General features: G+C 70.8%; 100 protein-coding genes, 1 tRNA gene and 5 pseudogenes (2 of these 106 only partly in view). 41 read left to right on the top strand and 65 right to left on the bottom strand.

Annotated features, from left to right (window positions below; translation table 11 throughout):
- Positions 1-181 carry the end of an IS630 family transposase gene (locus tag OG552_RS21645; protein ID WP_329135393.1) on the top strand. It extends 953 nt beyond the left edge of the window, so the window shows 181 of its 1,134 coding nt (coding positions 954-1,134); the start codon falls outside the window, past its left edge; it ends in the stop codon at positions 179-181.
- A gap of 20 nt (positions 182-201) precedes the next feature.
- Here OG552_RS21645 and OG552_RS21640 read toward each other — a convergent pair whose 3' ends face one another.
- Positions 202-456 carry a hypothetical protein gene (locus OG552_RS21640; RefSeq protein ID WP_329135391.1) on the bottom strand — a complete coding sequence of 85 codons (255 nt, stop codon included), beginning with the start codon at positions 454-456 and terminating at the stop codon, positions 202-204.
- A 415-nt stretch (positions 457-871) separates the two neighbouring features.
- Positions 872-1,029, bottom strand: a pseudogene (locus OG552_RS21635) (IS5/IS1182 family transposase); the annotation flags it as partial.
- A gap of 145 nt (positions 1,030-1,174) precedes the next feature.
- Between OG552_RS21635 and OG552_RS21630 the strand changes: the two are divergent.
- A pseudogene (locus tag OG552_RS21630) lies at positions 1,175-1,684 on the top strand (hypothetical protein).
- 6 nt (positions 1,685-1,690) lie between these two features.
- On the opposite strand, the gene OG552_RS21625 reads toward OG552_RS21630, so the two are convergent.
- Together OG552_RS21625 and OG552_RS21620 are read right to left on the bottom strand one after the other, a co-directional pair.
- Positions 1,691-2,038, bottom strand: a complete 348-nt coding sequence (locus OG552_RS21625) for a transposase (RefSeq protein WP_329135389.1) — start codon at positions 2,036-2,038, stop codon at positions 1,691-1,693.
- A 220-nt stretch (positions 2,039-2,258) separates the two neighbouring features.
- Positions 2,259-2,378 (bottom strand): annotated as a pseudogene (locus tag OG552_RS21620) (transposase); the annotation flags it as partial.
- An 834-nt stretch (positions 2,379-3,212) separates the two neighbouring features.
- Here OG552_RS21620 and OG552_RS21615 point away from each other — a divergent pair.
- The 5 genes and pseudogenes from OG552_RS21615 to OG552_RS21595 all read left to right on the top strand — a co-directional run.
- A complete protein-coding gene (locus OG552_RS21615) occupies positions 3,213-6,893 on the top strand; it encodes a LamG domain-containing protein (protein ID WP_329135387.1) in 3,681 nt (1,226 codons plus the stop codon).
- A gap of 181 nt (positions 6,894-7,074) precedes the next feature.
- Positions 7,075-13,578 carry an RHS repeat-associated core domain-containing protein gene (locus tag OG552_RS21610; protein WP_443070994.1) on the top strand — a complete coding sequence of 2,168 codons (6,504 nt, stop codon included), beginning with the start codon at positions 7,075-7,077 and terminating at the stop codon, positions 13,576-13,578.
- Positions 13,575-13,922, top strand: a complete 348-nt coding sequence (locus tag OG552_RS21605; RefSeq protein WP_329135383.1) for an Imm8 family immunity protein — start codon at positions 13,575-13,577, stop codon at positions 13,920-13,922. Before OG552_RS21610 ends, OG552_RS21605 begins: the two co-directional genes overlap by 4 nt.
- Positions 13,923-14,077: 155 nt before the next feature.
- Positions 14,078-14,383, top strand: a complete 306-nt coding sequence (locus OG552_RS21600; RefSeq protein WP_329135381.1) for a transposase family protein — start codon at positions 14,078-14,080, stop codon at positions 14,381-14,383.
- Positions 14,341-14,532: pseudogene (locus OG552_RS21595) on the top strand (transposase); the annotation flags it as partial. The gene OG552_RS21600 and the pseudogene OG552_RS21595, both read left to right, overlap by 43 nt.
- A 470-nt stretch (positions 14,533-15,002) precedes the next feature.
- Here the strand turns inward: OG552_RS21595 and OG552_RS21590 are convergent.
- Positions 15,003-15,084, bottom strand: a tRNA-Tyr gene (locus tag OG552_RS21590).
- Positions 15,085-15,304: 220 nt separating this feature from the next.
- On the opposite strand from OG552_RS21590, the gene OG552_RS21585 reads away from it, so the two are divergent.
- The 4 genes from OG552_RS21585 to OG552_RS21570 all read left to right on the top strand — a co-directional run bounded on the left by OG552_RS21585 (position 15,305) and on the right by OG552_RS21570 (position 18,835).
- Positions 15,305-15,793, top strand: a complete 489-nt coding sequence (locus tag OG552_RS21585) for a YajQ family cyclic di-GMP-binding protein (RefSeq protein ID WP_329135379.1) — start codon at positions 15,305-15,307, stop codon at positions 15,791-15,793.
- 402 nt (positions 15,794-16,195) lie between these two features.
- Entirely contained in the window at positions 16,196-16,507 is a 312-nt protein-coding gene (locus tag OG552_RS21580) for a hypothetical protein (protein WP_329135377.1), read from the top strand.
- Positions 16,504-17,337, top strand: a complete 834-nt coding sequence (locus tag OG552_RS21575) for a hypothetical protein (RefSeq protein ID WP_329135375.1) — start codon at positions 16,504-16,506, stop codon at positions 17,335-17,337. Before OG552_RS21580 ends, OG552_RS21575 begins: the two co-directional genes overlap by 4 nt.
- Before the next feature lie 4 nt (positions 17,338-17,341).
- Positions 17,342-18,835 carry a WXG100 family type VII secretion target gene (locus tag OG552_RS21570; protein WP_329135373.1) on the top strand — a complete coding sequence of 498 codons (1,494 nt, stop codon included), beginning with the start codon at positions 17,342-17,344 and terminating at the stop codon, positions 18,833-18,835.
- Positions 18,836-18,870: 35 nt separating this feature from the next.
- Here OG552_RS21570 and OG552_RS21565 read toward each other — a convergent pair whose 3' ends face one another.
- The 14 genes from OG552_RS21565 to OG552_RS21500 form a co-directional block, all read right to left on the bottom strand.
- Positions 18,871-19,506 carry a hypothetical protein gene (locus tag OG552_RS21565; RefSeq protein ID WP_329135371.1) on the bottom strand — a complete coding sequence of 212 codons (636 nt, stop codon included), beginning with the start codon at positions 19,504-19,506 and terminating at the stop codon, positions 18,871-18,873.
- A gap of 116 nt (positions 19,507-19,622) precedes the next feature.
- Positions 19,623-20,081: a peroxiredoxin gene (locus tag OG552_RS21560; protein ID WP_329135369.1), complete on the bottom strand. Its 459-nt coding sequence runs from the start codon at positions 20,079-20,081 to the stop codon at positions 19,623-19,625.
- Between the two features lie 94 nt (positions 20,082-20,175).
- The gene (locus tag OG552_RS21555) at positions 20,176-20,568 is read right to left on the bottom strand and encodes a YccF domain-containing protein (RefSeq protein WP_329135367.1); all 393 of its coding nucleotides are present in this window, start codon (positions 20,566-20,568) and stop codon (positions 20,176-20,178) included.
- The gene (htpX, locus tag OG552_RS21550; protein ID WP_329135365.1) at positions 20,565-21,425 is read right to left on the bottom strand and encodes a zinc metalloprotease HtpX; all 861 of its coding nucleotides are present in this window, start codon (positions 21,423-21,425) and stop codon (positions 20,565-20,567) included. The genes OG552_RS21555 and htpX overlap by 4 nt, the downstream gene beginning before the upstream one ends.
- A gap of 122 nt (positions 21,426-21,547) precedes the next feature.
- Positions 21,548-23,080 carry an NADH-quinone oxidoreductase subunit N gene (locus OG552_RS21545; protein ID WP_329135363.1) on the bottom strand — a complete coding sequence of 511 codons (1,533 nt, stop codon included), beginning with the start codon at positions 23,078-23,080 and terminating at the stop codon, positions 21,548-21,550.
- Positions 23,080-24,696: a complex I subunit 4 family protein gene (locus tag OG552_RS21540; RefSeq protein ID WP_329135361.1), complete on the bottom strand. Its 1,617-nt coding sequence runs from the start codon at positions 24,694-24,696 to the stop codon at positions 23,080-23,082. The genes OG552_RS21545 and OG552_RS21540 overlap by 1 nt, the downstream gene beginning before the upstream one ends.
- 7 nt (positions 24,697-24,703) lie before the next feature.
- Complete coding sequence (locus tag OG552_RS21535; RefSeq protein WP_329135359.1) at positions 24,704-26,692, bottom strand: NADH-quinone oxidoreductase subunit 5 family protein; 1,989 nt, start codon at positions 26,690-26,692, stop codon at positions 24,704-24,706.
- The gene (nuoK, locus tag OG552_RS21530) at positions 26,689-27,066 is read right to left on the bottom strand and encodes an NADH-quinone oxidoreductase subunit NuoK (protein WP_329135357.1); all 378 of its coding nucleotides are present in this window, start codon (positions 27,064-27,066) and stop codon (positions 26,689-26,691) included. Before nuoK (OG552_RS21530) ends, OG552_RS21535 begins: the two co-directional genes overlap by 4 nt.
- Positions 27,066-27,653 (bottom strand): NADH-quinone oxidoreductase subunit J family protein, encoded by a 588-nt coding sequence (locus OG552_RS21525; protein ID WP_329135355.1) that lies wholly within the window; start codon positions 27,651-27,653, stop codon positions 27,066-27,068. The genes nuoK (OG552_RS21530) and OG552_RS21525 overlap by 1 nt, the downstream gene beginning before the upstream one ends.
- Positions 27,650-28,303 (bottom strand): 4Fe-4S binding protein, encoded by a 654-nt coding sequence (locus OG552_RS21520; RefSeq protein WP_329140985.1) that lies wholly within the window; start codon positions 28,301-28,303, stop codon positions 27,650-27,652. Before OG552_RS21520 ends, OG552_RS21525 begins: the two co-directional genes overlap by 4 nt.
- 53 nt (positions 28,304-28,356) lie before the next feature.
- A complete protein-coding gene (nuoH, locus tag OG552_RS21515) occupies positions 28,357-29,319 on the bottom strand; it encodes an NADH-quinone oxidoreductase subunit NuoH (protein WP_329135353.1) in 963 nt (320 codons plus the stop codon).
- A complete protein-coding gene (locus tag OG552_RS21510) occupies positions 29,316-30,254 on the bottom strand; it encodes an NADH-quinone oxidoreductase subunit C (RefSeq protein ID WP_329135351.1) in 939 nt (312 codons plus the stop codon). Before OG552_RS21510 ends, nuoH (OG552_RS21515) begins: the two co-directional genes overlap by 4 nt.
- Entirely contained in the window at positions 30,251-30,895 is a 645-nt protein-coding gene (locus tag OG552_RS21505) for an NADH-quinone oxidoreductase subunit B (RefSeq protein WP_329135349.1), read from the bottom strand. The genes OG552_RS21510 and OG552_RS21505 overlap by 4 nt, the downstream gene beginning before the upstream one ends.
- On the bottom strand, positions 30,886-31,254 hold the full coding sequence (locus OG552_RS21500; RefSeq protein WP_329135347.1) for an NADH-quinone oxidoreductase subunit A: 369 nt from the start codon (positions 31,252-31,254) through the stop codon (positions 30,886-30,888). The genes OG552_RS21505 and OG552_RS21500 overlap by 10 nt, the downstream gene beginning before the upstream one ends.
- Before the next feature lie 208 nt (positions 31,255-31,462).
- On the opposite strand from OG552_RS21500, the gene OG552_RS21495 reads away from it, so the two are divergent.
- Both OG552_RS21495 and OG552_RS21490 read left to right on the top strand, forming a co-directional pair.
- On the top strand, positions 31,463-32,668 hold the full coding sequence (locus OG552_RS21495; RefSeq protein WP_329135345.1) for a sensor histidine kinase: 1,206 nt from the start codon (positions 31,463-31,465) through the stop codon (positions 32,666-32,668).
- Positions 32,669-32,850: 182 nt separating this feature from the next.
- The gene (locus tag OG552_RS21490; protein WP_443070993.1) at positions 32,851-34,200 is read left to right on the top strand and encodes a sensor histidine kinase; all 1,350 of its coding nucleotides are present in this window, start codon (positions 32,851-32,853) and stop codon (positions 34,198-34,200) included.
- A 113-nt stretch (positions 34,201-34,313) separates the two neighbouring features.
- Here OG552_RS21490 and OG552_RS21485 read toward each other — a convergent pair whose 3' ends face one another.
- Positions 34,314-35,270: a quinone oxidoreductase family protein gene (locus OG552_RS21485; RefSeq protein WP_329135343.1), complete on the bottom strand. Its 957-nt coding sequence runs from the start codon at positions 35,268-35,270 to the stop codon at positions 34,314-34,316.
- A gap of 147 nt (positions 35,271-35,417) precedes the next feature.
- Between OG552_RS21485 and OG552_RS21480 the strand changes: the two genes are divergently transcribed.
- The 3 genes from OG552_RS21480 to OG552_RS21470 all read left to right on the top strand — a co-directional run bounded on the left by OG552_RS21480 (position 35,418) and on the right by OG552_RS21470 (position 39,239).
- The gene (locus tag OG552_RS21480) at positions 35,418-36,077 is read left to right on the top strand and encodes a response regulator transcription factor (RefSeq protein ID WP_329140981.1); all 660 of its coding nucleotides are present in this window, start codon (positions 35,418-35,420) and stop codon (positions 36,075-36,077) included.
- A 122-nt stretch (positions 36,078-36,199) separates the two neighbouring features.
- Complete coding sequence (locus OG552_RS21475) at positions 36,200-38,185, top strand: 2-oxoacid:acceptor oxidoreductase subunit alpha (protein WP_443070992.1); 1,986 nt, start codon at positions 36,200-36,202, stop codon at positions 38,183-38,185.
- Complete coding sequence (locus OG552_RS21470; RefSeq protein WP_329135339.1) at positions 38,178-39,239, top strand: 2-oxoacid:ferredoxin oxidoreductase subunit beta; 1,062 nt, start codon at positions 38,178-38,180, stop codon at positions 39,237-39,239. Before OG552_RS21475 ends, OG552_RS21470 begins: the two co-directional genes overlap by 8 nt.
- A 114-nt stretch (positions 39,240-39,353) precedes the next feature.
- On the opposite strand, the gene OG552_RS21465 is transcribed toward OG552_RS21470, so the two are convergent.
- Entirely contained in the window at positions 39,354-39,716 is a 363-nt protein-coding gene (locus tag OG552_RS21465; protein WP_329135337.1) for a winged helix-turn-helix transcriptional regulator, read from the bottom strand.
- Positions 39,717-39,823: 107 nt separating this feature from the next.
- On the opposite strand from OG552_RS21465, the gene OG552_RS21460 reads away from it, so the two are divergent.
- Together OG552_RS21460 and rarD are read left to right on the top strand one after the other, a co-directional pair.
- Positions 39,824-40,696: an NAD(P)H-binding protein gene (locus tag OG552_RS21460; RefSeq protein WP_329135335.1), complete on the top strand. Its 873-nt coding sequence runs from the start codon at positions 39,824-39,826 to the stop codon at positions 40,694-40,696.
- A gap of 119 nt (positions 40,697-40,815) precedes the next feature.
- Complete coding sequence (gene rarD, locus OG552_RS21455; RefSeq protein ID WP_329135333.1) at positions 40,816-41,757, top strand: EamA family transporter RarD; 942 nt, start codon at positions 40,816-40,818, stop codon at positions 41,755-41,757.
- On the opposite strand, the gene OG552_RS21450 is transcribed toward rarD, so the two are convergent.
- The 4 genes from OG552_RS21450 to OG552_RS21435 form a co-directional block, all read right to left on the bottom strand.
- Positions 41,694-42,620, bottom strand: coding sequence for an ABC transporter permease (locus OG552_RS21450; RefSeq protein ID WP_329135331.1), 927 nt, complete (start codon positions 42,618-42,620; stop codon positions 41,694-41,696). The two genes, rarD and OG552_RS21450, sit on opposite strands and share 64 nt — an antisense overlap.
- Positions 42,607-43,572: an ABC transporter ATP-binding protein gene (locus OG552_RS21445; RefSeq protein WP_329135329.1), complete on the bottom strand. Its 966-nt coding sequence runs from the start codon at positions 43,570-43,572 to the stop codon at positions 42,607-42,609. The genes OG552_RS21450 and OG552_RS21445 overlap by 14 nt, the downstream gene beginning before the upstream one ends.
- A 172-nt stretch (positions 43,573-43,744) precedes the next feature.
- Positions 43,745-44,992: a LolA family protein gene (locus OG552_RS21440; protein WP_329135327.1), complete on the bottom strand. Its 1,248-nt coding sequence runs from the start codon at positions 44,990-44,992 to the stop codon at positions 43,745-43,747.
- A gap of 299 nt (positions 44,993-45,291) precedes the next feature.
- A complete protein-coding gene (locus OG552_RS21435) occupies positions 45,292-46,311 on the bottom strand; it encodes a polyprenyl synthetase family protein (RefSeq protein WP_329135325.1) in 1,020 nt (339 codons plus the stop codon).
- Positions 46,312-46,764: 453 nt separating this feature from the next.
- Between OG552_RS21435 and egtA the strand changes: the two genes are divergently transcribed.
- From egtA to OG552_RS21385, 10 genes and pseudogenes are all read left to right on the top strand, one after another.
- A complete protein-coding gene (gene egtA / locus OG552_RS21430; protein ID WP_329135323.1) occupies positions 46,765-48,009 on the top strand; it encodes an ergothioneine biosynthesis glutamate--cysteine ligase EgtA in 1,245 nt (414 codons plus the stop codon).
- A gap of 208 nt (positions 48,010-48,217) precedes the next feature.
- Positions 48,218-49,525 carry an ergothioneine biosynthesis protein EgtB gene (gene egtB / locus OG552_RS21425; RefSeq protein WP_329140979.1) on the top strand — a complete coding sequence of 436 codons (1,308 nt, stop codon included), beginning with the start codon at positions 48,218-48,220 and terminating at the stop codon, positions 49,523-49,525.
- Positions 49,525-50,157 (top strand): annotated as a pseudogene (gene egtC / locus OG552_RS21420) (ergothioneine biosynthesis protein EgtC); the annotation flags it as partial. The gene egtB and the pseudogene egtC, both read left to right, overlap by 1 nt.
- Positions 50,158-50,454: 297 nt before the next feature.
- Complete coding sequence (gene egtD, locus OG552_RS21415; protein WP_329140977.1) at positions 50,455-51,435, top strand: L-histidine N(alpha)-methyltransferase; 981 nt, start codon at positions 50,455-50,457, stop codon at positions 51,433-51,435.
- 200 nt (positions 51,436-51,635) lie between these two features.
- Positions 51,636-52,334 carry a Crp/Fnr family transcriptional regulator gene (locus OG552_RS21410; protein ID WP_329135321.1) on the top strand — a complete coding sequence of 233 codons (699 nt, stop codon included), beginning with the start codon at positions 51,636-51,638 and terminating at the stop codon, positions 52,332-52,334.
- A 190-nt stretch (positions 52,335-52,524) separates the two neighbouring features.
- Positions 52,525-53,322 carry a hypothetical protein gene (locus tag OG552_RS21405; protein ID WP_329135319.1) on the top strand — a complete coding sequence of 266 codons (798 nt, stop codon included), beginning with the start codon at positions 52,525-52,527 and terminating at the stop codon, positions 53,320-53,322.
- On the top strand, positions 53,319-55,559 hold the full coding sequence (locus OG552_RS21400) for a hypothetical protein (RefSeq protein WP_329135317.1): 2,241 nt from the start codon (positions 53,319-53,321) through the stop codon (positions 55,557-55,559). The genes OG552_RS21405 and OG552_RS21400 overlap by 4 nt, the downstream gene beginning before the upstream one ends.
- On the top strand, positions 55,556-56,764 hold the full coding sequence (locus OG552_RS21395; RefSeq protein WP_329135316.1) for a hypothetical protein: 1,209 nt from the start codon (positions 55,556-55,558) through the stop codon (positions 56,762-56,764). Before OG552_RS21400 ends, OG552_RS21395 begins: the two co-directional genes overlap by 4 nt.
- The gene (locus tag OG552_RS21390) at positions 56,764-57,285 is read left to right on the top strand and encodes a Pycsar system effector family protein (RefSeq protein WP_329135314.1); all 522 of its coding nucleotides are present in this window, start codon (positions 56,764-56,766) and stop codon (positions 57,283-57,285) included. Before OG552_RS21395 ends, OG552_RS21390 begins: the two co-directional genes overlap by 1 nt.
- 15 nt (positions 57,286-57,300) lie before the next feature.
- Positions 57,301-58,110, top strand: a complete 810-nt coding sequence (locus tag OG552_RS21385) for a class I SAM-dependent methyltransferase (RefSeq protein ID WP_329135312.1) — start codon at positions 57,301-57,303, stop codon at positions 58,108-58,110.
- Positions 58,111-58,142: 32 nt separating this feature from the next.
- On the opposite strand, the gene OG552_RS21380 is transcribed toward OG552_RS21385, so the two are convergent.
- Positions 58,143-59,072, bottom strand: a complete 930-nt coding sequence (locus OG552_RS21380; protein ID WP_329135309.1) for an SDR family oxidoreductase — start codon at positions 59,070-59,072, stop codon at positions 58,143-58,145.
- Between the two features lie 122 nt (positions 59,073-59,194).
- On the opposite strand from OG552_RS21380, the gene OG552_RS21375 reads away from it, so the two are divergent.
- On the top strand, positions 59,195-59,761 hold the full coding sequence (locus OG552_RS21375; protein ID WP_329135307.1) for a TetR/AcrR family transcriptional regulator: 567 nt from the start codon (positions 59,195-59,197) through the stop codon (positions 59,759-59,761).
- A gap of 85 nt (positions 59,762-59,846) precedes the next feature.
- On the opposite strand, the gene nuoN is transcribed toward OG552_RS21375, so the two are convergent.
- The 14 genes from nuoN to OG552_RS21305 form a co-directional block, all read right to left on the bottom strand.
- Positions 59,847-61,514 (bottom strand): NADH-quinone oxidoreductase subunit NuoN, encoded by a 1,668-nt coding sequence (gene nuoN / locus OG552_RS21370; protein ID WP_329135305.1) that lies wholly within the window; start codon positions 61,512-61,514, stop codon positions 59,847-59,849.
- Positions 61,511-63,106, bottom strand: a complete 1,596-nt coding sequence (locus OG552_RS21365) for an NADH-quinone oxidoreductase subunit M (RefSeq protein ID WP_329135303.1) — start codon at positions 63,104-63,106, stop codon at positions 61,511-61,513. The genes nuoN and OG552_RS21365 overlap by 4 nt, the downstream gene beginning before the upstream one ends.
- Before the next feature lie 6 nt (positions 63,107-63,112).
- On the bottom strand, positions 63,113-65,017 hold the full coding sequence (gene nuoL, locus OG552_RS21360) for an NADH-quinone oxidoreductase subunit L (protein ID WP_329135301.1): 1,905 nt from the start codon (positions 65,015-65,017) through the stop codon (positions 63,113-63,115).
- Between the two features lie 14 nt (positions 65,018-65,031).
- Positions 65,032-65,331, bottom strand: a complete 300-nt coding sequence (nuoK, locus tag OG552_RS21355; protein WP_329135299.1) for an NADH-quinone oxidoreductase subunit NuoK — start codon at positions 65,329-65,331, stop codon at positions 65,032-65,034.
- Positions 65,328-66,224, bottom strand: coding sequence for an NADH-quinone oxidoreductase subunit J (locus tag OG552_RS21350; protein WP_329135297.1), 897 nt, complete (start codon positions 66,222-66,224; stop codon positions 65,328-65,330). Before OG552_RS21350 ends, nuoK (OG552_RS21355) begins: the two co-directional genes overlap by 4 nt.
- Positions 66,221-66,859, bottom strand: coding sequence for an NADH-quinone oxidoreductase subunit NuoI (gene nuoI, locus OG552_RS21345; RefSeq protein WP_329135295.1), 639 nt, complete (start codon positions 66,857-66,859; stop codon positions 66,221-66,223). The genes OG552_RS21350 and nuoI overlap by 4 nt, the downstream gene beginning before the upstream one ends.
- Positions 66,852-68,231, bottom strand: a complete 1,380-nt coding sequence (gene nuoH / locus OG552_RS21340; protein ID WP_329135293.1) for an NADH-quinone oxidoreductase subunit NuoH — start codon at positions 68,229-68,231, stop codon at positions 66,852-66,854. The genes nuoI and nuoH (OG552_RS21340) overlap by 8 nt, the downstream gene beginning before the upstream one ends.
- An 85-nt stretch (positions 68,232-68,316) precedes the next feature.
- Complete coding sequence (locus tag OG552_RS21335; protein ID WP_329135291.1) at positions 68,317-70,809, bottom strand: NADH-quinone oxidoreductase subunit G; 2,493 nt, start codon at positions 70,807-70,809, stop codon at positions 68,317-68,319.
- Entirely contained in the window at positions 70,806-72,140 is a 1,335-nt protein-coding gene (nuoF, locus tag OG552_RS21330) for an NADH-quinone oxidoreductase subunit NuoF (protein ID WP_329135289.1), read from the bottom strand. The genes OG552_RS21335 and nuoF overlap by 4 nt, the downstream gene beginning before the upstream one ends.
- Positions 72,140-73,057 (bottom strand): NADH-quinone oxidoreductase subunit NuoE, encoded by a 918-nt coding sequence (gene nuoE, locus OG552_RS21325; protein ID WP_329135287.1) that lies wholly within the window; start codon positions 73,055-73,057, stop codon positions 72,140-72,142. The genes nuoF and nuoE overlap by 1 nt, the downstream gene beginning before the upstream one ends.
- A complete protein-coding gene (locus tag OG552_RS21320; protein WP_329135285.1) occupies positions 73,054-74,400 on the bottom strand; it encodes an NADH-quinone oxidoreductase subunit D in 1,347 nt (448 codons plus the stop codon). The genes nuoE and OG552_RS21320 overlap by 4 nt, the downstream gene beginning before the upstream one ends.
- Positions 74,400-75,119 (bottom strand): NADH-quinone oxidoreductase subunit C, encoded by a 720-nt coding sequence (locus tag OG552_RS21315; protein ID WP_329135283.1) that lies wholly within the window; start codon positions 75,117-75,119, stop codon positions 74,400-74,402. Before OG552_RS21315 ends, OG552_RS21320 begins: the two co-directional genes overlap by 1 nt.
- The gene (locus OG552_RS21310) at positions 75,116-75,670 is read right to left on the bottom strand and encodes a NuoB/complex I 20 kDa subunit family protein (RefSeq protein WP_329135281.1); all 555 of its coding nucleotides are present in this window, start codon (positions 75,668-75,670) and stop codon (positions 75,116-75,118) included. Before OG552_RS21310 ends, OG552_RS21315 begins: the two co-directional genes overlap by 4 nt.
- 59 nt (positions 75,671-75,729) lie before the next feature.
- Complete coding sequence (locus OG552_RS21305) at positions 75,730-76,089, bottom strand: NADH-quinone oxidoreductase subunit A (protein WP_329135279.1); 360 nt, start codon at positions 76,087-76,089, stop codon at positions 75,730-75,732.
- Positions 76,090-76,754: 665 nt separating this feature from the next.
- Here OG552_RS21305 and OG552_RS21300 point away from each other — a divergent pair.
- On the top strand, positions 76,755-77,564 hold the full coding sequence (locus tag OG552_RS21300) for a C40 family peptidase (RefSeq protein WP_329135277.1): 810 nt from the start codon (positions 76,755-76,757) through the stop codon (positions 77,562-77,564).
- Positions 77,565-77,804: 240 nt separating this feature from the next.
- On the opposite strand, the gene OG552_RS21295 is transcribed toward OG552_RS21300, so the two are convergent.
- The 10 genes from OG552_RS21295 to OG552_RS21250 all read right to left on the bottom strand — a co-directional run bounded on the left by OG552_RS21295 (position 77,805) and on the right by OG552_RS21250 (position 89,450).
- Positions 77,805-79,091, bottom strand: coding sequence for a geranylgeranyl reductase family protein (locus OG552_RS21295; protein ID WP_329135274.1), 1,287 nt, complete (start codon positions 79,089-79,091; stop codon positions 77,805-77,807).
- 233 nt (positions 79,092-79,324) lie between these two features.
- Positions 79,325-80,023 carry a demethylmenaquinone methyltransferase gene (locus tag OG552_RS21290; protein WP_329135273.1) on the bottom strand — a complete coding sequence of 233 codons (699 nt, stop codon included), beginning with the start codon at positions 80,021-80,023 and terminating at the stop codon, positions 79,325-79,327.
- A 61-nt stretch (positions 80,024-80,084) separates the two neighbouring features.
- Positions 80,085-80,531: an imidazolonepropionase-like domain-containing protein gene (locus OG552_RS21285; protein ID WP_329135271.1), complete on the bottom strand. Its 447-nt coding sequence runs from the start codon at positions 80,529-80,531 to the stop codon at positions 80,085-80,087.
- 3 nt (positions 80,532-80,534) lie between these two features.
- Positions 80,535-81,758 (bottom strand): cyclic dehypoxanthinyl futalosine synthase, encoded by a 1,224-nt coding sequence (mqnC, locus tag OG552_RS21280; protein WP_329135269.1) that lies wholly within the window; start codon positions 81,756-81,758, stop codon positions 80,535-80,537.
- A 139-nt stretch (positions 81,759-81,897) separates the two neighbouring features.
- On the bottom strand, positions 81,898-82,194 hold the full coding sequence (locus OG552_RS21275) for a WXG100 family type VII secretion target (RefSeq protein ID WP_443070990.1): 297 nt from the start codon (positions 82,192-82,194) through the stop codon (positions 81,898-81,900).
- A 121-nt stretch (positions 82,195-82,315) separates the two neighbouring features.
- Entirely contained in the window at positions 82,316-83,008 is a 693-nt protein-coding gene (locus OG552_RS21270; protein ID WP_329135265.1) for a hypothetical protein, read from the bottom strand.
- Positions 83,005-83,319: a hypothetical protein gene (locus OG552_RS21265; protein ID WP_329135263.1), complete on the bottom strand. Its 315-nt coding sequence runs from the start codon at positions 83,317-83,319 to the stop codon at positions 83,005-83,007. The genes OG552_RS21270 and OG552_RS21265 overlap by 4 nt, the downstream gene beginning before the upstream one ends.
- Before the next feature lie 3 nt (positions 83,320-83,322).
- Entirely contained in the window at positions 83,323-83,736 is a 414-nt protein-coding gene (locus tag OG552_RS21260; RefSeq protein ID WP_329135262.1) for a hypothetical protein, read from the bottom strand.
- Positions 83,737-83,826: 90 nt separating this feature from the next.
- Positions 83,827-88,416 carry a DUF6531 domain-containing protein gene (locus OG552_RS21255; protein ID WP_329135260.1) on the bottom strand — a complete coding sequence of 1,530 codons (4,590 nt, stop codon included), beginning with the start codon at positions 88,414-88,416 and terminating at the stop codon, positions 83,827-83,829.
- Between the two features lie 161 nt (positions 88,417-88,577).
- Entirely contained in the window at positions 88,578-89,450 is an 873-nt protein-coding gene (locus tag OG552_RS21250) for a menaquinone biosynthetic enzyme MqnA/MqnD family protein (protein WP_329135258.1), read from the bottom strand.
- Between the two features lie 333 nt (positions 89,451-89,783).
- Between OG552_RS21250 and OG552_RS21245 the strand changes: the two genes are divergently transcribed.
- Positions 89,784-89,987, top strand: a complete 204-nt coding sequence (locus tag OG552_RS21245; RefSeq protein WP_033177709.1) for a cold-shock protein — start codon at positions 89,784-89,786, stop codon at positions 89,985-89,987.
- 381 nt (positions 89,988-90,368) lie between these two features.
- On the opposite strand, the gene OG552_RS21240 is transcribed toward OG552_RS21245, so the two are convergent.
- The 5 genes from OG552_RS21240 to OG552_RS21220 all read right to left on the bottom strand — a co-directional run bounded on the left by OG552_RS21240 (position 90,369) and on the right by OG552_RS21220 (position 93,902).
- Positions 90,369-90,710, bottom strand: coding sequence for a DUF4229 domain-containing protein (locus OG552_RS21240; RefSeq protein ID WP_329135256.1), 342 nt, complete (start codon positions 90,708-90,710; stop codon positions 90,369-90,371).
- Between the two features lie 68 nt (positions 90,711-90,778).
- Positions 90,779-91,309 (bottom strand): GNAT family N-acetyltransferase, encoded by a 531-nt coding sequence (locus OG552_RS21235; RefSeq protein ID WP_329135254.1) that lies wholly within the window; start codon positions 91,307-91,309, stop codon positions 90,779-90,781.
- Between the two features lie 114 nt (positions 91,310-91,423).
- Positions 91,424-92,587 carry an aminofutalosine synthase MqnE gene (gene mqnE, locus OG552_RS21230; RefSeq protein ID WP_329135253.1) on the bottom strand — a complete coding sequence of 388 codons (1,164 nt, stop codon included), beginning with the start codon at positions 92,585-92,587 and terminating at the stop codon, positions 91,424-91,426.
- Positions 92,588-92,626: 39 nt separating this feature from the next.
- Positions 92,627-93,082 (bottom strand): Lrp/AsnC family transcriptional regulator, encoded by a 456-nt coding sequence (locus OG552_RS21225; RefSeq protein WP_329135251.1) that lies wholly within the window; start codon positions 93,080-93,082, stop codon positions 92,627-92,629.
- An 82-nt stretch (positions 93,083-93,164) separates the two neighbouring features.
- A complete protein-coding gene (locus OG552_RS21220; RefSeq protein ID WP_329135249.1) occupies positions 93,165-93,902 on the bottom strand; it encodes a UbiX family flavin prenyltransferase in 738 nt (245 codons plus the stop codon).
- A gap of 216 nt (positions 93,903-94,118) precedes the next feature.
- Between OG552_RS21220 and OG552_RS21215 the strand changes: the two genes are divergently transcribed.
- Positions 94,119-94,676 carry a rhomboid family intramembrane serine protease gene (locus OG552_RS21215; RefSeq protein WP_329140975.1) on the top strand — a complete coding sequence of 186 codons (558 nt, stop codon included), beginning with the start codon at positions 94,119-94,121 and terminating at the stop codon, positions 94,674-94,676.
- A gap of 143 nt (positions 94,677-94,819) precedes the next feature.
- Positions 94,820-95,956 (top strand): hypothetical protein, encoded by a 1,137-nt coding sequence (locus OG552_RS21210; protein WP_329135246.1) that lies wholly within the window; start codon positions 94,820-94,822, stop codon positions 95,954-95,956.
- 29 nt (positions 95,957-95,985) lie between these two features.
- On the opposite strand, the gene mqnP is transcribed toward OG552_RS21210, so the two are convergent.
- Positions 95,986-96,903 (bottom strand): menaquinone biosynthesis prenyltransferase MqnP, encoded by a 918-nt coding sequence (gene mqnP, locus OG552_RS21205; RefSeq protein WP_329135244.1) that lies wholly within the window; start codon positions 96,901-96,903, stop codon positions 95,986-95,988.
- Positions 96,900-98,357, bottom strand: a complete 1,458-nt coding sequence (locus OG552_RS21200) for a menaquinone biosynthesis decarboxylase (protein ID WP_329135242.1) — start codon at positions 98,355-98,357, stop codon at positions 96,900-96,902. The genes mqnP and OG552_RS21200 overlap by 4 nt, the downstream gene beginning before the upstream one ends.
- 140 nt (positions 98,358-98,497) lie before the next feature.
- Here OG552_RS21200 and OG552_RS21195 point away from each other — a divergent pair, with 140 nt between their 5' ends.
- A complete protein-coding gene (locus tag OG552_RS21195) occupies positions 98,498-98,893 on the top strand; it encodes a PLD nuclease N-terminal domain-containing protein (protein WP_329135239.1) in 396 nt (131 codons plus the stop codon).
- A gap of 42 nt (positions 98,894-98,935) precedes the next feature.
- Here OG552_RS21195 and ccsB read toward each other — a convergent pair whose 3' ends face one another.
- The 7 genes from ccsB to hemL form a co-directional block, all read right to left on the bottom strand.
- Entirely contained in the window at positions 98,936-100,027 is a 1,092-nt protein-coding gene (gene ccsB / locus OG552_RS21190) for a c-type cytochrome biogenesis protein CcsB (protein WP_329135237.1), read from the bottom strand.
- Entirely contained in the window at positions 100,024-101,799 is a 1,776-nt protein-coding gene (gene resB, locus OG552_RS21185; RefSeq protein WP_329135235.1) for a cytochrome c biogenesis protein ResB, read from the bottom strand. Before resB ends, ccsB begins: the two co-directional genes overlap by 4 nt.
- Before the next feature lie 3 nt (positions 101,800-101,802).
- A complete protein-coding gene (locus OG552_RS21180) occupies positions 101,803-102,603 on the bottom strand; it encodes a cytochrome c biogenesis CcdA family protein (RefSeq protein WP_443070987.1) in 801 nt (266 codons plus the stop codon).
- 1 nt (position 102,604) lies between these two features.
- Positions 102,605-103,216, bottom strand: a complete 612-nt coding sequence (locus OG552_RS21175) for a TlpA family protein disulfide reductase (RefSeq protein WP_329135233.1) — start codon at positions 103,214-103,216, stop codon at positions 102,605-102,607.
- 132 nt (positions 103,217-103,348) lie between these two features.
- Positions 103,349-104,692, bottom strand: coding sequence for a hypothetical protein (locus OG552_RS21170; RefSeq protein ID WP_329135231.1), 1,344 nt, complete (start codon positions 104,690-104,692; stop codon positions 103,349-103,351).
- 686 nt (positions 104,693-105,378) lie between these two features.
- Positions 105,379-106,059: a histidine phosphatase family protein gene (locus OG552_RS21165; RefSeq protein WP_329135229.1), complete on the bottom strand. Its 681-nt coding sequence runs from the start codon at positions 106,057-106,059 to the stop codon at positions 105,379-105,381.
- On the bottom strand, positions 106,056-107,372 hold the full coding sequence (gene hemL / locus OG552_RS21160; protein ID WP_329140972.1) for a glutamate-1-semialdehyde 2,1-aminomutase: 1,317 nt from the start codon (positions 107,370-107,372) through the stop codon (positions 106,056-106,058). Before hemL ends, OG552_RS21165 begins: the two co-directional genes overlap by 4 nt.
- 436 nt (positions 107,373-107,808) lie before the next feature.
- Here hemL and OG552_RS36475 point away from each other — a divergent pair, with 436 nt between their 5' ends.
- From OG552_RS36475 to OG552_RS21135, 5 genes are all read left to right on the top strand, one after another.
- A complete protein-coding gene (locus OG552_RS36475; protein ID WP_093735943.1) occupies positions 107,809-108,237 on the top strand; it encodes a hypothetical protein in 429 nt (142 codons plus the stop codon).
- Positions 108,238-108,503: 266 nt separating this feature from the next.
- Complete coding sequence (locus tag OG552_RS21150) at positions 108,504-108,707, top strand: cold-shock protein (protein ID WP_329135225.1); 204 nt, start codon at positions 108,504-108,506, stop codon at positions 108,705-108,707.
- A 181-nt stretch (positions 108,708-108,888) separates the two neighbouring features.
- Positions 108,889-110,547, top strand: a complete 1,659-nt coding sequence (locus tag OG552_RS21145) for a DEAD/DEAH box helicase (RefSeq protein WP_329135223.1) — start codon at positions 108,889-108,891, stop codon at positions 110,545-110,547.
- 205 nt (positions 110,548-110,752) lie between these two features.
- On the top strand, positions 110,753-111,838 hold the full coding sequence (locus tag OG552_RS21140) for a fatty acid desaturase family protein (RefSeq protein WP_443070986.1): 1,086 nt from the start codon (positions 110,753-110,755) through the stop codon (positions 111,836-111,838).
- A 118-nt stretch (positions 111,839-111,956) separates the two neighbouring features.
- Complete coding sequence (locus OG552_RS21135; protein WP_329135221.1) at positions 111,957-112,196, top strand: SCO5918 family protein; 240 nt, start codon at positions 111,957-111,959, stop codon at positions 112,194-112,196.
- A 107-nt stretch (positions 112,197-112,303) separates the two neighbouring features.
- Here the strand turns inward: OG552_RS21135 and OG552_RS21130 are convergent, their stop codons facing one another.
- Positions 112,304-113,581: an acyltransferase family protein gene (locus OG552_RS21130; protein WP_329135219.1), complete on the bottom strand. Its 1,278-nt coding sequence runs from the start codon at positions 113,579-113,581 to the stop codon at positions 112,304-112,306.
- A 361-nt stretch (positions 113,582-113,942) separates the two neighbouring features.
- Here OG552_RS21130 and OG552_RS21125 point away from each other — a divergent pair, with 361 nt between their 5' ends.
- Positions 113,943-114,704, top strand: a complete 762-nt coding sequence (locus OG552_RS21125) for an SDR family NAD(P)-dependent oxidoreductase (RefSeq protein WP_329135217.1) — start codon at positions 113,943-113,945, stop codon at positions 114,702-114,704.
- Between the two features lie 107 nt (positions 114,705-114,811).
- Positions 114,812-115,343 carry the 5' portion of a hypothetical protein gene (locus OG552_RS21120; protein ID WP_329135215.1) on the top strand. It continues 257 nt past the right edge of the window, so 532 of the gene's 789 nt are visible here — the first part of the coding sequence; the start codon lies at positions 114,812-114,814; its stop codon lies off the right edge, out of view.

Here is a 115,343-nt window from a genome sequence, read left to right as displayed (position 1 = left end):
CTCCTGGCTCAACCGGATCGAGGCCCAGTTCACCGCCCTGCGCTATTTCGCCCTCGACGGCACCGACCACCCCAGCCACAAGGCCCAGGGCAGCATGATCCGCCGCTACATCATCTGGCGGAACAAGAACGCCGCCGACAAGCGCCTCAAAGCCCTCGTGAGCAGGGCGAACGCCGCCTGACCCGGCTACGGCAGGCGGCATCACCACAGGTGCAGGAAGCTCCGCACGTCGTCATAACCGTCGACGGCGCGGCCGTCCACGTCCGTCGGCTCCGCCTCAGCCCGCGCCGCCAGCGACTCCGCCAGCGCCAGGGCTTCATCGCTGAGACGGCCAAAGCGTCGAGCGGTGTGTCCCAGGCACAGGCCAGCCAGCCCCAGCAGCGGACTCCCCGGCACAGCCCGCGTCCCGACCTGCACACACCAGAACTCGACGAAGTCCGCGTCGTCGTCGTTCAACGCAGTCCCGACCAGAACTCCCGCCGCCTCGCCCTCTGCGGAGCGGTCACGAAGAACCCGTTCCAACGTCTCAACCACCACCGCGCGAGGCAGCGCAGGAGGGGCCCCAAAGCTCAGAGGAGAATGCATCCCGCGAGACTACGCGGGATGCATTCAAGAGGCGCCTGCCCCCGCCCTTACCTCGCGCGACGGGGCGAACATTGCCTGATGCGGCACTAGGAGAGGCTGCCGAGGACGAAGAAGAACTGTTCAGCTCCGCGTGCAGGCTTATCAAATCCCTAGCAGGCGAAGGCCTCGAATGGAATGCCGGTTAGGCAGTCGGTGCTGCGCCTGAGCTCCGGGTAATTATCCGCACCCGGGTGCGCGAGGGGGGACTATCGTCGATGACGACCTGTGGTCGCGGGTGGGGACCAGGTGCGACCAGCAGGACCCGGTTCTCCAGCGGCAGGGACCACGGGCGGCCCTTGCCCACTGTGTCGGCAGTGCGGTGACGAACCTGCCGAACTGCCGCGGGCTCAACCCGCTGAACGGGGCTATCCACGAGGGCTCCGACGCCGTGATCACAGCAGCCACGACAAGATCATCTCACCTACGACCAGCACTTAGTCGCTGTTGTCGTTCCGAACTTGGGGGCTGAGTCTTCGCTGGCCAGGCGTAGTGCCGGTGATTTCGTGGGAGCTTGTGGTCCGCCGGGTTGTCGCTCGCCGGGGAGGCCGGAATGCCGTCGGTTGTCGGACTGCTGGAACAGCGTGAGCTCGCTGTTCGCCGTCGGGTTGACGGGTTGCGCGAGGGCCGACAGTACCCACGCCGAGCTGGCCGCGGCCGAGCAGGAATGGCAGGAGTGGACGGTCGCCCGCAGGCGGGTCGATGCGGTACTGGCGCCTGGCGGCACTGTGGATGTTCGGGAGGCGGACCGGTTGCCGGCGCCCGGAAATGCGGTGAAGCCCGGATCACAGGTGCCGGTCTGGCGTGAGGGCCTTGCCTGGTCGGTGCTGCCGGCGGACTACCAGCGCATTCTCACCGCGCTCGCGGACCGGTCCCGGCTCCATCAAAGGCCGCTGACCTGCCAGGAGATGGCCGCGGCCTCGGCATGGATGTGGTGCCGGCACCGGTGGAGGGCTTGCGGTCGAAGGCGACACGCCTGGTCGCGCGGGGCTGGCTGACCGAGCCCGGAGCGGGCCGGTTCACCCCTGCTGCGGGCGTGGCCGGGCGAGGCGGCACGTCATGACCATGGTCATCGACCAGTAGACCATCGCCTCGGCGCTGCTGGTACGGCGTTCGTAGTCCGCGCCAGACGGCGGGTGCGCATCAGCCACGCATAGGTGCGCTCCACGATCCACCGCTTGGGCAGCACCACAAAGCCCTTCCGGTCGTCGCTGCATTTGACGATGGCCAGGACCAGCGCGAGCGTGGTCAGGCAGTGCTCGACGAGGGGGCCGGTGTAGCCGCCGTCGGCCCAGACCACCTCCAGTCGGTGATGCTCCTCGGCCACCCGCTGGAGCAGGACCTTCGCGGCGGTGCGGTCGCCGACATCCGCCGCGGTGACCATCACGCCCAGCAGCAGGCCGAGGGTGTCGACCACGACGTGCCTTTTTCCGCCCGTTGATGAGCTTGCCGCCGTCGAAGCCGCCGCTGTCAGTACCGACGACGGCGTCCGCCGTGACCGACTGGGAGTCGATCACGGCGGCTGTCGGCTCCGCGTCCCGGCCCTCCCTCTCCCGGACCCGGCCGCGGAGCCGGTCGTGGAACTCCCGGGTCAGGCCGTGGTCGCGCCAGCGGCGGAAGAACGCGTAGCCCCGGTCCCACGGCGGGAAATCGGCCGGCATCGCCCGCCACTTGATGCCGTTGTCGACCAGGTAGCCGATGGCATCGAGTATCGCCCGGTGGCAGTAAGCCTCCGGCTGCCCGCCCCGGCCCCGCATCCAGCCCGGTACCGGCAGCAACGGCCGGACCACCCCCCACTGCGCGTCGTCATGTCCCACGGATACCGCGGCTGCCGCGTCCCGTTGGCGACGGCGCTTCCGAACCGGTGTGCCAGGCGGTCACACCCCCGGGCGACGGAACTGGACTGCCCGGCCACCGACACGGAACACTCCAGCACCGACGCCTCCTGACGTTGCTCGTTGATTCGACACCACCGAGCTGTTCAGAAGGCCCCACCTCTATGCGCCGAACTCTCCGAGACCACCCGATCGGGACTCCCGTTCGATACGCACCCCTCGAGACCGGAACGACAACAGCGACTCAGGCTGGCAGAGCAGGAGGCGCTGCGGGCGCCTGCCTGGTGATGTCATCGGGTCTGCGCGCGGCGCTTCCCGGTGGTTGACGGCGGGGCCTGGTCGCGAACGCCGGGCGGGTAACCCGCGGCGAGGTCACCTTCGGCCACGCGGGGGACGGTTTCGCCTGCGCTGTCGAGGCGGCCGGTGGCTGTCGCGGTTCCGCCGATCGTTCCCTCCGCTTCTTCTGCAGTGCGTTCGCGTCTCTCGATCCGAGGATCGCGCTGGCGTTTTGCGTACTCTTTACCTGAGATGCTGGGTAATGCTGCTGGTGCGTTAAACCATGGGTGTCGCCACACAGTCGCCTGACAGGGATCGCCCGGACTGGGCCTTTTATCCGGATTCGATGGCCTGGACTTGCTTGAATGCCGCACCTAGTGTTCGATCGGTAGTTTGTTCGATGCGTGTGTGACTCCGGGGTGGGGACTTATGGGGTGGGGTGGGGTGCGTCGTCATGCGCGGCGCCGGTTGGTGCGGGGGGTGGCGGTCACCGCGGTGACTGCGGCTCTGCTCGCGGTGTTGCCAGCCGTGGGGGTCGGGGTTGCTCAGGCGGATTCGGGCGGCCCGGCGGCGCAGGCGAAAACGTTGTCAGCGGCGCAACGGGCTGCTGCCCAGGCCATGGAATCCGGGGAGCCGGTCGAGGTCACCAGCGAGCGGACTGAGTACTCCACGACCTACGCCGATCCGGACGGTACGTCGTTCACGCTGGACCAGTCGGCTGTTCCGGTGCGGGTGAAGCGGGCGGACGGTTCGTGGGCGGCACCGGATCCGACGCTTGAGACGCGCTCGGACGGAAGTGTCGGTCCGAAGGCAGCGGTGGTGGATCTGGCCTTTTCGAGTGGTGGTGACGGCTCGGGGCTGGTGGATATTGCGCACGACGGCCATTCCCTGCGTCTGGGTTGGCCCGGGACGCTGCCGGTGCCGGTGCTGGACGGTTCCAGCGCGACGTACGCCGATGTTCTCCCCGGGGTCGACCTGCGGATGACCGCGTCGGCCGAGGGCTTCAGAGAGCTCCTGGTGGTCAAGACACCGCAGGCTGGGGCGAATCCGGAACTGGGCAGGATCGAGTTCCCTCTCACGTCGGACGGGTTGACTGTGGCGCAGACCGGCGGTGGCGGGATGAGCGCGGTTGACGCCGATGGCCACGCGGTCTTCTCGGGGCCGGCGGCTGCGATGTGGGACTCGCAGGGGGACAACTCCGCGGACACGGCGCGTGATTCGGCTGGTGCGCGGGCCACCAAGGCGGCACGTGGCAGTGCGACCGCGGCAGCCCTTGATCCTACGGATCCGTCGAGCGGCGGAACGGACGACCCGACTACGGGTCCTGGTGAGGGTGATGCTTCGGCGGTGCTGCCGGTGCAGGTGGGTGGCGAGGCCTTGGCGGTTGTGCCGGATGCGGCGCTGCTGGCGAATCCCGATGCCGGTGCTTTCCCGGTGTACATCGATCCGAGTATCGGTCTGGATCAGACCGCGCATACGCAGTTGCGTTCTGACGGTGTCACCAATTTCAACTGGGGCAACGGCAGTAACAACGAGGGTGAGGGGATGGGGCACTGCGACCAGTACGACGGGTACGTGTGCGGGCCCGGTTATACGGAGCGGCTGTACTTCCAGTTCTCACCGGCCAATCTGGCGGGCAAGAAGGTGCTGGACACGACGTTCCGGGACACCGAGTCCTGGTCGTTCACCTGCGATGCCCGTTTCGTTGATCTGCTGCGGACCACCAACATCTCCTCCGCCACGACGTGGGCCGGGCGTCCGGACAATCTGGGGACGATGGCGAGCCGGGATGTGTCAGCGGGGCGGGGTTCTGCGTGCAGCCCGTCACAGCCGGCCGCACCGATCGAGTTCCACGACTCACGGCTGACGTCCGCTGTGAACGATTTCGCGGCGGGGAAGTTCGACCGGCTGACGCTGCTGCTCAAGGCCCGTGACGAGGGCGACACGAGTGCGTGGAAGCGGTTCTTGAACAACGCGGTGCTGTCGGTGACCTATGTGGGGCTTCCCGCGGCTCCGAAGAGCGCCGGGATCGTCGCGGGCAGCGGTGTGAGCTGCGAGACCAACTCCTCTGATCCTCAGGTGATCGGGGAGGCGAAGCCGAATCTCACGGCGAAGGTGGAAACGGCCGCGGGCGGGGCGAGCGGGGCGAGTCTGAGGGCCCACTTCTACATCCAGCAGCAGAACAGCGACGGCACGTGGTCGGTGGCGACCGAGCCGGTGCGGCCCAGCAGCGGCTACATAGGAAACAACGTGACGGAGACCGATCCGTCGCCCGTCACTTTGGCCGAGGGGAAGCTGTCCCGGTTGGCGGTGTTCACGCAGTCGTTCTACGACGGCGGCGCGAGTTTCGTGGAGTCGCACAGCACGGTGACGACGACGGGGTGGTGTTACTTCAAGGTGGACACCACGGCTCCCAAGCCTCCGGTGGTCACGGTGGGCAGCCCGTATACGGAGTGCACGAGTAGCTCATGTATCGCCGCGGGTGGTCCCGGGGTCGGGGCGAAGTTCACTTTCGGGCCGGCCACGGGTGACGTCAACCTGGCTTACGAGTACAAACTGGGGTCGGGTGGCTGGTCGCAGCCGATCACGGGGGCGAGTGTGCAGCCCACGGTCACTCCGCAACTGGCGGGAACGCAGGTGTTGCTGGTCAGGGCGATGGATGGTGCGGGCTGGGGGCAGTCGAAGGGTGTCACGTTCAGTGTCAAGGAAGGGCAGACAGCCTCGGGTCGCTGGCGCTTCAATGACGGGGCCCCGAATTCGGGGGTGACGACGGCCGCTGATACGGCGACGGAGGGTATCCGTCACCCGGCGACATTGTTCACGGGGGGTGCCGGGTGGTCGTCGCTGGCCCGGGGTGGCAGTTCCGACGAGTCGCTGTGGCTGAACGACACGACGAATACCGCGAATCAGCAGGGGTATGCGGAGACGGCAGGCCCGGTGGTCAACGCGCAGTCGTCGTTCACCGTGTCGTCCTGGGCCTATCTCACGGACAGCTCGGTTTTCCGGACGGTCGTGTCGGAGACCGGCAGCGACAATTCAGGGTTCTCCCTTTATTACTCGTCCAGCATCCAGAAATGGGTGTTCCTGTGGAGCTGGAATGAGAACGGCGTTCACAAGTTCCTGGGCGTCAATTCCGCCACCGTGGGCGTGCCGTTGAAGGTGTGGACGCATCTGACCGGTGTGTATGACGCCCCGAACCACACACTCACCTTGTATGTCAATGGCAGGCCGCAGTCAGCTCCGGTCGCCCTGCCGGCCACCTCGGGTGCGAGCGTATCCGACGGGAAACTGGAGTTCGGACGGCGCAGTGCCGGGTCCGGGACCTACAGCGACTACTGGAGCGGCCGGGTGGATGAGACCGCCGTGTGGCAGCGGACCCTCACGGCAAACGAGATCGCCACGGAAGACCGGCTGCTGACCGACCCGACCAGTGACGGGTCGCCGTCGAGTGTCGAACTGATGGGCAGCTGGAACCCCGATGGGGCGGCAGTCGGTGCAACCACGCTGGCGGATGCAACATCCGGATACGGGCGTTCTCTGACGTTGTCGGGCGGTGCGTCACTGGACGGTCAGGCGATCGTGCTGGGCGGGCCGACCAGTGCTGCCACCACCCCGGGCCCGGTGATCGATGACACCGCCTCTTTCACTGTGTCCACCAAAGTCGACGCTGATGAAAACCAGCTGCTGGCACAGCCCGTCGGCTACACCGCACAGGTCATCGGGCAGCGATCCGCGGACGGTTCGGCGTGGGGATTCTGGTATCAGCGCACCGGCACCGGCAGCAAGGTCGACCCGGACACCGGCGTCATCACGCCGACCCCAGAGGGCTATTGGTGGTTCGGCCGCCTCAACGCCGACAATACTTTCGACGGTGTGAGGTCGAACGAGGTCGCGGACCTGGGCAGCTCGGTACGCCTGACGGGCACCTTCGACGCCCCCTCCCGGGTTGTCCGCTTCTATCTCAGCGCTGCCGAGAACGACGCTGACGTCACACACACCTACACGGCTGTGATCGGGTCCGGGGCTTTCGCGGTGGGCGAGGGTCACGCCGCCGGCGACAGCGACTGGGCCCACTACCTGCCCGGGAAAATCACCGATATCCGGCTGTGGGCCGGTGCGATGACCAACCAGCAGCAGATCGTCGACGCCGGCCTGGACTGAGCCCGCGACACCAGCGGGGGCGGCAAGCACCCGCCCCCGCGCTCCACCTGCTCAGCAGTGAATCCCTCTTTTCGGCACGTGCGCTGTCCGGCAACGGTCTCAGTGCGTACGTGCGTGTCTACGCCGTGTATCCGATGGGTTTGGAGGCCTGGCTGTGAGTGCCCGTATGAGAGCCCGGTGGATGAGGAACACCCTCATCCGCGGGGTCCTGCTTCCGCTACGTGAACAAGTCCCCGGCGGGGTCCGCCGACGGCGCCGGGTGCCGCTTGTCGCGGCGTTGTGCGTGGCCCTGGTGGTCCCCGTCGGTCTGGCGGCCCCGGTGGCCGCCGCTGACAGCGGCGGGGGGCTCGGCGCGCCGGCACTGCCCAAATCGCGCTCGGTGAAGGTCGACCCGGTCACCAAACTGGGCGCGAACACCGCCCGGGCACGGGTCACCAGCGGTAAGGCCACCAACACCGCACAGGCGAAAAGGGCTCGGACCGAGCAGATGGCGGCCTGGCCGGCGGAAGCACTGGCGACAGGCCACATCACCCCCGGTGCACCGACGGAACTGACCGCTGGGGGACTGCCCGTCACCATCACACAGGGCAAAGGCAGCACGCGCGCCACCGGTGAGGTTCAGGTCCGGGTTCTGAGCCAGAAGGAGGCTCAGAAGGCCGGGGTCAACGGGGTGGTGCTGACCGCGGCTGCAGCGGATGCGGGAAGCGCCCAATTGAGCGTGGACTACTCCGCTTTCGCCTCCGCCAATGGAGGCGGCTGGTCGGGTCGGCTGCGCCTGGTGCAGCTGCCGACCTGCGCACTGACCACCCCGCAGAAGCCTGCCTGCCGTGTGCAGACCCCGCTGAACTCCCACAACAGCATCAGCGGGCAGTCCGTCACCGCGCAGGTCAGTCTGCCGAAGCAAGCCGCCTCGTCTGCCGCAGTGCTGGCGCTGGCTGCCGCATCGGGGGAATCCTCGTCGGGCGCCGGTAACTACACGGCCTCGCCGCTGTCCGCGTCATCCACCTGGGCTGCCGGCGGCTCTTCGGGATCGTTCACGTGGTCCTACCCGATGAGCACCCCGCCCGCGGCGGCCGGTCCCGCCCCGGACCTGGCCCTGTCCTACGACTCGGGCAGCACGGACGGCAAGACCGCTTCGACGAACAACCAGAGCACCCAGGTCGGTGAAGGCTTCGACCTCAGCTCTTCCTCGTACGTTGAGCGCTCCTACGCAACCTGCGACGACGACGGGCAGACCGGCAAGTTCGACGAGTGCTGGAAGTACGACAACGCCTCTCTGGTCCTCAACGGAAAGTCGACCGAACTGGTCAAGGACGACACCACCGGGACCTGGCGGCTCAAGGACGACGACGCCTCCACCGTGACCCACTCCACCGGCGCGAACAACGGCGACGAGGGCGACACGGGCATCGACGGCGCAGGGGAGTACTGGACCGTCACCACCGGAGACGGCACCAAGTACGTCTTCGGCCTGAACAAGCTCCCCGGAGCCGGCGCCAGCGACGCCACCAACTCGGTCTGGACCGTTCCGGTGTTCGGCGACGACTCCGGCGAACCGGGCTACTCCTCCGGGACCAGCTTCTCTGGGCGAGCCAAGAACCAGGCATGGCGGTGGAACCTGGACTACGTCGTGGACCTGCACGGCAACGCCATGTCGTACTGGTACACCCCGGAAACCAACTACTACGCCAAGAATGGCGCCACCACCGGCACCGCCTCCTACACCCGCGGCGGATACCTCGACCACATCCTCTATGGACAGCGCTCCGACACCCTGTTCACCGGCACCGCGTCGGACAAGGTCACCTTCAGTTATGCCGAGCGGTGCACCGCCGCGGACTGCTCCTCGCTGACCAAGACAACCGCCCCCAACTGGCCGGATGTGCCGTTCGACTCCATCTGCGCTTCCGGTGCGGACTGCCATGCGACCGGACCGGCGTTCTTCACTCGCAAGCGCCTGACCGGCATCAGCACCTTCGCCTGGAACGCGGCCGCCAGCCCGGCCGCCTACACCGCCGTGGACTCGTGGGCTCTGACCCAGCAGTTCCTGGACCCGGGCGACATCGGCGACAGCTCCGACCAGACGCTCACACTGAAGTCGATTCAGCGTACGGGCAAGACTGGTACGCCGATCACCCTTGACCCGGTGACCTTCACGTACCAGATGCGCGCGAACCGGGTCGATGCCCCGACCGATGACATCCTCCCGCTGAACCTGCCGCGGATCGCCAGCGTCACCACCGAGACCGGTGCCATCACCAGCGTGACCTTCTCGGATCCCGAGTGTGTACGCGGTTCGAACATGCCGGCGGCCGAGGACAACGACACCAAGAGCTGTTACCCGGTGTACTGGCACATCAACGGTGCCACCGAGGCGTCCATCGACTGGTTCCACAAGTACCGGGTACTGGCCGTGGTCACCTCCGACCCCACCGCGCTGGGCCAGACGATGGAGAGTGCCTACTCCTACTCCGGGCCTGCCTGGCACTACAACGACGACCCCATGACCCCGGCGGACGAGCGCACCTGGTCCGTCTGGCGCGGCTACCGCACCGTGACGACTACCACCGGCGTATCCAGCGACACACAGTCCAAGACCGTGTCGGTGTACATGCAGGGCATGGACGGCGACAAACAGAAGGACGGCACCACCCGCTCCGTGCAGGCAGCGGGCGTCAGCTTCACCGGTTTGAGCGTGCCGAACATCACCGACAGCAACCAGTACGCCGGATTCACCCGCGAGCAGGTCACCTACGACGGCACCACCCCGGTCTCGGTGACCCTCAACGACCCGTGGTCCAGCAACACTGCCACGCAGCAGAAGTCCTACGCCAACATCAAGGCGTACTACGTCCGCACCGCCAAGACCCAGACATCCACGTACCTGACCGCCACCGCCGGGTGGCGCACCCACAGCGTCAACACCACCTACGACAGCTACGGCATGCCCACCCAGGTCAACGACTCCGGCCAACTCGGCCTGAACGGCGACGAGTCCTGCACCCGCACCTGGTACGCCCGCAACACCGCCGTGGGTATCACCTCCCTGGTCTCCCGCACCCGCACCACCAGCCACGTCTGCTCCACCGCAGAAACCGCCCTTGTGCTGCCTGCCGACAGCACCAACCGCGGCGACGTCATCTCCGACAACGGCATCGCCTACGACAACACCGCCGCGACGGCGTGGTCTGCCTCCCAGACCCCGACGCTGGGCGAGGCGACCTGGACCGGCCGTGCCTCTGCCTACCCCGCAACAGCCACTGGCGGGGAGCGCAACCCCACCTCCTGGCAAACCGTCACGAAGACCACGTACGACGACGCGACTGTCAAACTCGGCCGGATCCTGTCTGCTGCGGACGCGGCCGGGAACACCACCAGCACCGCCTACACCCCGACCGGTGCCGGCCCCCTGACCATGATCGCGACCACCAACGCCAAAACACAGAAAACGTTCACGTACCTGGACTACGCCCGCGGCAATACCGTGATGTCCGCCGACGTCAACACCAAGCTCACCGAGTCGGCCTACGACGCTCTCGGCCGGGTCACCGCCGTCTGGCTGCCCAACCGCTCGCGCGGAGGCGGCGACGGCGCGAACTACACCTACGCCTACCACGTCACCAACGAGGCCCCACCGTGGACATCCACGTCGACCATCAGGGGCAATGACGTCTACAACACCACCTATACGATCTACGACTCGCTGTTGCGCCCCCTGCAGACACAGTCCCCCGGTGCGAACGGCGGCCGGCTGCTGACCGACACCCGCTACGACAGCCGCGGCCTGGCCTACGAAACGTACGCCGACGTCTTCGACTCCACCGCGAACCCCTCAGGCGCCTACGCCCGGGCCGAGTCCGGCAGAGCGCCCAAGCAGACGGAGACCGTCTTCGACGGCGTCGGGCGCCCCACCACCAGCAGCCTGTACATCTACGGTGACAAGACATGGACGAGCAGCACAAGCTACACCGGTGACTCCACCGCCACCACCGCCCTGACCGGCGGCTCTGCCACCCGCACCATCACCGACATCTTCGGCCGCACCACCGAACAGCGCGAGTACTCCGGCACCGACCCCGCCGACACCGCCTACGGCGCGGGCGTCGGGGCTGCCTACCACTCGACCACCTTCACCTACACCCGCGACGGCAAGCCCAGTACCGTCAACAGCCCCGATGCCCAGTGGTCCTACGCCTACGACCTGTTCGGCCGCCAGACCTCAGTGACAGACCCGGACAAGGGCACCGCCACCACCGCCTACAACAGCCTCGACCAGGTGGCTTCCACCACCGACTCCCGCCAGAAAACGCTGCTGTACGCGTACGACCCCCTTGGCCGCAAGACCGACCAGTGGCAGACCTCCCAGACCAACGCCAACAAGATCGCCACCTGGTCCTACGACACTCTGCTCAAGGGCCAACTGGACTCCTCGACCCGCTACATCGGTGGCACCACCGGTACGGCCTACACCCAGAAGGTCACCGCCTACGACAGCCTGGACCGGCCCACCACCACCGAAATCGACCTTCCCGCCACCGACCCGATGGTCACTTCCGGCGCCGTCACCAGCAAGCTGACCACCTCCACCTACTACAACCTCGACGGCACCCAGCAGTACATCAACCAACCCGCGGCCGGCGGCCTCAACGCCGAGATCGTCAACACCCACTACAACGCTCTGGGCCTGCCCACCGACGTCAGCGGCGCCAGCAACTACCTCCTCGGCGCCGTATACAACGACATCGGCCAGACCCAGCAGCTGACCCTCGGCATCTCAACGGCCGCAGGCGTCAAAAAGGCCTACATCACCAACACCTACCAGGAAGGGACCGACCGACTCACCGAGTCGGCCGTCACCGACCAGACCCACAGCTACCCGGACCAAGACCTCAACTACGGCTACGACGACTCCGGCAACGTCACCCACATCTACGACCACACCACCCTCGGCGGCACCAGCACCGCCGACAACCAGTGCTTCACCTACGACGGCTACAAACGCCTGACCGACGCCTGGACACCCGCCACCGCCGACTGCGCGACCACCGGCCGCACCACCGCCAACCTCGGCGGCCCCAGCCCCTACTGGACGACCTACACCTACAACGACGCAGGGCTTCGCACGTCCGAGACCAGCCACAGCACCACCGGTACCAGCGCGCTGAGCACGTACTGCTACAACCCGGCACGTCCCCACGCACTCACCAGTGTCGCCTCGGCAGCTACCTGCACCGGCGCGCCCACCACCTATGTGTACGACAACGCCGGAGACACCACAACGCGCCCAAATGGCACCGACACGCAGTCGCTCACCTGGACACCCGAGGGCCAACTCGACACCCTCACCGAGAAGTCGAGCGCTGGGGCCACGAAGAGCACCACCAGCCACATCTACGACGCCGACGGCAATCTCCTCATCCGCCGCAACACCAGCGGCCAGAGCGTCCTCTACCTCGGTAACACCGAAGTCCACCTCGACACCACCACCTCCACCGCCAAATACTGGGCCCAGCGCTACTACACCGTCGGCAGCTTCACCATCGCTCTGCGCAGTAACCAGAGCGGCACCAACACCCTCACCTGGCTCGCTGCCGACCAGCACGGCACAAGTAGCCTCGCCCTGGACAGCAACACCCAAGCAGTCACCAAGCGCTACACCACCCCCTTCGGCGCCCCCCGCACCGGCGGCACCGGCACCTGGCCCGACGACAAGGCATTCCTCGGCAAAGCTACCGACCCCACCAGCAGCCTCACCTACATCGGCGCCCGCGAATACGACCCCACCACCGGCCGCTTCATCAGCGTCGACCCCCTCCTCGACACCACCGACTCACAGTCGCTCAACGGCTATGCCTACGCCGATAACAACCCTGCGACCTTCACTGATCCCTCCGGGCAGATGCTCTACGATGACACTTCGGGGCTCGGATTCGGGACTGCTCAAGGACTGAATGATTGGTACCACGACCAGGGGTACACGGACAGCCATGGTCAGGCGACGCCAAAATACGAGCAGCTTTCCTTCCAGCAGGGGGTCAGCTACTATGTCCAGCAATTCACTGCGAATACGAAACCCCGCAAAAAGCCGCACAATCCCCTGCGTAGTATAGTCATGGGGAAGCTCGTCGGAATCGGCAATGCTCTCGACGAGATATCCGATATCGCAAACCCCGTTTGTTGGGCCGACTCGGACTTCTGCAGTAGCGGTGACGCCGACCAGTTTGACAGATGGGCAGCCGCTCTTGGTGCGGATACGGATTCCGACGTCTATAAGGCTGCAAAAGAGAACGGTTCGGAAGCCGCCTATCTTGCTGCCGGTGGAGAATATGGCGTAGGCGGCGAACTGGCTGTCCCCGGGGCGGTTTCGGTCGAACGCGAAGTGGAGCTGGCCAGAATGTTGAGTGATGCTGCTCGTCAAAAGGGTATGTCGGGTGTTGGCACAGTCAGTAAGGCGGAGGCGGAAATGATGGGCGCGGCTTGGGTTGGGCCAGGGTACAGGTTGGCCAAAGATGGAAGGACTATGATAAGCAAGGACAAACTCCGCCAATACCGCCCGCCGTCCTTTAAGCCGAACAGGCCAGCGGAATACGGCGGCCCTGGTTACCAGGCGAACCTTGAATGGCGGGTAGTCCCCGAGAAGCAATGGCAGGCCGACGCTCATCTGAACATTGAGGAGGCCGAGTGAGGGCCTCGGTACGCCACTTCATCAGTGCGGACGTGGATCTTGACGACTTTCGCCCGAGCGACCCCGAGGACTTCGCGTTCCTGATCCAAGCGCTAATCGGTCCTTCGGACGGTGAAGGCGAAGAATCTCTGCAGTTCGTCGTTTGTACGCCGCGAAACATGGAGCGTCAAGTCGAGAGAGAGGGTGGCATTACGTGGGGGAGAGGGCTGGTAATTGTCAACTCGCCCAAGATGCCGAAGATTCTCGATTTTTTGAAAAGATCAATCGAGAGGCCGGAACGGAATTCTTGGAGTGAGCTTGCTGCTTATCTAGGAAAATTCGGAGTGATAGAGTTCGAGGACTAATTGCCTGATCGGTGGGTCGCGGGCTCGAATCCTGTCGTCCAGTTAGCCAGGGCGGTTGCAAGCTCCGGAGGCGTGCGGCCGGTAGGGTTGTTATCGGTTGTGGTGCATAATGGGGCAGGCACGGGCTTGGTGATCATTTGTGGTGTCTAAGCCCGATGATCATGAGATGGCGCGTGCCTGCAGCTACATTTTCTCGCGTCCCTGCCGTGTTGGTGAAGCTGGGTTCTCTGGATGTCCGCCGGACCACTGGTCTTCGTCCCTACTTGGACCCGGTGCCCGACCCGCGCGCCCGGCGGGGCCGGTGGTACTCGCTGACAGCGATCCTGCTGGTGTGCGCCTGTGCGGTCGTCCGGAGAGCCAGGAGTCTCGATGAGCTTGCCGAGTGGTGGGGGTTGTTGACTGAGAGCGCGTTTGAGATCTGGCGTGTCGGCTGTTCGGGTGGCTCGTTGGGCTGGGTGTGAGTGGTGCGGGGCGGGGTTATCCGTCCGATCTGACCGATGAACAATGGGCCCTGGTCGAGCCGTTGCTGCCTTCGCCGCGTACGGGTTCGAGGGGCGGGCGGCGGGAGAAGCACCCGCGTCGGCAGATCGTGGACGCGATCTTGTACATAGCCCGGAGACCGGCGACGCCACCGTCGCCAGGGGCCAGTACTTCGCCGACACGCGAGCAAGCAACGACCCACTCATTCCAATCCCGCTCGGCCACGGCCAGCTCGGCCTGGATCCGATCGGCCTCCTCGCGCAGTTCGTCCACACGACGGCGAGCGGCGCACTCGCGCTGTTCCAGCAGTCCCACGACCGACGGCATCCCTGACCTCCACCGGAGCGACGACACCACAGATCACCACTGCCACAGAACCGCCACCCCTATGCCTGACCAGCGGAAACGCAGTCCTCAAGCTCGGAAAGACAACAACTTCTAAGGTCGTCCGGGCACAGTTCGTAGAGGTCGCCCCACCAGCGTCGCCCGATCCGGAGTGAGACAGCGTGGCACCTGAGCCACTTTCGATCATTCGAACGCCAGAAACGACTGAGGGGCCCGCGTCCAGCAAAACGCTGGTCGCTGGCCCCTCAAGGGGTGTGGCGGCACGTGGATTCGAACCACGGTAGGCAGAGCCGACGGATTTACAGTCCGTTCCCATTGGCCACTCGGGCATACCGCCATGGGATGACGCCAGGGACGGGGTCCGCTGGTGGCGGGGGTCCTTGGCGACGGGGTAAACGATACCTGATCCGGAGGGGTGGTTCGCCACTGGATTGATCGGGGTGGGGGGCGGGTGAGGTGGCTAGGCTGGCGGGGTGGCCCCGGGTGGGCCGCGGATGTGATGGAACCCCCGAAAACGCAGAGAACCACAGCGAACACAGCCAAGGAGCCCACTGAAGATGGCCGACTCCAGTTTCGACATCGTCTCGAAGGTCGAGCGGCAGGAGGTCGACAACGCCCTCAACCAGGCCGCCAAGGAGATCTCCCAGCGGTACGACTTCAAGAACGTCGGGGCGTCGATCTCGTGGTCGGGCGAGAAGATCCTGATGGAGGCGAACTCCGAGGAGCGCGTCAAGGCGATCCTGGACGTCTTCGAGACCAAGCTGGTCAAGCGGGGTATCTCGCTGAAGGCGCTGGACGCGGGTGAGCCGCAGCTCTCCGGCAAGGAGTACAAGATCTTCGCCTCGATCGAGGAAGGCATCTCGCAGGACAACGCCAAGAAGGTCGCGAAGATCATCCGGGACGAGGGCCCGAAGGGTGTGAAGGCCCAGGTCCAGGGTGACGAGCTGCGGGTCAGCTCGAAGAGCCGCGACGACCTCCAGGCGGTACAGGCCCTGATCAAGGGCAAGGACCTGGACTTCGCGGTCCAGTTCGTCAACTACCGCTGACCGTGACGGACGTGTCGCCGGGGCGGGCGCAACCCCTCCGCCCCGGCCGCCGCCGCCCCACGACTCCCCGCGGGGTTCGTCCAGCCATGGCGTCGGCCCGCTGACCCGCGATGACCCCGCGGGGTTCGTCCAGCCACAGTGCCTGTCCGGCGCCTCGCAACGTCCCGGGGCTCGTCCAGCCACGGTGCCTCCCCGCTGACCCGCAACGCCCCGCTGCCCCGCCCCCGCCACGGCGCCGCCCGGCCTCACCGGCACCCCGCCCCCGACCCGCCGGGACCCCCTTCCCCGCCGCCGGAACATGACGTGCTCTTGACCCCCGTCAACACCCCGCCGATAGGCTGCTGACACAGTCGGCTGGACACGACGGGGCAGCCGGCCCACGGGGAACGGGGTAGTACGCGCATGTCCTCCAAAGGCGATCTCACGGTCAGCCTGATCGGCCTCAGCGACCTGGCCACCGGGCTGCGGTCGATCAAGAAGCGGATGGACGACACCGGCCAGGTGGACCGGACGCTCGGGCACGGGGAGCTGGGCTCGGGCGCCGCCCAGGACGCCCTCGACGGCTTCCTGCACGGCTGGCGGGACGGCCGCAAGGAGATCGACGGCGGCATCGACAGCGTGGTCAAGATGGCGGACGCGGTCGTGGAGAAGCTGACCAGGACCGACCAGGACCTCAAGGACGCGCTGCTCAAGCACCAAGGGGACGGCACGTGACCGACTCCACCGGCGCCGGTGGCCCTGCCGAAGACTCCGCCGGCCGGGCCGCCGGTCCACCCCCCGGCCCGGCTGCCCGCCCGGCCGCCACCGCATCCGCCGCACCCCCAGACCCCGGCCTCGACCCCGGCCCTATACACGCCGTGAACATCCTCGTCCCCAGCTCCTGGTACGAGTTCGACATCCACCCGGCGACCCGTGACCGGTCGATACGGGACGTGGTCCGCGCCCGGGTCCGGGAGCGGCCCGAACTGGCGGACAAGCGGGCCGAGTTGACCCGCACCCTGCGCAAGGTCGCCGACGAGGCGTGGAACGGCGGGGTGCTCTACTTCGGTGCCATGGCCGAGGTGGACGAGCAAGCGCCGCTCACCGCGAGCCTGACCGTCGCCGTGGTGGCGGCCGAGAGCGGCGGGCGGCCGGACGGCGGCGGCCTGGGCGCGATCATGTCGGCGCTCTCCCCGGTCCCGCCCGGCAGCCGCCCCACCGACCCCTGGCGCCGCGTGCGCCTGGTGGACCTGCCCGACGCCGGCCAGGCGGTACGTACCGAGGGCATTGAGGACGTACGGATCCCGGACGACGACCGGCTCGCCCGGATGGTCATGATGCAGACCTACGTCCCCTTCCCCGGCCGCGACCCCCGGGTGGCCGTGATCAGCGCGGCCACCGCCCAACTCCAGCTGGCCGAACCGATGCTGGAGCTCTTCGACGGCATCTCGGAGACCTTCCGGTTCCTGCCCGCGGACGACTCGCGGGCACAGCAGGCCCCCGGCCCCGACCATGACCACGACCATGACCACGACCCCCACCCCGACGCCAAGAAGGTGGACTGACGCGATGGCACGCCCCACCGACTGGCACAACCTGGACCTCGACGGCGACCCCACCCCCGGCGACGTCTACGAGATCACGGCGCAGGGCCGACGCTTCCAGACCTTCGCCGAGGACATCGCCACCGCCCAGGGGTTGCTCAACAACGCCGCCAAGGACCACGCCCTCACCGAGTGGAACGGCAAGGCCGCCGAGGCCTTCCGCGGCCAGATCGGCCGGCTCCCCGGGCAGTTGGCCAAGCTGCACGACTCCTACGGGGCGGCCGGTGACGCGCTGATCGCCTTCGCCAGGGCGGTGGAGCTCGAACAGTCCGCGGCCGACGGCGCGTTGTCGCAAGCGCGCATCCTGCGTGGCGATCTCGCCTCGAAGCAGGCCGAGTTGGGGCGGGCGAAGAGCGCCGCCGCCACCGCGACCGCCGCCAGGTCGAAGCTCGACCACCCGCCGGCGGCCGGGAACGTACCGCCCCCGGATCCGGAGAAGGTGCGCCAGGCCACCCGCAACGTGCAGCAGGCCGGCGCCCATCAGAATCAGGTCGCGGGCCAGGTCGCCGGGATACAGGCCCAGTTGGCGGAGTTGCGGACGAAGGCGACGAGGGCGCGCGACAACCACGGGACGGCGGTGGACACCCTCAGGGCGAAGCTGGGTGAGGCGTCGAACGCGGGTATCCACAACAAGGGGTTCTGGGACAAGCTCGCCGAAGCCGCCGCCTGGTCATGGGACTTCCTCATCACCGTCTCCAAGTGGGTGGTGGCGATCGGCGGCATCGTGCTGCTGTTCGTCGGCGGCCCGCTGGCGCTGATCGTGCTGGTGGCGGCGCTGCTGATCCTGGCCGACACGATCGTGAAATTCGCCCGGGGGAAGGCGGGTTGGGGCGATCTGCTGTTCGCCGCGCTCGACTGCGTACCGATGGTGGGCAAGCTCGCGATGCTCGCGAAGGCGGGAGAGATCGGCAAGGAGCTGGGGCTGGCCCTCAAGGTGGCGAGGGCGGAGCGGAGGTTCGCCGGGGTCATCAAGGTGTGGCGGATGGGCGAGGATCTCAAGGGGTTCCAGAAGATCGGCTTCGCGTTCGCCAAGGGCATGGGCAAGGACAGCCTCAAGGACGTCATGAACGGCGGCTGGGACAAGCTCCGGCAGAACTTCCTGCAGAACCTCACCGGCAATGTCATCGGCGCCGGCACCGGCCCGCTGATCGACAAGGGCTTCTCGAAGATCCCGCGGCTGGTCTACCGCATGCCCGTGTCGGAGATGTCGTCCGCCACCCGGCGGCGGTTCGGCGACCTGACCATGGCGATGAACGGCCGGGTGGAACCGGGCAAGTCCGTCATCGGTGCGACCAGGGGGCTGGTCACCTCGGTCACCAAGCAGGCCGTCGGCGCGGTCTTCTTCGGTGACACGTTCGATGTCCAGGCGGTCGGTATCGGCACGGCCACCGGGGTCGGCGGCTCCGGCGTCGGCTACAAGCCGGGCCTGCTGCCCGCCGCGAAGTACGCCAGGCCGTAGCAGCGAGCGGCCGACGGCAACCCCGCCCCGGCGCCCTACACCCCGTCCCCGAAACCCGCCGCCCGCGCCCGCAGCACCGCGTCCTCGCTCGCGCCCCGCAGCCCCGGCCCACCGCCCCGGGCCCCCTCGGCCGGCTCGGCCCGCCCCGCCCGCTCGGCGCCGCCCGCCGCCCCGCCCTGGAGGGCGAGTGCCATACGGCTCGGCCCCGGCAGGGCCACCACTCCGCCGATCCTGGGGTCACCGGCGAACCAGATCTCCTGTTCGGGGCCGGCCGCCGCGATCCGGCGCCAGCGGCGGACCGAGGGGCGGCGGACCCGGACGCTGACCTGCCTGCCGGGGCTCTCCGGGTCCGGCAGCCGCAGGAACACCGTGCCGTTCTGGGCCACTTGGGCCGCGCCACGGTGTGACTGCCAGGGGTAGACCGCCAGGATCCGCTCGTACCGCCTGACCCGCTTGCGCCACTCGGGCACGGTCACGACCACCGCGATCAGCTGGACCGCCAGCAGCGCGGCCGGCCAGGTGGGCCATGACAGAAGGGCCCCGGCCACCGCGTACGCCACGATCAGGGACGGGGAGAGCCACAGCAGGAGGGCGGCCGTACGCCGTGGCCTGCGGCACGCCGCACGGGTCGCCGGGTCGCTGAGCGCGCCTTCGTACAGGTCTGCGGGCACGGGATGCTCCCCCTCGGTCGACCGGCCGCGTGCGGTGGGGCCTGAAGAGCCGCAGGCCGCGCTGAGTCCCCTCGGCCGCCCCCGGCATCGTCCAGGGGACCCTAGCAGCGGCCCTCTCAGGCGGTCTGCAGCTGCTTCACGACCGCCAGCGCCTCCTGCACGTGCCCGTCGAAGTTCGTCAGGGACGAGAAGGTGTGCCGGATGACGCCTTCCTGGTCGATGACGAAGGTGATCCGGCCGGGGACCAGTCCGAGCGTCGTGGCGCCGTACTGCTTGCGGACCGCTTTGTCGGTGTCGGCCAGCAGAATGAACGGCAGGTCGTTGCGGCCGGCGAACTGCTGGTGGGACTCCACCGAGTCCGAGCTGACGCCTATCACCTCGGCGCCGGCGTCGGTGAAGCTCTCGTAGCTGTCCCGGAAGCTGCACGCCTCGGCGGTGCAGCCGCGGGTGTTGTCCTTGGGGTAGAAGTAGAGGACCACGACCTTCTGCGCCAGCTTCTCGCTGAGGCCGACCGGTTTTCCGGACTGGTCGGGGAGGGTGAAGTCCGGTGCCTTGTCGCCGACTTGCAGGCTCATCGCCATCTCCTGGTGCTACTGACTCGGATGGCAGATGAACGTACGGGCCCGGCGAAAAGTGCTCCGCACCCACCCCCCCTTCGCGGGACCGGGCTCAGCGGACGCCGAACGGCGCGTCCGAGGGCACGATCTCCTTGCCCAGCGGCATCAGGGACAGCGGGATCAGCTTGAAGTTCGCGATGCCGAACGGGATGCCGATGATCGTGACGCACAGCGCGATGCCGGTGAAGATGTGGCCCAGCGCGAGCCACCAGCCGGCCAGGATCACCCAGAGCACATTGCCCACGAAGGAGCCGGCGCCGGCGTCCGGGCGGTCCACCGCGGTGTAGCCGAAGGGCCACAGGGCGTAGATACCGATCCGGAAGGCCGCGATGCCGAACGGGATGCCGATGATGGTGATGCAGAGCAGCAGTCCGGCCAGGAAGTAGCCCAGGCACATCCACAGTCCGCACAGCACGAGCCAGATGATGTTGAGAATCGTCTTCATCGGGGGTGACCTGCCATCTCCTCAAGGCGCGCGATGCGCTCAGCCATCGGGGGGTGGGTCGAGAACAGCTTGGACGCGGTGCCGGGCCGGAACGGGTTGGCGATCATCAGGTGACTGGTGGTCTCCAGCCGGGGCTCGGGCGGCAGCGGCAGCTGCTTGGTGCCGACGTCGAGTTTGCGCAGCGCGGAGGCGAGCGCGAGCGGGTCACCAGTGAGGCGGGAGCCGGAGGCGTCCGCTTCGTACTCCCGGGAGCGGGAGACGGCGAGCTGGATCAGGGAGGCGGCGATCGGGCCGAGGATCAGCAGCATGAGCACGCCGAGGAAGCCGGGGCCGTCGTCGTCGTCCGAGCGGCCGATCGGGATCAGCCAGGCGAAATTCGCCAGGAAGACGATCACCGAGGCCAGCGCCCCGGCCACCGAGGAGATGAGGATGTCGCGGTTGTAGACATGGCTCAGCTCGTGGCCGAGCACTCCGCGCAGCTCACGCTCGTCGAGTATCCGCAAGATCCCCTCGGTGCAGCAGACCGCGGCGTTGCGCGGGTTCCGCCCGGTGGCGAAGGCATTGGGGGCTTCGGTGGGCGAGATGTAGAGCCGTGGCATGGGCTGCCGGGCGGCGGTCGACAGCTCGCGCACGATCCGGTAGAGCACCGGTGCCTCGAACTCGCTCACCGGCCTGGCCCGCATCGCCCGCAGGGCCAGCTTGTCGCTGTTCCAGTACGCGTACGCGTTGGTGCCCAGCGCGATGACGAGCGCGACGATGAGCCCGGTCCGGCCGAAGAAGCTGCCGATGACCAGGATGAGTGCGGACAGACCGCCGAGGAGTACGGCGGTCTTCAGCCCGTTGTGCCGGCGGTGCACGGTGCGCCCTCCAAACTCTGCGTCGGGGGAACCTCCCCCTTCAGGAGAACCTCCTACCCAGGTCAACGCCACCTGAGCGCCCCTGGTTCCCTGGTGCGCACGCAGCGCGACCGTCCCCGCTGTTACAGCAGCGAGCCCTGGGCGTACCGCAGCACGATCTGCGGGGCGCCGGAGAGCACGATGCCCGCGACCGCGGTCAGCGCGATGGCCGCGGTGAGGCCGACGGGCGTACGGGCGAGGGCGGAGGCGGAGGCGTCCGATGCCGGCGCCCCGGGAGCGGGCTCCTCGCGGCCGGCGAAGAGCAGTGCCGTCCAGCGCAGGTAGTACACGAGCGCGATGACGACGTTGACCGCCATGATCACCGCGAGCCAGCCGTGCTGCTCCCCGACCGCCGAGGAGAAGACCGCGACCTTGGCGAAGAGGCCGATCACGCCGGGCGGCAGCCCGGCCAGGCAGAGCAGGAAGAAGCCGAGCGCGAGCGCGGCGAGCGGGCGGGTCGCGTACAGGCCGCGGTAGTCGGTGAGCCGCCCGTGCGGGGCGGTACGGGTCACCAGGGCGGCGACCGCGAAGGCGCCGAGGTTCACCACGCCGTACATCAGGGCGTACGCCACGGTGGTGCCGATCGCGTGCGCGGGGCTGTCCGCGGAGGAGGCGGCGGCCAGGGGCACGAGCAGGTAGCCGGCCTGGCCGATGGAGGACCAGGCCAGCAGGCGGACGGCGCTGCGTTCGCTGCCGGGCCGCTGCCGGAGCGCGCCGACATTGCCCACGGTCATGGTCAGGGCGGCCAGGACGCCGAGCGCGGGGCCCCACACGGTGTCGTACGGGCGGAAGGCGACCACGGTGACGAGGATCAGCCCGGAGAAGCCGGCTGCCTTGCCGACCACCGAGAGATAGGCGGCGACCGGCAGCGGGGCACCCGCGTAGGTGTCCGGCACCCAGAAGTGGAAGGGGGCCGCGGCCAGCTTGAAGGCGAAGCCGACCAGGGTGAGGGCGACGCCGGCCTTGGCGAGGTGGTCGAACTGGGCCGGGGTGTGGGTGAGGCCGTCGGCGACCGCGGACAGGTTGAGGGTGCCGGTGGCCGCGTAGACGAAGCTGATGCCGAGCAGGGAGACGGCGGTGGCGGTGACGGAGGAGAGGAAGAACTTCAGCGCGGCCTCACTGGCCAGCTTGTCGCCGCGGCGCAGGGCGACCATGGCGAAGGCGGGCAGCGTGGTGACCTCCAGCGCGACCAGCAGGGTGGCCAGGTCACGGGAGGCGGGCAGCAGCGCGCCGCCGGCGGCCGAGGAGAGCAGCAGGAACCAGTACTCCCCCGGTGGCGGGCTCTGGCTGCCTTCTGCGGATTCGGTGGCGAGCGACAGCAGCGCGGTGAGCAGCGCCCCGCCGAGCACCAGCACCTGGACGACCAGCGCGAAGTGATCGGCGGCGTACGAGCAGTGTGCGCCGCCGGTCTGGCAGAAGGTGCTGCGCTGCCCGTCCCGCAGCGGGATCAGGGTCAGCCCGGCGGCCAGGAAGCCGGCGGCGGTGACCCAGCCGAGCAGCGCTTTGCGGGCCGGCGGCAGGAAGAGGTCGGCGACCAGCACGACCACGGCCAGGGCGGCCGGGATCACCACCGGAGTCAGCGCCACCCAGTCGACGGACTGCACGAGGGACGGCATCAGTTGCCTCCGAGCAGGGAGCGTACGGCCGGGTCGGTGAGGCCCAGCAGGACGGCGGGCCACAGGCCGGCCAGGACGGTGAGGGCGGCCAGCGGCGTCCACGCGGCGAATTCGTAGCCGCGGACGTCGGCGAGCACCGGCTGGGTGTGGGCGGTCTCGCGGTCGCCCATGCAGACCCGGCGGACGACGGTCAGCAGATAACCGGCGGTCAGCAGGGTGCCGAAGGCGGCGACGGCGGTGAAGGTGAGGAAGGCGGGCCGGGAGAGCCCGGCGGCGGGTTTGAACGCGCCGAACATCGCCAGCATCTCGCCCCAGAAGCCGGCCAGGCCCGGCAGGCCGAGGGAGGCGACGGCGCCGAACGCCAGCAGGCCGCCGAGCCGCGGGGCCCGGCCGTAGAGCGCGGCGCCGGTGCGGCCGGCCAGCTGGTCGAGGTCGCTGGAGCCGTAGCGGTCCTTGACCGCGCCGACCAGGAAGAAGAGCAGGCCGGTGATCAGGCCGTGGGCGATGTTGGCGAAGAGGGCGCCGTTGACGCCGGTGGGGCTCATCGAGGCGATGCCGAGCAGGACGAAGCCCATGTGGCCGACGGAGGAGTACGCGATGAGCCGTTTCAGGTCGCCGCCGTTGCCCTGCCGGGCGAGCGCCAGGCAGGCCAGCGAGCCGTAGACGATGCCGACCACCGCGAGCGCGCCGAGGTAGGGGGCGAAGGTGCGCATGCCGTCGGGTGCCATCGGCAGCGCGATCCGGACCAGCCCGTACGTGCCCATCTTCAGCAGCACGCCCGCGAGCAGCACCGAGCCCACCGTCGGGGCGGCGGTGTGGGCGTCCGGCAGCCAGCTGTGCAGGGGCCACATCGGGGTCTTCACGGCCAGGCCGAGGCCGATGGCGAGGACCGCGATCAACTGCGTGGAGTGACTGAGCCGTGACCCATTGTCAGAGGCGAGTGTCACCATGTCGAATGTGCCCGCTTTCACACCGATGAGCAGCAGGCCCAGCAGCATGATCACGGAACCGAGGAGGGTGTACACGATGAAGCGCAGCGCCGACCGCTCGCGGTCCCCGCCGCCCCAGCGGGCGATGAGGAAGTACATCGGGATGAGGACCATCTCGAAGGCGAGGAAGAAGAGCATCAGGTCGAGCACGGCGAAGGTGGCGAGCGTGCCCGCTTCCAGCAGCAGGAGCAGGGCGACGAACGCCTTCGGGGACGGGCTGCCGTCAGTCGGGGTCGCGCCGGGGGCTTCCTCGGCAGGGTCGCGGCGGGCGACCGGCGGGTGGAAGTACGAGTAGAGCGCGCAGAGGAAGGTCAGCAGCGCGGAGAGCACGAGGAGGGGGAGCGAGATGCCGTCGATGCCGAGGTGGAGGTGGATCTTCAGCGCGGGGATCCAGTTGAGATCCGTGGTGGCCTGCATCCTCGCGGGATGGTCGTGGTCGAAGCCGGCCGCGAGCACCACGCTGAGGATCAGTACGGCGCCGGTGACGGTCACGCCGTGCCGGAGCACGGCCTGGCCGGGGTCGCGGCCGCGCAGTCCCGGCGGGGGCGGGAGCAGGGCGCCGAGCGCGCCGAGCAGCGGCAGCACCACGATCGCCGCGAGGACGTACTGGAGAGCGGTGTCGTTCAACGGGATCTCACGCTCCGACGGCGACGAGGACGGCGAGGACGACCGCACCGGCCAGCAGCGCGCTGAGGTAGGTCTGGATGTTTCCGTTCTGGGCCCTGCGGACAGCCGCGCCCAGCAGCCGCGGGGTGCCGGCCACCCCGCGGACGTAGGTCTCCACCACGTCCCGGTCCAGGAAGCGGACCAGGTCGGCGGCGGCAAGCACCGGGCGGACGAAGAGCGCCGCGTAGACGGCGTCGAGGTGGAAGCCGCGGGCGGCGTGCCGGTGCAGCGGGCCGAGCAGCAGCCGGCCGGGGTCGCCCGGGTCGTCGGCCGCCGCGATGTCGCCGTAGACCTCCTCGTGCTCGGCGATGGCTTCGGCCTCGATCAGTTCCGGCTCGGCGTCGGCGGGCTCGACGACGACCGCGCCGAAGGGGACCGCCCGGCGGGTGGCGGCGGACGCCTTCCAGGCCCCGTAGGTGACGAGCAGGCCCACCAGGGCGAGTCCGGTGCCGAGCACCGAGGTGATCAGGGTCGGGCCGAGCGGCGCGTCGCCGAACCAGTCGGGCAGTTCGCGGTAGGCGAGGCCGCCGAAGGCGATGGTGGGGACGGCCAGCACCCACAGCACCGCGGTCATCGGGACGGGCTGCCTGCCGTGGTCGGTGGTCTCCGGGCCGCTGCCGCGGAAGGCGAGCAGGAAGAGCCGGGCGGCATAGGCGGCGGTGAGGACGGCCGCGACCAGGCCCGCCACGAAGACGGTCCAGCCGACCGCCGCCGGGACGTGCGCGGTGTCGCCGGCCGAGGCGTGCTCGGCGGCCCGCAGCACCGACTCCTTGGAGAAGAAGCCGGACAGCGGCGGGAGGGCGGCCAGTGCCGCCAGGGCGATGCCCATCGTCCACATGGCATCGGGCACCCGCTTGCTCAGCGAGCCCATCCGGGACATGGCGGTCAGCGAGTTGGTGCCGGCGGCGTGGATGACGACGCCCGCGCCGAGGAAGAGCAGCGCCTTGAAGGCGCCGTGCGACAGGAGGTGGAAGACGGCGGCGTCGCGGTTGCCGACGGCGAGGGCGCCCGCCATGTAGCCGAGCTGGCCGATGGTGGAGTAGGCGAGCACCCGTTTGATGTCGTCCTGCGCGAGGGCGGCGAGACCCGAGCCGATCATGGTGACGGCGGCCATCGCGGCGAGCACGGCCAGCGCGGCGGCGGAGGCGGTGAAGACCGGCAGCAGCCGGGCCACCAGATAAATACCGGCGGCCACCATGGTCGCCGCGTGGATCAGCGCGGACACCGGGGTGGGGCCGGCCATCGCGTCCGGCAGCCAGGTGTGCAGCGGGAACTGCGCGGACTTGCCGGCCACCCCGGCGAGCAGCAGCAGCGCCACCAGGGTGGGGTGGTGCAGCTGCCCGTGGGCGGCCGCGGTCAGGATCCGGCTGATCCGGAAGCTGCCCGCGTCCGCGGCGAGCGCGAACACCCCGATCAGGAACGGGACATCGCCGAGCTTGGTGACCAGGAACGCCTTGATCGACGCCGACCTGGCGGTCTCGGTCTCCCAGTAGTGCCCGACCAGGAAGTACGAGCAGATGCCCATGACCTCCCAGCCGACGAGCAGCACCATCAGGTCGCCGGAGTAGACCACCAGGAACATCGCGGCGGTGAAGAGCGAGACCAGCGCCGTGTACGACGGATAGCGCGGGTCGTCGCGCAGATAGGACACGGAGTAGAGCTGCACACAGGTGGCGACCAGGCCGACGAGGACCGCGATGAGGACCGAGAAGCCGTCCAGGTGCAGTGCGAGGTCGATCGGGACCGAGCCGGTCGCGGTCAGCCGGTGGGCGGCGTCGGTGGGCGCTCCGGTGCCCTGCTTGCCGGCCACCACCGCGGCCAGTACGAAGGCGGCGAGGGTGGGCAGCACGGCCAGCGGCCGTACGAAGCCGGGTGCGTGCCGGCCGAGCAGCAGTCCGGCCGCCGCGCCCAGGAAGGGGAGGAGGGGGACCAGCGTGGCAAGGGCGGTCAGGGTCACGCGGTGGCCTCGGCCTTCTCGTCGTCGTCGGCCGCCGGACCCGGCGGATCGGCCGCGGCGGGCCCCTCGGGGTCGGCCAGGGCGGTGAGGCGGTCGATGTCGGCGCTGCCGCGGTTGCGGTACACGAGCAGCACGATCGCCAGGCCGAGCCCGATCTCGGCGGCCGCGATGGTGATGGTGAACAAGGTGAGCGCCTGTCCGGCGTGCAGGCTGTCGCGCAGCCACACGTCGAAGGCGACCAGGTTGAGGTTGACCGCGTTGAGCATCAGCTCGACGGACATCAGGACGAGGATCGCGTTGCGCCGGGCGAGTACGCCGTAGACGCCGACGCAGAAGAGGAGGGCGGCCAGCACGGCGGGATAGGCGAGGTGCATCAGTTCTCCTTGCCCGGGGCGCCGGTGGCGCCGGCCGCACCCTCGGTGCCGTCGCGGCGGGAGAGGACGATGGCGCCGACCAGGGCGGCGAGCAGCAGCACCGACAGGGCCTCGAAGGGCAGTACCCAGTGCCGGAAGAGGCTCTCGCCGGTGGCACGGGACGAGCTCCGCACGACGCCGTGCAGGTCGATCCAGGTGGACCGGAAGGCGTCCACGACCACCCACACCAAGGTGACCGCGGCCACGGCCGCGACGCCGAGGGCCACCCAGCGGTTCTCCGAATCGGCGTCGGGGGAACGGCCGATGGGCGCCCGGGTGAGCATCAGTCCGAAGAGCAGCAGGACGACGACCGAGCCGACGTAGATCAGCACCTGGACCCAGGCGATGAACTCGGCGGTGAGCAGCAGGTATTCGATGGCCAGGCCGCCGAGGGCGACGACCAGCCACAGGGCGGCGTGCACGAGTTGCCGGGTGGTGACGGTCAGGACGGCCGCGCCGAGGACGGCGAGGCCGATCAGCACGAAGGTGATCTCGACGCCGGTCGGGGAGAGGAAGCCGGGGTGGTGGGCCGCGGCGCTGAGGTTCACGTCTGGTCCTCCCCCGGTGCGCCGCCGGAACCGGTGCCCCCGGCCGGGCCGCCGGCGTCGGTGGAGCCGGCACCGCCGGCCGAGCCGGTTCCCTCGGCCGGGGGCGCCTCAGCCGGGCCGCCGGCCGGGAGTGCCTCAGCCGGGCCGCCGGCCGGGGGCGCCTCGGCCGCGCGGGCGGCTGCCGCCTTCTCCGCTGCCTTCTCCGCCGATTTGCGGGCCGCCGCGATCTCCTTCGGCTCCTCGGCCGCCGGGTCGAGCGCGGGGGGCGCCGGCACCGTCCACATCCACTCCCGCAGCTTGTCGCGTTCGTGGGTCAGGTCCAGGATGTCGGTCTCCGCGTACTCGAACTCCGGTGACCAGAAGAGCGCGTCGAAGGGGCACACCTCGATACAGATACCGCAGTACATGCAGAGCGAGAAGTCGATCGCGAACCGGTCCAGCACGTTGCGGCTGCGCTCGCGCCCGCCCGGCGCGGCGGCCGGCACCGTCTCCTTGTGCGAGTCGATGTAGATGCACCAGTCCGGGCACTCGCGGGCGCACAGCATGCAGACCGTGCAGTTCTCCTCGAAGAGCGCGATCACCCCCCTGGTGCGGGGAGCGAGTTCGGGCTGTGCGTCCGGGTACTGGGCGGTGACGGAACGCTTCGTCATCGTCCGCAGCGTGACGGCCAGGCCCTTGGCCAGGCCGGAGCCGGGGATGGCCACTAGGAGATCACCACCTTGACGACGCCGGTCAGGGCGATCTGGGCGAGGGCGACCGGGATCAGCACGGTCCAGGCGAGTTTCATCAACTGGTCCTCGCGCAGCCGCGGATAGCTGACCCGCAGCCAGATCACCACGAAGGCGAGGACCGCGGTCTTCACCAGCGTCCACAGCCAGCCGACACTGCCGGACCAGGGGCCGTGCCAGCCGCCGAGGAAGAGCACGGTGGTCAGCGCGCAGAGCACCACGATGCCGGCGTACTCGGCGAGCAGGAAGAGCGCGAACCGCAGCCCGGTGTACTCGGTGTAGGCGCCGAAGATGATCTCGGAGTCGGCCACCGGCATGTCGAACGGCGGGCGTTGCAGCTCGGCGAGCCCGCTGACGAAGAAGACCAGGCCGCCCAGGAGCTGCCAGAGCGTCCACCACCAGTGGTACTGCTCGACGATACCGGGCAGCGACAGGGTACCGGCGGCCATCGCGACGGAGGCCGCGGCGAGCAGCATCGGCAGTTCGTACGCGAGCAGTTGGGCGGCGGTGCGCAGGCCGCCGAGGAGCGAGAACTTGTTCGCCGAGGCCCAGCCGGCCATCAGCGAGCCGAGCACGCCGACCCCCATCACGGCCAGCACGAAGAACAGGCCGGTGTCCAGCGCCTCGCCGACGAAGCCGTGCGGGCCGACCGGGATGGCGATCAGCACGACCAGGTACGGCAGCAGCGCGACCGCCGGGGCCAGCTGGAAGATCCGCCGGTCCGCGTCGGCCGGGACGATGTCCTCCTTCTGGGCGAACTTCACCCCGTCCGCGACGAGTTGGGCCCAGCCGTGGAAGCCGCCCGCGTACATCGGGCCGAGCCGGCCCTGCATGTGCGCCATCACCTTGTGCTCGGTCTGCCCCACGGCGAGCGGGAAGACCAGGAACACCACAAGCACGCCGACCAGCCGGAGGAGGTCGTGAAGGGTGTCGTTCACGCGTCGTCGCCTCCTTCAGCGGGTGGGGGTCCCCCGGCCGGGGGCTGCTGCGGTCCGCCGGCCCGGCCGGTCTGCTGCTCGCCAGGCTGTTGTCCGCCGGTCTGCTGCTCGCCGGGCTGCCCGGACTGCCCGGTGCGCTGCTCGCCGGTCCGCTGCTCCCAGGGCGCGTCGGGCGTGCGTTCGCGCGGCGGCGCGGGCCGCTGCGGGGGCTGTTCGGGGGCCTGCTCCGAGGTCTGTTCCGGGGTCCGGTCCGGTGCCTGGCTCGCCGAGCCCTCGGTGACGCTGCGGGTGCGCCGGGCCGGGCGTTCGCCGGGGGCGCCGGCGGCCCGCGGGGGCCGGGCCGGGCGGGACGGCGCGGGCGGGAGCTGGCCCTTGAGCGGGCCCCACTCGTTGGGGTCCGGCACACCCGGCGGCTGCATCTGCCGGCGCTTGGGGCCGCCGTCGTGCGACTCGCCCGGCTCCTTCGCGCCCGGCCACGCCTTGGCGACCCGGGCCGCCAGTACGAAGTCCTTCCGCAGCGGGTGCCCCTCGAACTCCTCGGGCAGCAGCAGCGGCGCCAAATGCGGATGCCCGGTGAAGCCGACGCCGAACATCTCGTGCGTCTCCCGCTCGTGCCAGCCCGCGCCCGCGTAGACACCGGTGGCGGTGGGCAGTTCGGCGGCGTCGTGGGGGACGGTGGTACGGATCAGCAGCCGCCGTACCCCGCCGTCGAGCCGGACCAGGTGCGCGCAGACCTGGAAGCCGGTGCCCGGTTCGTCGACCGCGCTGAGCCAGTCGAAGAAGGTGCAGCCCAGTGCGTCGCGGGCGGTGGTGAGCGCCGCGATCCAGGAGTCCGCCGGCACATCGACGGTGAGCAGGTCGTACGCCACCGCGGCCGTGGCACCCGCGCCGAAGACCTCTGCCGCGTCGTCCGGCAGCCGTTCGAACCCGGTCACCGCTCCTCCGCTCCCGGGGTCGGGCCGGGCGCGGGCGCCTGAACGAGTCCGCTGGTCAGCGCGGCGGCGGACGGGCGGCCCGCGCCGGTGGCGTACCGGTCCTTCAGCGACTCGCGGGCGATCTTCTCCTGGAGCTTGAGGATGCCCTGGAGCAGCGCCTCGGGCCGGGGTGGGCAGCCGGGTACGTAGACGTCGACCGGGATGATCTGGTCGACGCCCTTGGTGACGGAGTAGGAGTCCCAGTAGGGGCCGCCGCAGTTGGAGCAGGCGCCGAAGGAGATGACGTACTTCGGCTCGGGCATCTGCTCGTAGAGCCGCTTGACCGCCGGGGCCATCTTGTCGGTGACCGTGCCGGAGACCACCATCAGGTCGGCCTGCCGGGGCCCGGGGGCGAAGGGGATCACGCCGAGCCGGATGAAGTCGTGCCGGGCCATCGACGCGGCGATGAACTCGATCGCGCAGCAGGCCAGGCCGAAGTTGAAGACCCACAGGCTGTAGCGGCGCCCCCAGTTGAGCACCACCTTCATCGGCTCGGGCGCGAGCCTGGCCAGCGGGCCCAGCCGCCGGGGCTCCGGCAGCAGTTCGGCCGGCGCCGGGGAAGCGGCACCCGCGGCGGGCACGGGCGCGGGGGTCAGGTCCATGCGAGTACGCCCTTCTTCCAGGCGTAGAGCAGCCCGACCGCGAGGAAGCCGATGAAGACGAACATCTCCGCCAGCGTGGTGCCCCCGAAGCCCGGCGCCGCGAAGACGGTGGCCCAGGGGAAGAGGAAGATCGCGTCCACCGCGAAGATCACATAGAGGAAGGCGTACACGTAATACCGCACCTGCGTGTGCGCCCAGCCCTCGCCGACCGGATCGACCCCGCACTCGTAGGTGAGCATCTTCTCCTGCGTCGGCACGACCGGCCGCAGCAGCCGGCCGGACGCGAACGCGACCGCCACGAAGAGCACACCGACGACCGCGACCAGGCCGACGACCGAGTAGCCGTGGAAGTAGTCCACGTCCGTCCGCCCCTCGTTTCACTCGTTGACCGGTGGTGTCCAGCGACCCGGGTGGATCTTTAGACGATTTATACGGAGGGAGTCTAGGCCCTGGGTTCACGCCCGCATCCCCCGTCCCCTCCCTGTTCCCGGCCGGGGGATAACCCCACCTCCGTCCGGACGGCGCACCCCATGGCGGAGCCGCCCCCGGACCCGGCAGGCTTGGACCATGACCACCTCGCCCGCACCCGGCGCCGCCACCCCGACCGACGACCCGCTGCCGCGCGCCCGGTTCGCGATGTTCGACGCGGTGACGTGGCGGGAGATCGCACACCTGCTGATCAACCTCTTCACCTCGATCGTCGGCTTCGTGTACGTCGTCACCACCATCAGCCTCGGCGCCGGCCTGTCGGTGACCGTGATCGGCCTGCCGCTGCTCGCGCTCGGGCTGATGGGCTGCCGGCTGCTGGGAGGGGTGGAGCGGGCCCGGGCCCGGGCGCTGCTGGGGGTGCACGTCGAGGAGCCGCGGCCGCTGCGGCCGGGCACGATGGGCTTTCTGCCGTGGCTGTGGGCGTCGCTGAAGGACCCGGTGGCGTGGCGGCACGCGCTGTACTTCGCGATCCGGCTGCCCTGGGGGATCGTGACCTTCACCGTCACCCTGGTCGGGCTCTTCGTGCTCTGGCCGGTGCTGCCGTTCCTGGCGCGGGCGATGTCCACGGTGGACCGGACACTGGTACGGGGCCTGCTGCAGCCCTCGGACGAGCTGGAGCGGCGGATCGCGGAGCTGGAGTCGGACCGCGGGGTGGTGGTCGACCACGCCGCCGCCGACCTGCGGCGCATCGAACGTGACCTGCACGACGGCGCCCAGGCCAGACTGGTCGCCCTGGCCATGGACCTCGGCCTGGCCAAGGAGAAGCTGCTGGAGGACCCGGAGGCGGCGGCGAAGATGGTCGGCGAGGCGCACGGCGAGGTGAAGATCGCCCTCCAGGAGCTGCGCGACCTGGCCCGCGGCATCCACCCGGCGATCCTCACCGACCGCGGCCTGGACGCGGCCCTGTCGTCGGTGGCCTCCCGCTGTACGGTCCGGGTCGCCGTCACCGTCGATCTGCCGGCCCGGCCCGCGGAGGCGATCGAGGGCATCGCGTACTTCACCGTCTCCGAGCTGCTGCAGAACGTCAGCAAGCACAGCCAGGCCCGCAGCGCCTCGGTGGACGTGTGGCGGGCCGGGGACCGGCTGATGCTCCAGGTACGGGACGACGGGCGCGGCGGGGCGGACGTCGGATCGGGGTCCGGCCTGGCCGGGCTCGCCGAACGGCTGGACTCGGTGGACGGACTCTTCGTGGTCGCTTCCCCGGCCGGCGGGCCGACCACGGTGACCGCGGAACTGCCGTGGCGGGACCGGGAGTTCCGCCGGACCGGCGCCGTGAAGCACTGAGCGGCCGGTACCGCCGCGGCCGGCGCCCGCACAGCACACCGTGCGGGCGGTTCCGCCGCACCCGGGGCTCACGGGCCGGCAGGTAAAGCCGGCAGGCAGCGCCCGCGGGTAGGGATAGCCCCACCCCCAAGACGCCGATCCGCACCATGGGTTCCGGCCGCCGCCCGCCGCACGATGGCGGTATGACGAGCAGGGCGGAAAGGACGGTCCCGGTGATGGCGTACGGCTACCCGGCACAGGAGGGCGCGCACCGGCTGCCGGCCGCGCTGCGGGCACCGGTCGAGGCACGGACATGGCGGGAGTTCGCCTATCTGCTGCTCAACCTGCCGATGGGTGTCATCGGCTTCGTGTGGACCGTGACGACGCTGTCGCTCGGTGCCGGACTGCTGATCACCTTCGTCGGGCTGCCGGTGCTGGTGCTGGCGCTCGGTGGCTGCCGGGCGGTCGGCTACGCCGAGCGGGCCCGGGCCCGCTCCCTGCTCTGGCTGGAGGTGGCAGAGCCGGCACCGGTGCGCACCAAGGGCCGCGGCTTCTTCCCCTGGCTCGGCGGGCAGCTCGGCAGCGGCGTCAACTGGCGGCACGCCATCTACTGCCTGCTCCACTTCCCGTGGGGGGTCTTCACCTTCTCGGTCGCCATCAGCTTTTTCACCTACGGCTGGGGCCTGCTGACCTATCCGCTGTGGCGCTGGGTCTTCCCGGTCTACTTCGGGCAGCAGGGCCTGCAGGTCCACGGTTCGGGCGACGACCGGCACGGCTGGTGGCTGCACACCCCGGCGGACATGGTGCTGTGCGTGGTGGCCGGGCTGCTGCTCGTCCTGGCGTCGCCGTGGGTGGTCCGCGGGATGGCGCACGTGGACCGGCTGCTGGTGAGCGGGCTGCTGGGCCCGTCCCGGCTGGACAGCCGGGTGACCGAGCTGGAGTCGGACCGCGGGGTGGTGGTCGACCACGCCGCCGCCGACCTGCGGCGCATCGAACGTGACCTGCACGACGGCGCCCAGGCACGGCTGGTGGCCCTGGCCATGGACCTCGGCCTGGCCAAGGAGAAGCTGCTGGAGGACCCGGAGGCAGGCGCGGCGATGGTGGAGGAGGCGCACGGCGAGGTGAAGATCGCCCTCCAGGAGCTGCGCGACCTGGCCCGCGGCATCCACCCGGCGATCCTCACCGACCGGGGCCTCGGCCCGGCGCTCTCGGCGGTGGCGGCGCGGTGCACCGTCCCGGTGGCGGTGACCGTGGACCTGCCGGCCCGGCCGGTCCCGGCGATCGAGGGCATCGCGTACTTCACCGTCTCCGAACTGCTGCAGAACGTCAGCAAGCACAGCGGGGCGTCCCGCGCCTCGGTGGACGTCTGGCGGTCAGGGGACCGGCTGATGCTCCAGGTCCGCGACAACGGGCGGGGCGGGGCGGAGGCCGGCGCGGGGTCCGGCCTGGCCGGGCTCGCCGAACGCCTCGACTCGGTGGACGGTGTCCTGGTGGTGGACTCGGCGGCGGGCGGCCCCACCCGTGTCACCGCGGAGCTCCCCTGGCGGGTATAGGAGCGGTCCGCGCCCACGACCGGTCAGCGGCCGGCCGGCGGGTCCGCCCACGACCGGTCCGCGGCCGGCCCCCGGTCGGTCGGCGGCCGGCCGCGATCGGCCCACCCCCCGGGTCAGTCCACCGTGAGCAGCGTCTTGCCGACGTTCAGCCCGGCCTGGAGGGTCTCGTGGGCCTGGGCGGCGGCGGTGAGCGGGAGTTCGGTGGTGATGTCGAGCCGGATCGCGCCCGAGGCCAGCAGGGACAGCGCCGACAGCGCGTGCGAGCGGACCACGGTGGGGGCGCGGCGGGCCAGGTCGGCGAGGTCGTAGCCGGCCAGGGAGCGGTTGTTCCGGCGCAGCGGCAGGACGGGGAGGCTGAGGTCGGGGCGGCGGGCCGCGTCGCCGTAGACCACGAGGCGGCCGAAGGGGGCGAGTACGGAGAGGCCGGCCTGCCGGGTCGGGCCGCCGATCGGGTCGAGGACGACATCCAGGTCGCTGACGTGCTCGGCGAAGCCGTCCCGCAGGTGCACCGCGTCGTAACCGAAGCGCTTGGCGTAATCCGCCTTCGCCGCCGACCCGACCGTGCCGTGCACCGCGGCGGCGCCCAGTGCCCGCGCGATCTGGGCGGCGGCCGAGCCCACCCCGCCCGCCGCCGCGTGGATCAGCACCGTGTCCCCCGCGGCCAGCCGCGCGGCGCCGGCCAGCACCCCGTACGCGGTGGTCAGTGCGAGCGCCGCGCCGCCCCCGTCACGCAGGGATATCCCGTCCAGCGGATACGCGAACGCGGCGGGAGCCACCGCGTACTGCGCGTACCCGCCGCCGTCCGGCAGATACGCCGCCACCGGATCGCCGCAGGCCAGACCGGTGACGCCGGGCCCGAGCGCGGTCACCTCGCCGGACACCTCGAGGCCGGGGACCTCGATGCCGGCGGGCGCCCCGAAGTCGCCGAGCCGGTGGCACATCTCGCCGTGGTTCACCCCGGCGTACGCGACGCGTATCAGCACCTGCCCCGGGCCCGGTTCCGGGACCGGCAGCTCCACCGGCCGCAGCACCTCGGGGCCACCGTTGACGTCGAAACCGACCGCGCGCACGCGCTCTCCTCTCCCGTGGGCGCCGCCGGACCGCGGCGCGGGGCGCAACCTTGCCCACCGGCACCGTATTCCCCATCGCCCCGCCGATGCTGGGATGCTGGGAGAGTCACGGACGACACGGGGGGCTGGCGAACGGTGGAGGACAAGGTGCGGGTGGTCATCGCCGAAGACTCGGTACTGCTTCGGGAGGGCCTGACCCGGCTGCTGACCGATCGCGGTCACGACGTGGTGGCGGGCGTCGGCGACGCGGTGGGGCTGCTGAAGGCGGTCGACGAGCTGGCGGCGCAGGGCGCGCCGCCCGACGTGGTGGTGGCGGACGTGCGGATGCCGCCCACGCACACCGACGAGGGTGTCCGGGCGGCCGTCCAGCTGCGCCGCGACCACCCGGGCGTCGGCGTCCTGGTGCTGTCGCAGTACGTGGAGGAGCAGTACGCCACCGAGCTGCTGGCCGGCTCAAGCCGCGGTGTCGGCTACCTGCTCAAGGACCGCGTCGCCGAGGTCAGGGAGTTCGTGGACGCGGTGGTCCGGGTGGCCGAGGGCGGCACCGCGCTCGACCCCGAGGTCGTCGCCCAGCTGCTCGGCCGCAGCCGCAAGCAGGACGTGCTGGCCGGCCTGACCCCGCGGGAGCGCGAAGTGCTCGGCCTGATGGCGGAGGGCCGGACGAACTCGGCGGTCGCCCGGCAGCTGGTGGTGAGCGACGGCGCGGTGGAGAAGCACGTCAGCAACATCTTCCTGAAGCTGGGCCTGGCCCCGAGTGACGGGGATCACCGGCGCGTACTCGCCGTGCTGACCTATGTGAACTCATAGGTTGTTGACAGCTTGTCTCCCGGCACCCGGGCTGTCTTCCACATTCCGGGACGTACGGGGAAGGTCACCCTTACCGACGTACCATGACCGGTGAGCCGCCGCCTCGAAGGAGGTCCGATTCAGTGACCAGCCAGGTCAGCAGCCCCACCAGTGCGGGCGCGGGACATACGCCTGCCATCATCACCGACGTTCTGGGCGAACAGCGCACACCGGCGAAGGAGACAAAACGGCTCGACCGGGTGATCATCCGGTTCGCCGGTGACTCCGGGGACGGGATGCAGTTGACGGGTGACCGGTTCACGTCGGAGACGGCGTCCTTCGGCAACGACCTGTCGACGCTGCCCAACTTCCCGGCCGAGATCCGGGCACCCGCAGGGACGCTGCCCGGGGTGTCGTCGTTCCAGCTGCACTTCGCGGACCACGACATCCTCACGCCGGGGGACGCGCCGGACGTCCTGGTGGCGATGAACCCGGCGGCGCTGAAGGCGAACATCGGGGATCTGCCGCGGGGCGCCGAGGTCATCGTGAACACCGACGAGTTCACCAAGCGGGCATTGGCGAAGGTCGGGTACGGGGCGAGTCCGCTGGAGGACGGGTCCCTGGACGGCTTCGCGGTGCACCCGGTGCCGTTGACGACGCTGACGCTGGAGGCGCTGAAGGAGTCGGGCCTGGCCCGCAAGGACGCCGAGCGCGCGAAGAACATGTTCGCGCTGGGGCTGCTGTCGTGGATGTACCACCGCCCGACGGAGAACACCGAGGCGTTCCTGCGCAAGAAGTTCGCGAAGAAGCCGGACATCGCGGAGGCGAATGTCACCGCCTTCCGGGCCGGGTGGAACTTCGGCGAGACCACCGAGGACTTCGCGGTCTCCTACGAGGTCGCCCCGGCCGGTTCCGCGTTCCCGGCCGGCACCTACCGGAACATCTCCGGGAACCTGGCCCTGTCCTACGGGCTGGTGGCGGCGTCGGTCCGCAGCGGGCTGCCGCTGTTCCTGGGGTCGTACCCGATCACCCCGGCCTCCGACATCCTGCACGAACTGTCGAAGCACAAGAACTTCGGGGTGCGGACCTTCCAGGCGGAGGACGAGATCGCCGCGATCGGAGCGGCACTGGGGGCGGCGTTCGGCGGGTCCCTGGCGGTGACCACCACCTCCGGCCCGGGCGTCGCGCTGAAGTCGGAGACGATCGGACTGGCGGTGTCGCTGGAACTGCCGCTGCTGGTGGTGGACATCCAGCGCGGCGGTCCTTCGACGGGGATGCCGACCAAGACCGAGCAGGCGGACCTGCTGCAGGCGATGTACGGGCGCAACGGTGAGGCGCCGGTGCCGATCGTCGCGCCGGCCACCGCGGCGGAGTGCTTCACCGCCGCCCTGGAGGCGGCCCGGATCGCGGTGACGTACCGCACACCGGTGCTGCTGCTCTCCGACGGGTATCTGGCGAACGGCTCCGAGCCGTGGCGGATCCCGGATGTGGACGAACTCCCGGAGCTGGGAGTGGAGTTCGCGTCCGGACCGAACCACACCGCGAAGGACGGCTCCGCCGAGTTCTGGCCGTATCTGCGGGACCCCGAGACCCTCGCGCGGCCGTGGGCGGTGCCGGGCACGCCGGGCCTTGAGCACCGGATCGGGGGGATCGAGAAGCAGGACGGCACCGGGAACATCTCCTACGACCCGGCGAACCACGACTTCATGGTCCGCACCCGGCAGGCCAAGATCGACGGGGTCACCGTCCCCGACCTGGCCGTGGACGACCCGTCCGGGGAGGCCACCACGCTGGTCGTCGGATGGGGGTCGACCTACGGGCCGATCACCGCGGCGGTCCGCCGGATCCGGGCCGGCGGCGGCACGGTCGCGCAGGCGCACCTGCGGAACCTCAACCCCTTCCCGGCCAACCTCGGTGAGGTCCTCCGCGGCTACGACAAGGTGATCGTGCCGGAGATGAACCTCGGCCAGCTCGCCCATCTGCTGCGGGCGAAGTACCTGGTGGACGCGGTGTCCTACAACCAGGTCACCGGCCTGCCGTTCAAGGCCGAGCAGCTGGCGACGGCCATCGCCGAACTCAGCGGAACCGAACTGGGCGAACGTGCGGATGTGGAGCGTGAGGATGTCTGAGGCACTGGCGCTGGTCCCCAAGGCGGCGGCCCAGCAGAGCATGAAGGACTTCAAGTCCGATCAGGAGGTGCGCTGGTGCCCCGGCTGCGGGGACTACGCGATCCTCGCCGCGGTCCAGTCGTTCATGCCCGAACTCGGCCTGGCCCGGGAGAACGTGGTGTTCGTCTCCGGGATCGGCTGCTCCAGCCGCTTCCCGTACTACATGAACACCTACGGGATGCACTCCATCCACGGCCGCGCCCCCGCGATCGCGACCGGGCTCGCCGCGTCCCGCCGGGACCTGTCGGTGTGGGTCGTCACCGGTGACGGCGACGCGCTGTCCATCGGCGGCAACCACCTCATCCACGCCCTGCGCCGCAACGTCAACCTCAAGATTCTGCTCTTCAACAACCGGATCTACGGTCTGACCAAGGGCCAGTACAGCCCCACCTCGGAAGTCGGGAAGATCACCAAGTCCACCCCGATGGGCTCGCTCGACGCCCCCTTCAACCCGCTCTCCCTCGCTCTCGGCGCGGAAGCCTCCTTCGTGGCACGCACGCTGGACTCCGACCGCAAGCACCTCCAGGGTGTCCTGCGGGCCGCGGCCGCCCACGAGGGCACCGCCCTGGTCGAGATCTACCAGAACTGCAACATCTTCAACGACGGCGCCTTCGACGCCCTCAAGGACAAGGACACCGCCCGGGAGGCGCTGATCCCGCTCGAACACGGGCAGCCCATCCGCTTCGGCGCGCCGGCCGCCGACGGCCTGGGGAGCAACGGCGTGGTCCGCGACCCGGCGACCGGCGATCTGGCCGTCATCGACGTCACCGCCGAGGGCACCGACTCGGTCCTGGTCCACGACGCGCACGCCGCGTCCCCGGCGACCGCCTTCGCCCTGACCCGCCTCGCCGACCCGGACACCCTGCACCACACCCCCATCGGCGTCCTGCGGGACGTCAAGCGGCCGGTCTACGACACCGACATGGCCGACCAGCTGGAAAAGGCCGCCACCGAGCAGGGCCGGGGCGACCTCACCACCCTCCTCACCGGCAACGACACCTGGACCGTGGTGTAGCGGGAACCGACCGTACGATGCCCGGCCCGGTCCTTCCGGCGCCGGGCATCGCCGTCTCCCGGCACGGCGGCGGGCTCGCGGCGGGCGGCTCGCGACGGGCGGCTCGGCGGGCGTTCATACCGTCTGTACCGTCGCCGCCGTCCGGGCGTCGTACGCCGCACGGGCCGCGAAGACGTCCGGTACATGCTCCTCGGTCCAGCGGCTGAGGGCGCGGACCTGGCGGGCGGCCTGCTCGCCGAGCGGGGTGAGGGCGTAGTCGACGTGCGGGGGGATGACCGGCCGGGCCTCGCGGCGGACGAAGCCGTCGCGCTCCAGGGTGCGCAGCGTCTGGGTGAGCATCTTCTCGCTGACCTCGCCGATCTCCCGGCGCAGCTCGCTGAACCGGCGGGTGCCGTCCAGCAGGGCGGAGAGGACCAGGACGCCCCAGCGGCTGGTGACGTGCTCCAGTACGGCCCGTTCCGGGCAGATAACCTTCATGTATGTACCGTACCTAAAGGTGGGTACTGTCCGGCGGTTAGTGTGCGCGTTACCGTGGGGCGGTCAGCACGGGGGGCACGTGGATCACCGCACAACGGGAGTACAGCATGAGCATCGTCGTCACCGGAGCCACCGGCCACCTGGGCCGTCTGGTCATCGCGGAGCTGCTGGCCCGCGGGGTCGCCCCCGGTGAGATCGCCGCGGTGGCGCGGGACGCGGACCGGGCCGCCGATCTCGCCGGGCAGCAGATCGGCGTGCGGGTCGCCGACTACGCCCGGCCGGAGACGCTCAAGGACGCCTTCCGGGCCGGGGACCGGGTGCTCTTCATCTCGGGGAGCGAGGTGGGGCAGCGGGTCGCGCAGCACACCGCGGTGGTGGAGGCGGCCACCGCGGCCGGCGTGGCGCAGCTCGTGTACACCGGCATACTCGGCGGCCCGGACGCCGACCTGCTGCTGGCCGCCGAGCACAAGGCGACCGAGGACCTGATCCTCGCCTCGAAGCTGCCGTACACCTTCCTGCGCAACGGCTGGTACACCGAGGTCTACACCGAGAACCTCGGCACGGTGCTGGAGCACGGCGCGGTGCTCGGCAGCGCGGGCGACGGCCGGATCGCGTCCGCCGCCCGCGCCGACTACGCCGCGGCCGCCGCGGCCGTGCTCACCGGGACCGGGCACGAGAACAAGGCGTACGAGCTGAGCGGCGACACCGCCTGGAGCCTGGCCGAGTACGCGGCGGTGATCGCCGAGCAGACCGGCCGGGAGATCGTCTACCGCGATGTGACGCCGGCGGAGTACCGGGAGGTGCTGGTCGGCGCCGGGGTGCCGGCCGGCTTCGCCGATGTACTGGTCGACGTGGACCAGGCGGTCAAGCGCGGGCTGCTGGCCCGTACCAGCGGCGACCTGTCCCGGCTGATCGGGCGGCCGACCACACCGCTGGCGGAGTCGGTCGCCGCCGCGGTCAAGGGCCTCGACCTGTCCTGACCCGCGGCCGGAAGCCGGCCTGTCATGACCGTCTGCCGATACGGCCATGACAGGCCGGTGGCTTTCCCGCTACCGTCTGACCGGCACACAGCGGTCGGCGGCGGTGGGGAGGGACTGGGATGGGCGAGCAGCGCACAGGTCTGGTGTACGGCTTCGTGGCCTACGGTCTGTGGGGGATCTTCCCGCTCTTCTGGCCCCTGCTGGAGCCCGCAGGGGCGCTGGAGATCCTCGCCCACCGGATGGTGTGGTCGCTGATCGTGGTCGCCGTCGTCCTGCTGGTGCTGCGCCGCTGGGCGTGGCTGGCCGAACTGGTCCGGCAGCCGAAACGGCTCGGCCTGGTGGCGATCGCGGCGGTCGTGGTCTCGGTGAACTGGGGCATGTACATCTGGGGCGTCAACTCCGGCCATGTGGTGGAGACGGCGCTCGGCTACTTCATCAACCCGCTGGTGACGATCGCGCTCGGCGTCCTCGTCCTGCACGAGCGGCTGCGGCCGGTGCAGTGGGTGGCGGTCGGCATCGGCGTCGCCTCGGTGGCGGTGCTCACCATCGGCTACGGGCGGCTGCCATGGATCGCCCTCACCCTCGCCTTCTCCTTCGGCGGCTACGGCCTGGTCAAGAAGAAGATCGCGATGGGCGGCCTGGAGTCGCTGGCCGCCGAGACGTCCGTGCAGTTCCTCCCCGCGCTGGTCTTCCTGGCGGTGATCGGCGCCCGCGGCGACTCCACCTTCACCCACCACGGCCCCGACCACGCCGCGCTGCTCGCCGCGTGCGGCCTGGTCACCGCGATCCCGCTGGTCTGCTTCGGGATGGCGGCCACGCGGCTGCCGCTGTCCACCATCGGCCTGATGCAGTACCTCGCGCCGGTCTTCCAGTTCCTCATCGGCATCCTCTACTTCCATGAGCGGATGCCGTTCGAGCGGTGGCTCGGCTTCTTCCTCGTCTGGGCCGCGCTGGCCCTGCTCACCTGGGACGCGCTGCGCACCGCCCGGCGGACCCGCTACGCCGTCACGTCCCGGCTGGTGAGCCGAGACCAGGCCGCGGAGCCGAAGACCGCCGCGTAGACCAGCTGCAGGCCGAGGTTCTTGCCGATGCCGTTCCACTGCATGGGGTCCCGGAGCACATCGGCGAAGCTCAGCCAGTAGTGCGGGAAGAGGAACGGCTGCACCGCGTGCAGCTGCGGGATGGTGTCCACGATCTGCACGGTGATCAGCAGCCCCACCGTGCCCGCCATCGCGCCGATCCCGCTGTCGGTGAGGGTGGAGACGAAGAGCCCGAGCGCCGCGATGCCGACCAGTGAGGCCGCGACCAGGACCGCGATCAGCAGGGCCCGGGCGATGCCGTCGGCCAGCGGGATGGTCGTACCGGACAGCGTGGTGACGTCGCCGATGGGGAAGAGGATGACGCCGACGATCAGCCCGGACGCCGCCACCACGAGCGCGCCGGCCAGGCAGAAGGCCAGCACCGAGGTGAACTTGGCCAGCAGCAGCCGGGTACGGCCCGCGGGGGCGACCAGCAGATAGCGCAGGGTGCCGGCACTGGCCTCGCCGGCCACCGAGTCGCCCGCGACCACGCCGATCGCCATCGGGAGGAAGAACGGCAGGGTCGCGGCGAGCGCGGCGAAGGTCAGGAACAGGCCGTTGTTGCTGACCTGTTCGATGAAGGCGGGCCCGTCGCCGTTGCCCCGGCCCACCGAGCCGTCACCGCGGGTCTCGATACGGACCGCGATACCGACGAGCAGGGGCACGCCGGCCAGCACCGCGAAGAGCGCCAGCGTGCGCCGGCGGCGGAAGACGGTGAGCAGTTCGGACCGGAACAGGCCCAGCGACCACCACACCCGGGGGGTGCGCGCGGCCTCGGGGACGGCCGGCCCGGCGCCGCCGCCGTCCGCGCCCGCCTCCGGCGCCTGCGTCTCAGCCCGCGACATCGAAGCCCTCCCCGGTCATCGCCACGAACGCGTCCTCCAGCGAGGCCCGTTCCAGGCCGAAGGCCCGTACCCGGACGCCGGCCGCGACCAGGGCCGCGTTGAGGTCGGCCGGATCCGGCGGGTCGGCGGGGAGTTCACCGGTGACCCGCTCCCCCACCGTGACCAGATCCCTGACCCCGTGGGCGGCCAGCACCCGCGTGGCCCGCTCCGGGTCCGGGGTGCCGACCGCGAGCCGGCCGCGCGCCCCGGCGGCGAGCTCGGCGACCGGGCCCTGGGTGATCAGCCGGCCGCGGGCCATCACGGCGGCGTGGCTGCAGACCTGCTCGATCTCGTCCAGCAGGTGCGAGGAGAGGAAGACGGTGGTGCCGTCCGCCGCCAGCTCCCGCACCAGCGCCCGGATCTCCCGCATGCCCTGCGGGTCGAGGCCGTTGGTGGGCTCGTCGAGCACCAGCAGCTCACGCGGCTGGAGCAGGGCGGCGGCCAGGCCGAGCCGCTGCTTCATGCCCAGCGAGTACGCCTTCGCCTTCTTGGCCGCCGCCGCGGTCAGCCCCACCCGGTCCAGCGCCGTCCCGACCCGGGCGCGCCGGGTGCGGGGGTCGGCGGTGGGGTCGGCCGCGTCGTAGCGCAGCAGATTGTCGCGGCCGGACAGGAAGCCGTAGAGCGCCGGGCCCTCGATGAGCGCGCCGACTCTGGGCAGCACGGTACGGGCGGCGCGCGGCATGGGGCGGCCGAGCACGCCGGCGGTGCCCGCGGTCGGGGTGATCAGGCCCATCAGCATCCGGATGGTGGTGGTCTTGCCCGAGCCGTTGGGCCCGAGGAAACCGAAGACGGAGCCGCGCGGTACCCGCAGGTCGAGGCCGTCCACGGCGAGGGTCCCGCGGTACTGCTTGGCCAGCCCGCGGGTCTCGATCACCACGTCGCCGGGCGGTTCCACGGCGGGCGGCTGTCCCATCGCACTCCTTCGGTTCGGACCCGGTAGGTGCCGCGCCGGTCGGCCGGCGGGCCGGCGTGTCCAGCGGTCACGGGGCGGGCGGTCGGCGTGTCCGGCGGTCACGGGCCGGGGTCCCGCCGTGCCGGGCGGCCGGCGGGCCGGGCTCCTGCCGTACGGGCCCGGCCCCGACCTCCTACTTCGCCGCGTTCGCCGCGTTCGCCGCGTCGGTCAGCGCGGCCGGGGTGACCGCGCCGGCGTAGAGCGTGCCGTCGTCGGTCAGCAGCGCGTTGACCAGCCGGGTGTGGAAGAGCGTGCCGCTGCCGAAGGAGCCGGTGACCTTCTTGCCGAAGCTGTTGAGCAGCGACTCGGCGTCCTTGTCCGGTCCGTTCTTCTGCGCCCCGGAAGGCAGCCCGCCACCGGTCCTGATCACCGCGATGGTGTCCCAGCCGGAGCCGAGGACGGTGGGCCGCGCGGCGCTGCCGGCCGGCCGCGGCAGCGCGTTCTCCGGCAGGTCCTGGCGCGCCTGCGCGCCGGCCTTGCCGCCCTCGGTCACCTTCACGCCCTTGCCCGGCGCGAAGGTGAAGGTGCTCGCGGCCGGCTTGGCGAAGCCGACCTTGGTGAAGCCGACGTCGAAGACCGCCTTGCCGCCGCTCGTGGGCGTCAGGGTGAGCTTCAGCGGCACCCCGGTCTTCGCGTCCACCGCGATCCGCACCGACCCGACGGTGGTGCGCTGCGCGTGCTGCGGGGTGACGAGGAGTACGTACGCGCTGCGCCCGGCGACCTTGGCGGTGCCGTCCACGGTGATCGAGGCGGTGCCGTCGGCGGCCTTGAGGACCTCCTTGGCGGCCGCCTGCGGGGTGGCCGGGAAGTCCTCGGGCCGCTGCCGGGCGCCGGCGGAGTCCTGCGGCAGCGTCTGGTGGTAGGCCTGGTCGGACTTGCTGTCGTACCCCCAGAGCTGGTCGCCGTTGTGGATGACGCTGTACTCGGCGGCCGGCTCGATGATGGAGAGCTTCTGCTTGTCGGGGCCGTCGGTGGCGACATGCAACTGGTGGGAGCCGATGAGCAGTTGGGTGAGCTGCCCCTGCGGGGCGGCCGGGGAGTCACCGGAGCCGGCGCCCGGCAGGGACGGGGCGCCGGAGCCGCCGAAGAGGCTGCCCGCGCCACCGGAGAGCGCCGAGGGCAGGCCCAGGTCCGTCTCGATCTTCACGGTGCCGTCCACCGTCCGGGTGTCGGAGGCGGCGATCTTCGTCAGCAGCTGCTCGGCGGTGACGGTGGGCAGTGCGGGGTCGCCGCTGTCGGCGAGCGCCGGGACCAGGCTGATGGTCGCGGCGGCGATGCCCGCCACCGCGACCGGCACGGCGTAGCGTGCGGCTCTGCGCCCGCGGCCGGGTTCCCGGCCGGGCTCGTACGCTTCCGGCTGTGCCGGTTGGATCCGTGCCATTGCTTTTCCTCCGTCGTCAGCGGCGGTCGGCTTCGTCGCACTCGTCCACTCCCCGGGCCCATTGTCGCCCGGTCCGCCCTGAAGTGGTGTCTCCCATCCGACCAAATCCTCCGCCCCGGCACATCAGCCGCCGGATGCAACCGAATGTACGCCCGGGGGATGACAGACCCCGAGACCGTACGCGGCGGGGGCAGGGCCGACCCCGGGAAAGGCCGGGGTTCCCCGGGGCGGGACTGCCCCCGGAGAGCCGTGGAAGGCCGGCAGGGTGTCGGGCGGTTGTAAGCGGCGTCAGGCGGTTGTCAGGCGGTGCGGTGCACCACCACGTCGCAGAGGCCGGCGAGGGCCTGCTTGGCCGGGTTGTCGGGCAGCGGGGCGAGGGCCGAGCGGGCCTCGTCCGCGTACCGCACGGTGTCGCGGCGGGCCTGCTCCAGGGCCGGGTGCTCGCGCAGGAGTTCCAGCGCCTCGGCGTGCAGCGCGTCGTCGGTGAGGTCGCCGTCGAGCAGCTGGTTGAGCCGGCGGTCGGCGGCCGAGACGCTGCCGGCGGCCTGCATGTACCAGCGGCGGACGTGCAGCACCGGCAGGGTGGGGATGCCCTCGCGCAGGTCGGTGCCGGGGGTCTTGCCGGACTCGCGGCCGTCGCTGGTGATGTCCAGGACGTCGTCGGCGAGCTGGAAGGCGGCACCGATCCGCTCGCCGTACTGGGTGAGGATGTCCACCACCGAGTCGCCGGCGCCCGACATCATCGCGCCGAACCGACCGGAAACCGCCATCAGCGAGCTGGTCTTGCCCGCGATGACCTCCAGGTAGTGGTCGATCGGGTCGCGGCCGTCGCGCGGTCCTACGGTCTCCATGATCTGCCCGGTGACGAGTCGTTCGAAGGACTCGGCCTGCACCCGCACCGCCTCCGGGCCCAGGTCCGCCAGGATGTGCGAGGCACGGGAGAAGAGGAAGTCGCCGGTCAGCACCGCCACCGAGTTGCCCCAGCGGGAGTTGGCGCTGGGCACGCCGCGGCGGACGTCGGCCTCGTCCATGACGTCGTCGTGGTAGAGCGTGGCGAGGTGGGTGAGTTCGACGACGACGGCGGAGGGCACGACGCCGGGCGCGTGCGGGTCGCCGAACTGTGCCCCGAGCATCACGAGCAGTGGCCGGAAACGCTTGCCGCCCGCCTGGATGAGGTGTCGGGCCGTGTCCGTGATGAAGGGGACGTCGCTCTTGGTGGCCTCAAGCAGGCCTTCCTCGACGGCTGCGAGGCCGGCCTGTACGTCGGCATCAAGGGTCTCGTCCCACACGCTCAGCCCGAAGGGCCCGACGACGGTCACGAGGGGTACTCCTGTCGCTGATCTGGCATCTGGCGAGGTTCATGTGACGATCCGGCGTGGATCTGGGTGGGCGCTGAGCTGTGGGCGGAAGTCGCGCTGTTTACACCTGGCAGCGTAGCCGGTCAGCTGTGGATCACCGTCGGGGCATGGCGTTACACCAGGCCGCGGGCGATCACCGCCCGTATAATCCCGATTACCGGAATTACAGGCTATGTCCCACCCGAAAGAATGACAGATGCCTCAATCAGGGCCCGGCGGGATTGACCGGCGGGAGCGCGGGAATGATCCGCCCGATCCATCCCGCGTCGAACGCTTGATCTAGTACCGTTCACCATTCCGTAAGAGCTTCCCGCGACGAGGCGAATTAGACTCGCGCCTGCACCAAGTGACATGTCCTCGCTTCGGGAGCCGGCGATCCCGGATCCCGACCGGAGAGAGAGGAGGTGGATCCCGATGCCAGCCGACCTGCTGGAGGAGGAGGCAGAGGCCCACGTACGTGGTGTCTGCTTCAAGACCGGTCCACCGCAGCGCACCGGCGTGGAGTTGGAGTGGCTGGTCCAGGACCGCTCCGACCCGCATGAACTGATCCCCGTCGACCGGCTGGACGCGGCACTCGCACCGGTCGAAGCCCCGGGTGCGCTTCCCCGGGGCGGCAGGCTCACCCGTGAGCCCGGCGGCCAGGTGGAGCTCAGCTCCCCTCCTGCCGCCACCCTCGCCGAGGCGGTCGAGACGACCGCCGCCGACCTCGCCGTCCTGCGGCAGGCGGTGGAGCGGGCCGGCCTGGTGCTCGTCGGCCGCGGCCTCGACCCGTACCGCGAACCACCACGGGTGCTCGACCATCCCCGCTACCGGGCGATGGAGAACTTCTTCGACCGCGAGGGCCCCTGGGGCCGCACCATGATGCGGCGCACCGCCTCCCTGCAGGTCAATCTGGACTGCGGCGACGACTCCGACACCGCCTCCGGTTACCGTCTCCGCTGGGAACTCGCCCACCGGATCGGCCCGGTCCTCGTCGCGGCCTTCGCCAACTCGCCGCTCAGCGGCGGCCGTCCCACCGGCTGGGTCTCCACCCGGCAGGCCAACTGGGCCAGGATGGACCCGGGCCGCACCCGTCAGCCCCGCCACCACCCGGACCCCGGCACCTCCTGGGCGCGGTACGCCCTGGACGCCCAGGTGCTCTGCGTCCCCGGCGGCGAGAGCGACGACTGGACCGCCCCGCCCGGCCTCACCTTCCGCGGCTGGCTGCGCGGCACACCGGGCCTGCGGGCGCCCACCGCCGCCGACCTGGACTACCACCTGAGCACGCTCTTCCCGCCGGTAAGACCCCGCGGCTGGCTGGAGCTGCGGATGATCGACATGCAGGACGGCGACGACTGGATCGTGCCGACCGCCCTGACGTCGGCCCTGCTGGACGACCCGGTCGCCGCCGACGCCGCCTACGCCGCCACCGAGCCGCTCTGCTGGGACGGCGAGCCGATACCCGCCGACGCGGTATGGCGGCAGGCCGCCAGGACCGGCCCAGCCGACCCGGATCTGGCCAAGGCCGTCCGGGCCTGCTTCGCCGCCGCCGAGAGCGCGCTGGCCCGGGCCGGCGCACCGCCTGCCGTACGGCAGGCGCTCACCGATTTCGCCGAGCGCTATCCCGAGCGGGGCCGCTGTCCCGCCGACGACCTGTTGGACGCGCTGAGCCGCGCCTGATCCTCCGGAAGGCAATGCCGTGACCAACCCCCGTACCGATGGCAACAGCACTGCCGGCAGCGGTGCCACTCCTGACCCTTCCGCCGCTACCGCCCCGCCCGCCCCTTTCACCCCGGCGAATCGGCCGGACGCCGGCCCCTTCACCGACCGCGCCGCCGGCCCCGTCACCGGCCCCGCGGCCGACCCCGCGCGCGCCGCCAGGACCGCCCTGGAGACCGCCCGGCGCCGCACCATGGCGCTCACCGACCCGGTCACCGACGACGACCTGATCGCCCAGCACTCCCGGCTGATGTCCCCGCTGGTCTGGGACCTCGCCCACATAGGCAACCAGGAGGAGCTGTGGCTGGTCCGCGAGGCCGGCCGCCGCCCCGGGCTGCGCCCCGCCCTCGACCCGCTCTACGACGCCTTCCAGCACCCGCGCTCCGACCGCCCGTCGCTGCCGCTGCTCGGCCCGGCCGAGGCCCGCGCCTATGTCGCCGCGGTCCGCGCCGAGACCTGGGAAGTGCTCGACGCCACCGACATCTCCTTCGAACAGCCCGAGCAACTGCTGGCCGGCGGCTTCGTCTTCGGCATGCTCGCCCAGCACGAGCAGCAACACGACGAGACGATGCTCGCCACCCACCAGCTCCGTAAGGGTGATCCGGTGCTCGACGCCCCCGCGCCGCCGCCCGCGCCCGCCGACGCGGCCGGTCTGCCGCGCGAAGTCCTCGTCCCCGGCGGCCCGTTCATCATGGGCACCAGCACCGAGCCGTGGGCGCTGGACAACGAGCGCCCGCACCACACCGTGGACGTGGCGGCCTTCTGGCTGGACACCGTGCCGGTCACCAATGGCGCCTACCAGGAGTTCATCGCCGCCGGGGGCTACCGCGACCCGCAGTGGTGGACGCCCGAGGGGTGGCGGCACGTCCAGGAGGCCGGTCTGGAGGCGCCGCTCTTCTGGACCAGGGACGGCTCCGGCTGGCTGCGGCGGCGCTTCGGCCATGTGGAGCCGGTGCCGGCCGACGAACCCGTGCTGCACGTGTGCTGGTACGAGGCCGACGCCTACGGCCGCTGGGCCGGCCGCCGGCTGCCCACCGAGCCCGAGTGGGAGAAGGCGGCGCGGTACGACCCGGCCACCGGCCGCTCCCGCCGCTACCCGTGGGGCGACGCCGACCCGGGCCCCGAACACGCCAACCTCGCCTCCCGGCACCTGCGGCCCGCCCCCGCGGGCAGTTACCCGCTGGGTGCGGCGCCCAGCGGCGCCCGGCAGCTCATCGGCGACGTGTGGGAGTGGACCTCCTCGGACTTCGACCCGTACCCGGGCTTCGCGCCCTTCCCCTACAAGGAGTACTCCGACGTCTTCTTCGGCCCGGAGTACAAAGTGCTCCGCGGCGGCGCCTTCGGCGTCGACCCGGTGGCCTGCCGTGGCACCTTCCGGAACTGGGACTACCCGATCCGGCGGCAGATCTTCGCCGGATTCCGTACCGCGCGGGACGCCGCGGGCGAGGACGGCGGCTCCCTGGGCGGTAACGCCTGATGTGCCGTCACCTCGCCTACGTCGGGCCGCCGGTGCCGCTGGCCCGGCTGCTCACCGAGCCCGCGCACAGCCTGTACGAGCAGTCGTGGCGGCCGGCCAGGCAGCGGTACGGCACGGTGAACGCGGACGGGTTCGGCGTCGGCTGGTATCCGCTGGAGGCCGACGACGGCACCGGGGCGGGCGACGCCGGTTTCCCGTGGCCGGCCCGCTACCGGCGGGCGGTGCCGATCTGGGCGGACGCCAACTTCCCGGAGCTTGCCCGGGCCGTGCGCAGCGGCGCCGTACTGGCCGCGGTCCGCTCGGCGACGGCCGGCACCACCCAGGACGAGTCGGCGGCCGCCCCCTTCCGTGACGGCCGCTGGCTCTTCAGCCACAACGGCGCGGTCCCGGACTGGACCCGGCTGCCCACCGACCTCACCGCGGCCGAGGTGCTGGCGCTGGAGACCCACAGCGACTCGGCCCTGCTCTGGGCGATGACCGGCCGGCGGCTGCGGCAGGGCGAGCCGCCCGGCGCCGCGCTGGCCGCCGTGGTCCGCGAGGTGGCCGCGGCCCGGCCGGCCGCGCGGCTGAACCTGCTGCTGACGGACGGCCGTACGGTCGCCGCCACGGCGTGGGGGGACACGCTCTGGTACCGCGAAGGGGCGGGGGCGGTACTCGTCGCGTCGGAACCGGACGAGGCGGGAGGTGTGGTGGCGGGCGTCCCGGCCGAAGCTCCAGCCGATGTTCCGGCCGGCGTCCCAGCCGATGTTCCGGCCGGCGTCACGGCCGGAGGGCCGCCCGGCGCCATACCCCGCGCCGCCCCGGCCCCCGACCCCGTACCCGGTGAATGGCGGGAAGTCCCCGACCGTTCACTGCTGCTGGCCACCACGGCCGGTGTACGGATCATCCCGCTGCGCTCCCCGCGCCCGCACGGCAAGGACCCGCACCCCATGAGCACCGAGAGCCGCTTCACCCTGGACGACCGCCTCCCCGAGGACTACTTCACCACCACCCTGCACGCCGATGTGCGGCACGGCCTGAGCAGCCGGCCGCGCACGCTGCCGCCGAAGTGGTTCTACGACAAGCGGGGCAGCGACCTCTTCGAGCAGATCACCCGCCTCCCTGAGTACTACCCGACCCGGGCAGAACAGGAGATCCTCACCCGCCGGGCGGCGGAGATCGCCGCCCTCACCCGTCCCGCCACCCTGATCGAGCTGGGCTCGGGCTCCTCCCGCAAGACCCGGCTGCTGCTCGACGCGTTCACCGCCGGCGGCACCCTGCGGCGTTACGCGCCGCTCGACGTCAGCGCCGCCGCGCTGGAGGAGGCCGGGCACGCGATCTGCCGCGACTACCCGGGCCTGCGGGTGGCGGCCACCGTCGCCGACTTCGAGACCGGCCTCGCGCTCTCCGACGAGCCGGGCCCGCGGCTGCTGGCCTTCCTCGGCAGCACCATCGGCAACTTCGACGCCGAGCAGCGCCGCGCCTTCTACCGCACCCTGTCGCGCTCGCTGACCAGCGACGACGTCCTGCTGCTCGGCGCTGACCTGGTCAAGGACCCGGCGACCTTGGTCCGCGCCTACGACGACTCGGCCGGCGTCACGGCCGAGTTCAACAAGAACGTGCTGCACGTCCTCAACCGCGAACTCGGCGCGGACTTCGACCCCGACCGCTTCGACCACGTCGCGCTGTGGAACGCCGAGCACGAGCGCATCGAGATGCACCTGCGCTCCCGCACCGCGCAGACCGCCAAGATCCCCGACCTCGACCTCTCCGTCGACTTCGACCCCGACGAGCTGCTGCGCACCGAGATCTCCTGCAAGTTCCGCCGGGAGTCGCTCACATCGGAACTCCACGACGGCGGCTTCACGGTCCGCCACTGGTGGACCGACCCCGCCGACCGTTTCGCCCTGCTGCTGGCGGTTCCCAACTAGCGGGCCGCACCACGCCTTTCACCCCCATCACTCCCCCCATCGCTCCCCCCGTCAACCCCCCTCGCCCCCCGGAGCGGACCCCGCTCCGGGGGGCGATCGGTCACCAACAGAACCAACCAGCCCAAGTCGGCTCGTTCGGCTGAATCCGGGCGTACGCCGGAGCTAAGCTGAACGCCCTTCGAAGCCGGGTGGGTGGCCGTATGGGGTTGTTCGGAGAGCGCCAGGCCTTCCTGGAGAAACTGAGCCCGGGTGACCGGCCGGCCCTGCTCGGGCTGGGCGTCCGGCGCTCCTACGCCTCGGGGGAACACCTGGCCACCGAGGGCGACAGCGGCGGCCAGGTGCTGGTGATCCTCGCCGGCTGGTGCGCGGTCCTGCGCTCCACCGATCGCGGCCCGCTCCTCCTCGCCCTGCGGCAGACCGGTGAACTCGTCGGCGAGATGGCCGCGTTGGACGGCCGGCCGCGCAGCGCCACGGTGCGCGCGCTCGGCCCGGTGCAGGCGCAGGCGATCCCCGGCGACCGCTTCCGGTACTTCATGGCGGCCCGGCCGTACGTCACCGGCCTGGTGATGGCCCAGCTCACCGAGCGGCTGCGCAGCGCCGACGACGAGCGCAGATCGCTCGCGTCCGCCACCGTGCTGGAGCGGCTCGCCGCCTGCCTGGTCGAACTCGCCGACCGCACCGGGCTGGCGGAGGGCGGCTCGGTGACGATCCGGCTGCCGCTCTCCCAGCACGAGATCGCGGCGGCGATCGGCGCGACCCGCGAGGCGGTCGCCAAGGCGCTGCGGCTGCTGCGCGAACAGGGCCTGGTCCGCACCGGCCCGAAGAGCATCGTGGTGACCGACCTGGCACCACTGCGGCTGCTCGGCGCGGCCGGCGCCGCCGCCGGGGAGACCGCCTGAGGGCCCCCGGAGTACGGCGCCGGCCCGCACCGGGCGCCGTGACTGGAGCGCGGCGCCGGCGTGTGTAAACCGCTACAGCGCACCGCGGCCCCGGGGCGCACAGTCACAGAGCCGGGGCCGTACCGAACCGGGGCGATGGCGACGGGCGATGGGCGATGGCAGTGACAGAGGCGAAGGGCAGTGAACGACCATGCACGGCGAAGCCGACTACGGATTCATCATCAGTCTCGACACCCAGGGGTCGAGCGGTCTGTCCGACCCGGACCGGCCCGCGATGCGCGAGCGCTATTACCAGGTGGCAGAACGGGCCTTCGCCAAGGCCGGACTCGGCGGCGCCCGGCTCTTCCAGGAGGACCGCGGCGACGGCATCCTCGCGGTGGTCGAGGCGCGCCGCACCGAGCGGGTGGCCGGCGAGTGGGTCGAGCACCTCCACCAGGAGTTACGCCAGGTCAACCGGGACCTGCAGCGGCCGCTGCGGCTGCGCGCGGGGCTCAACATCGGGCCGGTGACGCCCGACGGGCACGGTTTCTCCGGTGCCGCCGTCGATCTGGCCTGCCGGATCGGCAACTGCGCCGAGGCCAAGTCGGTGCTCGCCGCCGCCCCCGGGTCGCCGCTGCTGGTGGCCGTCTCGGACCGGCTCTACCAGGACGTGATCCGGCACGGCGGCCGGTGGATCGAGCCCGGCCGCTACCGCCAGTACGACGTGGCACTCCAGGAAGGCCCGCAGCGGCCCTGGTTCATGGTGCCGGGCCGCACCTCGCCCCCGGCCGCCGCCCGGCCCGGCGAACCGGCCGCGGCACCGACGCCCGCCCCATCACCGGCACCCGCACCGGCACCCGCCTCATCACCGGCACCGGGGAGCGCCGAACCGCCCGCCGGCGCCCGGACGTTCACCTTCGGCGCGGTCACCCACAGCGGTTCCGGTGACGTCTACCAGGGCGACATCCACGAGGTCACCATCGACCGCAGGCGCGGTGAGCGGTCATGAGCACCGGCACCACCGACCCGGCCGACCGGGTGGACACCGGACCCCGCCAGGAGGCCCAGCACACCCAGCCGCCCCCGGACCCCGGCCACGGACGCAGCCACGGACCGGGACCCGGCGGCGAACCGGACAAGCCCGCCGAGGACCCGCTCTTCGGCCCGGCCACCGGCTCCGACTCCGACTCCGCGGGCAAGGCCGGGCGCTCCGCGGCGAGCGGGGCCGAGGCGCGTATCGCCCGTGAGGCCAGGGAAGCGTTCTCGCTGCACGACGCGAGTACGTACATCGGCGGGACGATCGGCTCGGTCAACTTCGGGTACGGCGGCTTCCAGGGCCTGATCGCCGGACCGCTGCCCGAGGAGGAGCTGGACCGGCTGCGCCGCCGCTTCAGCAAGCCCCCGTCGTACGACGCGTTCAAGGAGCGGCTGCGCGAGGACCGGCTGCTCGTCCTGTCCGGCCAGCCCGGCACCGGCCGGATGTACACCGCCCTGTCGCTCCTGGACGACGTCAGTCTCGGCAAGGTGTCCCGGCTCGACCCCGGCTCCGACCTCACCACCCTGGGCGGGGAGGGCAGCGCCGTCGCCGAGGACCACGGGTACGCGCTGGAGCCGGCCGGCGGCGTACTCCCGGAGGAACTCCACCTGGACCGGCTCTGCCGGCTGCTCGCCGAACGCCGCTCCTACGCCGTCCTGCTGGCGGTGCCCGACGCCGGGGACCCCGGTGCCCGGCGCGCCCGCTACTACCGGGCGCACGAGCAGGCGCCAGCCGACGCCGTGCTCGACAGCCACCTGAAGGCCGAACTCGACGACGAGAAGCCGGAGGTGAAGGCAACCGCACTGCGGGTCGCGGAGCGCGCCGAAGTACGGGGGGCACTGGGCCTGGAGAGCCTGCTCCCCGCCGAGGCCGCCCGGCTGGCCGCCCTGCTGGCCCGGCATGTCACCGGCGGCCTGACGGAGGGCCGGCTGATCGCGGAGTGCCGGACCTTCGCCGCGGAGCAGGTGCGCCAGTGGTTCGCCGGCGGCGCCCGGGCCGAGGAGCTGCCGGCCCTGCGGGACGCCGCCTACCGGATCGCACTGGCCGTCCTCGGCAACTCCTCGTTCAGCACCGTCGCCGACGCCGCCGAGCAACTGGTCTGGGAGCTGGCCGTCACCGTGGAGCCGGAACGGGTCATCGGCCGCCCGCTGCTCAGCGACGGCCTCGCGGCCCGGCTCACCTCCGCCCGCGCCACCGCGGAGCTGACCGCGCGGACGCTGGTGGCCGACCACGACATCCCGGTCAGGACGGTGCGGTTCCGCGGCAAGGGGCTCGCCCCCGCCGTACTGACCCACCTGTGGGAGCACCACCACAACATGCGCGGCCCTGTGCTGCGCTGGCTCGACGCCCTGTGCCAGGACCCGCGGGCGGACGTACGTACCCGGGCCGCGGTCGCGGCCGGCGAGCTGTGCCGCCTCGACTGCGCCCACACCGTGAGTGAGCTCCTGCACCCGATGGCCGCGGCCGACCAGGCCCGGCGCGGGCTGTTCGTGGCCACGGCGCTGGAGTCGGTGCTCGGTGACGGCCAGGTGGGCCCGGCGCTGCGGTCGCTGGTCAAGCGGTGGGGTGCCGGCTCGGACGGGAATCTGCGCTGGACGGCCGCGGCGGTCCTCAGCCGCGGCACCGCCACCGCCACGGTGGCGGAGGCGCTCGGCACGCTGGGCCGGATCGGCACCTGGGAGGAGGGCCGGCTGCGGGTGATCGCCGCCGAGAGCGTGGTGCACCTGGCGGGGGCCGCGTCCGACCGCGAACCGCTGGCCAGGATCCGCGGCTGGCTCAGCGACGAGCGCCGGCCGCACCAGGACCTGGGGCTGATCGCCGCGGTGCTGCTGGCGCAGTTCCGGGTCGAGGACCTGTGGAACCCGGCGCCGGAACTCACCGGCCGGGAGCGGTGGCCGCTGGCGCTGGCGATGGCGGCGGCCCGGTCCGAGCGGGCTCCCGAGATCGCCGGGCTGCTGTGGACCGCGCTCAACACCGGCCGCTCCTACGAGTCGGCGCTCGACACCCTCGCCGGCTGGCTGCGCCGCTGCCGCGGCAAGCCCTGGGAGCGCGAACTGCTGCGGTTCCTGCCGCTGCTGGTGCACTCCGCGGACGACGGACAGCGCCTGCTGTCACTGATCAAGGAATTGTCCGAGGATCCCGACGATCCGCTGGGACCGGAGCAGGGCCGTCGCCTACGGCAGGCGGTACCGGAAGTGAGAAACCCATGACACCCGACAACCGGAACGGCTCCGCCGGCACGCACCCGGTGACGATACCGGCCGATCTGCGCGGCCCGTTCTTCGACGAGATCATGCCCGACGGCCCCTACAAGCACCGGGGCGCGCAGCTCGCCGCGGTGGCCTTCTACCGCAACGGCGGCCACAGCGTGATCACCGTGCAGGGGGCGAAGAGCCACAACAAGCCGGTCATCGGGCGGCCCACCTCGATCTGCCGGATCGTGCGCGGCGAGTACCAGACCTCTTTCCAGATGGAGTTGCCGACCTACGGCGACCAGGCCACCTTCCTGTGCGCCGTGGACATCAACTGGGAGGTCCGGGACTTCCACCGGGTCGCCGAGAAGCGGGTGGTGGACGTCGAGAAGATGCTGCGGCCACCGCTGCTGGCCCGGTTGCGGGCCGTCACCCGGCAGCACGGGCTGAGCGGCGCGCAGGCCGCCGACGAGGCGATCCAGGCCGAACTCGCCGGTGGCAGCTGGTCGTCCTTCGGCGCCGACATCGGGCTGGCCACGAAGGTCTTCGTCCGGATCGACCTCGGGCGGGCGGCCACCGACCACAATCTCGCGGTGGTCCGGGTGCAGCACGACGCGACCGTGCAGACGGCCCTCGACCAGGCCGCCGCCGCCCGGGTGCAGGCCAACCTGCCGGCCGCCCGCGCTCTGATCCAGAGCGGCGAGGCGGAGCAGTACGCCACGTTGGTGGCCCAGAACCCCGGTGGGGCGGCCGATCTGCTCGGCGCGCTCCAGGCGCAGGCACGGGAGCAGCGCAAGGGCGCGCTGGAGTATCTGAGTCACCTGATCGACCAGGGCGTCGTCCAGCGGCACCAGGTGGAGGGGCCGGTGCAGATGCTCATCGACTACGCCCGCGCGACCGGTGGGGCGGTCTTCGAGGGCGGGCTGCCGCAGCCGCCCACGTCCCTCCCTGCGCCGCCGACCCCGCAGTCCCCCACTGCGCCCGTACCGCCGCGGGCGACGCCCCCACCGCCGTCCCCGCCGACGTCCACCGTCGTTCTCCACCCCGAGGACAGCCGGCCGACGCCGCCCGCCGCCGGGCCTCCCCCGCCTCCGCCTGCCCCTCCGGCCCCGCCGGCCCCGCCCCGGGAGACCACCCCGTCGCCGGCCGCCGGAAAGGTCGACTACGTACGCAGGCGCCCGCGCGGCAACGGTCCCGGGCAGCGCCCCGCGGACGGTGGCTGATGGTCACCGTCGCGGGGCCCCCGCCCCCGGCGCCCTCCGTCGCCACCGAGTCCGCGGTGTACGTCGCCGAGCGGTTGCTGGCGACCGCCCGGGACGAGCTGGCCAGGGCGGACACCAAGGCGGCGGTGCTGCTCTCGGGGTCGCTGGCGCTGCCCGCGCTGCTGCTCGGCGGTGCCTGGTCGCCGGAGCGGACCGGCGGGCCCTGGCTGGGTCTGCTGGTCCTCGGGGGCGTGCTGTGGGCGGCCGGTACGGTGCTGCTGGTCTGGACGCTGCTGCCGCGTACCGGGACCGTCAGGACCGCCCCCGGCGTCACCTTCTTCGCCGACGTCCGGGACGTCCCCGACGCCCGTCTCCTCGTCCAGGCGGTGGGCGAGGCGGCGCAGGACCGGGTGGGATGGCTGGTGACGCAGTTCGTCGACATCAGCCGGATCCTCGCCGCGAAGTACCGGTGCCTGCGGTGGGGGGTGACCCTGCTGGCCCCCGGCCTGCTCCTGTCGGCGGTGGCACTCAGCGCCGCCTGACGGCGTTGAGCCGGTATGACGATCTTCGATGCCTTCGAACGGCGGGCGTGGGCGGGGCAGGCCGAGCTCTACGGGCGCACCTACGGGGTGCTGTGCGGCTATCCGGTGGCGGACCTGCTGGACGCGGCCGGAGTACGGGAAGGGGTCCGGGTGCTGGACGCCGGCACCGGTACCGGGACGGCCGCGGCGGCCGCCCGCGCCCGGGGGGCGGCGGTGACGGCGGTGGACGCGGAGCCGTCGATGGTGGAGGCGGCGGCCAAGGCCGTGCCCGAGGCGGTGGTGCGGCTGGCCTCGCTGCCCGAACTCCCCTTCCCCGAAGGGCACTTCGATGCGGTGGTGGGGAATTTCGTGCTCAATCACGTGGGGCGCCCGCTGGTCGCCCTGCGCGAGGTGGCGCGGGTCGTACGGCCCGGGGGGCGGGTCGCGTTCACGCTGTGGACGTCACCCCATGCCGCCGGGCAGGCGCTCTTCGGGCGGGCGGTGCAGGCAGCGGGGGTGCCACGCCCGGCCGGCCTGCCCGCGCTCGACCCTTCGGACGACTTCCCGCGGACGCAGGAGGGGGTCGCGCTGCTGCTGGAGGGGGCCGGGTTCGCCGGGGCGGTCTGCGCGACCCTGGCGTGGGATCACGTGGTCGACCCGGAGGTGTGGTGGCAGGGCCCCGCGGGCGGGATCGCCTCCATCGGGCAGCTGATCGCCTCCCAGCCGCCCGAGACCGTCGCCTCCGTCCGCCGCCACTTCGACCTCCTCGCAGCGGAGTTCCGCACGCCGCAGGGCCTGCTGGCTTTGCCGCACACGGCCTTGCTGGCCTCAGCCGTCCGCCCCTGAGCCGGCGCCGGGCCGGCCGCCCACGGGGCCGATCACGCGGTGCGCGGGCGGAAGTAGTGCCCCTGCTCCAGGTCGGCGATGAGCCCGGGGCGGGTGGGCCGCCACCCCAGCAGCTCGCGGGTCAGCACGTTCGACGCCGGGCTGTCGATGCCGATGAAACCGGCCATCCAGCCGAAGTGGCCGGCCGCGTCCTCGGCCGCGACCTGCTTCACCGGGAGGTCGAGCTGCCGGCCGAACACCTCGGCGATGTCGCGGATCGGCACGCCCTCGTCGCCGACCGCGTGCAGGGTGGAGCCCGCCGGAGCCTTCTCCACCGCCAGGCGGAAGAGGTGCGCGGCGTCCAGCCGGTGCACCGCGGACCAGCGGTTGGACCCGTCGCCGAGGTAGCCCGCGACACCCTTGTCGCGGGCGATGGCGACCAGGGCCGCCATGAAGCCCTTGTCGCCGTCGCCGTGCGCCGTCGGGGAGATCCGCACCACGGACGAGCGGACGCCACGGGACGCGAGGGCGAGCGCCGCCTCCGCGGTGGCCATCCGGGTCTGCGGGCCGCCGGTGTGCGAGGCCGCGGCGACGTCGTGCCCGTCCGCTTCCGTCGCGAGCCGGCCCGGGGCGAGCCCGAGTGTCCCGGCGGCGATGACGAACGGCCGGCCGGAGTCCGCGAGGGCCTCGCCGAGGGTGTCGACGGCGCGGCGGTCCGCGTCGGCGGCGCCCTGGAAGTCCCCCGAGAAGGCGATGTCGTGCTTGAAGGCGAGATGGATCACACCGTCCGACCCGGCGGCCACGGCGCCAAGGACGTCGAGGTTGTCCAGGGTTCCGCGCTCCACCTCGGCCCCGGCCGCGGTGAGGGCAGCGGCCGAGGCGTCCGAGCGGGCCAGCCCGACGACCTGATGGCCGGCGTCGATCAGTTCGGGAACGACGGCGGAGCCGATCCAGCCGGACGCGCCGGTGACGAACACACGCATGGGAAAACCTCCTGGTCGGGCGGCTGTCCGAAGGGCAGGTGCGGCCCCTGACAGCCGATGGCAGCAACTGACATCAACCGTAGCACTCGATGTCAGTCGCTGCCATCACGTAGGATCCGGGTATGGGTCGATGGGAGCCGGACGCGCGCGGGCGGCTTGAGCGCGCGGCGATGGAGCTCTACGGGGAGCGTGGGTACGAACAGACCACGGTCGCGGAGATCGCCAAGCGGGCGGGGCTGACCGAGCGGACGTTCTTCCGGCACTACGCGGACAAGCGCGAGGTCCTCTTCGCCGGCGCGGCGCAACTGCAGGAGCTCTTCGTGGAGACCCTCGCCGCGACTCCCGAGTCCGCGGCGCCGATCGACGCGATGGCCGTCGCCCTCGACGCGGTCGCCGAGGTCTTCAAGGACCGCCTCCCGCACGCCCGGCAGCGGCAGGCCGTCATCACCGCCAACGCCGAACTCATGGAACGCGAGCTGATCAAGCTCGCCACCCTGTCCGCGGCGCTCGCCGACACCCTGCGCCGCCGCGGTGTCCCGGAACCGGCCGCGAGTCTCACCGCGGAGGCCGGGACCGCGGTCTTCAAGGTCGCCTTCGTCCGCTGGATCGACGCGGCGAACGAGCGGGACCTGGCGCCGCTGATGCGCGAGTCGCTCGACGAACTCAAGGCCGTGACCGCGGGCGGCTGACCGGAAAAGGTCGCCGCCCGGGCCCCCTGAGGAAAAGAGGGGACCCGGGCAGCGGCGCGGAACGGGGTGCGGCCGGCACCGCCGCTCAGCGGATGAAGACGCCTGCCTTGTCGGCCAGATCGAGGAAGTACTGGGGGGCCAGGCCCAGCACGAGGGTGACGGCCACACCGAGGGCGATGGCCGTGGAGGTGAAGGCGCTCGGCACGGCCACCGAGGGCCCGTCCGGCTTCGGCTCGCTGAAGAACATCAGCACGATCACCCGGACGTAGAAGAACGCCGCGACCGCGGAGGAGATCACACCGACGATGACCAGCGGCATCGCGCCGCCCTCCGCCGCCGCCTTGAACACCGCGAACTTCCCCGCGAAGCCCGACGTCAGCGGAATACCGGCGAAGGCGAGCAGGAAGACCGCGAAGACCGCCGCCACCAGCGGCGACCGCCGTCCCAGACCGGCCCAGCGGGACAGGTGCGTCGCCTCACCGTTCGCGTCACGCACCAGCGTCACCACCGCGAAGGCGCCCAGCGTCACGAAGGAGTAGGCCGCCAGGTAGAAGAGGACCGACGACACCCCGTCCTGGTTCGTGGCGATGACGCCGGCGAGGATGAACCCCGCGTGCGCGATCGACGAGTACGCCAGCAGCCGCTTCACATCGGTCTGGGTCACCGCGATGACCGCGCCGATCACCATCGTCAGGATGGCGACGCCCCACATGACGGGCCGCCAGTCCCACCGCATGCCGGGCAGCACCACGTACAGCAGCCGCAGCAGGGCGCCGAACGCGGCGACCTTCGTGGCCGCCGCCATGAAGCCGGTGACCGGCGTCGGCGCGCCCTGGTAGACGTCCGGAGTCCACATGTGGAAGGGCACCGCGCCGACCTTGAAGAGCAGTCCGACCGTGACCATGGCCAGCCCGATCAGCAGCAGCGCGTCGTTCCCGGTGGTGCTGGCCAGCGCCGGCGTCATCTTCGCGGTGCCGTCGATCACCGACGAGATCCCGGAGTAGGAGACCGTGCCGGCGTATCCGTAGAGCAGCGCGATGCCGAAGAGCAGGAAGGCCGAGGAGAAGGCGCCGAGCAGGAAGTACTTGACCGCCGCCTCCTGGGACATCAGCCGGTTGCGCCGGGCCAGCGCGCACAGGATGTACAGCGGGAGCGAGAAGACCTCAAGGGCCACGAAGAGCGTCAGCAGGTCGTTGGCGGCCGGGAAGACCAGCATGCCGCCGACCGCGAAGAGCAGCAGCGGGAAGACCTCGGTGGAGGCGAACCCGGCCCGGACGGCCGCCCGTTCCTGGTCCCCGCCGGGGACGGCGGAGCCCTGCGCGGCGAAGGAGTCGACGTGCCGGCCGTGCGCCTTGGGGTCGAGCCGGCGTTCGGCGAAGGTGAAGACCGCCACGATCGCGACCAGCAGGATGGTGCCCTGCAGGAAGAGCGCGGGCCCGTCCACCGCGACCGCGCCCATCGCCGCGATGTGCGCCTTGGTGGTGCCGTAGCCCTTCTCGGCGAGCGTGACGACGGCCGCGAACGCGGCGGCCAGCCCGACGACCGCGAGCACCACCTGCGCGGTGTACCGGGACTTCCGCGGTACGAACGCCTCGACGAGGATGCCCACCAGGGCCACGCCGAAGACGATCAGGACCGGCAGGAGCTGGGAGTACTCGATGTGCGGGGCGGGGATCTTGTCCGTGACCGGGGCCGCCGTCGTCCACAGGGTGTGGACGGCGCTCCCCGGCGCGGCGGATGCGGCTGCGCTCACTTCTTCGCCTCCAGCGGGGGCTTGGGGTCGGTCTTGTGCACGTCGGAGAGCGTGTGCTGGACCGACGGGTTGACGATGTCGGTGACCGGCTTCGGGTACACGCCGAGGAAGAGCAGCAGCGCGATCAGCGGTGCCACCACCAGGACTTCACGTGCCTTGAGGTCGGACATGCCCTCGATGCCGGCCTTCACCGGGCCGGTCATCGTCCGCTGGTACAGCACCAGGACGTAGAGGGCGGCCAGCACGATGCCGAGTGTCGCGATGATGCCCAGCACCGGGTAGCGGCTGAACGTGCCCACCAGCACCAGGAATTCGCTGACGAAAGGGGCGAGCCCCGGCAGCGACAGGGTGGCGAGGCCGCCGACCAGGAAGGTGCCGGCCAGCACCGGCGCCACTTTCTGCACCCCGCCGAAGTCCGCGATGAGCCGCGACCCGCGCCGGGTGATCAGGAAGCCGGCCACCAGCATCAGCGCGGCGGTGGAGATGCCGTGGTTGACCATGTAGAGCGTCGCGCCGCTCTGGCCCTGGCTGGTCATCGCGAAGATGCCCAGGATGATGAAGCCGAAGTGCGACACCGAGGCGTACGCGATCAGCCGTTTGATGTCGCGCTGGCCGACGGCGAGCAGGGCGCCGTAGATGATGCTGATCACCGCAAGCACCAGGATCACCGGCGTGGCCCACTTGGACGCCTCCGGGAAGAGCTGGAGGCAGAAGCGGAGCATCGCGAAGGTGCCGACCTTGTCGACCACCGCGGTGATCAGCACGGCCACCGGCGCGGTCGACTCGCCCATCGCGTTCGGCAGCCAGGTGTGCAGCGGCCACAGCGGCGCCTTCACCGCGAAGGCGAAGAAGAAGCCGAGGAAGAGCCACCGCTCGGTGGAGGTGGCCAGATCCAGCTTGCCCGAGGCGCGGGCGGCCATGATCTCCTGGAGCGAGAAGGTGCCGGTGCCGAGCTGTTTGGCGGTGGCCGCGTACAGCCCGATCACCGCGGCCAGCATGATCAGACCGCCGGCCAGGTTGTAGAGCAGGAACTTCACGGCCGCGTACGAACGCTGCCGGGCCGCCTCCTCCTCGCCGCCCGCGTGGGCGCGGTCGCCGAAGCCGCCGATGAGGAAGTACATCGGGATCAGCATGGCTTCGAAGAAGATGTAGAAGAGGAAGACGTCGGTGGACTCGAAGGAGAGCACCACCATCGCCTCGACCAGCAGGATCAGCGCGAAGAAGCCCTGGGTGGGGCGCCAGCGCCGGTTGGGGTCGGGCCCTTCGAGGGTGTCGGCGTCGTGCCAGCCGGCCATCATCACGAACGGGATCAGCAGCGCGGTGAGCGCCACCATGACGACCGCGATGCCGTCCACCCCGAGGTCGTAGCGCAGGCCGAAGCTCTTCACCCACGCGTGCGACTCGGTGAACTGGTAGCGGTCACCGCCCGGCGAGAACCGGGCCATGTTCACGATGGCGAGCACCAGGGTGCCGAGTGAGAAGGCCAGCGCCGTGTACTTGGCGGCGGTCCGCTGGGCGGCGGGCACCGCCGCCGTGACCACGGCGCCGACCGCGGGCAGGGCGGCGGTCACCGTCAGGAATGGGAACGACATGAGCTATCAGACCGCCCTCATGAGAAGAGTCGCGGCGACCAGCACCGCGGTGCCGCCGAGCATCGAGACGGCGTACGACCGTACGTAGCCGTTCTGCAGCTTGCGGAGACGGCCGGAGAGGCCGCCGACCGAGGCGGCGGTGCCGTTGACGACGCCGTCGACCAGGGAGTGGTCGAGGTAGACCAGCGAGCGGGTGAGGTGCTCGCCGCCGCGGACCAGCACGACATGGTTGAAGTCGTCCTGGAACAGGTCCCGGCGGGCGGCCTTGGTGAGCAGACTGCCGCGCGGCGCGACCGCGGGCACCGGCCGGCGGCCGTACATCAGCCAGGCGATGCCGACCCCGACGACCAGCACGACCATGGTGGCGGCGGTGACGGTGCCGGCGGAGACCGGCGAGTCGCCCTCGCTGTGTCCGGTGACCGGCTCCAGCCACTTCAGGAACGAGGAGTTGATGCTGAAGGCGGCGCCGGCGAAAACCGAGCCGATCGCCAGGATGATCATCGGGATCGTCATCGTGGAGGGCGACTCGTGCGGGTGCGGTTCGTGCCCTTCGGCGTCCGGGACCCAGCGCTTCTTGCCGAAGAAGGTCATCAGCATCACCCGGGTCATGTAGAACGCGGTGATCGCCGCGCCCAGCAGCGCGCAGGTGCCGAGGATCCAGCCCTCGCCGCCGCCCTTGGCGAAGGCGGCCTCGATGATCTTGTCCTTGGAGAAGAAGCCGGACAGCCCCGGGAAGCCGATGATCGCCAGGTAGCCGAGGCCGAAGGTGACGAAAGTGATCGGCATGACCTTGTACAGGCCGCCGTACCGCCGCATGTCGACCTCGTCGTTCATACCGTGCATGACCGAACCGGCGCCGAGGAAGAGCCCTGCCTTGAAGAAGCCGTGCGTGACCAGGTGCATGATCGCGAAGACATAGCCGATCGGGCCGAGCCCGGCCGCCATGATCATGTAGCCGATCTGCGACATCGTGGAGCCGGCCAGCGCCTTCTTGATGTCGTCCTTCGCGCAACCGACGATCGCACCGTAGAGGAGCGTGACCGCGCCGACGGTGACCACCGCCGTCTGCGCGTCGGGCGCCGCGTTGAAGATCGCCCCGGACCGGGTGATCAGATACACGCCCGCGGTCACCATGGTCGCCGCGTGGATCAGGGCGGAGACCGGGGTCGGGCCCTCCATCGCGTCGCCGAGCCAGGACTGCAGCGGCACCTGGGCCGACTTGCCGCAGGCGGCCAGCAGCAGCATGAAGCCGATACCGGTGATCGTCGCGTGCTGGGCGCTGGGCGCCCGGCCGACGGCCGGCAGCACATCGCCGAAGGCGAAGGAGCCGAAGGTGGTGAACATCAGCATGATCGCCACCGACAGGCCGATGTCGCCGACCCGGTTGACCAGGAACGCCTTCTTCGCCGCGGTCGCCGCGCTCGGCTTGTGCTGCCAGAACCCGATCAGCAGGTACGAGGCGAGGCCGACGCCCTCCCAGCCGGCGTAGAGCAGCAGGTAGTTGTCGGCGAGCACCAGCAGCAGCATCGCGGCGAGGAAGAGGTTGAGGTAGCCGAAGAACCGCCGGCGCCGCTCGTCCTCCTTCATGTAGCCGATCGAGTAGATGTGGATCAGCGTGCCCACACCGGTGATCAGCAGCACGAACGTCATCGACAACTGGTCCAGCTGGAAGCCGACGTCGGCCCGGAAGCCTTCGACCGGCACCCAGGTGAACAGGTGCGAGTGCAGCGCGCGGGCGTCCGCGTCCTTGCCCAGCATGTCGGCGAAGAGCACCGCACCGAAGACGAAGGACACCAGCGCGAGCAGGGTGCCGAGCAGGTGGCCGGTGCGGTCGAGCCGCCGGCCGCCGGTCAGCAGGACGGCCGCGCCGAGCAGCGGCGCCGCGATCACAAGGCCGATCAGGGTTTCCACTGTCCGCAGCCCCTCTACAGCTTCATCAGATTGGCGTCGTCGACCGAGGCCGAGTGGCGCGAACGGAAGATCGACACGATGATCGCGAGTCCCACCACGACCTCGGCGGCGGCCACCACCATCGTGAAGAAGGCGATCACCTGCCCGTCGAGGTTGCCGTGCAGCCGCGAGAAGGTGACGAACGCCAGGTTGCAGGCGTTCAGCATCAGCTCGATGCACATGAAGACCACGATGGCGTTCTTCCGGATCAGCACCCCTGCCGCACCGATGGTGAACAACAGAGCCGACAGGTACAGGTAGTTGGCGGGATTCACTTGGCGCCCTCCTCGGCCCGGTCGGCGTCCCTGACCCGGTCGGCCGCACGGTCGGTGTCCTCACGTTCCAGCAGCACCGGCCGCTCCGGTTCGTCCCGCTCCAGCCACTCCTCCGAGCGCTGTTCCAGTGCCGCCAGCCGGCGCATCGCGTCGTCGGACACATCGCGGATCTGGCCGCGCCGGCGCAGCGTGGTGCTGACCGACAGCTCGGAGATGGTGCCGTCCGGCAGCAGCGCCGGGATGTCCACCGCGTTGTGCCGGGCGTAGGTGCCCGGCGCGGGCAGCGGCGTGACCTGCAGTCCGGCGCGCACGCGGGCCTCGGCCTGCTGACGCTGCGTCTGGCGCTCCTCGGTGCGCTCCCGGTGGGTGAGCACCATCGCGCCGATCGCCGCGGTGATCAGCAGGGCGCCGGTGATCTCGAACGCCCACACGTAGTTGGTGAAGAGCAGCTTCGCCAGGCCCTGGACGTTGCCGCCGGCCTGGGCGTTGGCCTGGCCGGTGCCGGTGAAGGTGTCAAGCGAGGCGTTGGCGATGCCGGCGATCAGCAGGATGCCGAAGCCGAGCCCGCAGAGCGCGGCCATCCACCGCTGGCCCTTGAGCGTCTCCTTGAGGGAGTCGGCGGCGGTGATGCCGACCAGCATGACCACGAAGAGGAAGAGCATCATGATCGCGCCGGTGTAGACGACGATCTGTACGACGCCCAGGAAGTAGGCGCCCTGGGCGAGGTAGAACACCGCGAGGATGATCATGGTGCCGGCCAGCGACAGCGCGCTGTGCACGGACTTCTTCATCAGCACCGTGCCGAGCGCGCCCAGCACCGCCACCACGGCGAGGATCCAGAACTGGACCGCCTCGCCGGTGGAGGTCTGGGACGCGGCGGTGATCGTGTTCATACTTCCTCCCCGGTTCCGGCCGGCGCGGAGCCGCCGGGCGCCGGTACGACCTCGGGCGCGGGCGCGTCGACGGACTCATCCGGCTTCTCGCCCTTGGAGACCGCCACCTGCCGTACGGTCCCGGGCGCCGCCTCGGTCACCGCGCCGCGGTAGTAGTCGCCCTCGTCCATGCCCGGGAAGATCGAGTGCGGCGACTCGACCATGCCCTCCTCCAGGCCGGCCAGCAGCTGCTCCTTGGTGAAGATCAGCGACTCGCGGGTCCGGTCGGCGAGTTCGTACTCGTTGGTCATCGTCAGGGCCCGGGTCGGGCACGCCTCGATGCACAGGCCGCACAGGATGCAGCGGGCGTAGTTGATCTGGTAGACGCGGCCGTACCGCTCACCGGGGGAGTACCGCTCCTCCTCGGTGTTGTCCGCGCCTTCCACGTAGATCGCGTCGGCCGGGCAGGCCCAGGCGCACAGTTCGCAGCCGATGCACTTCTCCAGGCCGTCCGGGTGCCGGTTGAGCTGGTGGCGCCCGTGGAACCGGGGTGCGGTCGGCTTCTTGTACTCCGGGTACTGCTCGGTCAGCCGCTTCTTGAACATGGCCTTGAAGGTCACGCCGAAGCCTGCGACCGGACCAAGGAACTCAGGCATCGCCGTCCTCCTCCTTCTCCGTGCCGGCGGATTGCGTGCCGGACGGGCCTGATGCGCCCACGAGTTGGGGCTGCGCCCGGCTGGGGCGCCGCGGCACCCGCTCCGCCTGCTGTCCCGGCAGCGGTGGTACGGGGAAACCACCGGCCATCGGGTCGAACCGTTCCGGTGGCGCGAGCGCGCCGCCGCTGCCCTTCTTCTTCTCGTCGCGGTCCCTGAAGAGGTCGACCAGCAGCGAGATCAGCAGCAGCACGAGCACCGCGCCGGCCACATAGAGGACGATCCTGGTGAAGCTGTAGTCCTCGTTGCGCATCGCGCGGACCGCGGCCACCAGCATCAGCCAGACCATGGAGACCGGGATGAGCACCTTCCAGCCGAGCTTCATCAGCTGGTCGTAGCGGACCCGGGGCAGGGTGCCGCGCAGCCAGATGAAGAAGAAGAGCAGCAACTGGACCTTGATGACGAACCAGAGCATCGGCCACCAGCCGTGGTTCGCTCCCTCCCAGAAGGTGCTGACCGGCCAGGGGGCCCGCCAGCCGCCGAGGAAGAGGGTGGTGGCGACCGCGGAGACGGTCACCATGTTGACGTACTCGGCGAGCATGAAGAGCGCGAACTTGATCGAGCTGTACTCGGTGTTGAAGCCGCCGACCAGGTCGCCCTCGGACTCGGGCATGTCGAAGGGGGCGCGGTTGGTCTCGCCGATCATCGTGCAGATGTAGATCAGGAACGACACCGGCAGCAGGATCACGTACCAGCGGTCGTGCTGTGCCTGGACGATGGTCGAGGTCGACATCGAGCCGGAGTAGAGGAACACCGCCGCGAAGGACAGGCCCATCGCGATCTCGTAGGAGATCATCTGGGCCGACGCGCGCAGGCCGCCGAGCAGCGGGTAGGTGGAGCCGGACGACCAGCCGGCCAGCACGATGCCGTAGATGCCGACCGACGCGGTGGCCAGGATGAAGAGGATGCCGATCGGCAGGTCGGTGAGCTGCAGCGCGGTGCGCTGGCCGAAGATGGAGACCTCGTTGTCGGCCGGGCCGAAGGGGATCACCGCGAAGGACATGAAGGCGGGGATCGCCGCGACGATCGGCGCGAGGATGAACACCACCTTGTCCGCCCGCTTGACCAGCAGGTCCTCCTTCAGCATCAGCTTGACGCCGTCGGCGAGCGACTGGAGCATGCCCCACGGGCCGTGCCGGTTGGGGCCGATGCGCAACTGCATCCATGCGACGACCTTGCGCTCCCACACGATGGAGAAGAGCACGGTCAGCATCGCGAAGGCGAAGCAGAAGACGGCCTTGAGGATGATCAGCCACCACACGTCGTTCCCGAAGAACGACAGGTTCTCGGTGGTGGCCGCGAGCGACACTCTCATGACTGTGCCTCCGCACACTTGGCCGCCGCGACGCAGTGCGGCCGCGAGGGGCTGGTCGGGCGGCGCCGGGCCGGCCTCAGGACGTTCATTCGGCCACCTCCGGGCGGATGCCGACGACCTGTCCGGGGCGGACGCCGGTGTCGGACGCCACGCCGCCTCCGGCCGAGTTGAGCGGCAGCCACACCACCCGGTCCGGCATCGGGGTGACGGCCAGCGGCAGCGTGACGATGCCCGCCGGGCCGCTGACGGTCAGCGGTTCGCCGTCGGTGGCGCCGACCTCCGCGGCCGTGGTGGCCGAGATGCGGGCGACGGCCGCGTGCCGGGTGTCGGCGAGCGCGTCGTCGCCCTGCTGCAGCAGGCCCTGGTCGAGCAGCAGCCGGTGTCCGGCGAGCACCGCCTGACCGGACTCGGGCCGCGGCAGCGGTACGGACGTCTCGGCCGGCCCGTCGGCGTACGTGCCCGACCAGCCGGAGAGGCGGTCGAGTTCGGCGCGCGCCTGCCGTACCTCGGACAGGCCAAGCGCCACATCGAGGGCGTCGGCGAGCATCGTCAGCACCCGGGCGTCCGGCAGCTGGTGCCGGGTGGTCGCCTGGTCCGGCTTGATCGCGGCCTCGAACGGCCGCATTCTGCCCTCCCAGTTGAGGAAGGCACCGGACTTCTCGACCACCGCGGCGACCGGCAGCACCACATCGGCGCGCTCGGTGACCTCGCTGGGCCGCTGCTCCAGGCTGACCAGGAAGCCCACCGCGTCCAGGGCCTGCCGGGCCCTGGCCGGGTCCGGCAGGTCGGCCACCTCGACGCCGCCGACGACGAGTGCGGCCAGTTCGCCGGTCGCCGCCGCCTCGATGATCTGACCGGTGTCCCGGCCGAACCGGGTGGGCAGCGTGGGCAGGCCCCAGATCCGGGCCACCTCGTCGCGGCCCCGCGGGTCGGTGACCGGCCGGCCGCCGGGCAGCAGCCCGGGCAGCGCGCCCGCCTCGACCGCGCCCCGCTCGCCGGCCCGGCGCGGGACCCAGGCCAGTTTCGCGCCGGTCGCGGTGGCCAGCCGGAGCGCCGCGGTCAGCGCGCCGGGCACCGCGGCCAGCCGCTCGCCGACCAGGATCACCGAGCCCTCGGCGCGCAGCGCCTCGCCCGCCAGCTGTCCTGCCTCGTCCAGGCCCACACCGCCGGCCAGCGCGTCCAGCCACTCCGGTTCGGTGCCGGGAGCCGCCGGCAGCAGGATGCCGCCGGCCTTCTCCAGGCCGCGGGTGGTGTGCGTGGCGAGCGCGTAGGTCTGCTGCTTGAACTTGCGGTGCGCCTTGCGCAGCCGCAGGAAGACCCCGGGGGCCTCCTCTTCGGCCTCAAGTCCGGCGAGCAGGACGGCCGGTGCCTTCTCCAGCAGCCGGTTGGTGATCGCCGGTCCGCCCCCGCGCGGGGTGCCGCCCAGGTCGACGCCCCGTCCGGCGACCGCGGCGGCCAGGAAGTCGGCCTCCTCGGCGGAGTGGGCGCGGGCCCGGAAGTCCACGTCGTTGGTGCCGAGCACCACCCGGGCGAACTTCGCGTAGGCGTAGGAGTCCTCGATGGTGAGCCGGCCCCCGGTCAGCACCGCCGCCCGGCCGTGCGCCGCGGTCAGCCCGGCCGCCGCGGCGGCCAGCGCCTCGGTCCAGGAGGCGGCGACCAGTTCACCCTCGGCGTTGCGGACCAGCGGGTGCGCGATCCGGTCCGGCCGCTGCGCGTACCGGAAGCCGAAGCGGCCCTTGTCGCACAGCCACTCCTCATTGACCTCCGGGTCGTTGCCGGCCAGCCGCCGCATCACCTTGCCGCGGCGGTGGTCGGTCCTGGTGGCGCAGCCGCCTGCGCAGTGCTCGCACACCGACGGCGACGACACCAGGTCGAACGGCCGGGAGCGGAAGCGGTACGCGGCCGAGGTGAGCGCGCCCACCGGGCAGATCTGGATGGTGTTGCCGGAGAAGTACGACTCGAAGGGGTCGCCCTCGCCGATGCCGACCTGCTGCAGCGCCCCGCGCTCCAGCAGCTCGATCATCGGGTCGCCGGCGATCTGCTGGCTGAAGCGGGTGCAGCGCGCGCAGAGCACGCACCGCTCGCGGTCCAGCAGCACCTGCGCCGAGATCGGCACCGGCTTCTCGTAGGTGCGCTTCTTGCCCTCGAACCGGGAGTCCGGGTCGCCGACCGCCATCGCCTGGTTCTGCAGCGGGCACTCGCCGCCCTTGTCGCAGACCGGGCAGTCCAGCGGGTGGTTGATCAGCAGCAGCTCCATCACCCCGCGCTGCGCCTTCTTGGCGACCGGCGAGGAGAGCTGGGTGGAGATCACCATCCCGTCGGTGCAGGTGATGGTGCAGGAGGCGACGGGCTTGCGCTGCCCCTCGATCTCCACGATGCACTGGCGGCAGGCGCCGACCGGGTCGAGCAGCGGGTGGTCGCAGAAGCGCGGCACCTCGATGCCGAGCATTTCGGCGGCCCTGATGACCAAGGTGCCCTTGGGGACGGAGATCGCGATGCCGTCGATGGTGACGGCGATCAGATCGTCCGGGGGCACCGCCGCCCCTCCTCCGGAGGGTGCGCTGGTAGTGACAGTCACGCGTGGGCCTCCGTACGGGACTTGTCGGCCCAGGCGGTGGAGCGGGCCGGGTCGAAGGGGCAGCCCTTGCGCTCGATGTGCTCCTCGTACTCCGCGCGGAAGTACTTGAGCGAGGAGAAGATCGGGGCGGCGGCGCCGTCGCCGAGCGCGCAGAAGGACTTGCCGTTGATGTTGTCGGCGATGTCGTTGAGCTTGTCGAGGTCTTCCGGCCGGCCCTTGCCGGCCTCGATGTCACGGAGCAGCTGGACCAGCCAGTAGGTGCCCTCACGGCACGGGGTGCATTTGCCGCACGACTCGTGGGCGTAGAACTCGGTCCACCGGGTGACGGCCCGCACCACGCAGGTCGTCTCGTCGAAGCACTGGAGTGCCTTGGTGCCGAGCATCGAACCGGCCGCGCCGACCCCTTCGTAGTCGAGGGGGACGTCGAGGTGCTCGTCGGTGAACATCGGGGTGGAGGAGCCGCCGGGGGTCCAGAACTTCAGCTGGTGCCCGGGGCGCATCCCGCCGCTCATGTCGAGGAGCTGCCGCAGCGTGATGCCGAGCGGCGCCTCGTACTGGCCGGGGCGGGCGACGTGGCCGGAGAGCGAGTAGAGGGTGAAGCCGGGGGACTTCTCGCTGCCCATCGACTTGAACCACTCCTTCCCGCGCTGCAGGATCGCGGGAACCGAGGCGATGGACTCCACGTTGTTCACCACGGTGGGGCAGGCGTAGAGCCCCTCCACGGCGGGGAAGGGCGGCCGGAGCCTCGGCTGGCCGCGCCGGCCCTCCAGGGAGTCCAGCAGCGCGGTCTCCTCACCGCAGATGTAGGCGCCGGCGCCGGCGTGCACGGTGAGTTCCAGGTCGAAGCCGCTGCCCTTGATGTCCTTGCCGAGGTAACCGGCCTCGTATGCCTCGCGGACCGCTTCGTGCAGCCGGCGCAGCACCGGGACCACCTCACCGCGGAGGTAGATGAAAGCGTGGCTGGAGCGGATCGCGTAGCAGGCGATCACGATGCCCTCGATGAGCGCGTGCGGATTGGCGAAGAGCAGCGGGATGTCCTTGCAGGTCCCGGGCTCGGACTCGTCCGCGTTGACCACGAGGTAGTGCGGCTTGCCGTCGCCCTGCGGGATGAACTGCCACTTCATCCCGGTGGGGAAACCGGCGCCGCCACGGCCGCGCAGCCCGGCGTCCTTCACATAGGCGATCAGGTCGTCGGGGGCCATGGCGAGCGCCTTGGTCAGCCCCTCGTAACCCTCGTGCCTGCGGTAGGTGTCGAGCGTCCATGACCGCGGGTCGTCCCAGAACGCCGACAGTACGGGCGCGAGCAGCTTCTCTGCCGGTTCGACCGTCATCACTCGCCCTCCTCGGTGGCACTGCTGTTGCGGGGCTCACGGGCGGAGGCGCCACCGCCGGCGGCGGGGGGCTCGGCGACCGCGTCCGAGGGATGCGCCGGGTCGGACGCCGCGGTCTGCGCGGGCGCGTCGTGCGAGCTGGCGTGCTCGGCGGGCGACGGCGAGGTCGCGGTGTCGTAGGTGCCCGCGTCGTCCTGCGGCGCGGAGCCGCGCTGGCCGACCACCCGGGCCGCGGTCGCGTCCCCGCGGTGCAGCTTCAGCCCGGCCAGCGAGGCGGGACCGGCGCCGCCGGAGGCCTCGTTGGCGCCTTCGCGCTCGTCGGGGAAGCCGGCCAGGATGCGGGCGGTCTCCTTGTACGAGCAGAGCGGGGCGCCGCGGGTGGGGCGGACCTCGCGGCCGGCGATCAGGTCGTCCACGAGCTGCTTGGCGGACTGCGGGGTCTGGTTGTCGAAGAACTCCCAGTTGATCATCACCACGGGGGCGAAGTCGCAGGCCGCGTTGCACTCGATGTGTTCGAGGGTGACCTTGCCGTCCTCGGTGGTCTCGTCGTTGCCGACGCCGAGGTGCTGCTTGAGCTCGTCGAAGATCGCGTCGCCGCCCATCACCGCGCACAGCGTGTTGGTGCAGACCCCGACCTGGTAGTCGCCCGAGGGCTTGCGCCGGTACATCGTGTAGAAGGTGGCGACCGCGGTCACCTCGGCGGTGGTGAGGTCCAGTTGCTCGGCGCAGAACCGGATGCCGGTGCGGGAGACGAACCCTTCCTCCGACTGCACCAGGTGCAGCAGCGGCAGCAGGGCGCTGCGCGAGCCGGGATAGCGGGCGATCACCTCCTTTGCGTCGGTCTCCAGCCGGGCCCGGACGTCGGCCGGGAAGTCGGGCGCGGGCAGCTCGGGGATACCCAGGACCACGTCGGTCATCGGTCGACACCTCCCATCACGGGGTCGATGGATGCCACCGCGACGATGACGTCGGCGACCTGGCCGCCTTCGCACATCGCGGCCATGCTCTGCAGGTTGGTGAAGGAGGGGTCCCGGAAGTGGACCCGGTAGGGGCGCGTGCCGCCGTCGCTGACCACGTGCACCCCCAGCTCGCCCTTGGCGGACTCCACCGAGGAGTACGCCTGGCCCGGCGGGACCCGGAATCCCTCGGTGACGAGCTTGAAGTGGTGGATCAGGGCCTCCATCGAGGTGCCCATGATCTGCTTGATGTGGTCGAGGGAGTTGCCCATGCCGTCCGGGCCGAGGGCCAGTTGGGCCGGCCAGGCGATCTTCTTGTCCGCGACCATCACCGGTCCCGGCGCCAGCCGGTCCAGGCACTGTTCGACGATCCGCAGGCTCTCGCGCATCTCCTGCAGCCGGACCAGGAAGCGGCCGTAGGAGTCACAGGTGTCGGCGGTCGGGATATCGAAGTCGTAGGTCTCGTAACCGCAGTACGGGTCGGCCTTGCGCAGGTCGTGCGGCAGTCCTGCGGCCCGCAGGATCGGGCCGGTGGCGCCGAGCGCCATGCAGCCGGTCAGGTCCAGGTAACCGACGTCCTGCATCCGGCCCTTGAAGATCGGGTTGCCGGTGGCGAGCTTGTCGTACTCCGGCAGGTTCTTGCGGAACTTCTTCACGAATTCCCGCACCTGGTCCACCGCGCCGGGCGGCAGGTCCTGGGCGAGGCCGCCGGGCCGGACGTAGGCGTGGTTCATCCGCAGGCCGGTGACCAGTTCGAAGATGTCCAGGATCATCTCGCGGTCACGGAAGCCGTAGATCATGATCGTGGTGGCGCCCAGCTCCATGCCGCCGGTGGCGATGGCGACCAGGTGCGAGGAGATCCGGTTGAGCTCCATCAGCAGCACCCGGATCACGGTGGCCCGGTCCGGGATCTGGTCGGTGATGCCGAGCAGCTTCTCCACGGCCAGGCAGTACGCCGTCTCGTTGAACAGCGGCGTCAGGTAGTCCATGCGCGTCACGAAGGTGGACCCCTGGGTCCACGTCCGGAACTCCATGTTCTTCTCGATGCCGGTGTGCAGATAGCCGATGCCGGAGCGGGCCTCGGTGACCGTCTCGCCGTCGATCTCCAGGATCAGCCGCAGCACACCGTGGGTGGACGGGTGCTGCGGGCCCATGTTGACGATGATCCGCTCGTCGTCGGAGCGGCCGACGGTCTCGGCGAGTTCGTCCCAGTCGCCGCCGGTGACCGTGAAGACCCGGCCCTCGGTGGTCTCCCGCTCCTCTGCCTGGGCGGGCGCGTGGGGGGTGCTCTGTGTGCTGCTCATCAGCTGTACGACCTCCGCTGGTCGGGAGCCGGGATCTGGGCGCCCTTGTACTCGACGGGGATGCCGCCGAGCGGGTAGTCCTTGCGCTGCGGGTGGCCGGGCCAGTCGTCCGGCATCATGATCCGGGTCAGCGCCGGGTGGCCGTCGAAGACGATCCCGAAGAAGTCGTACGTCTCGCGCTCGTGCCAGTCGTTGGTCGGGTACACCGCGACCAGCGACGGGATGTGCGGGTCGGCGTCGGAGACGCTGACCTCCAGCCGGATCAGCCGGGTGTGGGTGATCGACCGCAGGTGGTAGACGGCATGCAGCTCGCGGCCCTGGTCGCCGGGGTAGTGCACGCCGCTGACGCCGGTGCACAGTTCGAAGCGGAGCGCGGGGTCGTCGCGGAGCGTCCTGGCGACGGTGACGAGGTGTTCGCGGGCGATGTGGAAGGTGAGCTCGCCGCGGTCCACCACGGTCTTCTCGATCGCCTCGGCCGGCGGCAGGCCCTGCTCGTCCAGCGCGCCTTCCAGCTCGTCGGCGATCTCGTCGAAGGGGTCGCCGTACGGCCGTGAGCTCGCGCCGGGCAGCCGGACGGTACGGACCAGGCCGCCGTAACCGGAGGTGTCGCCGCCGTTGTTGGCACCGAACATGCCGTGCCGGACACCGATCACCTCCCCGGCACCCTCCGTGCGCTGCCCGGGCAGATTCTCACCGTTCCTGGGAGTCGCCTCACTCACCGCAGGAGCCCCTTCATCTCGATCGTGGGGAGCGCCTTCAGTGCGGCCTGCTCCGCCTCGCGGGCGGCCTCCACCTGGTTCACGCCGAGCTTGGTGTGCTGGATCTTCTCGTGCAGCTTGAGGATCGCGTCGAGCAGCATCTCCGGACGCGGCGGGCAGCCGGGCAGGTAGATGTCGACCGGCACGATGTGGTCGACGCCCTGCACGATCGCGTAGTTGTTGAACATCCCGCCGCTGGAGGCGCAGACACCCATCGAGATGACCCACTTGGGGTTCGGCATCTGGTCGTAGACCTGCCGCAGCACCGGCGCCATCTTCTGGCTCACCCGGCCCGCCACGATCATCAGGTCGGCCTGCCGCGGCGAACCGCGGAAGACCTCCATGCCGAACCGGGCCATGTCGTACCGCCCGGCGCCGGTGGTCATCATCTCGATGGCGCAGCAGGCGAGGCCGAAGGTGGCCGGGAAGACCGACGCCTTACGTACCCATCCCGCCGCGGTCTCCACCGATGTGAGCAGGAATCCGCTCGGCAGTTTCTCTTCGATACCCATGCGTTGGCTCCTGGTCCCCTTCGGTCCCCTGGTCCCGGTTCCCTAGTCCCCTGCGTCCTCTAGTCCCATTCCAGGCCGCCACGGCGCCAGACATAGGCGTAGGCGACGAAGACGGTGAGCACGAAGAGGAGCATCTCCACGAGCCCGAACATCCCCAGGCGGTCGAAGGTGACGGCCCAGGGATAGAGGAAGACGATCTCGATGTCGAAGACGATGAAGAGCATCGCCGTCAGGTAGTACTTGATCGGGAAGCGGCCGCCGCCGGCCGGCTGCGGCGTCGGCTCGATACCGCACTCGTACGCTTCCAACTTGGCCCGGTTGTACCGTTTCGGCCCGGTGATCGAGGCCATGAAAACGGAGAAGATCGCGAAGCCGGCCGCGAGACCTCCCAGCACGAGGATGGGCGCGTATGCGTTCACCGTCCCCCGCTCCTTCCAGTCGACAATGACTGCGTTGTACGGACCGTCACTTGGCGACTGCTCCTTGCCGTCGATCCGCGAAGATCGCGGCTATGTGAGGCAGTTCACAAGCCCAAGTCGCCTGCATCCTATGCCTCCCGGTCTGTGATCTGCGACACGGGGTACAGCCCGACCTTTGTGATCTCCACCACCTGGCGAACGATCATGAAGTCGGATGAGCGGTGATCATGTGGCGAATGAGCCCCAAACAATCACTTCCCGTCACAACCCCGGGTATTACCGCTGGTCAGAGGGGCGCGATCTCTATCAAGCGCTGCGTCCCAAAGGCAAATTAGCCTTGGACGTGCCCCCGTGGTAGGGCCGTCCGGCCCTGCCGACCGGCCCCGGAAACCCGGGACTTGGGGCGCGTGAACGCGTGCACGAGCGCATAAGTGACCGGTCTGGTGAAACCGGATCAAAGCGGCCGGGGGCCAAGATCGTAAAAGGGTCATTTGCTCCGTGAACACGTCAAGTGTGGCGCATCCCACCTTTGTTGAACGGAACCATTCGTTCCTGATAGCCAGGACCGCATGTCCCCGAACACACTCCGGACGCATACGTCCGAACCGCATACCGACACCCATACCCGCCGCCGACGGCACGCGGCGCCCGGTCACCCCAAGTGGGTGCGCAGGGCCGGACTCGTCGGCGGTGTCGTCAGCGCGCTCGCTCTCGGCGGCGCGGCCGCTCCGGCCATGGCCGACAACACGAACACCACCTCCCCGGCACCCGCCGCGGCGCCCCTGGCCCTCGCCGACAGCGCTCAGCTGGCCGCCGCCGCGATCGAACAGAACGCCCTCGACGCCTCGCTGGCCGCCGCCAAGGAGCGGGCCGCGGCCGAAGCGGCCGAGGACGCGGCCAAGGCGAAGAAGTCCGCCGACGCGAAGGCCGCCAAGGCCAGGGCCGCCGCTGCCGCCAAGGCGGCCAGGGAGCGTGCCGCGGCCGCTTCCCGGGCCAGTGCGCGCGCGAAGCTCACCGCCCGGCCCGCGGTGGCGTCCGCTGGGTCTGCTGGGTCCTCGTCGTCGTCCTCCGCGGCCACGCCGACCGCGACCACCACCGCGGCGTCCGCCCCCGCGTCCTCCAGCAAGGTCGACCAGCTGATCACCTTCCTCAAGGCGCAGCTCGGCAAGCCGTATGTGTACGGCGCCACCGGCCCCGGCTCGTACGACTGTTCCGGCCTCACCCAGGCCGCGTTCGCCTCGGTCGGTGTCGACCTCCCGCGGACCTCCCAGGAGCAGTCCACCGTGGGCACGCCCGTCCCGATCGGCTCCCTCCAGGCCGGCGACCTCATCTTCTGGGGCGGCGAGGGCAGCGCGTACCACGTGGGCGTTTTCATCGGCGACGGCCAGTACCTGGACGCGGCCAATCCGTCGACCCCGGTGGCGATCCACCAGCTGGCCGACTACATGCCGGACTGGGCCGTCCGCGCACTCTGAGGCCCCGCCTCGTCCGTGCCGGAGCGCATCCGCGAGCGCGGTCCCGAACCGCTCTCCCGAAGCGCGGGCACACCCACCTCACCCAACGCAGGGCGCCATGGCCTCCACCTGGGGGAAGCCACGGCGCCCTGCCGCCCGCGGTACGGTTTTATGACGCCTTTTCACCATTTCGCCTTTTCGCCGCGCCGGCCGTGAACGCCCTGGCGATCCCGGGGGGCGGCTGGCGGCCGGCGGCCGGTGTCAGGCGCGGGGGGTGATCTTGGTGAGGCCGTTGATGATGCGGTCCATCGCGTCACCGCCGGTGGGGTCGGTGAGGTTGGCCAGCAGTTTGAGGGCGAAGCGCATCAGCATGGGGTGGGTCAGGCCGCGCTGGGTGCAGAGCTGGAGCACCTTGGGGTTGCCGATGAGCTTCACGAAGGCGCGGCCCAGCGTGTAGTAGCCGCCGTAGGTTTCCTTGAGGATGCGCGGGTAGTTGGCGAGCGCCAGTTCCCGCTGCGCGTCGGTGGCCCGCGCGTGCGCCTGGGTGATGACGTCGGCGGCGAGCTGACCGGATTCCATCGCGTAGGCGATGCCCTCGCCGTTGAAGGGGTTGACCAGACCGCCCGCGTCACCGACGAGCAGCAGCCCGCGGGTGTAGTGCGGCTGGCGGTTGAAGGCCATCGGCAGGGCGGCGCCGCGGATCGGCTGGGTCATGTTCTCCGGGGTGAAGCCCCAGTCCTCCGGCATCGAGCCGACCCACGCCTTGAGCACCTCGCGCCAGTCCAGCTCGCGGAAGGCCGCGGAGGAGTTGAGGATGCCGAGGCCCACATTGGACGTACCGTCACCGAGGCCGAAGATCCAGCCGTAGCCGGGGAGTTGGCGCGGCTGCGGACCACGGCGGTCCCACAGCTCCAGCCAGGACTCCAGGTAGTCGTCCTCGTGCCGCGGCGAGGTGAAGTACGTACGGACCGCGACCCCCATCGGCCGGTCCTCCCGGCGGTGCAGCCCCATCGCCAGCGACAGCCGGGTGGAGTTGCCGTCGGCGGCGACCACCAGCGGGGCGTAGAAGGCCGCCGGGGTCTTCTCCTCGCCGAGCTTCGCCTGGACGCCGATGATCCGTCCGGTGCGCTCGTCGGTGATCGGCGCCCCGACGTTGCACCGCTCGTACAGCCGCGCGCCGGCCTTCACGGCCTGCTGGGCGAGGAGTTCGTCGAAGTCCTCCCGCTTGCGGACCAGCCCGTAGTCGGGGTACGCGGCGAGGTCCGGCCAGTCCATCTCCAGCCGCAGGCCGCCGCTGATGATCCGCAGGCCCTTGTTGCGCAGCCAGCCGGCCTCCTCGGAGATGTCGATGCCCATGCCGACGAGCTGCTTGGTGGCGCGCGGGGTGAGACCGTCACCGCACACCTTCTCCCGCGGGAACGCGGTCTTCTCCAGCAGCAGGACGTCGAGGCCGGCCTTGGCCAGGTAGTAGGCGGTCGTCGAACCGGACGGGCCGGCGCCGACGACGATCACATCGGCGCTGCGCTCGGACAGGGCGGTGTCGGTCACGGTGGGGCTCTCCCGTTTCGGCGAGGGTTGGTGCCAGATGCTGGTCCGGGCCGCTGTTGCTGCACAGCGGCAAGTGCCGAGTCTATGAGGCTACGGGGGCGGGCGCGGCGGCGCCTCTCTGTTGCTGCCGCATCCGGACCACCGGCCGGTGGCCGGTTGCTCGCGCAGTTCCTCCCCCAGACTCCGTCCGGGGGTACCCCCAGCGCCCCTGGTAAGGCACCCCCCGGGACGGGTTACGCCAGGGGGTTCGTGGCGCGGTGCAGGGCGACGATGCCGCCCGTGAGGTTGCGCCAGGCGACCTTGGACCAGCCGGCGTCCTGGAGGCGGGTGGCCAGCGCCCGCTGGTCGGGCCACGCGCGGATCGACTCCGCGAGATACACGTACGCGTCCGGGTTGCTGCTCACCTTCTCCGCGACCGGCGGCAGCGCCCGCATCAGGTACTCCGTGTAGACCGTACGGAACGGCCGCAGCGTCGGGTGGCTGAACTCGCAGATCACCAGCCGCCCGCCCGGCTTCGCCACCCGCCGCATCTCCCGCAGCGCGGCATCCGTGTCGTGCACGTTGCGCAGCGCGAAGGAGATGGTCACCGCGTCGAACACCCCGTCGGCGAACGGCAGTCGGGTCGCGTCCCCGGCGGTCAGCGGCAACTCGGGGTGGCGCTTCTTGCCCTCCCGCAGCATCCCGAGGGAGAAGTCGCACGGCACCACATCGGCGCCGGCCGCGGAGAACGGCAGCGACGACGTGGCCGTCCCCGCGCCCAGGTCCAGCACCAGCTCCCCGGCCCGTACGTCGAGCGCCTGCGCGACCGCCCGGCGCCACAGCCGGGTCTGGCCCAGCGACAGCACATCGTTCGTGAGGTCGTACTTCGCCGCCACGCCGTCGAACATCGCGGCGACTTCCTGCGGCTGCTTCTCCAATGAGGCTCGGGTCACCCTCTTACCTTATGCGGCGCCCCTCCCCCACCGGGCCGGCGGTGGCCATAAACCCCGGGCGTCAGGCACGCCGGTGGAGGAGACGCCCCGCCACAACCGTGGCCACGCAGGTGCCGTCCGGCAGCAGGACCGCCAGGTCGGCGCGGCCCCCGGCGGTGAGGTCCGCAGGCCCGGAGCCGACGGGCACCAGCAGCACCCCCAGCCGGGAGGCCGCCGCCCGCTCCGCGTCGGTGAGGTCAGGGCTGGTCAGCGCGCAGGCCCCGAGCCGCAGCACCGCGTGCACCCGCTCCCGCGCGGTGGCCGCAGCGGGCAGCGGACCGGTGTGCACCAGCCCGGCCCGCAGTGTGCCGGGCCAGGTCCGCACCCGGGCCGCGGGATACGCCGGGGTCAGTTCCCCGGCCGCACCGAGTGCGGCGATCCGGTCGCCGTCCACCAGCACCCCGCCGCCGGGCACGGCCGCCCGGCCGCCCCCTGGCAGCAGCAGGCCGGCCGTGTGCAGCGTCAGCACCCGCTACCGGTCCGCGGTGAGCAGCTTCAGCTCGGGGTGGGCGGTGCCGCCCTCGATCGCGGTGGAGGAGAGGTGGGAGACCACATGGTCGTCGACCGGGTCGTTCGCCGGGTCGTCGTGCACCACCAGGTGCTCGTACGTGGTCGCGCGCTGCGCCGGCACCCGCCCGGCCGCCCGGATCAGATGGATCAGCTCCATCCGGTTGGAGCGGTGCTTCGCGCCGGCCGAGGAGACCACGTTCTCCTCCAGCATCACCGAGCCGAGGTCGTCCGCGCCGTAGTGGAGCGAGAGCTGGCCGACCTCCTTGCCGGTGGTGAGCCAGGAGCCCTGGATATGGGCGACGTTGTCGAGGAAGATCCGGGCGATGGCGATCATCCGCAGGTACTCGAAGAGAGTGGCCTGCGTCTGGCCCTTCAGGTGGTTGTTCTCCGGCTGGTACGTGTACGGGATGAACGCCCGGAACCCGCCGGTGCGGTCCTGCACGTCACGGATCATCCGCAGGTGCTCGATCCGTTCGGCGTTCGTCTCGCCGGTGCCCATCAGCATGGTGGAGGTGGACTCGACACCGAGCCGGTGCGCGGTCTCCATGATCTCCAGCCAGCGCTCGCCGGACTCCTTCAGCGGGGCGATCGCGGTGCGGGGCCGCGCGGGCAGCAGCTCGGCGCCGGCGCCGGCGAAGGAGTCGAGCCCGGCGGCGTGGATCCGGCGGATCGCCTCCTCCGCGCTGACCCCGGAGATCCGGGACATGTGCTCGACCTCGGACGCGCCCAGCGAGTGGATCACCAGCTGCGGGAACTCCCGCTTGATCGCGGCGAAGTGCTCTTCGTAGTACTCGACGCCGTAGTCCGGGTGGTGGCCGCCCTGGAACATGATCTGGGTACCGCCGAGCTCGACCGTCTCGGCGCAGCGCCGCAGGATGTCGTCGAGGCCGCGGCTCCAGCCCTTGCCGGTGTCCTTGGGGGCCGCGTAGAACGCGCAGAACTTGCACGCCGTCACGCAGACGTTGGTGTAGTTGATGTTGCGTTCGATGATGTACGTGGCGATGTGCTCGGTGCCGGCGTACTTACGGCGGCGCACCGCGTCGGCGGCTGCGCCCAGTGCGTGCAGCGGAGCCGAACGGTAGAGGTCCAGCGCCTCCTCCGGCGTGATCCGGCCGCCTTGCGCGGCACGGTCGAGGACGGCGGCGATGTCGCTCACCGGGGAGACCGGGGAGGTCGGGGATGTCACCGGGGCGGTCCCTTCGGAGGGGGTTGATCGGACCAGGCCAGCGTACGCCAGCCGGTCCCTCGCGCTCCGAAGGGACCGCACACCCTGTGGAAAACTCGCACAGCCCCGGCGGCGGGACCGCCGGGCGACGGCGCCTCGGTCAGCCGCCGAGACCCTTGGCCAGCTGCTCGTCCGCCTGCTGGAACGCGTCGGCCGCGCTCTCCAGGAACTTCGCCATGCCGTCGAGACCCTCGATGGTCTTGGTGGCGCCGGTGTTGAACTCGCTGTACGACTGGTCGAACTGCTTCGACGACCGGTCCGTCACGTAGCCGCCGTTCACCAGGTCCTGCACGAACTTCTGGAGCGAGTGCAGCTTCTCGGTGATCTCGTGCTGGCCGGTACGCAGCTTGGTCGCCGCGTCCCTCATGTCCTGGTACGTAACGTTAACGTTAGCCATAGCGGCTTGAGCCTCTCGTTGACGTGCCGCAGGGCCGACCCCCGTGGCTCCTGAGTTGCGGACCGGTCCGATGCGTCGCCTTCAGCGGTTCGGCTGATTCATCGGATTGTCCGCGGTTGCTTCAACGTACAGGGGAGGACGTGACGGACGCAGCCCTTGGTTCCTGATAGCGGAAGGTCGACGTGACCGCGTCGAAGACGTCGAAGAACGACTCCGCCAGGTCCAGGACCGAACTGCTCCCCGCGACCAGCGCGACCTTGTCCTGGTGGCCGGGCAGCGGGATGAACGTCTGCATCAGCACCGCCCGCACGGTCCGCGAGTCACCGGGCACGCTGATGTCCTCGATCCCGTACGTCCGTGCCGCCAGGCCGGTTTCGGGGATCTCGACGGTGGTGACCTTCCGCCAGGTGTCCCCCTCGCGGGCGGCCTCCTTGGCGCGCAGCCCGGCCGCGATCGACGCCGGGTCGGCCGGCAGCAGCTGCCCCTCCGGCGTACGGGCACCGATCAGCGAGACCGTCACCGACGCGGTGAGCGGCAGGGTGTCGAAGTTCTGCGCCATGCAGCCGACGTAGACCGCGCCGCTCTCGTGCGCGTCCCTGGCCGCCTTCTTCAGGAACCGCCCGAGCACGTCGCGGTGTTCGGCCAGCGCCGGGTTCTCCCGCACCCGCTGGGCCACCATCCGCCGGACCGACTCGTCCCGGGTCGCCGGGTGCAGGTCGAACTCCCACCAGGTCACCGGCACGGTGATGGTGAAGCCCTCCCGCTCGACCGCGGCGACCCGCACCGGGGCCGTCTCCTCCTGCGGTGCGGTCACTTCCCGTCCCCTTTGCCGGCCTTGGCCAACTGGTCCGCCAGGTCCTTGTCGGCCTTCTGGATCTGCTCGACGGCGGTGTTCGCCATCTTCGACAGCCCTTCCAGCTGCCCGTCGATCTCCTTGCGGCCGTCCTTCCAGTTGTGCTCGAAGCTGTCCAGCGCGTCGGCGACCTTCCCCGAGCCCAGCTTCGCCTCGTAGGAGTCGAAGAGCTTGCGCGTCCCGTTCATCGTGGTGCGGACGGTGTCGAGGTTGTGCGCGAAGTCCTGCAGCCCGGTCAGGTCGACCGCGAGCCGGTCCGGTGTGCCACCCATCGGTCAGTCCTCCAGAAGCCGGGCGGTGCCGCCGCCGTCGGGTGCCGCGAGGACCCGGACCGCGCCGGCCGCGATGTCCTCGTCGGTGTCGAGCGTGAAGCCCGCCGTGCTGAGGATGCCGGCGATCGCCGGCAGCATCGCGGTGCCCACCTGTCCGAGCCGCTGCATGGTCCCGGCGGACACGTCCCGCGCCGCCGCCGCACGGGCCGCCGCGTTGGCCAGACTCGGATGCGGGCGCCAGTGCACGCTCACCGCCGCGTCGTCGTCGCCGAGCACGTCCAGCTCGACGATCACCCCCTGGGCGACCAGCGGATGCAGCCCGCCGGCCGACGGGAGTCCGGCGATGAGCAGTTCGTCCTGCACTTCCCCGGCGAGGCGCCGCATGGCTGCCATCGTCTCGTCGCTGGGCGGCTCCATCAGGTGCTCCTCGCTTCTCGTTCGGGTCGTTCGGGGTCGTTCGGGTCGGTCGGGTCTGTCAGGTCACGCGGGTCACGCGGGTCGTTCCGTTCAGAACCAGCTGCGCGGATTCAGGGTCTGCCAGCCCATCGCGCTCGCGGCGCTCCTGATGTGGCCGGTCAGCAGTTCCGTGGACGCCGCGGCGAACGCGTGGTCCTCAGCATAGGGAACGCTGTACGTGATCTTGGCCGTTCCCTTCAGGCCGCCCGAGAGCCGCGGCAGGCAGATCTTGGCGCACGGATAGCGCTCGGTGTACAGCTCGGTGATCTTGTCCATGCTGATGCCCTTGGCCTTCAGCTGGTTGATGATGTCGATCTCGGCGTGCAGCTTGTTGCCCTTGCTGAAGCCGATGACGATGTCGTCCAGCCCTTCCACCTTGGCCGCGGCCACATTGCGGCCGAACGGGAACCACTGCACACCGTCCTTGAACCGCGCCTGGAAGGCCGCCTTCGCCAGGTCGGTGGAGGCATAGGCCACTTCCGAGATGCACGGCCCGAGCCCCAGCGGGTCCGACCAGAGCGTCGGGTTGTGGACGTAGCCGTAGGGGTTGGGCGCCGGGGACAGGCCCAGCGGGTCCGGGCTGAGGTAGCGGGCGGCGAACGGGTCGTAGTAGCGGTAGTGGTTGTAGTGCAGTCCGGTCTCGGCGTCGGCGTACTGTCCTGGGAACCGCAGCGGGCAGTCCGGGCCGCCGGCGGGCGGTCCATCCCACGGCAGGCCCCAGAGCGTGGCCCGGCCCTGCGGGTGGACACGGCCGTCCTCACCGATCAGCTCGGTGGGGGCGCCGATCAGGTCGGTGACGATCGCGTAGAACCGCCGGTCGACCTCCTCCTGCCCGGCGTCGAGCCCGGCGTCCTGCCCGGCGTCGAGCGCGGACCTGACCTCGGTCTGCGTCAGCGGGATGTCGCCGTCCGGTGTCCAGTCCCACGTCGTGGTGGCGACCGCGCCGGTGCCGGGCTCGGTGCGGACCTGCTCCAGGAGCTGCGTCCCGTGCCAGACGAAGTCGGTACGGTCCAGCACCGCGCCGTCCGCGCCCAGCCGTTCCTTGGCGATCCGGCGGCCCAGCGGGTTGTACCGGTAACGCCAGACGGCACCGTCGGGGGTGGTCACTCCGGTGAGCCGGTCCTCGGCGTCCCAGGTGTACGTCCAGACCTTCCCGCCGCCGGAGAGCAGCGCGCGGCTGCGCCGGACGGTCCGGCCCTGGGCGTCGTAGGTGTACCGGTCGCGGCCGATGCGCCGCGGCCGCATCCCGGTGTACTCGCTGTCCGGCGCCTCCTGGCCGCCGGCCGAAGCGGAGGTGAGGTTTCCGGCCGGGTCGTAGGTGTAGCGCTCCGACCAGCCGCCGGCCGTGCCGTCCCCGCCCCCCGTGCCGTCCACCGCGACGATCCGGCCGGCCGCGTCCGTGGTGAGCCGGCGGCCCGCCGCGGGCTCCTCGATCGCGGCGAGATAACCGTCGGGGCCGAAGCCGAAGCCGCGCCGGCCCGCGGCGGCGCCCGCCCCGTACACCGTCTGGGCGACGAGCCGGTCCGCGCGGTCCCACTCCTGGCGCAGGAAGAGCCGGCCGCCGCTGCGGCGTTCGGTCTCCCGGCCGGCACCGTCGTAGCCGAACTCCAGCGTGGTCCCCGCGGTGCGCAGTTCGACCGGGGAGTTGGCCGCGTCGTACACCCAGCGGGACACGGCGCCGCTCGGGGTCACCCGCTCGACGGTGCGGCCGAGGAGGTCGTGGGCGACCGTCACCGTGCGCCCGTTGACGGTCTCGGCGACGACCCGGCCGGCCGCGTCACGGACCAGGCTCAGCTCTGCGTCCGCGCCGGCCGCGCCGACCGTCCGGCCCACCGCGTCGAAGACGTAGGTGGTCACGGTGGCACCGGCCCGCACCTCGGTGGCGTTGCCCATCGCGTCCCGCCGGTAGGTGACCTCCTCACCGGCTCCGTTGGTCCGCCGGACCAGCCGGCCGGCCGCGTCGTAGGTGTAACCGACCGTGCGCCCGTCGAAGTCGGTCTCCCGGATCACCCGGCCCAGCGGGTCGTGTTCGTACCTCCAGGTGAGCCCGAGCGGATTGGTGACCGCGACGAGCCGGCGCTCGGTGTCGTACGCGTACCCGTACGTCCCGCCGTCCGCGCCGGTCCTGGCGACGGTGCTGTCCATCCCGGCGACGGTGAAACGGGTGACCTGGCCGTCCGGGGCGCGGTGTTCGACGGTGTTGCCCTCGCCGTCGTACGTCCACGCGTCGGCCGAACCGTCCGCGCGGACCCGCCGGGCCAGCAGCCCCTCGACGGTCCAGCCGAGTCCGGTGACCTCGCCGGCCGGCGAGGTGATGGCGGCGATCCTGCCGAACGGGTCGCGGGCCAGCTCGGTCACCGCCCCGCCGGCGTCGGTGAGGCGCACCGGGATACCGGCCGCGTCGTTCCGCATCCGCTGCTGCACGGTGCCGAGCGCGTCGGTGACCGAGGTCGTCGCGCCGTGCTCGTCGTGGCCGAAGGCGGTGCGGGCGCCGGTGGGATCGGTGACCGTCAGCTGGTTGCCGCGCTCGTCGTAGCTGTACAGCCACCGGCCGCCGTCCGGCTGCGTGACGGCCACGGGGAGCCCGGGTCCGCTGTACTCGACGGTGCCGGTGGTGCCGTCGGGGTGGGTGACAGAGGTGGGGTTGCCGTCGGTGTCGTAGGTGAGGGTGGTGGTGTGGCCGAGGGGGTCGGTGATGGTGAGGAGGTGGTCGTAGCGGTCCCAGGTGCGGTGGGTGGTGTGGCCGAGTGGGTCCGTTTCGGCGGTGAGTTGGTAGTGGTCGTCGAAGGCGTAGCGGGTGGTGTGGCCGAGGGAGTCGGTGGCCTCGGTGACGCGGGGCTGGTCGTGATAGGCGTAGCGGTAGCCGAGGATGCCGTCGGTGCCGGTTGTGGCGGTGCAGCGGCCGAGGGTGTCGTAGGTGTAGCCGTACCAGGTGCCGTTGCGGTCCTGCCAGCGGGTGATACGGCCCGCGTCGTCGTAGTCGAAGGTCAGGGGCTGGCCGGAGGAGTTGGTGACGGCGGTGAGGTGGCCGCCGGTGTAGCCGAAGGCCAGCAGGCGGGGGCTGCCGGGGGCGGAGGCCAGGTGCAGGGCGGTGACCCGGCCCTGCCGGGTGGTCACCGCGATGCGGTAACCGCCGCTGTGGGCGACCTCCCTGGGGGCGCCGGTCGCGTCGTCGTAGCCGATGGTGACGCGGTTGGCGTTGCGGTCCGTCGTCGCGGTGAGCGGGAGCAGGCCCGCGGGGGCACCGGGCAGGTGGCGGAAGTCCAGGGTGCGGCCGGCCTCCGGCTGGCTGACGCTCATGGTGCCGCCGGGGGTGCCGTCCCAGGTCAGCGGCCACCGCGGGCCTTCGAACGGCAGGACGGGACGGCCCGGTTCGGGTATCGGGTAGTGCAGCACCATGCCGTCGGGGGTGGTGAAGCGTATGCCCTGGTCGTCCAGGAGCAGCCGCTGGTCCAGCGTCGAACCCCAGGTCGGCCCGAACCAGCGGCCCCCGCGGAACCCGGAACGGTGGTGCCGCTCCAGCACCAGCGGCAGCACACCGGGCAGTTCGACATCCACCGCCGACATGACCATCTCACCGGACGCCATGTCGATCGGGTCACCACAGGTGATCAGGGTCTTGATGTCCCGGCTCGCGGAACGGATCAGCCCGGCACCCTTACGGACGGAGGTGGCGATATGCTCCAGCGCCTCACCGGACTTGAGGAGAGCGGGCAGTTCACGGGCCGTTTTCAGCAGGCCGCCGGCGGTGGTCAGGCCCTTGAACATCGGGATGCAGTCCAGCGCCGCGAACAGCACGTCCCACAGACTCGCCTTGCCCTGCAGGTACTTCATCACCGTATCCGCCAGCACGATGACCGCTGCCGCCAGCACCAGCCACGCCAGCGGGCCACCGATGATCAGGACCACGATGCCAAGAACCGCGACAATCACCTTGCAGGCCGCGACGATGTCGTCCCAATGGCCGGCGACGAAATCGACGGCCTTCTCCCACCAGTGCTTGTTCCTGATCCCCGCATCGGAGGCCTCGCGCAGCGCATGCTGCGCGGCATCCGCGGCCCGGTCCCGGACACCCGCCGCCTGCGCGGCCAACTCCTTCGCCGCATCCAGCCGGGCCTGCGCGTCACGGACAGCCGAACTCGCCGTGGCGTGAGCGGTATCGGCATCGGTGGCGTTACGGGCCGCCGCCCGGACATCGGCCTCCGACGGCGGGGGCACCCCCGGCTTCGGATCGGCCTGATACTCCCTGGACGCGTCCTGCGCCCGCCTCACCCACGCGTCAGCCGCGGACAGCTGGGACTTCGCCGCATCCAGATCCGCCCGCGCGGTGCGGCCCTGGGCGAGGGCGCGGTCAGCGTCCCCCTGGGCGGTCTGCAACTGCGGCCAGTAGTCGTCCAGGGCACCCGACGCGAGGCGGTAGGAGCGCTCCAGCTTGTCGAGTTCACCGGGGAGGTCCCCGAACTGCTCCCGGTAGGCATCCCCCGACAGGCCCGCCCACTCCTGGATCACCGAATCCCCGTCAAGACCCCGTACCGACCGCAGCGCGGTGCCGACGTCGTCGGCGAAGTCCCCCAGCTTCCGCGCGAGTTCCCGCACCTCGTACGGATCACCCGGCACCGGATCCCGGTCCAGATCCAGCACATGCCAATCCGTCGGACGGCCCATCCCCCGACACCCCCGTGTCTACTGCCAACTACCGGACGGTCTGCACCAGTTGACCTCCCCTTGGCAAAGGACGCAAGCAGACCGCCCCGTGGTTCCCCTGCCGGGGACCACGGGGCGGCGTCAGGCCGTGGGGCAGGTCAGGCCGGCGGCAGAAGGTCGACGCCCGCCGACGGGGGGAAACCGACGCGGCGGGCGAATTCGGCGATGCCGGTCAGCTGGTCGGCGCCGAGGGAGAAGTCGAGGGTGGTGAAGTAGCGCCGCAGCAGATCCTCGTCGAAGGACTCCCAGCGGGCCGCCTGCTCGGCGACCTTGGCGACCTCTTCCAGGGACAGGTCGCGGGAGGCGAGGAAGGCGCGGTGGACGTCGTGGACAGCGGCCGGGTGGGCGGCCAGGTAGTCGCGGCGGACGGCCCAGATCGCGAAGACGAAGGGGAGGCCGGTCCAGTCCTTCCACATCTGGCCGAGGTCGTGGACTTCGAGGCCGAGCCGGGGTGCGTCGTGCAGGGACGCCCGCAGGGCCGCGTCGCCGATCAGCACCGCCGCCTGGGCCTCCTGCATCATCAGCGAGAGGTCGGGCGGACACCGGTAGTAGTCGGGTGAGACGCCGTAACGCTCGGTGAGCAGCAGTTCGGCCAGGCGGACCGAGGTGCGACTGGTGGAGCCGAGGGCGACGCGCTGGCCGTCGAGCTGCTGGAGCGGCACCTGGCTGACGATCACGCACGACATGACCGGTCCGTCGCAGCCGACCGCGATGTCCGGGAGGGCGACCAGCTCGTCGGCGTGCTTCAGGTACTCCATGAGGGTGACCGGGCCGATGTCGAGGTCGCCGCCGATCAGCTGCTCGCTGAGCTTCTCCGGGGTGTCCTTGGTCAGCTCCAGGTCGAGCAGGGCACCGGTTCTGGCGAGGCCCCAGTAGAGGGGGACGCAGTTCAGGAACTGGATGTGGCCCACCCTGGGACGGATGGGGCCCGCTACGTCTCCGGTTACGTCGTCACGCGCAGATGTGTCCATATGCCGGACGCTACTCCTGGTACCGCGGGAGGCCGCGTACGGGGTGCCGGGCACGCCGAAAGGCTCTTCTCCGGCCATATCGCCCGGCGCCACGGCTGTCGGCGGCCGGCTGTCCCCCGGACGGCGGGAGGGCGTCCCCCGGCCGGCCGAAGAGGGATCTTGTTGCTCTTCCCCGTCCCAGACCCCACATGCTAGGCTCGTCGCAAGTTGCAGTTTGGTTTCCTTGCAGTACTAAAGCCTGCGGAGCATGTAACCCGCAGGCTTTTGTAATTTTCAGACTTCGCAGTTGCAGGTTCTGGAGCAGGGCAACCCTTTGGGCCCAAGGAGGGCTTTATGGCTACCGGAACCGTGAAGTGGTTCAACGCTGAAAAGGGCTTCGGCTTCATCGCCCAGGACGGCGGCGGCCCGGATGTCTTCGTCCACTACTCCGCGATCAACGCCTCCGGCTTCCGCTCCCTTGAGGAGAACCAGCCGGTGACCTTCGACGTCACCCAGGGCCCGAAGGGCCCGCAGGCGGAGAACGTCACCCCGAACTAGTCCTCGCTAGTCCGGTTTGAAATCGGCGCGGTCGCGCCCAGAACCTGCAGTACCCAAGGGGCCCCGCACACCTACGCGGGGCCCCTGCCTCTTTTCCCGCCACGCCCCTCAGCCCCGCCTCTTCACCGCGTGAACTCCACGCCCGCCAAGACGTGTTGCGGAAGCACCCCAGGGAGACGGCTGGGCAAATCGGTGACACCCCCCGAATCCCCGCCACCCCATTGAGCCCCCTCCCCGCATTCGCCCCGAATTGCCCCCCCAACAACCAAACACCCCCCACCGCTCTGCTGGCGCGTCGCGCACGGCTGAGGAGCGGGTGGGGGCGGAGGGGGCGGATCGGGTGGCGTTGCGGGTGCGGGGGGAGCTTGGGGGGTGAGGGGGTCAGGCGGTGTGCGGTTCGCTGTCGCGGGCGGCGGGGGTGGCCGGCGCCGCCGGAGAGGAGGCACGGGCCTCGTCGTCCGCCTCGTCCTCCTGGCTCGCGCTGGCCGCGAGGTTCATCCGGGTGCGCTCCACCCGGTCGGAGACCTTCTGGGCGGCCTGTTCCCTGGCCCCCCGCAGCAGCACCCAGCTCAGCGGCGCCGAGACGATCAGCGCGAGCAGGGCGACCCACAGGTAGTTGGAGTCACCGAGCCCGGCCGGCAGGACGCGCAGCCGTACCAGACCCCAGATGACACCGAAACAGGCGACGATGAGGCCGAAGCGCAGTGCGGTGTAACGGAACATGCCACCAGTGAAGCACGCGCCGCACCGGATCCGCCGGGCGCCCCCGCCCACGGGCGGCCCCGGCGGCTTCAGAGCGTCAGGAGCATATGGATGTCGTCGCGGTCGTCACCCGGTGCGACCCGGATCGCGCCGGGGACCCGGCCGACTTCCTTGTAGCCGCAGCCCGCGTAGAAGAGGTCGACCCCGGTGCCGCCGCGGCAGGTGAGGCGGATCGCCTCGATGCCGTGGAAGGTGCGGGCGGCCTGCTCGACGGCGGCCATCAGGGTGCGGCCGTAGCCTTTGCCCTGGTGGCCGGGGTGGACCATCACCGTGTAGAGCCACAGCCAGTGGGTCATCAGCCGGTGGGAGTTGTACGTGAGGAAGGCGGTCGCGGCGACCCGCCCGTCCTCGCACCCGCTGTCCCGCCCGATCAGCAGCCGCCGCTCGCCCGCGGCCACCGCGGCCAGCGCGCGGTCCAGGTCGGGGCGTATGTCCGCACCGGTCACCGGGGGCACGAAGCCGACGGCACCGCCCGCGTTGGACACGTCGGTCCACAGCGCGAGGATGCCGTCCCGCAACTCGTCGTCGATCACCGGGTCCAGCTGGCAGGTAAGACTCATAAGCCCATGCTAGCCATTACCCCCAGAGGCGTCCCGGGGATGCCGCACACCCTCGGTGTCACCCTCGTCACACCAGAACCGGCGCCGGGGACACCGGCGCCGGCCCCGCCCGCGTCACACCCGCATGGGCTGCGGCGACTCCCGCCGCGCCCCGTCCGGCCCCGGGTACTCCCGGATGATCTCGTACCGGGTGTTCCGCTCCACCGGCCGGAAGCCCGCGTCCCGGATCAGGTCCAGGATGTCGTCCCTGGTCAGCTTGTTCGGCGTGCCGTAGTCGTCCGCGTCGTGGGTGATCTTGTACTCCACCACCGACCCGTCCATGTCGTCCGCGCCGTGGTTCAGCGCGAGCTGCGCCGTCGACAGGCCGTGCATCACCCAGAAGACCTTCACATGCGGCACGTTGTCGAAGAGCAGCCGGGACACCGCGAAGGTCTTCAGCGCCTCCGCCCCGGTCGCCATCGTGGTGCGTGCCTGCAGGGTGTTGCGGACCTTGCCGTCCTTCATGTCCACGAAGTCGTGCTGGTACCGCAGCGGGATGAAGACCTGGAACCCGCCGGTCTCGTCCTGGAGTTCACGCAGCCGCAGCACGTGGTCCACCCGGTGCCTGGGCTCCTCGATGTGGCCGTAGAGCATCGTGGAAGGCGTCTTGAGACCCTTCTCGTGCGCCAGCCGGTGGATCCGGGACCAGTCCTCCCAGTGGGTGCGGTGGTCCACGATGTGCTGCCGGATCTCCCAGTCGAAGATCTCCGCGCCGCCGCCGGTCAGCGACTCAAGACCCGCGTCGATCAGCTCGTCCAGGATGTCCGAGGCGGACATGCCCGAGATGGTCTCGAAGTGGTGGATCTCGGTGGCGGTGAACGCCTTCAGCGACACCTGCGGCAGTGCTTCCTTGAGCGCCTTCAGCGAGCGCGGGTAATAACGCCACGGCAGCGACGGGTGCAGGCCGTTGACGATGTGCAGCTCGGTGAGACTGTCCGCCTCCATCGCCTTGGCCAGCTTCACGGCCTCCTCGATGCGCATCGTGTACGCGTCCTTCTCCCCCGGCTTGCGCTGGAAGGAGCAGTACGCGCACGACGCGGTGCACACATTGGTCATGTTCAGATGCCGGTTGACGTTGAAGTGGACCACGTCACCGTTCTTCTGGGTGCGCACGTGGTGCGCGAGCCCGCCCAGCCAGGCCAGGTCGTCGGACTCGTAGAGGGCGATCCCGTCCTCCCGGGTCAGCCGCTCGCCGGCGTGGACCTTCTCCTCCAGCTCGCGCTTGAGCCCAGCGTCCATGTCTCTCCTCCTACGCGGTCAGCGCTTACGACCGTACGCCTACGCCTCTTCCGGCAACTGGCCGACCCGGTTCTCCCATTTGGTGGACAGCACGATCGTGGTACGGGTCCTGGCCACGCCCTTGGTGCCGGAGAGCCGGCGGATGGTGTGCTCCAGGCCGTCCACATCACCGACCCGCACCTTGAGCATGTACGAGTCGTCGCCCGCGATGAACCAGCAGTCCTCGATCTCGTCCAGGTCCCGCAGCCGGGTCGCCACTTCCTCGTGGTCCGCGGCGTCGGAGAGCTGGAGGCCGACCAGGGCGGTGACGCCCAGGCCGAGCGAGGCGGGCGCGACGGTGGCACGGTAGCCGGTGATCACACCGGCCTGTTCCAGGCGGTTGATGCGGTCGGTGACACTGGGGCCCGACAGGCCCACGAGCCGGCCCAGTTCCGCGTACGAAGCACGACCGTTCTCGCGCAACGCCTGGATGAGCTGCCTGTCCACCGCGTCCATCAGAATGGACCCTCCCGTTCGTGCCGTGACTGCGCTGTCCGGACAAGAATCTAAGGCATGGACGGGGCCGCGCCCTGCGCATCTACTCTTCCGGCGGCGTACCAGCTCCATCGAAGGGCCCGTCCACGCCGTCCCCGGCCGCCCGCGCGCCCCCCTGCGCGCCCCCCAGTGCACCGCGCCACCGCCGGTACAGCTTGTGCGGGACACCCGCCGCGTCCAGCGCCCGGCCGGCCACGAAATCCACCAGCTCCTGGATATGGGTCGCACCGGCGTAGAAGGCCGGCGAGGCCGGCAGCACCACCGCGCCCGCGTCGTCCAGCGCCACCAGGTGCCGCAGCGTCTGCCCGGCCAGCGGCGTCTCCCGTACCGCCACCACCAGCGGCCGGCGCTCCTTGAGCGTCACCGAGGCGGCCCGCTGCAGCAGGTCCTTGGACAGCCCCAGCGCCACCCCGGCCACACAGGCGGTGCTGGCCGGGACGATCAGCATGCCCCTGGCCGGATAGGACCCGGACGAGGGACCCGCCGCCAGGTCGCCGGCCGCCCAGTACCGCACCGCCGACAGGTCGAACAGACCGGACGGGAAGGCGTCGGGGCTGCCGTCGGCGCCCCGGGCCAGCCAGCGGGCCAGGTCCTCCTGCCAGTGCGCGTCCCGGAAAGCGGCGCCGGTCTCGTCCAGCAGGGTGAGCCGGGCCGCCCGGCTCACCACCAGGTCCACCTGCTCACCCGCGTGCAGCAGGGCACGCAGCACCGAAGCGGCGTACGGAGTGCCCGAGGCACCGGAGACGCCCACGATCCACGGCCTGCGGCTGGTCTGGTCCACGCCGTCGAGCGTAACCGCCGGGCCGCTGGGTAGCGTGACCAGGCGGCCCGCGCGGGAACCGCCGGGGGCGCCGGGGACGTTGTGTCCCATGACGGACCACGGGACCGCTGGGGGGTTTCTGTGACTTACGGACAGACCGAACGCCGGGCGGCACGCCCCAGGTCGGGCCGCGCCGACGCCTTGCTCGCGCCCCTGCGGGCGGGCGGCCGGGCGACGATGGCGGGCGCCCTCATGCTCGGCTGGGTGGCCCTGCTGTGGGTGCTTGAGGCCATCGATGTCATCGCCGGGCACCGGCTGGACACCCTGGGCATCGTGCCGCGCAAGAGCAGCGAACTGCTCGACATCATCCCGTCGGCCTTCACCCACTTCGGCTTCGACCATGTGGCCTCCAACAGCCTGCCGCTGCTGGTCCTCGGCTTCATCGCGGCGCTGCGCGGCATCGGCCGCTTCCTCGCGGTGGCCTTCACCATCATCGTCATCGGCGGCCTCGGCGTATGGCTCGTCGCCCCCGCGCACACCAACACCGCCGGTGCCTCCGGCCTGATCTTCGGCCTCTTCAGCTATCTGCTGGTCCGCGGCTTCGTGGACCGGCGGGCCCTGGACATCGTGGTCGGCCTGATCGTCGGCGCGCTCTACGGCTCCATCCTGTGGGGCGTCCTGCCGACCGCCACCGGCGTCTCCTGGCAGGGACACCTCTTCGGGCTGATCGGCGGCGTCGCGGCGGCCTTCCTCTTCCGCGAGCGGCACCGCCCCGCCGAGATCACCGGCGCCTGACCCACCCGCGGAAAACGCGGGCGCGGCCACACAACCCCGGCGGCTACTCTCGGGTCTTACGGCATATCGTCACGTCATTTTCTCGCAGCGACCGAGGAGTCGTCATCGTCACCACACGCAGGACCCTCGCCGCCGCCGGAGTGGTGGCCGTCATCGCGGCCGGCTCCGCGGCCTGCGGCACCGCCCAGGCCGGCTCCCCGCAGGGCAAGGTGGAGAACGCCTTCACCAAGCTCGGCGACCAGAAGGCCCTCACCGTCGGCGCCTCCTTCGACGCCTCCGCTGACCAGATCTGGTCCGCGCTGCGCGGCGAGGACGACTTCACCAAGGCCGACGCCACCCTGCTGGCCGGTCTGCACGCCCAGTACGCGGTCAGCGCCGACCGGCCGCTCACGGAACTGACATCCGGTGACAAGAACGTCTCCCTCGGCGTCCTGCTCTCCGACGACCCCGCCGGGAAGAAGAACCTGATCGAGGTCCGCCAGGTCGCCGACGCCCTCTATCTGCGGGCCGACGTCAAGGCCCTGGAGCAGCTGGACACCACCGCCACCGGAAAGAACGACGGCGACCTGGACAAGCTCCTGGGCGGCACCGACGGCCTGCCCTCCTCGCTCGGCGCACTCAAGTCCGCGCTCGACGGCAAGTGGATCAGCATCGACAAGAAGTTCCTCGACTCCCTGAGCGCCCTCGGCGGCCCGGGCACCTCCGGCCTCGACGCCACGTCCCAGGCCCAGCTGGTGACAACGCTGAAGAACGCCCTGCTCCACAACGCGAAGTTCAAGGACCTCGGCAGCCACGACGGCGCCGACCACGTCCGGGTCGACGTCCCGGCCCAGCAGTTCGCCAAGGAGCTCAAGCCCGGTCTGTCCACCGCGCTCAAGGGAGTCCCCGGCTTCTCCGCGGCGCAGCTCGACCGCCTCGACGACGTACCGGCCAAGACCGTCACCGCCGACCTCGCCATCAGCGACGGCATGGTCTCCGGCATCACCGTGGACGTCGCCCAGTTCGACAGCAAGGCACCGGCCGGCAAGCTGCCGCTCGCGCTCACCTTCACCGGCGGCGCCGCCAAGATCACCGCACCCGCCGGCGCCACCTCGCTCGACCCGCAGGACCTCTTCGGGCTCATCGCCTCGGGCCTGACGCCCGGCGGCAAGGCGCCCAGTTCCGCCGGTATCGACCAGATGCTGAAGAACCTCGACCTGTCCGGTCTGAGCCCGGACACCTCGACCGGCACCACCGGCACCTCGGACGCCGGCTTCTTCAACTACACCCCGCTGACCTAGCCCCCACCCGCCGGGCGCGGCCCGCGGGGCTATGCCCCCAGGCCGCGCTCGACCAGGTCGAAGAGCGCGAAGACGAAGAGCGTGATCCCGATCACGCCGTTGACCGTGAAGAACGCCCGGTTCAGCCGGCTCAGGTCGTGCGGCTTCACGATCGCGTGCTCGTAGAGGAACGCCCCGGCGACGATCGCAAGCCCCACCCACCAGAACGCCCCGGCATGGGTGGCCAGCCCGTACCAGACCAGCAGGCCGGTGGTGACCGCGTGGCAGACCCGCGCGCCGTAGAGCGCGGCCGGGATGCCGAAGCGGGCCGGCACCGACTTCACACCGTGCGCCCGGTCCGCGGCCACGTCCTGGCAGCCGAAGATCAGGTCGAAACCGCCGATCCACACGCCGACCGCGACCCCCAGGATCACCGCGTCCCACGACCAGGAGCCGGTGACCGCCAGCCACGCCCCGATCGGGCCCATCGCCTGCGCGATGCCCAGGATCGCGTGCGGGAAGTGGGTGAACCGCTTGCCGTACGGATAGACCACCATCGGCACCACCGCGATCGGCGCCAGCGCCAGGCAGAGCGGGTTGAGCAGCGCGGCGGCCCCCAGGAACACCACCACGGCGACCAGCGCGCCGGTCCACGCGGACCGTACCGACAGCGCGCCGGTGACCAGTTCGCGCCTGGCGGTCCGCGGGTTGCGGGCGTCGATCTCCCGGTCGATGATCCGGTTGCAGGCCATCGCGAAGGTCCGCAGGCCCACCATCGCCACGGTGATCAGCAGCAGTTCGAACCAGTGCACCGCGCCGTTCTCGCGGAACATCGCGGTCAGCGCGGCGATGTACGCGAACGGCAGCGCGAAGACCGAGTGCTCGATCATCACCAGCCGCAGAAAGGCGCGGACTTTGCCGTCGGGCCGGGGTTCGGACTCGAAAAGGTCAGGCGTGGTCGCGCTCACAGGCCGTATTCCTTCCAGCGCTTGGTCACCCGGTCGTGGGTCTCGGGGTCGGAGAGCACCATCTCAGGCCAGCCGCCGTCACGGGTGTAACCCTCCTCCGGCAGCTTACGGGTCGCGTCGATTCCCGCCTTCCCGCCCCAGAACTGCTGGTACGAGGAGTGGTCGAGGTGGTCCACCGGGCCCTCCACCACCGTCAGGTCGCGGGAGTAGTCGGTGTTGCCCAGTGCCCGCCAGGCGACCTCGTGCAGGTCATGCACGTCGCAGTCCGCGTCGACCACGATGACCAGCTTGGTCAGCGACATCATGTGCGCCCCCCACACCGCGTGCATCGTCTTCTGCGCGTGCTTGGGGTACTTCTTGTCGATCGAGACGATCGCGCAGTTGTGGAAGCCGCCCGCCTCCGGCAGGTGGTAGTCCACGATGTCCGGCACGATGATCTTCAGCAGCGGCAGGAAGAAGCGTTCCGTCGCCCGGCCCAGCGGCCCGTCCTCGGTCGGCGGCCGGCCGACCACGATCGACTGGAAGAGCGGCCGCCTGCGCATCGTGACGCAGTCGATGGTGAGCGCCGGGAACTGCTCCTGCGGCGTGTAGAAGCCGGTGTGGTCGCCGAACGGCCCCTCCGGCAGCGTCTTCCCGGGTTCCAGCCAGCCTTCGAGCACCACCTCGGCGGCGGCCGGCACCTGCAGCGGCACCGTCTTGCAGTCCACCATCTCGACCCGCTTGCCCTGCACGAAGCCGGCGAAGAGGTACTCGTCGATGTCGCCGGGCAGCGGCGCGGTCGAGGCGTACGTCACCGCGGGCGGGCAGCCGAAGGCGATGGCGACCGGGAGGCGTTCACCGCGGCGCTGGGCCACCTGGTAGTGGTTGCGGCTGTCCTTGTGGATCTGCCAGTGCATGCCGATGGTGTTCCGGTCGTGCCGCTGCAGCCGGTACAGGCCCAGGTTGCGCACCCCGCTCTCCGGGTCCTTGGTGTGCGTCAGGCCGAGGTTGAAGAACGACCCGCCGTCCTGCGGCCAGGTGAAGAGGGCCGGCAGTTGCTCCAGGTCGACGTCGTCGCCGGTGAGCACGACCTCCTGGACGGGCGCGTCCCCCGGTTTCACCTTCTTCGGCGGGACGTGCATCATCCCGGCGAGCTTGCCGAACGCCTCCCGCACCCCGACGAAGCCGTGCGGCAGCTCGGGCTTGAGCAGCCCGGCGATCTTGTCGCTGATGTCGCTGTAGGCGGTCAGGCCGAGGGCTTTCAGCAGCCGCCGGTCGGTGCCGTAGACGTTCATCGCCAGCGGGGCGATCGAGCCGCGGACGTTCTCGAAGAGCAGCGCGGGGCCGCCGGCCTTGTTCACCCGGTCGGTGATCTCGCCGACCTCCAGATACGGGTCCACCTCGGCGGTGATCCGCCGCAGGTCGCCGTCCTTCTCCAGGGCCCGCAGGAACGAGCGGAGGTCGTCATAAGCCATGCGCCCAGTCTTCCATCCCACACCGGCCGATCCCGCCCGCGGGGCCCGCGGTGTGGACGCCGTGGTTAACCTGGAACAGGTCATGGGTTGGTCGACCCGTTACTGAACGCTCTGCCGGACATGGGGGACGTGGGGGTCTGATGCTGCACTATCTGCCGTACCTGCTGCTGATCACACTGTGGATCTACGCGCTGGTGGACTGCCTCGGCACGCCGCAGCGTGACATGCGCGGGCCGAAGCTGATGTGGCTGGTGGTCATCCTCTTCTTCGGCGAGATCCTGGTCGGCCCGCTGGCCTGGCTGATGCTCGGCAAGCGCCGGGTGGCGGCGGCCTACCCGCAGTCGGCGTACGGCTACCGGCGCCGCGCGGTGCCCGAGCCGGCCGCGGCCGGTGCGGACCGGGCGGTCGAGGAACAGCCGGCGCCGCGGTTCATAGCCCCCGACGACAACCCGGAGTTCCTGCGGTCGCTCAGCGAACTGATCAAGCAGCAGCGCAAGGACGGCACGTCGCCGTCGGGGTCACCGGACAGCGAGTAGACCCCGGAGCCGGACGGGGCTCCGGGGTCCGTCCGACGAGTCTCACACTCCGGCGTACGAATGCTTGCCCGACACGAAGATGTTCACGCCGTAGTAGTTGAAGAGGAAGCACGCGAAGGCGATCAGCGCGAGGTAGGCGGCCTTGCGGCCCTTCCATCCCGCGGTGGCGCGGGCGTGCAGGTAACCGGCGTAGGCGACCCAGGTGATGAAGGACCAGGTCTCCTTCGGGTCCCACTCCCAGTAGTGCCCCCAGGCGGCCTGCGCCCAGATCGCGCCCGCGATGATGGTGAAGGTCCACAGCGGGAAGACCAGCGCGTTCATCCGGTACGCGAACTTGTCCAGGCTCGCCGCGGCCGGCAGCCGCCGCATGATGTCGCCCCACCGGTTGTTCTGTGCCCGGCCGGCGGTCAGCGCGAGCTCGTAGTGGTCGCGGAAGAGGTAGAGCCCGGTGCCGATGGCGGCGAGGAAGAACACCGCGCCGGAGATGATCGCGCACGAGACGTGGATCCACAGCCAGTACGAGTGCAGCGCCGGCACCAGCTGCTCGCTGGAGGTGTAGAGGACCGTCGTGGCCAGGCCCAGGTCGAGCAGTACCGCGGTGACCAGGATCAGCCCGATCCAGCGGACGTTCTTCTGCAGCGCCAGCAACACGAGGTACGCGCCGACCGCGACCGCGCCGAAGGTGGTGGAGAACTCGTACATGTTGCCCCAGGGGGCGCGCTGTACGGAGGCGGCGCGGAAGACCACACCGCCGACGTGCAGCAGCCAGGCCAGCACCGTGAAGGAGATCGCGATCCGGCCGTAGAGGTCGCCCTTGTCGCTGGTGCCCGCGGCGCCCGGGCCGTCGGCGATGCCGCGGTCGCTGGCGGAGGAGCGGGTGATGACCTTCGGCCGCTCGATGGTGGTGGTGCCGCCCCGCTGGGCGACCTGGACGGTGACCCCGGCGGCGGTGTCCGCCGCCGCGGTCCGCTCCGCGGTGAGGGCGGCGGACTGCACGGCGACCTTGCTGCGGCCGCCGAAGACCCACTCCGCGAGGTGTGCGAGGAAGGCGAGTGCGTAGATGAACATCGCCGAGCGGATGAGGTAGTTGCTGTAGTTCGCGAAGTTCTCGTTGACCGCGGCCGCGAAGTTCACGCGCGGGCTCCTTCGTCGTTCGTCTGGGGCGTGGGCGTTCCGGAATCCTCGGAGGCCGGTGGGCTGCCGTCGGGGTCCGGGCGGGGACCGGGCACGGTGTCCGGCTTGACGGGTGCGTCGGGCAGCAGTTGCAGGCCGATGTCGCCGAGTTCGTCGGCGATCCGGGCGGACTCCGAGCGGCCGAGGCCGCCGAGTTCCACCAGGGTGGCGCCGTCGGTGCTGTCGGTGCCGGCGCCGGCCTTCACCCAGATCCGGCGCCGCTGGATGAAGAGCGACCCCATCAGCCCGACGATCATGCAGGCGCCGCTGACCAGGGCGAGCACATTGCCGGACTGGTGGGAGACGGTGAAGCTGGCCCAGGTCTTGATGCCGTCGAAGGTGAGGCTGCCGGAACCGTCCGGCAGGGTGATGGCCTCACCGGGCTTGAGGGTGACGCCGTTGACGCCGGTCCGCGTACCGAGCTCGTACTGCTTCATGTGCGTGGTGTCGAGCTGGTAGACGTTCTGCGCGATACCGGAGTCGATGCCCAGGTCACCGTGGTAGGCGGTGAGCCAGAGCAGGGGCTGCTCGGGTTCGGGGAAGAGCGAGATCGGGCCGCGGCTGGTGTCGCCGGTGGGGGTGAAGTAGCCGCTGAAGGCGAGCTGGTCGGGCTTGCCGTTCTTGCCGACCGCGTCGGGGACCTTGATCACGCCGGTGGACGTCAGGTTGTTGTCCTGCGGCAGGAACGGCACCGGGCCCCGGTAGGCGACGTTGCCCTGGGCGTCCTTGACGGTGACCACGGGCGCGTAGCCGTGCGAGATGAGGTAGACCTTCTCGCCGCCGATGCTCAGCGGGTGGTTGACCGAGATGGAGCCGGCCGTCTGCTTGCCCTCGTCGCCGTTCCAGTAGTGGATGTTCGCCTGGAACTTCAGCGCGCTGCCGCGCTCCGGCCCGCTGGTGGCGTACCGCGACTCGAAGTTGTCGAGCGTGAAGCCGAACGGCTGCAGGTCGTCCGCGCCGTACCAGGTGCCGGGGCTGAAGTCGTCGTACTGCGTCAGGTTGTTGGTGAAGCCGTCGCCCTCGACGATCAGCTTGCCGCCCTCGGCCTTCTCCAGCGAGGTGAGCGCGAAGCCGATCAGCAGCCCGAAGAGCGCGATGTGGAAGATCAGGTTGCCGGTCTCCCGCAGGTAGCCCTTCTCACCGGCGACCGAGGTGCCGGTGACGTGGGTACGGAACCGGCGGCCGCGCAGCACCTTGCGGGCGGCCTCGGTGACCTGCTCGGGGGACGCGTCGGTCCGCCAGGTGCTGTACGCCGGCAGCCGGGTCAGATGGCGCGGGGCGGCCGGCGGCTTGGCCCGCAGCTGGCCGACGAACTGCCAGCTGCGGGGAACGATGCAGCCGGCCAGGGAGACGAAGAGCAGGATGTAGATGGCCGAGAACCACGGCGAGCTGTAGACGTGGAACATGCCCAGGCGGTCGTACAGCGGGCTGATGTCGGGGTGGGCCTTCTTGAACGCGTCGACCTTGAGCATGTCGGAGCGCTGCGGGATGAGCGAACCGGGGATCGCGCCGAGCGAGAGCAGGAAGAGCAGGATCAGCGCCACCCGCATCGAGGTGAGCTGCCGCCAGGTCCAGCGCAGCCAGCCGAACACGGTCATCGCCGGCGCCTGCGCCAGCGTGTCGGCCGGCTGGGTGCTCAACTGCGCGCCGGCCGCGCCGAGTCCGTCCTCCGTGCGGTCCTGGTCCGCGTCGCCGGCACGGGCGTCGCCGTCCGTCTTCTGCGTGATGCTCATGGGTCAGACCCCTGGGGTGAAGCTGCTCGACCAGATCTGCATCTGGTAGGTGATGTGGTCCCACACGCCGGTGACGAGCAGGATGCCGACGGCGACCAGCATGCCGCCGCCGATCCGCATGACCCAGGCGTAGTGGCGTTTGACCCACGTGAAGGCGCCCAGCGTACGGCGGAAGGCGACGGCGGCCACGATGAAGGGGACGCCGAGGCCGAGGCAGTAGAAGATCATCAGCAGGGCGCCGCGGCCCGCGCTGGCGTCGCTGATCGCGAGCGATTCCACCGCGCCGAGCGTCGGGCCGACGCAGGGCGCCCAGCCGAGGCCGAAGAGCACGCCGAGCAGCGGAGCGCCCGTCATGCCGACGCTCGGCCGGAAGTGGAAGCGGAACTCGCGCTGGGTGATACCGCCGACCAGGCCCATGAAGGCCAGCCCCAGCACGATCGTGAGGATGCCGAAGACGCGCATCAGCGTCTGCCGGTGCGCCTGGAGCTCCGAGCCGAAGTTGCCGAAGAGGGCGCCGGTGGAGACGAAGACGGCGCTGAAGCCGAGGACGAAGAGGGTGGCGCCGACCACCATCCGGCCGCGCTTGGCGTTGCCCAGGTCGGTGCCGGTGATGCCGGTCACGTAGGACAGATAGCCGGGCACCAGGGGCAGGACGCAGGGCGAGAAGAAGGAGATCAGCCCGGCGAACATCGCGATCGGTATGGCCGCGAGCAGCGCACCGGTGAGCACGGTCTGGCTCGGGTCCACCGCGAGCACGGTCTGGCTGGAGTCGGCCGCCAGGGCGGCCAGCGCGCCGGCTGCCACGTCACTTCTCCGCGGCGATGGGGTCGACCATCTGGCGCAGCTCGTCCTCGCTGAGAGCCTTCAGCGCGCGGACCGCGACCCGGCCCTGCCGGTCGATGACCAGGGTGGCCGGCAGGCTCTGCGGGTTGAGGCTGCCCTTGGGGAAGCGCAGGATCAGCTTGCCGTAGGGGTCGTAGAAGCTCGGGTAGGTGACCCCGAAGGTCTTGTCGAACCGCTGCGCGTTGGAGACGTCCAGGTCACGGGTGTTGATACCGAGGAACTGCACGCCCTTGGGCGCCTCGGCGGCGGCGACCGCGGCCAGGTTGGGGGCCTCGGCACGGCAGGGCGCGCACCACGAGCCCCAGATGTTGACCACGACGACCTTGCCCTTGTACGCCGCCAGGCTGTCCTGGCCGCCGGCCACGGTCTTGCCGGAGATGGCGGGCGCGGGCTTGCGGTCGGCGGGTTTCACCATGGTGATCTGGCCGCTGCCGCCGACGAAGTTGGAGCTGCCGCTCGACGAACCGGAGGAGCTGGAGGAACAGGCGGCGGCTGCCAGCGCCAGCACCACGACTCCGGCGAGCGCCGCGGCACTGCGGAACGGGCGGCGTCGGAGGGCGCGCGTAGGACTCATGTGAAAAGTTTCGCATGTGCCCTCGGGCGATCTTTTCCGCCCCCCGATACCGTCACCAAAAGCGGCAATCGCCCCAAGTAAGGAGCAGCTGTACGCCGGCTGTGCCCGGGCGGAAGGGACAGCCGGGCGCGCCTAGGCGGAGGGGACCACCGGCTGCGGCGGGGCGGAGGGGGCGACCGGCTGCGGCGGGGCGGAGGGGGCGACCGGCTGCGGCGGGGCGGAGCTGGTGGCGGGTGCCAGGAACTCGGCCCAGCCGCCGGGCGGCTGCTCACCGACCTCCAGCTCCTGCAGCCGGGCGACGACCGCCGGGTCCTGGGCGTCCAGCCAGTCCACGAACTGGCGGAAGGAGACCATCCGCACGTCCTTCTGGCCGAGCGAGGCGATGTGCTTGAACGCTTCTTCGACGGCGTCCATGTAGATGCCGCCGTTCCACTGCTCGAAGTGGTTGCCGATGAAGAAGGGGGCGCGGTTGGTCTCGTACGCCCGCTGGAAGCCGGCGACGTAGGAGGCGGTGGCCTGGCTGCGCCAGTACGGGTAGTTGCGGGGGTCGGAGGAGGTGGCCGCGTGGGACTGGTTGGCGAGCATGTTGTAGTCCATCGACAGCACTTCGAACGTGTGCCCGGGGAAAGGAATCAGCTGGAGCGGGAAGTCCCAGATGCCGTCGCGCTTGACCGGCCAGGTCTGGTTGCCGCCCGGGGAGCTGGCGTCGTACCGCCAGCCGAGGGCCTTGGCGGTCGGCAGCAGGTTGTCCTGGCCGAGCAGGCAGGGGGTGCGGCCGCCGATGAGTTCCTTCTCGTAGTCGAAGGGCAGCGGGTCCTGGTCGTGCCAGCCGGTGTTGGTCTTCCAGGAGGTGACGAAAGCTTTCGCCTGGTCGATCTCGCTCTTCCAGTCGGCGGGCGTCCACCGGCCGACGCTGCCGGTGCCGGCGCAGAAGTGGCCGTTGAAGTGGGTGCCGATCTCGTGGCCGTCGAGCCAGGCCTGGCGGACGTTGTCCAGCGTCATCCGGAGGTGCTCGTCGGTGAGGTAGCCGATGTCGCTGGCGCCGAGGGGGCTGTTCGGCGGGGCGTAGGCGAGCTTCTTCGCCTCCGGCAGCAGGTAGAGGCCGGAGAGGAAGAAGGTCATGTGGGCGCCGTGGTCGGCGGCGAGCTTGCGGAAGCGGGGGAAGAGGCCGTTGCCGACCTCGCCGGCGCCGTCCCAGGAGAAGATCACGAACTGGGGCGGGGTCTGGCCGGGCTCCAGGCGGTCGATCACCGGCTGGTTGGGCTGGGCGCCGGTGCTGGCGGTGGAGCCGTCGCCGATCAGCGTGACGGTACGGGCGGGCTCGTGGTTGGCGCTGGACTTCTCCCCGGTCTTGCGCACGCCGGGCGCAGGACCCGCCGCCTTGCCCCCGGTGGGTGCGCCGCACCCCGCGGCGGCCACGCCGGCGGCTGCGCCGGCTGCGGTGGTCAGCAAGGTCCTGCGGCTCAAGGCACTCATGCGCGTCCCCGTCCTTCTGCGTCTTCCGGCGTCTCCTCAGCGGATGAATTTTTTTGAACCCGAGCACCCGCCCTGAAGCTGACAGATTCCGCGCGGTCACCCCAAACCCAGCGGTTCCTTCTTATAACCCCCCAAACAGCCCACTAATATCACCACAACGCCAGCCCCTTGCGGCCCGCGATCACCCCCACGCCCGTCGTGGCGGGCCGCGCAGTTCCTCGCGCCCCTGGGAAGACGTACCGAAACGGGCCAGCCCCTTGCGGCATGCGATCACCCTCCCGCCCGTCGTGGCGGGCCGCGCAGTTCCTCGCGCCCCTGGTGGTGACCGTCCTCCGCGAAAGACCCGCCGAGCGGGCCCCCTCCGGCGGCCACCTCCGCGGAAGAGATGGACCATCAAGGGGCGCTGGGGGTACCCCCGGACGAAGTCTGGGGGAGGAACTGCGCGCGCAACCCGCCACCGGGCAGGGGACAGCCACCGGACCGGACCGTATCGGCCACGAACCCGGGCACCGTTCATCGCGAGCAGCGAGCAGGAGCAAGCAAGCCCCCCTCCCGCAGGCCAGAGGACAACCGGGGCCCCCGCGGTCGGCAGGCGGGCAACCGCAACGGGGCGGGGGCCGCGGGCCCCGCGGTCGGCGGGCAGGGGACCCAGAAGGGCGGGGTATGTCGGGGTCGCCCCCGGAGGGTCAGGCTCCGAAGGCCTTCTGCCCCCCCGGCACCGGCTTCGCGCCCGCGCGCAGATGCGGCGGGACGAGGTCGATCGCCGGCTCGCTGTAGCCGACCGAGACGATCCGGTCCCCCTCGTACGTGAAGGACGTGAGACTCGCCAGCGTGCACTGCCGCTTGCGCGGGTCGTGCCACAGGCGCCGCCGCTCCGCGTAGGACCGCACGATCCAGATCGGCAGCTGATGGCTCACGCACACCGCCTCGTGCCCCCGCGCCGCGTCCCGCGCCGCCGCGAGCGCCGCCGTCATCCGCACCACCTGGTCCACGTACGGCTCCCCCCAGCTCGGCTTGAAGGGATTGACCAGGTACTTCCAGTTCCGCGGGTTGCGCAGCGCGCCGTCCCCCACCCCGAAGGTCTTCCCCTCGAAGATGTTGGCCGCCTCGATCAGCCGCCCGTCCGTGGCGAGCTCCACCCCGTGCGACGCGGCGATCGGCTCCGCCGTCTCCTGCGCCCGCTCCAGCGGCGACGCCACCACGTAGCGGATGTCCCGCCCCGCCAGGTGCTCCGCGACACGGTCCGCCATCTGCCGCCCGAGCTCCGACAGGTGGTACCCGGGGGTGCGCCCGTAGAGCACCCCGCCGGGGTTGTGCACCTCGCCGTGCCGCACCACGTGCACCACGGTCAGTTCCTCGTCGCTCATGCGTGAGCCTCCGCTGCTGCACGCGCCGCAGCGGGCAACGCCGCGGCGATCCGCGCCACGGCCCGCTCGTCGTGTGCGGTGGACACGAACCAGGACTCGAACGCCGACGGCGGCAGATACACGCCCTGCGCCAGCATCGAGTGGAAGAAGCCGGTGAAACGGTACGCCTCCTGCCGCTTCGCGTCGTCGAAGTCCCGTACCTCCTGGTCGGTGAAGAAGACCGAGAACATGTTCCCCGCCACCTGCACCCGGTGCGCCACCCCTTCCTTGGTGAGCGCCTCCGTCACCAGCCCCCTGATCTCCGCGGAGACCGCGTCCACCGTCGCGTACGCCGCCTCGTCCAGCAGCCGCAGCTGCGCGAGGCCGGCCGCGGTGGCCACCGGGTTACCGGAGAGCGTGCCCGCCTGGTAGACCGGCCCGGCCGGCGCGAGGAGCGCCATCACATCGGCCCGCCCGCCGAACGCCGCCGCGGGGAAGCCGCCGCCCATCACCTTGCCGAAGGTCATCAGGTCGGGACGCACCCCGTCGATCCCGTACCAGCCGGCCCGGCCGACCCGGAAGCCGGTCATCACCTCGTCGGAGATGTACAGCGCGCCCGCTTCCGAACACAGCCGCTTGAGTTCGGCGTTGAAGCCGTCCCGCGGCGGGACCACGCCCATGTTGCCGGGCGACGCCTCGGTGATCACGCAGGCGATCTCGCCGGGGTGCGCGGCGAACGCCTGCCGCACCGCCTCGATGTCGTTGTACGGCAGCACGACGGTGTCACCGGCCTGCGCGCCCGTCACCCCTGGGGTGTCCGGCAACCCGAAAGTGGCCACTCCGGAACCCGCGGCCACCAGCAGGGCGTCCACATGACCGTGGTAACACCCCGCGAACTTGACCACTTTGGCCCGCCCGGTGAAGCCGCGGGCGAGCCGGATCGCGGACATGGTGGCCTCCGTGCCGGAGGACACCAGCCGTACCTGGTCCAGGGGCTCGATCCGCGCCACCATCGCCTCGGCCAGGGCGACTTCGCCCTCGCCAGGGGTGCCGAAGGACGTACCGCGGGCAACCGCCGCCTGTACCGCCTCGATCACCTCCGGGCGGGCGTGCCCGAGGATCATCGGCCCCCAGGAGCAGACGAGGTCGACGTACTCGCGCCCGTCCGCGTCGGTCAGATACGGGCCCCGGCCGGAGACCATGAAGCGTGGTGTTCCGCCCACCGCGCGGAACGCCCGGACCGGAGAGTTCACCCCTCCTGGGGTCACGGCCGCCGCGCGGTCGAAGAGTTCCTGGGACACTGGTGCCGCGTACGGGTAACTCGCGCGCGGCACAGCGTTCAGGTCGTTCGGGTCGTTCACGGGGTTCACAGGATCACTCACCCCCACATGCTCTCAAATGGCGGGCGTTGCGCCGCAACGTCTCAACACGGCATCTGAGACGATGATCGGGTTGCATGGTTGGGTCAGCGGATGGTCGGGTAGTGGAATGCAGCAGCGTGGTGGCGAACCGGGCGAGAGCCCGGGCGATCACGATCCCGAACGCGCCCGCCCCACCGGCAGACGCCGCCGAGCGCCGCAGGATCCGGCACCACAGGATCCAGTACCCAAGGATCCGGCACCACAAGATCCACACACACCTGAACACCGCAGTGCAGCAGAACGCGATCAAGAACACCACGAGCAACAGGAACCTCGCGCGGAGCGCGAACACCGCAGACCAGAACACCGATCGACCGCAGAGGGCAGGAGCAGGGGTGGCCGAGTGGGGGTGACCTACAAGTATTTCGGTGCGCCCGACGGGGCGACTGCGGCACGTGTCCCGATCTCCATGCGCCCCGAGGAGCTCGGCGGCGACGAACTCGGCCAGGGCATGTACACCAAGGTCAAGCCGGAGACGATGGCCGCCATGGTGCTGACCGGTATCGAGGGCATAGCCCCCTCCAAGGTCCCTCCGCTGGAGCTGGTCGTCCTGCACCCCGACTACGCGGTGGTACGGCTGCCGGCCTCCGTGGTCGAGCCGCTGCGGACCGCCGACGAGGAGTCGCTGGGCGCCGCGGCGTTCATCTGGTCCACGGTTCCCGACCGCCGCGGGCCGCGGGACGCGTTTGTGATCTACCGCATGCTGCACGAGTGGCAGGACTTCGCCCGCCGCTGCGAGGAGTCCGGGCACCAGCTCTACTGTCTGGTCTGGCCGTGACGCTTTACGAGCTTCGTCCGGTTTGCCTCTGGCGGATCCCCGCCACGTCCAGGACACGCAGCTGGGCCCGCCGCAAGCGGCGGTCAGAGGCCCTGTGGTAAAGTGGAGCGAGTTGCAGTTTTGGTACCCATGAACTCTGTGTGCGCCTGACGGGATGTGACCCTCGGGCGCATTTTTGTTTTCCGGCCTCCAGATGGGGTCAATGCAGCGACTTCGGGCCCGTAAAGTGCGGGCTTGGAAACTGCCCCTATCAAGAGGAGTCAGATATGGCAACCGGCACCGTGAAGTGGTTCAACGCGGAAAAGGGCTTCGGCTTCATCGAGCAGGACGGCGGCGGCGCTGACGTCTTCGCCCACTACTCGAACATCGCCACCCAGGGCTACCGCGAGCTCCAGGAAGGCCAGAAGGTCAGCTTCGACGTCACGCAGGGCCAGAAGGGCCCGCAGGCGGAGAACATCGTCCCGGCCTAGTCCCGGATCAGCACGACGGCTGGGTCCCGCACTTTCGGGCGCGGGGCCCGGCTTTTCTGCTGTTCTCCATGAATTGGTTTTCCATTCATTCATCTGTTCGGCTCGTTCTGCGAGTCTCCGCCCCTTCGGGACGCTGCGGAGTCATTCCTGGCACGCGCCGCCTTCGAGGAAGACTCCGCATATGAATGGCAAAGGCCGACGCACCTCATCGCGCTATTCGCCTCGCACCACATCGTCTGCCGCACCGGCGTCCGCGAGCTCTTCGGGCTCGCCCCGCCGCTCCGCTCCGAGCCGCCGGCCGTCCGCCGTCCAGGGTGAGTTCGCCCTGCCGGTGAGCACCACGCCGCCGCTGCCCGCCGTGGAGACCTTCGCCGCGCTGGACATGCCCGCGCCGCTGCTCGCCGAGCTGACCCGGCAGGGCGTCACCGTGCCGTTCCCGATCCAGGGCGCCACGCTGCCGAACTCGCTGGCCGGCCGGGACGTGCTGGGCCGTGGCCGTACCGGCTCCGGCAAGACGCTCGCCTTCGGCCTGGCGATGCTGGCCCGTACCGCGGGACAGCGCGCCGAACCCCGGCAGCCGCTGGCCCTGGTGCTGGTCCCGACCCGGGAACTGGCCCAGCAGGTCACCGACGCGCTCACCCCGTACGCCCGCACGCTGCGGCTGAAGATGACCACGGTCGTCGGCGGCATGTCCATCGGCCGGCAGGCCGGCGCGCTGCGGGAAGGCGTCGAGGTCGTCGTCGCCACCCCGGGCCGGCTGCGGGACCTCACCGAGCGCGGCGACTGCCGGCTCGACAAGGTCGCCATCACCGTCCTCGACGAGGCCGACCAGATGGCCGACATGGGCTTCATGCCGCAGGTCACCGCGCTGCTCCAGCAGGTGCAGCCGGGCGGCCAGCGAATGCTCTTCTCGGCCACGCTCGACCGGAACGTCGACAAGCTGGTCCGGATGTTCCTCACCGACCCGGTGGTGCACTCCGTCGACCCGTCGGCGGGCACCATCACCACCATGGAGCACCACGTGCTGCACGTGGCGGGTGACGACAAACGCGCCGCCACCATCCGCATCGCGGCCCGCGAGGGGCGCGTGATCCTCTTCATGGACAGCAAGCGCGCGGTGGACCGGCTGACCCGCGACCTGCTCGCCGGCGGTGTCCGCGCCGCCGCGCTGCACGGCGGCAAGTCGCAGCCGCAGCGCAACCGCACCCTGGCGCAGTTCAAGAGCGGCGATGTGACGGCGCTGGTGGCCACGAACGTCGCCGCCCGCGGCATCCACGTCGACGACCTCGACCTGGTGGTGAACGTCGACCCGCCCGCCGACCACAAGGACTATCTGCACCGTGGTGGGCGTACCGCGCGGGCCGGCGCGTCCGGCAGCGTGGTCACCCTGGTGCTGCCCGAGCAGCGCCGGGACATGGACCGGCTGATGCGCGACGCCGGGATCGCCCCGAAGACCGCCCAGGTGCGCTCCGGGGACGCCGAACTGGCCCGGATCACCGGCGCCCGGGTGCCGTCCGGCATCCCGGTCACCATCGCGGTGCCGGTCCCCGCCGCGCACCCCGGTGGCAGCGCCACCGCGCCGTCCGGCCGCGGCAGGCGCGGCCGGCGCCGCAGCGGCGGTACGGGCACGGGTACGGGCGCGGGCGCGGCCGGCAACGGCGGCCAGCAGCGCTCAGGGCAGGGGTCGGCCGGCGGGCGTACACCGTCCGGTTCCGGCGGCGGGCGGACCGCCGCCGGCGCCGGTGGCGGGCGTGGCGGCACCGCGGCTAACCGGACCGGCAACGGCACCGGCAGGACCGCGCGGCCCGAGCGGTCCCAGTCCCGCAGGCACGCCGCCTAGCGGCGGGGAACCCTCGCGTGATCGCATAAAGGCTGCATAAAGGCCCTGTGGCGAGTTCAGGCTTGACCCGCGAGCCGGCCGGATACCGGCCGGTTCCGGGTACGCTTGGCCGGGCCGAGGACATCTCGCATACCGGACTCATAGACGGTGTCATCCTGCGGTGAGTGGATACACCGGGTCCACGCGCCCGGGGACGGGTCCTGTCATGACCATCGATTCCTCCACCATGCACGAAACGTCGCCGCCGGGTTCCGGTGTGCCGGCCGGCGATCCCGAGGACACGGGCAGCGACTTCGCCCGGCTCGCGAAGCGCATGGCCACCTCGGGGCTGCTCAAGCGCCGCCCCGGCTACTACGTGACCCGCATCGGCGGCGTCGCGGTGCTGTACGCGGGCGCATGGACCGCGTTCGCCATAATCGGCAGCTCCTGGTGGCAACTGATCATCGCGGCCGTCCTCGGCGTGATGTTCTCCCAGATCGCGCTCGTCGCCCACGACATCGCGCACCGCCAGGTGTTCCGGCTCCGCCGGCCCAGCGAGGTGGCCGGCCGCATCGCCGGAAACCTCTGCGTGGGCATGAGCTACGGCTGGTGGCAGGACAAGCACACCCGCCACCACGCCAACCCCAACCACGAGGAACTCGACCCGGACGTCAACCCGGACGTCCTGGTCTGGTCCACCGACCAGGCGCGGGCGGCCCGCGGAGTGGCCCGGTTCGTCGGCCGCCGCCAGGCGTTCCTCTTCTTCCCGCTGCTCACGCTGGAGGGCATGAACCTCCATGTGGCCAGCGCCCGCGCCCTCTTCCGCCCGGTGTACAAGCAGCGCGTCCTCGAAGCGGTGATGCTCGGCGTGCACATCGTCGGCTACCTCGCCGTCCTGCTGCTGGTGCTCTCCCCCCTCCAGGCGCTCGCCTTCCTCGCCGTCCACCAGGCCGTCTTCGGCGTCTACATGGGCTGCACCTTCGCACCGAACCACAAGGGCATGCCGACGATGAAGGGCGACGACCGCCCAGACTTCCTGCGCCGGCAGGTGCTCACCTCCCGCAACGTCCGCGGCGGCTGGTTCATCGACCTGGCGCTCGGCGGTCTCAACTACCAGATCGAGCACCACCTCTTCCCGAGCATGCCCACCCCGCACCTGCGCCGCGCCCGCCCGATCGTGCAGCGGTACTGCGAGGAACTGGACATCAAGTACACCGAGACCGGGCTGATCTCGTCGTACGCCCAGGCCCTGCGGCACCTGCACGAGGTCGGCGCACCGCTGCGCGCGCTGCGCGCGAACCCCTCGGTGTAGGGGGCGGCCGGCCGCGGGCCGGACCGGCCCGCGCGGATTCTGCCCGGGTGTCACCACTGCCGCGAACATGAGAGTGTGGCAGTCCGGCTCCACCCCTCCGTCCCCTTGCTGAGGCATGATGCGCGTGACGATCGCCCGCCGACACTTCTACTTCCACCGGAACGAGGTGGAGGAGGCGATGAACGGCGTCACCCCCGAGCCCGTCACGGGGGTATCGGTCGAGATCGGCGGCGTCAGCTACCCGGTCATGCAGGTGGGTGCGGTCCTCACCCGGCAGGACCGGCGGGACTTCAGCTCCGGTGAGGTGCAGCGGGCGATGGCCGCACTCGGGTTCCCCTGCCGGACGTCCGTCGAGTGATCCGGCGGGACCGGTGACCCGGCAGGACGGATGACGAAGCGGGCCCGGAGTGCCGCGTGCTCACAGAGCGCGCACCGCACTCCGGGCCGACCGCTGTCCGGTCCCGGTCAGGGCGCCGGTCTGCGCTCCGGCACCGGGCCCAGGCGCACGAACGCCTTGGTGAGGTTGTGCTTGAGGACCCGGGCCAGTGGCTGTTCGATCAGCCGGTGGATGGCGTAGGCGAACAGCAGCCCCGCCAGGATCAGCCCGCCGACCAGCAGCCGGGCGTCCACCCGGTCCTGCAGCCGGTTGATCAGGATGGTGCCTGCCGAGTAGTGGATCAGATAGAAGGGGTAGGTCAGCGCGCCCGCGGTGACCAGCCACTTCCACTGCAGGCGGTCGGTGAGGCCGAGCGCCACTCCCACCATGAAGAGCAGGAAGAGGGTGTAGATCAGCAGCGCCCCGCGCCAGCCGGAGACATGCTCCACCGTGCTGATCCGGTTGCCCAGTTCGTTCTGCGCCATCAGCCAGGAGAGCGCGAGGATGCCCCACAGCAGCATGTCCTGGCCGAAGCGGTACATCAAGAAGAGCGCGAGGCCCGCGATGAAGTACCAGGCCCCGTCGGGGTCGGCGAACAGCACCAGCATCGGGAACCCGGACGCCGGCGCGACCAGCGCCAGCGCGCCCCAGACGCAGCAGAAGAGCACCACCCTGCGGTAGGTGAGCCCGAAGGCGACCACGATCAGGAAAACCAGGTAGAAGCGCAGTTCCGACCAGAGCGTCCAGTACACCCCGTCCACGCTGGGCAGCTGCGCACCGGACTGGAACATCGACAGGTTGAAGAGGACCAGTTGCGGTCTGGGCTTCGGCCATACGCCCGGCACCATGGTGACCACCACGGCGGTGAACAGGACACCGAACCAGTACGCCGGGTAGAGCCGGATCACCCGGGAGACGAAGAAGTCCCGCGGCCGGCGGCCCCAGCAGGACATGCAGATCACGAAGCCGCTGATGACGAAGAAGATCTCGACGCCCACCCAGCCGTACGCGGCGATCCGGAAGACCGTCGGCATGATCGCCGAGACCGGCCGGTCCCAGATGTTGCTGCGCGGGCTGTTCGCCCGGTCGGTGCCGGCGTAATGGTGCAGGGCCACCGCGACGGCGGCCAGCAGGCGCAGTCCGTCCACCACGTAGATACGGGGGCGGCGGCCGGGTGGCGCGGGCCCGGCGGGTTGCGGCGCTCCGGCGGGAACGGGCACCGCCGTGGGGTGGGTCGCGGACGGAGACGCCGGCTCGGCGCCGGACTCCGGGACGTCCGGGGGCGCCGGGCCTGAGCTGTCGGCGCCCGCCGCCGCCCCGGAGCCGCGCGGCCATTCTCCGGTACTGCTCTTTACCGCGTGTTTCATGGACCGTCCTCGTCAGTCAATTGCGGACATGGTCCGCCTGCCTGCCGCCCGGTTCAGCGGAATCCGCCGTTCCGAAGGACCCCGACAACCTACGACAGCGACCTGTCAATCCGCAGGAGGGGGGTGGCGGCGCGGCAGAGTTAACCCAGGCTTCGCCCCCGAAACACCGCCCGGCGGCTCCCGCTTGCCTGCCCGTCACCTCCCGGCCATCCGGGCGGCACCGGCCGACCACCGATGCCTGGGATCCGCCCGGTTCGTACCCGTCCGGGCGCCGGGCGGCGCCCGGACGGGCCCGCCTATGCTGAAGCGGGCAGGCCCGAACGGCCGGCACCGCAGGACGTACGACGAAAGGCAGCCGCGCATGACCCCCCGCCCCCGTACCGCAGTGGTCACCGGAGCGAGCAGCGGCATCGGCGCCGCGACCGCACGCCGGCTGGCCGAGGCCGGCTACCACGTCGTCCTCACCGCCCGCCGCGCCGACCGCCTCGACGCGCTGGCCAAGGAGCTCACCGCCGAGGGCCGCAGCGTCGCCGTACAGACCCTGGACGTCACCGACCGCGCCGCGGTGGACGCCTTCGCCGCCTCCCTCGACGCCTGCGACGTGCTGGTCAACAACGCCGGCGGCGCCCTGGGCACCGACCCGGTCGCCACCGCCGACCCGGCCGACTGGCGCACCATGTACGAGGTCAACGTGCTCGGCGTGCTCCATGTCACCCAGGCCCTGCTGCCCGCCCTGACCGCGTCCGGCGACGGCACGGTCGTGATCATCTCCTCCACCGCGGGCCTGGGGACGTACGAGGGCGGCGGCGGTTACGTGGCCGCCAAGCACGGCGCCCATGTGATCGCGGAAACGCTCCGCCTGGAAATCGTCGGCCGCCCGGTGCGGGTGATCGAGATCGCCCCCGGCATGGTGAAGACCGACGAGTTCGCGCTGACCCGCTTCCGCGGGGACGCGGACCGCGCCGCCGCCGTCTACGAGGGCGTGGCCGAACCGCTCACCGCGGACGACGTCGCCGACACCGTCGCCTGGGCGGTCACCCGCCCGCCGCATGTGAACGTGGACCTGCTGGTGCTGCGCCCCCGCGCACAGGCCAGCAACTACAAGGTCCACCGCGACAAGTGACCCCATCCCACCCCGACTCCCCCGCCCCCCACGGGAGTTGAGACCGGCGTACCGGACCGCTCCGGACCGTCGTAGAGTGTGCGCACTCAGCGACGGGGGGCCGCGGCGTGATCACCGAGCCGGAGATGGCGGGCGACCCGCAGCCGGGTCCGCCCGCCGACGTCCTCAGCGGCGCCGGCGAACCACCGCCGGCCGGCCGCGCGGGCGCGCGGTGGCGGCCGTGGCTGTGGGCGCTCGGCGGGACCGTGGCCGCCTCCGCGGTCTGGGCCGGCGTCCTGCACAGCCCGGCCGACGACCATGCTTCCGCGCCTGACCTGCACGGATATCACCTGACCAGTGATCCGTGCACCACGCGGAACCTCCAGCCGCTCACCGGTGTGCTGAGCACCCGGCTCTACTCGGACGGCGCGCTGATCACCAGGGGTCCGGCCCTGACGAAGCTCTCCTGCACCCTGATCTCCCTGCAGAGCGGCGACGACGGCCCGCGGACCGACTACACGATCTCGCTGAGCGTCACCCTGCATGAGAAGACCGACCCGCGGACCGAGTTCGAGGACACCAGCCGCTTCAAGCCCCCCATCCGGGTGCCGGCGCACGACCCGGGGGGCGACTACATCAGCCTCTACCCGTCGGACGACG

The sequence above is a fragment of the Streptomyces sp. NBC_01476 genome (genome assembly GCF_036227265.1).
Classification (GTDB): domain Bacteria; phylum Actinomycetota; class Actinomycetes; order Streptomycetales; family Streptomycetaceae; genus Actinacidiphila.
The sequence above is the reverse complement of the archived record's forward strand: the minus strand, read 5'-3'. Positions and strand labels throughout refer to the sequence as shown.

Excerpts from the sequence above, each read along its gene's own strand:
- OG552_RS21610 (WP_443070994.1), top strand. The coding sequence starts at position 7,075 with ATGAGGAACACCCTCATCCGCGGGGTCCTGCTTCCGCTACGTGAACAA.
- OG552_RS21600 (WP_329135381.1), top strand. The coding sequence starts at position 14,078 with ATGATCATGAGATGGCGCGTGCCTGCAGCTACATTTTCTCGCGTCCCT.
- OG552_RS21585 (WP_329135379.1), top strand. The coding sequence starts at position 15,305 with ATGGCCGACTCCAGTTTCGACATCGTCTCGAAGGTCGAGCGGCAGGAG.
- OG552_RS21580 (WP_329135377.1), top strand. The coding sequence starts at position 16,196 with ATGTCCTCCAAAGGCGATCTCACGGTCAGCCTGATCGGCCTCAGCGAC.
- OG552_RS21570 (WP_329135373.1), top strand. The coding sequence starts at position 17,342 with ATGGCACGCCCCACCGACTGGCACAACCTGGACCTCGACGGCGACCCC.
- OG552_RS21560 (WP_329135369.1), bottom strand. The coding sequence starts at position 20,081 with ATGAGCCTGCAAGTCGGCGACAAGGCACCGGACTTCACCCTCCCCGAC.
- OG552_RS21555 (WP_329135367.1), bottom strand. The coding sequence starts at position 20,568 with ATGAAGACGATTCTCAACATCATCTGGCTCGTGCTGTGCGGACTGTGG.
- OG552_RS21545 (WP_329135363.1), bottom strand. The coding sequence starts at position 23,080 with ATGCCGTCCCTCGTGCAGTCCGTCGACTGGGTGGCGCTGACTCCGGTG.
- nuoK (WP_329135357.1), bottom strand. The coding sequence starts at position 27,066 with ATGCACCTCGCCTATCCCGCCGTGCTGGCCGCCCTCCTCTTCTGCGTC.
- OG552_RS21520 (WP_329140985.1), bottom strand. The coding sequence starts at position 28,303 with ATGACGAAGCGTTCCGTCACCGCCCAGTACCCGGACGCACAGCCCGAA.
- OG552_RS21505 (WP_329135349.1), bottom strand. The coding sequence starts at position 30,895 with ATGGACCTGACCCCCGCGCCCGTGCCCGCCGCGGGTGCCGCTTCCCCG.
- OG552_RS21495 (WP_329135345.1), top strand. The coding sequence starts at position 31,463 with ATGACCACCTCGCCCGCACCCGGCGCCGCCACCCCGACCGACGACCCG.
- OG552_RS21490 (WP_443070993.1), top strand. The coding sequence starts at position 32,851 with ATGACGAGCAGGGCGGAAAGGACGGTCCCGGTGATGGCGTACGGCTAC.
- OG552_RS21470 (WP_329135339.1), top strand. The coding sequence starts at position 38,178 with ATGTCTGAGGCACTGGCGCTGGTCCCCAAGGCGGCGGCCCAGCAGAGC.
- OG552_RS21465 (WP_329135337.1), bottom strand. The coding sequence starts at position 39,716 with ATGAAGGTTATCTGCCCGGAACGGGCCGTACTGGAGCACGTCACCAGC.
- OG552_RS21460 (WP_329135335.1), top strand. The coding sequence starts at position 39,824 with ATGAGCATCGTCGTCACCGGAGCCACCGGCCACCTGGGCCGTCTGGTC.
- rarD (WP_329135333.1), top strand. The coding sequence starts at position 40,816 with ATGGGCGAGCAGCGCACAGGTCTGGTGTACGGCTTCGTGGCCTACGGT.
- OG552_RS21450 (WP_329135331.1), bottom strand. The coding sequence starts at position 42,620 with ATGTCGCGGGCTGAGACGCAGGCGCCGGAGGCGGGCGCGGACGGCGGC.
- OG552_RS21445 (WP_329135329.1), bottom strand. The coding sequence starts at position 43,572 with ATGGGACAGCCGCCCGCCGTGGAACCGCCCGGCGACGTGGTGATCGAG.
- OG552_RS21440 (WP_329135327.1), bottom strand. The coding sequence starts at position 44,992 with ATGGCACGGATCCAACCGGCACAGCCGGAAGCGTACGAGCCCGGCCGG.
- egtA (WP_329135323.1), top strand. The coding sequence starts at position 46,765 with ATGCCAGCCGACCTGCTGGAGGAGGAGGCAGAGGCCCACGTACGTGGT.
- egtD (WP_329140977.1), top strand. The coding sequence starts at position 50,455 with ATGAGCACCGAGAGCCGCTTCACCCTGGACGACCGCCTCCCCGAGGAC.
- OG552_RS21410 (WP_329135321.1), top strand. The coding sequence starts at position 51,636 with ATGGGGTTGTTCGGAGAGCGCCAGGCCTTCCTGGAGAAACTGAGCCCG.
- OG552_RS21405 (WP_329135319.1), top strand. The coding sequence starts at position 52,525 with ATGCACGGCGAAGCCGACTACGGATTCATCATCAGTCTCGACACCCAG.
- OG552_RS21400 (WP_329135317.1), top strand. The coding sequence starts at position 53,319 with ATGAGCACCGGCACCACCGACCCGGCCGACCGGGTGGACACCGGACCC.
- OG552_RS21395 (WP_329135316.1), top strand. The coding sequence starts at position 55,556 with ATGACACCCGACAACCGGAACGGCTCCGCCGGCACGCACCCGGTGACG.
- OG552_RS21390 (WP_329135314.1), top strand. The coding sequence starts at position 56,764 with ATGGTCACCGTCGCGGGGCCCCCGCCCCCGGCGCCCTCCGTCGCCACC.
- OG552_RS21385 (WP_329135312.1), top strand. The coding sequence starts at position 57,301 with ATGACGATCTTCGATGCCTTCGAACGGCGGGCGTGGGCGGGGCAGGCC.
- OG552_RS21380 (WP_329135309.1), bottom strand. The coding sequence starts at position 59,072 with ATGCGTGTGTTCGTCACCGGCGCGTCCGGCTGGATCGGCTCCGCCGTC.
- OG552_RS21375 (WP_329135307.1), top strand. The coding sequence starts at position 59,195 with ATGGGTCGATGGGAGCCGGACGCGCGCGGGCGGCTTGAGCGCGCGGCG.
- OG552_RS21365 (WP_329135303.1), bottom strand. The coding sequence starts at position 63,106 with ATGTCGTTCCCATTCCTGACGGTGACCGCCGCCCTGCCCGCGGTCGGC.
- OG552_RS21350 (WP_329135297.1), bottom strand. The coding sequence starts at position 66,224 with ATGAACACGATCACCGCCGCGTCCCAGACCTCCACCGGCGAGGCGGTC.
- nuoI (WP_329135295.1), bottom strand. The coding sequence starts at position 66,859 with ATGCCTGAGTTCCTTGGTCCGGTCGCAGGCTTCGGCGTGACCTTCAAG.
- nuoH (WP_329135293.1), bottom strand. The coding sequence starts at position 68,231 with ATGAGAGTGTCGCTCGCGGCCACCACCGAGAACCTGTCGTTCTTCGGG.
- nuoF (WP_329135289.1), bottom strand. The coding sequence starts at position 72,140 with ATGACGGTCGAACCGGCAGAGAAGCTGCTCGCGCCCGTACTGTCGGCG.
- nuoE (WP_329135287.1), bottom strand. The coding sequence starts at position 73,057 with ATGACCGACGTGGTCCTGGGTATCCCCGAGCTGCCCGCGCCCGACTTC.
- OG552_RS21320 (WP_329135285.1), bottom strand. The coding sequence starts at position 74,400 with ATGAGCAGCACACAGAGCACCCCCCACGCGCCCGCCCAGGCAGAGGAG.
- OG552_RS21310 (WP_329135281.1), bottom strand. The coding sequence starts at position 75,670 with ATGGGTATCGAAGAGAAACTGCCGAGCGGATTCCTGCTCACATCGGTG.
- OG552_RS21275 (WP_443070990.1), bottom strand. The coding sequence starts at position 82,194 with ATGGCTAACGTTAACGTTACGTACCAGGACATGAGGGACGCGGCGACC.
- OG552_RS21265 (WP_329135263.1), bottom strand. The coding sequence starts at position 83,319 with ATGGGTGGCACACCGGACCGGCTCGCGGTCGACCTGACCGGGCTGCAG.
- OG552_RS21260 (WP_329135262.1), bottom strand. The coding sequence starts at position 83,736 with ATGGAGCCGCCCAGCGACGAGACGATGGCAGCCATGCGGCGCCTCGCC.
- OG552_RS21250 (WP_329135258.1), bottom strand. The coding sequence starts at position 89,450 with ATGGACACATCTGCGCGTGACGACGTAACCGGAGACGTAGCGGGCCCC.
- OG552_RS21245 (WP_033177709.1), top strand. The coding sequence starts at position 89,784 with ATGGCTACCGGAACCGTGAAGTGGTTCAACGCTGAAAAGGGCTTCGGC.
- OG552_RS21240 (WP_329135256.1), bottom strand. The coding sequence starts at position 90,710 with ATGTTCCGTTACACCGCACTGCGCTTCGGCCTCATCGTCGCCTGTTTC.
- OG552_RS21235 (WP_329135254.1), bottom strand. The coding sequence starts at position 91,309 with ATGAGTCTTACCTGCCAGCTGGACCCGGTGATCGACGACGAGTTGCGG.
- mqnE (WP_329135253.1), bottom strand. The coding sequence starts at position 92,587 with ATGGACGCTGGGCTCAAGCGCGAGCTGGAGGAGAAGGTCCACGCCGGC.
- OG552_RS21225 (WP_329135251.1), bottom strand. The coding sequence starts at position 93,082 with ATGGACGCGGTGGACAGGCAGCTCATCCAGGCGTTGCGCGAGAACGGT.
- OG552_RS21215 (WP_329140975.1), top strand. The coding sequence starts at position 94,119 with ATGGCGGGCGCCCTCATGCTCGGCTGGGTGGCCCTGCTGTGGGTGCTT.
- OG552_RS21200 (WP_329135242.1), bottom strand. The coding sequence starts at position 98,357 with ATGGCTTATGACGACCTCCGCTCGTTCCTGCGGGCCCTGGAGAAGGAC.
- OG552_RS21195 (WP_329135239.1), top strand. The coding sequence starts at position 98,498 with ATGCTGCACTATCTGCCGTACCTGCTGCTGATCACACTGTGGATCTAC.
- resB (WP_329135235.1), bottom strand. The coding sequence starts at position 101,799 with ATGAGCATCACGCAGAAGACGGACGGCGACGCCCGTGCCGGCGACGCG.
- OG552_RS21175 (WP_329135233.1), bottom strand. The coding sequence starts at position 103,216 with ATGAGTCCTACGCGCGCCCTCCGACGCCGCCCGTTCCGCAGTGCCGCG.
- OG552_RS21170 (WP_329135231.1), bottom strand. The coding sequence starts at position 104,692 with ATGAGTGCCTTGAGCCGCAGGACCTTGCTGACCACCGCAGCCGGCGCA.
- OG552_RS21165 (WP_329135229.1), bottom strand. The coding sequence starts at position 106,059 with ATGAGCGACGAGGAACTGACCGTGGTGCACGTGGTGCGGCACGGCGAG.
- OG552_RS21150 (WP_329135225.1), top strand. The coding sequence starts at position 108,504 with ATGGCAACCGGCACCGTGAAGTGGTTCAACGCGGAAAAGGGCTTCGGC.
- OG552_RS21145 (WP_329135223.1), top strand. The coding sequence starts at position 108,889 with ATGAATGGCAAAGGCCGACGCACCTCATCGCGCTATTCGCCTCGCACC.
- OG552_RS21140 (WP_443070986.1), top strand. The coding sequence starts at position 110,753 with ATGACCATCGATTCCTCCACCATGCACGAAACGTCGCCGCCGGGTTCC.
- OG552_RS21135 (WP_329135221.1), top strand. The coding sequence starts at position 111,957 with ATGCGCGTGACGATCGCCCGCCGACACTTCTACTTCCACCGGAACGAG.
- OG552_RS21130 (WP_329135219.1), bottom strand. The coding sequence starts at position 113,581 with ATGAAACACGCGGTAAAGAGCAGTACCGGAGAATGGCCGCGCGGCTCC.
- OG552_RS21125 (WP_329135217.1), top strand. The coding sequence starts at position 113,943 with ATGACCCCCCGCCCCCGTACCGCAGTGGTCACCGGAGCGAGCAGCGGC.